The following is a 92,790-nucleotide window of genomic DNA, read 5'->3' on the forward strand; positions in this document are numbered from 1 at the left end:
GCGGATAATATGGTGTCGATAATCTTCGGCATCGGGCTGGTAGGCTTGCTGGTACAACGCTTTTGCACGATCGCGGTTCAGCGTCAGCTCTTTACGGCCATCAATTGCAGATTGGTAATGTTCATAAAGGCGTTCTTCCGCTTCACGCACGTTGGTCAGGTGGCGATACACGCGAGACACTAAACAGCCGCTACCCAATACCGTTACAGCAACCCATATCGCGGTGACCACCAACATCTTCGGTGACAACCACCCCAGATAGGCCGCCGATCCCAACGTCAAGACTACCCCTTGCACCAGCTCCGGCAAGCGCACAAAAGCAATCGTGATATTACGAATATCACTGGACAGGCTTGCCAGTAGCGAAGCGCTGCCCAGCTGTTCTATCCGCTCAATATGCGTATCCAGGATGCGCTTGACCAGTTGGCCACGCAGTCGGAACACGAAATGATGGCCGAGCGTGGTCAGCGCTAGCTGTGAGCCCAGCGTTACCGCCATCAGCAATGCCAATAAACCGAGGAATTCGGGTAATACGGCCAGAGGGTTGCCCGCTACCGTCATCAGCCGCAAATTTATAAAGGCGATGATACCTATGCCCAACGCCGCGCTGGCCATGGTTAACGCCATTACCGCCAAAAACGGCCAGCGATACTGGTGGTACACCACCCGTAGCAACTCCATGAAGAACCCTTACCCTAAATCTTGAGATGGCAGGCATTGTAAGCGGCACAAAAGTGATATCAATAACAATTCTCATATTGTCTCTGGTGATGGCACTCTGGCCGCAAAAATGCCCATCTCCGCGGAGGATGAGTTTCAGGCGCAGAGATAACGCGTCGATCGAGGCGCACAAACTTGCCAACAAAGATGCCGCTTCAAGTATGACGGGTATACACTGAGCGTTGCTCTGGGATGAGGAAAACACCAACTGATGCTGCCCACACATGAATATGCCAACGACCTGATCCTGTTTGCTCTGATAGTTGACTGCGGTTCTTTCAGCAAAGCCGCTGAAACGGCCGGCATCACCAGCTCGGTGGTCAGTAAACGTATCGGCCGACTGGAAAAATCCCTTGGCGCACGCCTGCTATACCGCACCACCCGCAGCCTGACACTGACGGAAAACGGCCAAAGCCTATACCATCAGGCCAAAGAGATTGGCGCTCAAATTCAGCAAGCCCTGAACGTTGTCAGTGAAAAAAGCGACGAGTTGACCGGCGTGATCCGCATGTCGGTCCCGACGATTTCAGGGGAATTGCTGCTGAGTGAGAGCGTGGCAGAATTCTGCGCCCGCCATCCCAATCTGAAGGTTGAGATGCGGCTCGAGAATCGCTTCGTTGATCTGGTTAATGAAGGCGTTGATTTGGCTATCCGTACCGGCACCCTGCCAGATTCAAGCCTGATTGCTCGCCCTATTCTGGATTCACGCTGGGTGATCGTCTGCTCACCAGGCTATTTGCAGCAGCATCCTGAGCCTCACTCGGCCGATGACCTACTCCAGCATAATTGCCTGACCTACACGTATCAGGAAAGCGGGACCGACAACTGGTTGATGAAACAGCCAGGCAGCAGCAAAATTTATGAGTTACAGGTTAATGGCAACCTGTCCGCCAATAATGCCAGAGCAATCCGCAAGGCCGTGATCGGTGGTTATGGTATTGCCATGGTGCCGCGCTGTATGGTGTATGAGGATTTACAGGATGGAAAACTGGTGGAAATTTTGTCTGGTCACTGCGGCAAAGTATTAGGCATTTACGCTGTCTATCCCTATACCCGTAATTTACCGCTAAAAACCCGACTTCTGATTGAACATATCATCGCGTCTTACCAAAGCATCAGCCACTATTTTTGAACCAGATCACATAATTATTCCAAGCGGGCCGATAGCGCCCGCCAGGGATTACGCCACTTTTGAATATAATCTATTGATGATTATTGTGTAATTAATGTGAGCCAGCACATTCATCATATAAAAAACAAACCTATCGCATTGATTTTAAATCAAATAAAAAAACCCTCAATACGCACACCGCCAACAATAACGTGATGACGCCGCCCTTCTTTTCAATACCGGATAATTGCTGAATGGAACATCACCCAAGGTTGTGATTAGAATGAAAATGTTGCGGTAATTAACCTTTCGGCTACATACAGCCACAAATAACAATAATAACCCTGAGGCTTTTATGTCCCTGCTTTTCAGTATTGCGCCCATCGTCCTGCTGATCTGGATGATGACCAAAAAGAACGGTGTTCCCTCCTATTTTGCGCTACCGCTGACAGCGGCTGCCGTGTATGTCGTACAACTGTTTTGGTTCGATAGCCTGCCGCTGCTGTTGCATGCCAATATCATTACCGCATTGGTTTCGGTTTTCACGCCAATTACCATCATTGCCGGCGCTATTTTGCTCAATAAGCTGATGCAGATCAGCGGGGCAGAAAACGTGGTGCGGAACTGGCTGGAAAATATCAGCCCTAACCCGGTCGCACAGTTGATGATCATCGGCTGGGCATTTGCCTTTATGATTGAGGGGGCCAGCGGTTTTGGTACCCCCGCCGCCATTGCAGCCCCGATCCTCGTCGGGTTAGGCTTTAACCCATTGCGCGTAGCCCTGCTAACGCTGGTCATGAACTCTGTCCCCGTGTCGTTCGGTGCCGTCGGCACACCCACCTGGTTCGGTTTCGCCAATTTGGGGCTTCCCGATGCCGACCTGTTGGACATTGGCCGCCAAACCGCATTAATCCACTTTGTCGCTGGGTTTGTTATCCCGTTGCTGGCACTGCGTTTTATCGTGTCCTGGCATGAGATTCGCCGCAACCTGCCCTTTATTTTGCTTAGCGTCTTGAGTTGCACTGTGCCTTACTTGCTGTTGGCACAGGTTAACTATGAATTTCCTGCACTGGTTGGCGGCGCGATTGGCTTGATGCTGTCAGTGCTATTGGCACGCGCCGGGGTTGGCCTGACACGCAGCGAAAGCAAAACATCCTCTCAACCTGTGCCATTCGTGCAGGTCATCAAAGCAATGACCCCAACGCTGCTGCTGATTGCTATTTTGATAGTCACGCGTATTCATCAGTTGGGAATTAAGGCACTGCTCAACAGCAATGCACCTTTATGGAATGGCAAACTCGGCGGCTTGGGCGAGCTGCGCATCAGTGATGCCCTGATCATTGAATTACAACAGGTATTAGGTACGTCTGCTGCCGCAAGCTACAAAACGCTGTATGTGCCTGCATTGATTCCTTTTTTACTGGTGGTTTTGCTGTGCATTCCCCTGTTTAAGCTAAACGGCAAACAGGTAAAACAGATGTTTACAGAAACCGGGGGGCGCATAGCCAAGCCCTTTATCGCCCTGTTTGGCGCTTTGGTAATGGTCAATCTGATGATGCAGGGTGGCGACAAGGCGCCTGTGATCCTCATTGGCAAAGCACTGGCCTCGCTCACGGGGGAAAGCTGGCTGCTGTTCTCTTCGTTCCTCGGTGCCCTGGGTTCGTTCTTTTCAGGTTCCAATACCGTGTCCAATCTAACATTTGGCGGTATTCAGCATTCCATCGCCATGAGCAGTGGGCTAAACGTCAATCTGACGCTGGCTCTGCAATCCGTTGGCGGTGCCATGGGCAACATGGTGTGCCTGAACAATATTATCGCCGTCTGCTCAATCCTTGGGATCAGCAATGCTGAAGGAAAAATTATAAGAAAGACCGTGTTGCCCTTGCTGGTGTACGGGGGGATCGCCGCCGTTATGGCGCAGATCCTGACTTTATGAATGTAAAAGCACGCTATCGAAATAAGGTAAAAATATGATCATCTCCGCATCAACCGATTACCGGGCCGCAGCACAGGCTAAGCTTCCGCCTTTTCTGTTCCATTACATTGACGGCGGAGCCTACGCGGAGCATACGCTACGACGCAATACCGAAGATCTTGCAGGTATTGCCCTGCGCCAGCGCATACTGAGAAATATGTCAGACCTCAGTCTGGAAACCAGCCTGTTTGGTGAAAAACTGGCAATGCCGGTGATCCTCGGCCCCGTCGGGCTGACGGGAATGTACGCCCGCCGCGGTGAAGTGCAGGCAGCCAAAGCCGCGGCGCAGAAAGGCATTCCCTTCACCCTGTCTACGGTTTCAGTCTGCCCCATTGAAGAAGTGGCACCGGCAATCGATCGACCGATGTGGTTCCAGCTGTATGTATTGAAAGATCGGGGTTTTATGCGCAATGCGTTGGAGCGCGCTAAAGCTGCAGGGGTAAAAACCCTGGTATTTACTGTCGATATGCCCGTGCCTGGCGCGCGTTATCGTGATGCACACTCAGGGATGAGTGGTCCCAATGCTGCCGTGCGACGCATACTGCAGGCCGTGACGCATCCACAATGGGCCTGGGATGTCGGGCTGTGCGGCAAGCCGCATGATTTGGGCAACGTCTCGGCATATCGCGGCAAACCGACCAACCTCGAAGATTATATCGGCTGGTTAGGCGCCAATTTCGATCCCTCTATCTCGTGGAAGGATTTGGATTGGATCCGTGAGTTCTGGCAAGGCCCAATGATCATCAAGGGTATTCTGGATCCCGAAGATGCCAAGGATGCAGTGCGATTCGGTGCCGATGGCATTGTGGTCTCCAACCACGGTGGCCGACAGCTCGACGGCGTGTTATCGACGGCCCACGCATTGCCAGCCATTGCCGACGCGGTGAAAGGCGATATTACACTCCTCGCCGACTCTGGTATTCGCAATGGGCTGGACGTGGTACGCATGATTGCACTGGGCGCAGACGGTGTATTGCTGGGGCGTGCCTTTGCCTATGCCCTCGCGGCAGCCGGGCAGGCGGGTGTCGCCAACCTGCTCGAACTGATCGATAAAGAAATGCGCGTCGCCATGACGTTGATCGGTGCGAAAACCATCGCGGACATTAACGCCGACTCTCTGGTGAGTAACCGCTGATTACAGCGGTTGTACCCCGTCGGGGTAGCTGTTGTAACTCATCTTGTGAATGAAAGCGCCGGCGGGGGACACTAACACCTTGCCGGCGGCATCCAGACCCAGAAATATCCCTGTGCAGCGGCCAAGGGTAAAATCGAAAAAGAACACCGAGCAAACCGGGATAATCTTTTCTCGGAAGGTGAACAAATACTGCTCTTCCGCAAATTTATAGTATGTGGCGTAATCCATATCACCGTGACCAAACTGCTCACCGCGCAGATTCTGCCAGGCATAGCGCTCAGTATTCACGTAGAAATGTTCGTAATAATGGTTGGGGCTGTAAATATTCAACGTACGGTAGCCAAGCAGCTCACGGGTCAGGTGCGGCGCCAAGCCGCTCGGCGTAATATCCACCCGATGACCCACACTGAATGTTTGGCCCAACCGGGAACCATTCGTCACCTGTTGTTCAGGCAACAGCGTGCTACGCACCATCAACACCCGCCCGCTATCCGCGTTGAGCACCAATGTCAGGCATTCATTTCCCGGTTTCTGCAAAGGAATATTAAAGAAGTATTGTGATGGGCAAGTACGTACCTCCTCGTAAGCGTCTTCCCCTTGTTCTCCCTGCCAAGTCCAGTGCAGCCGTTGTTGATCGGCACTGAAATGCAACGTCATCTCTTCACCCTGTTCAAACACCATCTGCAACGTTTTGCCACGCCAGTCTTGGGTCGGTGGCAGGCGGTTGGTATCAATCCCCCTGGCGAAATCGTCATAGTTCTTCCACTCTGGCTCGGCGTTCTGGTTCAATACTGACGGATTTAAAGACATGCTCGTTCTCCTTGCGTATAGGGGGCAAAAGACTGTTTCAGACGTCGGCGACACCCTGACTTTTCAACGTTCTTCGGCTAACCACTGCGGGTGCCGTTTCATCGAGAAAACAACTTAAGACCACGGCGCAAGCAGCCCCAATGGCTGCCAGCCACATCACACTGACCAAGCCATAACGATCGGCGATAAAACCTGCGGTAAAAGGTGCCAGGCAGCCACCAATGACTTCACCAATGCCCATCACCAGTCCCAGCGCGGTGGCAATACGGGCTTTTGATACGGTTTCTGAAGGGATCGTCGCCATAAACAAGGTGAAGCAGCCCAAACCGGTATACGACAGAAACACCAACCCACCCAAAAGCCACAGGTTATCGACGTAACTCAGAAACAGTGGGCAGCAAATCGCCAGCAGTGAGAAGAAAATTAATGTCGGTTTACGGCCGATGCGGTCTGAAATTGCCGGCACCGCAACGCCCCAGAAAACCCAGGCCACGCCGATAGCGCTCATGATGCCGCCCATTGCCCCTTCGCTGAAGCCACGCGCGGTCACCAGGAAACTGGGGGTAAAAGTAATAATGACCATAAACCAGGTGACGAATACGCAAGAAATCAGGATGCACAACACCACGTTTTTAATTTTGAACAGCTCGGTGTAAGCAGCCTTTTCCAACCGATCTTTTGCCGCGGGTTCGTCAACAAAAGACGGATTCTTTTTGCCGTCGACATATTTATAAATTAACCAGGCCAGAATAATCCCCGGTAAGGCTGTCAGATGGAAAGCCATGCTCCAGCCCCACTTTTGAGCCAGGTAAATAATGAGCGGCGGCGCGATAATGCCCCCCAATAACCCCGGTGCGGCCCCCTGGATCAATCCCATATTGAATCCACGCCGCTGCGGTTGTGATTTTTCTACCATCAATGACTGTGCAATCGGCAATACGGGCCCTTCAGCAATCCCCATCAACGCACGGAATATCAGCAACATGGCGAAACCGTTAACCCACCCCGACAAGGCAGAAAAGAGAGAAAACACCACAATAGAGGCAATGAGCATGGGCTTGCGGATATTAAAACGATCGGCAATCGCGCCTAATCCTGCTCCCGACAATGCCCAGGTCAGCGCCAATACGGCAGACAACGTGCCAAGGTGCACATTACTCAGCTGCAAATCGGCAGCAATCATGGGGAATAAGAAAGATATGGTTAAACGATCAACAAAAACACAGCCAAAAACGAAAAAGAGAATCACCAGTAATCTGTTTTCTTCATTGACTCCCGAACCATATCCCGTCGATTTCTTCATGATGTGCTCTGCCTGTTAGTAAGCTCATAAATGACGATTTGCTTGTTCGCAACCCCTGAGTGACAAACCAAAATAACGGGCCATTCTTTTTTCGAGGTTGTTGTTAATATGTTAACGATTTAAATTTATCGCAAGCGAGCGGGCTGTCAACTGGGCTATAGCGGCGGCCAGGAAATCTTGAAAGTGGGTACATTACAGGTGGGTTATTATTAACATTGTTTATTTTACTGCACTGTTATTTCTCTATTTACGTCTCTCAACCGGTACTCTTTACGCCATCAAATTGCGTTGGCTTGTCACTTTCATAAATATATTAACGTTTCACATGTTAGATTTGTTTATTATTTAATTTAACGCGTCGATATTTCGAATCATTTTTATCTATTGAATTTATGCCATTTACCCAGCATTAACGTTATTCATTAACTCCATTGGGTAAGCCACTCACCGGACATTACATTAACGTGACTGAATCGTAAAAATACCTGTAGCGTGACGTGAATCACAGCAATACTCCCGACCACAATGCTTTGCAGGAGTGATTGGGACGATTTATCACGGCTGAATTATCAACGGATGAAAAATCCGTCGGCAAACGCGCCGCGCAAATAATGACTGAATTCCGTTACCACTCGCGACACCTGGGGCGCATAGGGCCGTACGACATAAAGGCTGTCTGCAAAGGCATTGACCGGCCGCCAATCAGGCAGTACCTCTATTAGCCTTCCGTCTGCCAGCGCCTGTTGTGCACTAAAGTCCGGCAGCAAAGCAATCCCCAAGCCTTCAGTGGCCGCATCCCGTATCGATTCGCTGTTATTGGTCGCAAACGGGCCACTGACGGGCACGTGAACCTTTTCCACGTTGCCTTGCTGTGGGTGTTTGGTGACAAAACGCCAGCCGGGCTGTTCCCCTTTACGCGGGTAATAAAGACATTGATGCGCTTGCAGATCGTTCGGCGATAGCGGCATCCCCTGACGTTTCACATAGTCTGCCGACGCCACCGCCAGCGTTTCAGTCTGACAAAGGCGCCAGGCGACATGCGTTTCGGGCAAGTTATCACTGTGGCGAATGGCCAAATCAAACCCTTCGGTGGTTAATGACACCAGTCGATCAGAAACCTCAAGCTGGACCCGCACCTCAGGGTTGGCGTGCAGAAAACCGGTAATTCGCGGTACCAATTGCTGGCGAGAAAACGCCACCGGCGCTGTCACCCGAACCGTGCCACGTAGTGGCCCGCCGGCATCACAAATACCAGAAAAACTCTGCTTTATTTGCGCAAAAGGCTGGCGTAACTCTTCCACCAACCTCAATCCCGCCTCGGTCAGTCTGACACTGCGGGTGGTACGCTGTACCAATGGCACCCCGGCCAGCGTTTCGATCTCTTTAATTTTTTGGCTCATTGCCGCTTTGCTGACATCCAGCCGCTCTGCCGCCCGGGTAAAGCTACCCTGTTCAGCCAATACGGTGAGCCAGTGCAAATGGGTCCACAAGGTTTCTATTTTGGGGTTTTTCATCGTGACTGTTCATTTATATAAACAATGAATTCAAGTATAGCGCTTCTTCCCACAGGGGTGCATGGCTAAGATGGGCTCTCAAAGGCGATGATAAAACGCTGCCCTGCACCTCCATGAAATCATTAACTCACTGACAGGATTATGAAAATGCCATTACTTATCTTTGACGTTATCGAGGGCCGCAATGAAGCCGAACTGAAAACGCTGCTCGACGCCGCCCACCGTGCCGTACTCAGCGCCTTCGACGTGCCGCAGCGCGATCGCTACCAGATTGTTCATGAAAAAAAAGCTCACCATTTGGTGATAGAAGACACGGGCCTTAATTTGACCCGCACTCGTAATCTGGTGGTCGTTCGGGTGATCACCAGCCCGCGGCCTGAAGAACAGAAACAGCGATTTTATGCTGAACTCAGCCGTGAACTGCGGGAAAGCTGCGGGATTGAAGGCAATGACTTGATGGTCTCAATTACCACTAACAGCAAGGGCGACTGGAGTTTCGGTAATGGCGTGGCACAGTACCTGACCGGCGATCTTTAACCCTTGTGATTCCCTAGGCTAAGCCGCCTGGGGATGTATATCGTCAGGGCTGCTGTTCGTCGTTATATTGGTTTTGCCACATGGCGGCATAGCGGCCATTGCTGGCCAGCAAGGCCTCATGCCGCCCACGTTCGACGATTTCCCCCGCCTCTAGCACGATGATTTCATCAGCATCAACGACCGTGGACAGGCGGTGCGCAATGACCAGCGTCGTATGATCGCGGCTCACCTCGCGCAAGTGCGCCTGAATCTCGCGTTCAGTCTGGGTATCCAGTGCACTGGTTGCCTCATCAAACACCAGAATCGCGGGGTTTTTCAGGATAGTGCGAGCAATCGCTACCCGCTGTTTTTCCCCACCGGAAAGCTTAAGCCCACGCTCACCCACTCGGGTTTCATACCCGTCGGGCAGACTGACGATAAAGTCATGAATATGCGCCAATTTGGCTGCCCGTTCGATCTCTGCCTGGCTTGAGCCCGTTTTACCGTAGCCGATGTTGTAGCCCAGCGTATCGTTGAATAACACGGTGTCCTGCGGCACGATGCCAATCGCCCCACGCAGACTGGCCTGCTTCAAACTGCGGATATCCTGGCCGTCAATCGAAATGGTGCCATTGTTCACATCATAGAAACGGAACAACAGCCGGGACAGCGTAGACTTGCCGGCACCCGAGGCCCCCACCACAGCCACCGTGTGGCCCGCTGGAATGGTAAAGCTGACATTTTTCAGGATGGGACGGCGCACATCATAGCCAAAACTGACCGAATCAAAGCACACTTCACCGGCTTTCAACCGCAGCGCCGCTGCATCTGGTTTATCGACAATCTCCTGCTCTTCCTGCAGCAAATCGAACATGTTTTCCATATCGATCAACGCCTGCCTGACTTCAGCATAAATAAAGCCGAAGAAGTTGAGCGGCTGATAGAGTTGCAATAGATAGGCATTCACCAACACAAAGTCGCCGACCGTCATCCGCCCCTGCACGATACCCTGTGCCGCCATCGCCATCATCACGATCAACCCGATAGAGATAATGGCGGTTTGCCCGAGGTTGAGGGCGGTAAAACTGAACTGGTTCTTAATCGCGGCGTATTCATACAAGCGGCGCGACATGTTGAAACGGTCTGCCTCAAAGTCTTCGTTACCGAAGTATTTGACCGTCTCATAATTGAGCAGGCTGTCGATAGATTTGGTATTGGCATCGGCATTGGCTTGGTTGAGTTCGCGTCTAAAACGCGTACGCCAACTGACCGCCATCACGGTGAACAGAATATAGCAGCCGACCGTCGCTAAAATTGCCAGAGCAAACCAGCCGTTTAGCAAATGCCACATAATCACCGACACCAGGGTGATTTCAAACAGGATGGGGAAAATGGAAAACAACAACCGCGAAAGCACTGTCGCTACGGCCTGAGTACCCCGTTCAATCGATAACGATAGCCCGCCAGTCTGGCGCTCCAGATGAAAGCGTAGGCTCAGCGCATGCAACTGCCTAAACACTCGCAGCCCTAACAACCGGGTAGCATTCTGACTGACGTGCACAAACATCACGTTGCGCAGCTCTTCAAATAACGCCGCGCCAACGCGCGCAACGCCATAAGCCAGGATCAAACCAATGGGTATGGCCAGCATTTTGGCCGTTTCGCCGCTCAAGGCGTCGATCATGGCTTTGTACGCCAGGGGGACTAACGTCGTACTTACCTTGGATATCACCATGAAAACAAAGGCGATAACCAAGTAATAACGTAACTTCAGGTTATCTTTGGGCCAGAGATAAGGCAGCAAAAATTTCAGTAAGCGGGAGCGGTCTATCATTGGGTATCTATTATCTCAGTCAACATAGCCGCATTGGCTTTTATCTATTCTGGCACGTCTGCCATGAAAAACCTTATGGAATACACCCACACAGCTCTTTTGGATCCCAACAAAATAGATGCCGCATCGAAGCATCATCCCCAAAGTGGCGTGTTCCACTATAATTGTCAGTGAAACTGTACAGGATATTCAAAACAAGGGAGTTCTATCATGCTAAACATGGGCCATCGTCATTCGTTGATTATCGATGAACAGAGTTTAAAGAAACAACGTACCCCGCTGTTAATCATCTCAATATTGTTGCTATTGGGCGGCCTTTTCTGCCTGTTCAGCCCCTTTGCCTCCGGCGCGGCGATCAGTGTGGTCGTGGGTATTTTCTTGTTGCTAAGCGGCTTCGCGCTTATTTTCGGTATGATTGCCAACCGGCTGCAAAATACCTGGCCGATGATCGGCGGCATTCTGCTCGGGGTGGCTTATCTTATTATCGGCTACGTATTTATCACCCACCCTGCGGTCGGTATTTTCGCCATGGCGGTTTACCTCGCCGTCTTGTTTGCATTGGGTGGGATTGTACGGTTGATCGCCGGATATAAACTGCGCGAGCTTCCGGGAAGCTGGCTGCAATTTGTGATTGGCATTTTGGATCTGGCCATTGCCTGGCTGTTGTTCAGCGCTGACCCAATGACATCAGTGGTACTGGTCACCACCATTGTGGGTATCGAAATGCTGTTCAGCTCGTTCAGCTTATTCCAGGTTGCCCGGCAGCTGAAACGCGCATGATCTCTCAGCGGAGCTACCCCGCTCCGCTTTCTCTGACATTTGGCTGCCCAGCCACACAATTAGGTTGGTACTTCGGCAGCCAACTGCCCTACTATAAGTAGAGTTTCACCCAATGCAGGCTCAACGATTTCCCCTGACGAAAAATTGAAGTGAGATGATAACGCTATGGAATTCAAGGACTACTATGCCATTTTAGGGGTTAAGCCGTCAGACGATCTTAAGGCAATCAAAACCGCCTATCGCCGGCTGGCGCGAAAATATCACCCCGACGTCAGTACCGAATCAAATGCCGAGGAACAATTCAAACTGGTCGCCGAAGCCTATGAAGTACTGAAAGACGACGAACGACGTGCTGAATACGATCAACTTCTGCAACACCGTAACGACCCCAACTTTGGCCGCCAGACACAGCATGGCCATGGCAATGCCCACAGCGCTGAAGACTTTTCCGATATCTTTTCCTCTATGTTCGGTGAACATGCACGTGCTCAGCAACATCGCCAAAGGCGCCAAGGCATGCGCGGCCAAGATATTGAAATGGAAGTCGCTATCTTCCTGGAAGAAACACAGGCAGAGCAAACCCGCACTATTCGCTATAGCCTGCCGGTGTATAACGCGTTCGGCATTGTAGAGCAGGAAATTCCTAAAACCCTTAATGTGAAGATCCCTGCCGGCGTTGGTGATGGTGAGCGTATTCGCTTGAAAGGCCAGGGTGCACCAGGCACTGACGGCGGCGCTAACGGCGATCTCTACCTGATTATCCGCATTGCTCCTCATCCGCTGTTCGACATTGTCGGGCACAACCTTGAGATCGTCCTGCCGGTAACGCCTTGGGAAGCGGCCTTAGGTGCCAAGGTCCCCGTACCGACCCTAAAAGACAGTATTCTGTTGACCATCCCTGCCGGCAGCCAAACCGGGCAGCGTTTGCGCATCAAGGGAAAAGGCCTGGTCGGAAAAAAAGAAACCGGGGATTTATATGCAGTGATCAAAGTCATGATGCCACCAAAACCGGACGAGAAAAGCGCTGCACTGTGGCAACAGCTGGCAGAAGCTCAGAAGACCTTTGATCCACGTAAAGAGTGGAGTAAGCAAAATGGCTAACGTAAAAGTAACTTTCACCATAACCGAGTTTTGCCTGCACACCGGCGTAACACAAGATGAACTCACGGAAATCGTTGGGTTAGGCATGATTCAACCGCGTGATCTCACAACTGAAGAGTGGATCTTCGACGATCGCGCACTGATCACTTTTCATCGCGCCGAGCAATTGCATCGCGAGCTGGCACTCGACTGGCCCGGCATTGCGGTGACGCTGACGTTGCTGGATGAGATCGAGCATCTACGCAAAGAAAACTCTCAGTTACACCAAAGGCTGGCACGCTTTATCAGCAAGCCCTGATGTTGTGAAAACAGCCCGTTGCACCTGCAGTGGGCTGTGTCAGACGCCGACAGCGTTCATCGTCGAAATATCCCCCCCTCTGCCGCCCTCATTCTTCCTCACTGGCGGAACGGGAAAATCCCTCTGCTGCTGCCTCCTTCCACACGGAAAACCAACATAACCGATACCCTCTGAAGAGATCATGTTGATAAAAAATATGCACTCGGCGATGTTTAACTGATGATTAATATGAATACTGTTAATAAAGACATGTCATTAAAAACATGTTATTAAAAACAGTATTGACACCCCTATCAAAACAAGTAGATTAGTAATCATCAGCAGCGAAACAATAGCTTGCTGTTAATAGTGAAAGTATTAAAGTTAAGTTGATAAAGTTATTTTTGCGATAAAGGCCACGAAGTGATTTTTGTATGGGCCATTAATGTAGAGAAAACAACACTCTCATTATATGACGCTTTAAGGCCACGTAGTCAGTATCTACAATCGCAGGGTGTGAACCAAAACGCGATGATGTAAGGCCATGTTTTAATTGTTATTTGTTTGCGATCATTTTTCAAGACAGTGCAACAAGATCGCAACGGAAGTGAGGCCACGCATCAAAGAGTCTATATCGCGAGGGGAGATGTACCTGTTTAATATGCCAAATCTTCGAGTATTGAGATTGGCCTAAAGTCTAAACTGGTAAATAGAGGGAGGATTGAGTTAACCCAATATTATCTGTGTTAAACCTGTACATTTAACGATAGAACCTTAGCAGTAAGAAATTAGTAAGTTCATTAATGTTAAATTTGAAGTCAATAGTACCTTAAAAGCCCTGGCAGACATTGTCAGGGCTTTTATCTTTTATATCCATACGCCAGTAATGTGGGATGAAGGTAGCACTCTGGGCAGAGAAGAGCCCCCGCTCCCACCCCACGATCTCATCGACCCTGAGGTTGCTCTCCGCATAACCAACCACTGCGACGGATCCGTTACAGGAACCCGTATGCGGCAGCCAAGACCCACCCCATCACGCACGACACAGAAACCCCGATCAGACCTACCATGATGAAACTGTGGTTAATCACAAACCGCCCGATATTTGTCGTTCCTGAACGGTCAAACTGAATGGCGGCCAGATCGCTTGGGTAGGTCGGTAAAATATAGTAACCATAACACGCCGGTGCAGAAGCAACGATGTAAGCAGGATCAACCCCGATGGCCAGTGCCACAGGAACAATCGCTGCAAGTGCAGCAGCCTGCGAATTAACAAACTTGGAAACGATAAGCAAAACGATGGCATAGGCCCAAGGATATTCTTTCACAATGGTGCCCAGCACTGACTCAATTTCTTTCAAATGAGCACCAAACATTGTCTCAGCCATCCAGGCAATACCGTAAACAGCCACTATGGCAATCATCCCTGAACGGAAAACCTCGTTTTTAGAGATAGACGCTGGGTTTGTTTTGGTAGCAATAATGATTACCGCACCAGAACACAACATGAACATCTGGATAACCAACACCATAGAGAGTGATTTGCCATTAATGAGTGGACGCAGTTCAGAGAAAGCCCCTAATAGCGCGACAATAACGATGGTCGCCAAGAAAATCCACATCGCTACCCAATTGCTGGTTGGGAGCTTTTTATCCAATAAGGTTGCTGTATCACCGTATACGTATTTGTAGTTTTCCGGGTCCGAAATGAAACTCTGGAATTTCTCATCTTTATCCAGATCTTTACCCCGGAACCAACTGAAGATACCAATAGCAAGAATACCGCACAGGGTAGAGGGTATCGTAATCGCCAGCAGATCGAGAAATTCCAGATGTTTACCATTAAAGGTAAAATCGCCCAACATGGCGACCAGCGATACAACGGCCACGGATACCGGGCTGGCAATAATCCCCATCTGTGCACCAATAGAGCTGGCAGCCATCGGCCTTTCCGGGCGAATATTGTTCTTGATTGCCACGTCATAAATAATGGGCAATATCGTGTATACCACATGCCCAGTACCACAGAGAATGGTCAAAATACAGGTAACAAACGGCGCAACAATGGAGACATACTTAGGGTTACGTCGCAGTAAACGCTCTGCAATTTGCAACATCACATCAAGTCCCCCTGATGCTTGTAGCGTCGCTGATGCTGCCACTACCGCGATGATAACCAGCATCACATCAACAGGGGGTTTCCCTGGCGGCAAGTGAAAAACGAAAACCAGTATAATTAACCCGATACCGCCAAGTAACCCCAGCGCAATCCCACCCTTTCTGGCCCCGTAAAAAAGGCAGATCAGTATGACAATAAGTTGAATCGTAAATAACATGTGAACCTCATTTTTATTGTTAAGATGATTAATAATTCACTTCTTTTCATTTTCATTGAGGGATTAAGATCACAGATAGTTAGTTTTCATCATTAAAAAAGCCCAATAAAATCAGGAGGAAACCAGTTTGTTTTATTAAAGTTATCATTATGTTTTTCGTGTAAATGAATGGCTACCAAACCCATACATTCATGTAAAAGCACATCATTAAAAGACCTAATAAACGTCTTATACGGCGTAATGTGTGGAATGAAGGAAATAGCCACAATGACAGCAATAATATATTTCAGAAACAATATTTTAAATAATAGTCAGCATTGATTTAACATTAGAAAAGGCTGACCATGAGCCAATATCGCGAAATAGGCTTTCTATCTCTTGAAACAGAAAACAGTACATTGGTAATCCAGCGGTAATTTTCGCAGCCTTATGCCACCCTCATTCAGTGGCTGTTCTCGACACCTATCATTAGGATTTTTACCTAAAAAAGCAGATTCAATTCAATTGCGTTAAGAATCATCTTAAAATAAATGCGGCATATTTATGGATGCAGGATCCCAAGGAATAGTATGAACAATAAGGATCGTAAACCCGGCTATCAGGTTGAGTATGGTGAAGAGTGGAAACCGGAAAAAACCTCTAAATGGTTTTGGGTTGCAATAATAAGCATTATCGGTATTTTAATCGCAATATCGTGAGCGTTATACGCTCGCGCGGCAAAGAGGCGCTCCGCCATAATCTCATCGATAAGATATTAGCGAAGATAAACACGACGTATCCGCACAAGCTAATCAGTGAGAAGAAATAAAATCAGAAGGCGTAACCGGTGCAGGCAATGAGAAGTTCTGTTTCATTCGAGCCACTTCACCGATCGGCGTTAACCCGAACAAACGCTTAAATTCACGGCTGAATTGCGAAACGCTTTCATACCCGACCCGTGCACTTGCCGCTGAAGCGGTGAGATTATTCCGCAACATCAGCAATCTGGCCTGATGCAATCGCGTGGACTTAAGGTATTGCATGGGGGATGTCTCAGTAATGGTTTTAAAATGGCTATGAAAAGTGGCAAGGCTCATACCCGCCTCTTTTGCCAGTGCATTCACATCAAGATACGAGTCATATTCCGCATGCAGCTTGCGCAACGCCTTAGCCACTTTCCCAAACTGCCCCTGCATGGTCAGTGCACTGCGGAGTGTTTGCCCCTGAGCGCCCGTCAGAACACGGTAATAGATCTCCCGCACCATCGCCTGCCCCAATATTTCGGCATCCAGTGGTGACGCCATCACCTGCAGGAAACGTAAAACTGAATGGCTCATGGCATCATCCATCGGACTCGACACCATACTCCGAGGCGGTGCGCTGACGCTCTGCCCACGATCGGCAAGGTGCAACAGCAGATCGGCCGCGACGGTGAAGTCCAATCGCATATAAATAGCCAGCATAGGCTCTGAAGCACTGGCATCCGTTTCCATCGTAAACGGCACAGGAATGGATACCATCAGGTAATGTTGTGCATCATATAAATAGACATCCTTTCCCAAGAAGCCGCGTTTTCTTCCCTGCACAACAATGACGATCCCCGGCTCATATAATACCGGCGTGCGCAGCAACGGACGGTTGGAACGCAAAAAACGTACGTCAGCCAAAGCCGTGAGGTTGTAGCCTTCGCGCGGTGTCAGCCTATCCAACAGCGCGATCATCTGGCCGGTAACCCCAGAAGAAGAAATTGCCATACACACCTGCAAAGCGACGTAGAAGGGAATGTAAGTCTGACACTCAGTAACGGGGTCGTCCAGCGAGCTCAGAGGAATAGGCAAACATCAGAGAGGATCATGGCTACGGATTTTGCCCTACCCGCCCTATGCTGCTTGTCCCCCTTACCGAGGATAACGTCATGCATTCATCAAAATTATTTTTTATCACCGGCGTCAGCAGCGGCTTTGGCCGTGCACTGGCAGAAGCAGCACTGGAAGCAGGTCACCGCGTAGTAGGAACACTGCGCAACCAGCAAGCCAAAGATGAATTCGACGCTCTGGCACCTGGCCGCTGTTTCGGTCGGATCCTTGATGTCACGAATTTTACCGACGTCGGTCCGCTGGTTGCCGATGTAGAACAAGAGATTGGCGCCGTTGACGTGCTGGTAAATAATGCCGGCTATGGCCATGAAGGAATAATGGAGGAGTCCCCCATCAGTGACGCCATTCACCAATTTGAGGTCAACGTGTTTGGTGCAATAGCCGTTATTAAGGCTTTTCTGCCCTATTTCCGCACACGCCGCGCTGGCCATATTATCAATATTACCTCAATGGGTGGATTCATTACCTTACCGGGGATCAGCTACTATTGTGGCAGCAAATTCGCCTTGCAAGGTATCTCCGAAACCCTGACCAAAGAGCTTAAACCCTTTAATATTGCGGTCACCGCGATTCAACCAGGATCTTTCCGGACAGACTGGGCTGGGCGTTCAATGGTGCGCTCACCACGTAGCATCAGTGATTACGATCAGAGTTTTGGGCCGATTCGTGAGACACGTGAAAAACGCAGTGGCCATCAACCTGGCGATCCGTTTAAGGCCGCCAAAGCCATTCTGCAACTCCTCGATAGCCCTGCGCCACCGGCATCATTGCTGCTTGGCAGCGACGCCGTCATGTATGTCAGAGAAAAACTGCATCAGATGAACACTGATATCAATGCCTGGGAAGCCGTCAGTCGCTCAACCGATGGCTAATACCCCTCTCCCTACCTTATAAAGGACCAGCATTAGTCTTACTGCCGGTATTGCCGGCAGTAGGTGCTGACTGGGTGGGGCGATGCCGTTGCTGCCATCCGCGTGTCGAGCGAGCGTTGTGAGGGCACCAGATGACAGCGCACTAGATGTTCAGGCTGTAGTAATGTTCATCCTTGTCGACTTTGCCGGTAAAGGTGAACCCAAAAGAGAGATACATTTTTTGCGCAACCAGGTTGTGTTCATCAATCATCAGCGTTACCTGCTTAACGCCGTTCTTTTTGAAGTAGCTCAGCATTGCCTCAAAGGAAGCGCGGCCCAGCCCCTGGCCGATAAATTTGTGGTCGAGCATATAGCGACAGATCTCAGCATCGGTCAGTTGATTCGCCCAGCGTTTGTACAGGAAAAAACCGATTAACTCCCCGTCGCGGTACAGCGCTCTGGGGTGGCATTCAGGAAAATAAGCCGCCTCAGAAATGGAGATCGCATTGCAGCAAATAAATGCTTCAAATAATGTCCCGACACCATCTTTGTTCGACGTCAGTTCACAAACATCAAAAACATTTTCGCGATCTATCTCACGTATCTCAATCATATAACCGTCTCAAATTTATCATTTTGTGAAGCTGAGCTCGTCATTCGGCGCCCCTTGTTCTTGGATTATACCCATCTTGTGTTCACCGCGGTTTACAGCTGCAACAGCAGGGCCGCGATCGACACCGACTAAAAATTGCGCTGGCTATAGTGTCGACTACAATTCAATCGAAATACCTCCCTACAAAAACAATATTGATTCATATTAGAGGTGATTATGTTGCAGAAACACGAAAACGTAATAAGTATGACTGTACTTAGCCATCAAGCCACCCGACAATTAATGCCCTCGTTTTCTTCATTGCCCCACACACAACACGCTGACGGCAAGTACCGCTTACGACGCTATTCGGTCGTCAAGCACGCCAATGGCCATGTGAGCGAGATTGGACCGCGCAATTTCGTTCAGTCTGATGAGATCAACCATTTTCAGGGCAACGTGGTACGCCGCTTCGAGCCGATTGACAGTGCCGTGCTGCAAAGCGCCGGGCTGGAGGAAATGTGTAATCTGTTTGCAGAAAGCAACGATCTGCCAGAAGGAGCCGAAATTGAAATTCACCAGATGCGCGTTGTCGCCATTCATAACGAAACGCAGGTAGCGCCGGAAGGTATTCATCAAGATGGTTTTGACCATATCGCGATGATCGCTATCCACAGGCAAAACATTGTCGGCGGCGAAATCATGCTATACGCCGATAGTCACCAGCCGCCGTTCTTTAAAAAAGCCCTGGCGGATGGCGAAGCCGTTTTACTGGCGGACAGTAAACTATGGCATAACGCTACGCCGATCAGCACCATCGTCCCGGAAGAAGAAGGATATCTTGATCTCTTTGTCCTGACAGCTCGGGGAGAAAAAGCATGACTTTTTCGCCCGAACTCGCCCGAGCCCAATTTAGTGCGCTATCCCAGCGTTATGATGATAAACCCGCGATCTTTTTCGATGGGCCAGGGGGATCTCAGGTTTCGCAAGCCGTGCTGGAAAAAATGACGGATTATCTGGGGAAATATAACGCCAATTTGGGCGGACACTATTTCTCCAGCCATAAGACGACCGAAGTCATGAACCAGGCACGGGAATCGGTACGTGCCTTTTTAAATGCGCCGTCGCCCGACAATGTCGTTTTTGGCATGAACATGACCTCGCTGACGTTCCACCTCAGCCGTATCATTAGCCGTAACTGGCAAGCCGGCGATGAGATTATCGTCACTGCGTTAGATCACTACGCCAACGTCTCCAGCTGGCAGCAGGCTGCAGCCGACAAACAGGTCACCGTGCATCAAATACCGCTGGAGCGTGCGGATTGCTCGTTGAACGCGGCCCGGCTGTGTGAAAGCATCACCGCCAAGACCAGACTCGTGGCCGTCAGCTATGCGTCCAACGTTACCGGCAGCATCGCCGACATTAAAACCATTACCGACGCCGCCCACCGTGTCGGCGCACAGGTGTATGTCGACGCCGTGCACTACGCTCCGCATAACCTGATCGATGTGCAAGCGCTTGGCTGTGACTTTTTAGTCTGTTCCGCCTATAAATTCTTCGGGCCGCATATCGGCATGGCCTATATCGCACCCCAGTGGTTGCAGCGTCTGCAGCCGTATAAAGTCGAGCCGGCCACCGACATCGGGCCAGGGCGTTTTGAAACGGGGACACAGAGCTTCGAAGGGCTCGCCGGCGTGACGGCAGCCATCGACTACCTGGCACAATGGGGCACGCCAGGGGCCCCACTCAGGCAGCGCTTGCAAGAAAGCTTTGCCGGTTATCACCAACATGAAGAGAGCCTGTGCCGGTACTTTTTGCAGCGTTTGCAGCACATAGACAGTATCCAACTCTATGGATCACCTTCCGCGGATACCCAGCGCCGCACGCCGACCTTTGCGTTAACCTTCAAGGAACATACCCCGGAACAGGTTGCTCGCCGCTTAGGCCAACACAATATCTGCGTCGGCAGCGGGCACTTCTATGCGCTGGGTTTAATTCAACAGTTGGGGCTGCAGGACTGCGGCGGCGTGCTGCGCGTCGGGATGATGCATTATAATACCCAGCAAGAAATTGACATGCTGTTTGAAGTGCTCGCCAGCGAAAGGTAGCGGAGCATCATACGCAAAGAGACTTCTGGGTAATGGGCAGCAGAATCACCAAAATCCACATCACCCACGTAGTGTCAGTAAAAAGCCCCTGCGAGAACAGGGGCTTTTTACGACGAGATAGGCGCGAGCACAAACTCAAGGCCTTTACGGCACGGCACCTGCTGTATTCGTTGACCAACTATAAACCGAGTGGCTCATCATCAAGGCGTTAATAACTGAACCAGCGATTTGGCTAAATGCTCGCTTTTGGCGGTTAATAAGTTACCGCTTTTTAATATCCCGTGCTGATTGCCATTGAGATCCATGACGGTTAAGCCTGCCTCTCTGGCGCAAATGATGATAGCCGCGCTATCCCAGGGTTTCATTATGGTATCAATAGCCGCATCTGACGCCCCATTTAACACTGAGACGTGTTGGATACAATCCGCGGAAAATTTAAACAATTTTGCTCTCTCAAGAACAGAAATCAGATGCCATGGCGTATCGCCATTCTCAATCCATGTGGAAGTGCCATGCATCCCTGAGGAGGTTATGGTCGCTTGCTCTACACCTATTGGCGCGGTTTGAGCTGGCTCACTCAACAACTGCCTGGCATTGTTTTTTCCGGCGCTCATAAAGCACCCCAGATCTTTTCCTGCATATACCAACGTATTTATTGCGGGTAGCCCAATAGAGCCGAGTATAGGTTCACCGTTTTGGATTAGCGCAATCAGGGAACCGTATACTGGCATGCCTAATTTGTACCATGTGGTGCCATCAATAGGGTCGATAAGCCAATATAATTGGCAGTCATCGGCAATGTCACAACCCAGTTCTTCACCATAAACAGGAATGTGCGGGGTCAGAGCCTGCAAGCTATCCCGGATATATTTTTCAGTTTCAATATCTGCTTCACTAACAATGCTCAAGTCTTTCTTTTCGAAAAATGTTACTTCATTTTTTCTGCTTTCAATAATGGAGAAGGAAGATAAAGCAATCTCTTTAACGTTTTGCAATAAGCCACTGAGTTCCATTTTGTTCATTGTTAATATCCACATCAATCATACTTAAAATTCAAGATAACGAACCCCACAATGGATTTTATAGCAGCGCCTCCATTGAGACATTTGGGGCCGTCACGTCAAGCCGTTAATATTAACACATGCCCCGACGGCATCCCCACAAGAGGTACATTGAACATGCCGCGAAAAACACCCCGCAAAGGTGTTAAAAAGCCCTCGGCTGCTTACATAACAGCTGTGCTTCCGCGACATGTCAAAGCCCCCTTCTTTCACTAACGATAACAATTAAAACAATTGCAGCGTTTTTTCTGCCATGCGGATAACAGCAAGATCGTCGGTGATATCTTTAACCTTATTAACCGGGATCCATTCCAATTTTTTTGATTCTTTGGACATACTGATTTCAGCATTCTGGCCTGCAACAAAACACAGGGTTATATCATAATGGAGATGCGCAGAGGCTTTAGGGTTTTCCGGTATTTTATGTATGTCAACATCAATGACGAAAGCGTCGTCTGCACTAATACTTTGGATACCACTTTCTTCTTGCGCTTCTCTCAAGCAAGCATCTAAAAACGACAAATCAGTCGGTTCGATGTGCCCACCTAACTGAAACCATCGATTTAGCTTGGCGTGAAGCGTCAAGAGCACTTTCGTTTTATCATGATTGAGCAGCCATGCGGAGGCAGTGAAGTGCCCCTGCTTTGACTCTTCATAGAAGACATTATCTTGCTCACGAAGAATATTCAGCATATTGCATTTATGTTCTTCTTCTTTCGCATAGCTTGTTTTATAGCCTTCTAACAAACTGGATATTTCATTTTTCATGACGTTATACTCACTTTGCATTATAAAATAATGAAACCAATAAAATACTCACGCACATCACGTGGCAATATTTTAAATCCGTGAAAGGGTGAGGTGTGCAGCATCAAAAAACACCCGATACCATCCCGATGTGCTGTTTGCGCCATAGGCTACATCGCTGCTACCCAACTTTTCGCTGCTGCATAAGTTAAACTAAACAACTCGTCATGGTTTAGATCACAGTGTGCAAGGCTAACGAAGGAGTTATGCCCTTCCATAATCAATAAGCCATTCTTTAAAAGCTCAGCCTTGAAACGGCTTCTTAACGCATAATTGTTGACGATCTCTTGACTAAAGACCAAGTCAAACAAGGCATTGTCGAAAAGCGCCTTAGCGTTCACATAATTATCTGCACCCGCTTCTTTAAGTGCCAGGTTGAGCGTCGTGACGATAGCCTTGCCCGCTTGGGAAACCAGGTTATAACCGTCACACTCCCCCATAATCTCTGCGACAGCAATTGCGGCATGAGGGGAAAGTATTTCTTTGGTGTGAGTACCGCCAATACGGGCTTCACGGTATACAGCAATGCTATCAGGCTTACCCATAAGGATTGCAAGGGGCAAACCGTTACCGATCGCCTTACCTAAAACCACGTAATCAGGATCGAAAGAGGCGTTATTCGCCAGATAGCCACCCGGGTTCGTTCTCCCCGCAGTCTTGGTCTCGTCTAATAACAACTTCACGCCATAGTTCTTGCACATGGCGATTGCCGCTTTAATCTTCTCTTCTGAGAAGAAAGCCAGCTGGTATACGTCCAATGCGAATATGGCAATATCATTTCCATGTTCTTGCAAGATGTGTTCTAGCTCAGTCAGGTCGCCATTAACCCAGTTGAAAACAGCCTCTTCACCGCTGACGCCGCGCATGCCATTCAAATAGCGTAAATCGTTTCTTTTCTCACTGCCCAATGCTTCATGCCAGCTCGGCGACATATAGAGTTGGGCATCATGCCATCCCAAAAAACCACATCGTACGATTTTTTTTCGCTCTGTTTGCATCATCGCGCATCTAAATGCAGCCGTTACTGCCTCGGAGCTGGTTTTAAATAAAGAGACAACGTTATAGCCGGCATAAACGTTTTCAAATACCTCTGATACCTGGCTATGTACCTCTCCAAATCCTGGGAACGACAACCCCAAGCTTAAGGCGTCAGTCAGCCTTCTGTTAAATTCTGGATGACTGTGACCAAGAATAACCGGCCCGATACCCAAAACAAAATCCAGGTACTGATTTCCGTTACTGTCTTCTATGCGATACGCTTTCCCCTTTCTAAACTGAATAGGTTGCCCATGTGAGTCTAAAAGTCTGTCGCTGCCAACTAATGGTGAAATCATGCCTATCATCCTTGTTTTCAAGCCGAAGCAATATGTTGTTTTTCTGGAAGGTGTTTTAGCTTTTTCCACGAGTTATGTGAAAAACCATACATTCTAATTAACCAGCGATCGTTGCCATCATAATTTGCAGAACTTGAAAGGTTATCTCTGCCATGCAAGGCAATCCTGTTATTTATGATAAGAACATCACCGGGCTGTAGGACAACTCTGTTGATGTATTTCGGATCGGACAGGTGTGTTTTTAGTTTTTCCAATGCTTCATTTGCTTCGTCATTGATCCCGACAAGCTTAGAATGGCTGTATCTTATGACCAGTCGACCATTGATATCCCCAATCACACTGATATTTTCTATTTTTGAATCAACATCAAAGCTGGACTGGCTACTAGCGATATATTCAGGCTTCATCAGCTGCTCTATCGTTGAATAACTTAAGTTATTCAAAATATCATCCAGTGACCAAACCGTTGTCGCTGCCTGAATCGGGTTTCTTAGGCAGGCCAAGGCAAAAACCTCGGGGGCAATGACTTGATTTCTTGTGTCATCAGGAAGCATTTCCGACCAATGGCCATTGACGACTTCTGTATGCGGGGAAAGGGACTTTGTAGAGCGAGACCAGGATTTTTCATTATTCTTGGCAGGCATAACCATATGCGCCAATCGGCCTTGCATTTCATTAAGATAAGATGAAACGGTATGACCTGTGACACCTAACATAGCCATTAGCGTTGATGCTGGTTCAATCCATAAACTCGCATCGGGTGCTTCATCATTGCAAGGCGTCGGCGGTAATTTATCGGTTGAAAAACAATTCCTCATTAATAGATAGCCATATTTCTGCCGTTCTGAGAACCACGATAGCTCAGAGTAAACATCAACATCATTGGCTAACTGTTTGCGAATATTTTCCTCAGCGATACTTTTAACGATATATGGACTAATCTCTTGATTGTAAAGGGTGAATTTATTTTTAGTGATAATGTCTTTAAGATTAAAATCAGATAAATCAATTGATAGTCCCAGTGATGACAACTTAACATTCCGTGATAAATGCCTCACACATTATCTCCTTTGAGGTTAGTTAATAACAAAATAATTTCGTATATTACTATTACGCTCAATATCAAAGTAATTTGATATACGCTGTAAAAACCCAGGACACGTCATATTTAATTTCAATTTTTCATGCGATGACAGATCATTACTGATAGGTGTATAAAAGCTGTATCTTGAAGTGCGCATGTCAAAAATTTAAAAACATGCATATGGTATGGAAAATGGATACATGGGGGAATAACACTCCCTATCAATTTATTACAGTCACTATCCGTGTTGTCATTACAAGTGCTTATTCAATAACGGACAATAAAAACCAAACAACCCATTACTTTATGTTACAAATTCCGAACAAAGTATACAAACGCGCAACTTAATGTAAAGTTATTTTTTTTATTTTAAATGGCAACTATAACAATAAGCATTATTTGCTTGTTATATATATTCATGATCACTTAAAAAAACCTTGATCTATCTATGAATTGGAACCATGCTCAGCGTCATTAAGCGTTAATCTTCAAAGAAAAAGGCTATTATTAAGATAAAATAAGTAACTTATCTTATGTGATGCCTGACAAGCGCAGCGGCCATCGTAACGACTGATACATAAGGTATGTGCGACATTCTGTGCAAATACTTTTTGAGCATGTGTTTGTGTTGATTAGGCGTTTTTATCACTTTATGATCTGAAATCTGCAGGAAGTCAGTATGTTCAAATACCTCGCATGTTGCTTTATGTTAGTGCTAATTTACCCCCTGGGCGTGGACTTATACCTTGTTGGCTTACCCGACATTGCCAAAGACTTAAATGCCTCTGCCGTTGACCTTCATACTGCTTTTTCTATTTATTTGGCCGGCATGGCATCGACCATGATTATCGCAGGACTGGTATCCGACCGATTCGGCCGGAAACCCATCGCATTATTGGGTGCGTTGATTTTTGTCTGCGCGTCATACGGAGCCGCGTTGACGGTTTCTGCCGAACAATTTCTTTTTGCACGCTTTTGGCAAGGCGTGGGTGCCGGCTTCTGCTATGTTGTCACCTTTGCCATTCTTAGAGATACCCTGGACGATGATAAACGCTCAAAAGTGTTGTCAGTAATTAATGGTATTACTTGCATCGTTCCTGTTATTGCACCGGTTCTGGGGTATTTACTGTTAATGAGCTTTGAATGGCCAAGCCTCTTCACCGGTATGGCCATCTTCGCTGGGATTTCATGTTTAGTCTGTATATTCTGGTTAGATGAAACCTACCATAATAATAAAGAGACGCAGCCGAACAGTAAAATAATCAGCGGCGAAAGTTTATTATCAACATTATTCATCAGCCGACTATTTATTACCTGTTTGTCTATCACTGCAATTTTGACCTATGTAAACACCTCGCCAATCATATTAATGGGGCAGATGGGGTTGTCTACAGGGCAGTATTCAATATCAATGACAGGGCTGGCTGGCTTTAGCATGGCCACTTCATTTTTAACGCCCTATCTCCTGTCAAAATTTGGGCAAAAAACGCTCCTGCTATTATCACAAGCGCTATTTTTAACCTGTGCTGTTATCTTTGCACTCACACAAGCCCTGGGCCTGAATGCTTATTTAAACCTCGTCGGGTTCGCCATGATCGGTGTCGGTTTTGCTATGGGCTTCGGGATATTGATGAGCCAAGCCTTGAATCCGTTTAAGCAAAATGCCGGTTTGGCAAGTTCCGTGCTGGCCATTTGCCAGATCGCGTTCTCGGCAGGTTATATCTGGATAATGGGGATGCTGGGCGTGAGCGCAGTGAATATGCTGATTTTCCTGTTACTGTTTTCCAGCATCGCTAACACCATCGTGCTGGTCTCTGTACCCAACCAGCGGGAATGTCTCCAGGAGTAAACGCTCCCGCCCTGCCAGGCATTATCCCACTGTCGAGTCCCCTAAAACGCCTTCATAGCAATATGAAGGCGTAATAATACCAAACAGCGCTACCACAGAAGCTCTTCCCCGCAATACGGTTGTGGGCATACACACGTTCAAATACGTCATGACTTTTGGGTTGTTAGCGAAAGAGACTTAAGGAACAGATTGGATTGGATTGGATTGGATTGGATTGGATTGGATTGGAGCGGGTGAAGGGAATCGAACCCTCGTATGCAGCTTGGGAAGCTGCCGTTCTACCATTGAACTACACCCGCATCGGTGTGCGGCTGCCATTATAACCGGTTATCCCCGCTGGGCAAGCGGAGATAGCATGTAACTGCTGATGTTTTAGGCAGTTAGCGCAGCTTTCCTCTCTCCTCCCCCATCAGGCGAAAAAAAACCGGCACAGTGACCTGTACCGGCTGATATTAATACCCTTTGTCTTTCAATCCGCAGGGGTGTTGGCTATACCTTCCTGCGGTTTGAAATCTCTTCGGTATATGGCCTTATTTCTGTGGGCGCATTGCCGGGAACAGGATTACATCACGAATGGTGTGGCTGTTGGTGAACAGCATGACCATACGGTCGATACCGATACCCAGACCCGCGGTCGGCGGCAGGCCGTGCTCCAGCGCAGTCACGTAGTCTTCGTCGTAGAACATCGCTTCGTCATCGCCAGCGTCTTTCGCATTAGCCTGGTCAGCAAAACGCTGAGCCTGGTCTTCCGCATCATTCAGCTCGGAGAAGCCGTTACCGATTTCGCGGCCACCGATGAAGAACTCGAAGCGGTCAGTGATTTCTGGGTTAACGTCATTACGGCGCGCCAGCGGTGAAACCTCTGCCGGATATTCCGTGATGAAGGTCGGCTGAATCAGATGGCTTTCCGCCACTTCTTCGAAGATCTCGGTCACTACACGGCCCAGGCCCCAGCTCTTCTCAACCTTGATACCGATGGATTCAGCGATCGCAACCGCTTTACCCATATCGGCCAGATCGGCCAGATCGGTTTCAGGACGATACTTTTTGATCGCCTCGGTCATGGTCAGCTTCGCAAACGGCTTGCCGAAGTCGAACACTTCATCACCGTACTGCACCTGAGTATTGCCCAGTACGTTCTGGGTCAGGGTACGGAACAGCGACTCGGTCAGTTCAATCAGGTCTTTGTAATCCGCGTATGCCATATAGAGTTCCATCATGGTGAACTCTGGGTTATGACGCGGAGATACGCCTTCGTTACGGAAGTTACGGTTGATTTCGAATACGCGCTCGAAGCCACCAACAACCAGACGCTTCAGGTACAGCTCTGGTGCAATACGCAGGTACATATCAATGTCCAGCGCATTGTGGTGAGTAACGAATGGACGCGCAGAAGCCCCACCCGGGATCACCTGCATCATAGGCGTTTCGACTTCCATGAAGCCGCGTTCTACCATGAAGTTACGCATTGCCGCCATGATCTGAGAACGCACCTTGAACGTCTTGCGCGACTCTTCATTAGCGATCAAATCCAGGTAACGCTGGCGATAGCGGGTTTCCTGATCCGCCAGACCGTGGAACTTGTCCGGCAACGGGCGCAGGGCTTTGGTCAGCAGACGCAGTTCTGTACAGTGGATAGACAATTCGCCGGTCTTGGTTTTGAACAGCTTGCCGCGCGCACCCAGGATGTCACCCAGATCCCACTTCTTGAATTCTTCGTTATAAACGCCTTCCGCCAGATCGTCGCGCGCGACGTACAGCTGGATACGACCACCAACGTCCTGCAGCGTAACGAATGACGCTTTACCCATGATACGGCGGGTCATCATACGGCCGGCAACGGTGACTTCTACACCCAGCGCTTCCAGCTCTTCATTGTCTTTATCGCCGTATGCAGCGTGCAGCTTGTCGGACGTGGTGTCACGACGGAAATCATTCGGGAACGCAATGCCGTTCTCGCGCAGCGCGGCCAATTTCTCACGGCGTGACTGCAACTCGTTATTGAGATCCAGCGCCTGATCGGCGCCTTGTGGTTGTTGCTCAGACATTTCTGTTCCTTATAACCCGGCTTTCAAACTTGCCTCAATGAATTTATCCAGGTCGCCATCTAATACGGCCTGCGTGTTGCGCGTTTCAACGTTAGTGCGCAAATCCTTGATACGGGAGTCATCCAACACGTAAGAACGGATTTGGCTACCCCAACCGATATCGGACTTGTTGTCTTCCATCATCTGTTTATCAGCATTTTTCTTTTGCATCTCAAACTCGTACAGCTTGGCTCGCAGCTGTTTAAACGCTTGATCCTTGTTCTTATGCTGAGAACGGTCGTTCTGACACTGCACTACGATGTTGGTCGGTAAGTGGGTAATACGCACCGCCGACTCAGTTTTGTTCACGTGCTGACCACCCGCCCCCGAGGCGCGGTAAACGTCGATACGCAGGTCCGCCGGGTTGATGTCGATATCAATATCATCGTCCACTTCCGGGTAGATAAACACCGAACTGAACGAAGTATGACGACGGCCGCCGGAATCGAACGGGCTCTTGCGCACCAGGCGATGTACGCCGGTTTCAGTACGCAACCAGCCGAACGCGTAGTCGCCGATGATCTTGATGGTGGCGGATTTCAGCCCTGCCACGTCGCCGTCGGACTCTTCAATCACTTCGGTCTTGAAGCCTTTGGCTTCAGCCCAGCGCAGGTACATGCGCAGCAACATGCTGGCCCAGTCCTGAGCCTCTGTACCGCCGGAGCCAGCCTGAATATCCAGGTAGCAATCAGCACTGTCGTATTCACCAGAGAACATACGACGAAATTCTAATTGCTCGAGCTTGGCAGACAGTTGATCAAGCTCAACGACCGCTTCGTTAAAGGTTTCTTCATCGTCGGCTTCGATCGCCAATTCCAACAGACCAGTGACGTCTTCGCCGCCCTGTACCAGTTGATCGATGGTTTCAACAATGGCTTCGAGCGCAGCGCGCTCTTTACCCAGCGCCTGTGCGCGCTCAGGTTCGTTCCAAACGTCAGGCTGTTCCAGCTCGGCGTTGACTTCTTCTAGGCGTTCTTTCTTGGCATCATAGTCAAAGATACCCCCTAAGAACGGCAGTCCGCGCGGACAGGTCCTGAATTCGGTTTTTTACCGGGTTAATTTCAAACATGTTTTTAGCGTTCTTTTTCGTTGATGGCGTCGATGGCGAAATGCCATTAGAACCGGTAATTCTAGCGGATCCAGACGTCAGTTTATAGCGAGTTGGCTAGTTTTTGTGGGGGGAAGAAAACATGCCGGGGTTTGGCAGAGCAAACCCCGGATTAAGGCCGCCGTAAATTAACGTGGCCAGAGGTGTTGGATCAGTAACTGCACGTTGCGGTTACCGCGGAACTCGTTAACGTCCAGTTTGTATGCCAGTTCCACTTCGCGCACGCTGCTGTCCGGCCACAGGGTGGTATCTACATTGAAAGCGATACCGTCGAGCAACGGGCCGCCGCCGATCGGTTCAACCATCAGCTTCAAGTGTTTCTCACCCACTAACCGCTGCTGCAAAATGCGGAATGTCCCGTCAAACGTCGGCTCAGGGAATGCTTGCCCCCAAGGCCCGCCTTCACGTAGCAGTTCAGCCGTTTCCAGTGAGAGTTCCTGCATCGCCAATTCGCCGTCAGACCAGATCACACCTTCCAGCATTGCCGGATCTAGCCATTCGCCGACCAGCTCACCAAAGCGCTGGCGAAACTCGTCGAACTTGGCCTCTTCAAGCGACAGGCCAGCGGCCATCGCATGGCCACCGAACTTCATCATCAGCCCAGGATTCAGCGTATCCAACCGTTCCAGTGCATCCCGCATGTGCAAACCGGCTATCGAACGCCCAGAACCTTTCAGTATGCCATCACCCGCTGGCGCAAACGCGATCACCGGGCGGTGAAAACGTTCTTTAATACGCGATGCCAGAATGCCCACCACGCCCTGATGCCACTCAGGGTGATACATCGCCAGCCCATACGGCAACGTGGTGCTGCTGCGTTCAAGCTCGTCACACAGTTGCAGAGCTTCAACCTGCATGCCCTGTTCAATCTCACGTCGTGTCAGGTTGAGTGCATCGAGGTCATTGGCCAACATACGAGCCTGCGCGATGTCGTCACTCAGCAACAACGCCACACCGATCGACATATCGTCCAGACGCCCGGCAGCATTGAGGCGCGGCCCCAACGCAAAACCGAGATCGCTCGCCGCCAATTGACGCGCGTCGCGGTTAGCCACTTCCAACAGTGCCCGGATACCTGGCCGGCACTTGCCGGCACGAATACGGTTCAGGCCCTGATACACCAAAATGCGGTTGTTGGCGTCGAGCGGCACCACATCGGCAACCGTGCCGAGCGCCACCAGGTCCAGCAGCTCTGCCAGATTCGGCATCGCCAGTGCACGTTGTTCAAACCAACCGCTGTCACGCAGCCGTGCACGCAGTGCCAGCATCAAATAAAAAGCCACCCCCACCCCCGCCAAAGACTTGGACGGGAACGCGCAGCCGCGCAGGTTTGGGTTGACGATCGCTTCCGCCGCCGGCAGGGTTTCCCCCGGCAGGTGGTGATCGGTCACCAGCACCTGCATGCCCTTGGCGTGTGCCACTTCGACGCCCGCATGGGAAGAAATGCCGTTATCCACGGTCAAGATCAATTCCGCACCACGTGCATCTGCCTGTTCCACGACTTCGGGACTCAGGCCGTAGCCGTCTTCGAAGCGGTTCGGTACCAGGTAATCGACCGCACTGCCCCCCATGCTGCGTAGCGCCAGCACTGTCAGCGCGGTACTGGTGGCACCATCGGCATCGAAATCGCCCACCACCATAATGCGACGATGATCGGCCAGCGCCTGTTGCAGAATGCCAACAGCGGCGTCAATGCCGTCCAACTGCTGCCAGGGCAGCATACCTTTGACGCTGCGTTCCAACTCCTGCTCAGCCTGAACGCCGCGCAACGCGTATAAACGGCGCAGCAGCGGATGCAGGCTGGCAGGCAAATGGCTCTCGTCCGTCACCGCACGGCGGCGTAGTTGTGTTTTGATGCTCACCGGCGATTAACCACCGGTTTTGGTTGCGGTCTGGTGCGCGTCCAGCATAGCGGCCATCTCTTTCGGCCCCTGATAGCCAGGGATCATCATGCCGTTTTCCAGGATGATGGCCGGGGTACCCTGAATACCGAACTGCACGCCAAGCGCATAGTGTTTGCTGATATCGGTTTTACAGGTGGCTGGTGAAACTGCGTCGCCTTTCATTGCCAGGTCAAAAGCCTTGGCTTTGTCGGCGGTACACCAGATTGATTGCATGTCTTTCTCGGCCTGGGAATTCAGCCCCTGACGCGGGAAGGCCAAATAACGCACGGTAATGCCCAGATCGTTATACTCTTTCATCTGTTGATGCAGCTTGTGGCAATAGCCGCAAGTGATGTCGGTAAACACCGTGATCACGTGTTTTTGCTTCGGCGCTTTGTAAACGATCATTTGATCTTTCAACGCTTCCAGCTTGGTGGTCAGCAGCTGGTTAGTGACGTTCACGGGCTCTTTGCCACTCACGTCGTACAATGGGCCTTGCAGAATGTGTTTGCCGTCTTCAGTCACGTACAGAACGCCGCTATCGGTCAGCACGGTTTTCAACCCATTAACCGGTGAAGGCAGTACGTCTGCCTGCTGAATACCCAGGCTGCCGAGTGCTTTTTGGATTGCCGCATCGTCGGCATGGGCCGCGCCAGTCACAGACGCCACCAGCAGGGAGAGCAGCATTAAACCTTTCTTCATTCTTCCAATCCTTTTGAACCCGGCGTGTCAGGCACGCGGGTGGTGCTGTTGATGTAGCTGTTTGAGTCTTTCTGTCGCTACATGCGTATAAATTTGTGTTGTTGAGAGGTCGCTATGCCCCAATAACATCTGTACGACACGGAGATCGGCACCATGGTTCAGCAAATGGGTGGCAAATGCATGACGTAACACGTGTGGCGACAGCCGCTCACTGTCAATGCCCGCTAGGATCGCATAGTGTTTGATGCGATGCCAGAACGTCTGTCGAGTCATTTGCTGACAACGGTTGCTCGGGAACAATACATCCAGTGCCTGGCCGTTCACCATCCACGGACGCCCATGCTCCAGGTAATTTTCTATCCAGTACACCGCCTCTTCGCCCAGCGGTACCAGTCGTTCCTTGTTACCTTTACCGATCACGCGCACCACGCCTTGGCGCAGGCTGACGTCGCTGATGGTCAACCCAACTAATTCAGAAACACGAAGACCGGTGGCATACAGCACTTCCAGCATCGCTTTGTCACGCAGTTCCAGCGGTTGGTCCACGCAGGGCGCCTGCAGTAACGCATCGACCTGCGCTTCGCTCAGATCTTTCGGTAACCGTTGCGGCAACTTCGGCGAGGCAAGCAGCGCTGTGGGATCGTCGGTGCGCATGTTTTCGCGGTACAGGTATTGGAACAGGCGACGCATGGCGCTCAACAAACGCGCAGAACTGGTGGCCTTGTAGCCCCCTTCGACCCGTTCGGCGAGAAAGGCCTGCAGATCCAACGCTTGCGCCTGTAACAGGGGAGTATTTTGTTGGTTCAGCCAGGCGACCAGCGCTTGCAGATCCAGCCGATAAGAGGCCAGCGTATTTTCTGCCAGATTGCGTTCGAGCCACAGCGCATCCAGGAATTGCTCAATCAATGCATGATCTTGCTGTTGCACGCGGTCCTCCCTTTGTTGCGTTTATGCCACAGGCATTATGCCTTAAACCGGTACAAATCGGGTATACTCGACGCAATTCTACCTACGGCAATATAACGGTTTACACATGAAGATTGGTCTGTTTTACGGCTCCAGCACCTGCTACACCGAGATGGCGGCAGAAAAAATCCGTGAGATTCTGGGTGAAGACCTGGTCGACCTGCATAACCTGAAAGACGTCTCCCCCACACTGATGGAAGCGTATTCCATCCTGATCCTCGGGATACCAACCTGGGACTTCGGTGAACTGCAGGAAGATTGGGAAGCGATCTGGCCACAGCTGACCACGCTGGATTTGCAGGGGAAAATTGTCGCCATGTATGGCATGGGCGATCAACTCGGTTATGGCGAATGGTTCCTCGATGCGCTCGGTATGCTACACGATCACATTGCCCCACTCGGCGTACAGTTTATCGGCTTCTGGCCGATTGACGGCTTCGAATTTACCAGCCCGAAACCGCTAAGCGCTGACGGCAAACACTTCGTCGGCCTGGCGCTGGATGATGTGAACCAATACGACATGAGTGACGAGCGTCTGCAACAATGGTGTGAACAAATCCTGTTGGAAATGGAACCGCTGCTGTAATGCCAATGGGCGCGGTAACCGCGCCCACGCCATCTTTACTTCCACAAGCGGAAACGGCTCTCCCCTTCATCAACCGGTGTTTCACCGCTCAACCGTGCCGGATCGGCCACCTGATACCAGTCTAATTTACGCGTCAGCAGCATAATTCCCGCCAAAACTGCGAACAACAACCCGGCCCCGAGTACCAATGCGTTATCTTCTGATTGCAGCAGTAAATACAACACGCCGTATAACATCAACAAACTGACGGCGAATAGCCCCCCGCGTAGCCTGCCGCGCAGCACCGCACTGAGGTAAAAGGCAATGAGCCCGCTGCAGGCAATGCTGGCCAACAGATAGGCTTTGCCGAAACCGAAATGCTCGGAAAAGGCCAACAAGATCAGATAGAAAAGCACTAATGCTGCCCCCACCAACAGATACTGGATTGGGTGTACTCGCAGACCGGTCAAGGTTTCGAATAAGAAGAACGCCATAAACGTCAGGCCGATAAACAACACCGCATATTTCACTGCGCGCTCGGTCAGTTGGTAGTGATCCACCGGTTCAATCAGGCTGGTGCTGAAGGTCGGCAATTTTTCTTCGCCGAGAATTTCGTCGTCGTAATGGAAAGCGCTGTTGATGTTGTTGGCAAACCAGGTGCTGCGCCAGCGAGCACTGAAGCCTTTTTCCGTCACTTTACGTTCATCCGGCAAAAAGTTGCCAAGGAAATTCGGATGCGGCCAATTACTCTGCAGTGTCAATTCACTGCTGCGTCCAAGCGGTACCAATGACAAACTGCTGGTACCCGCCAGCGTGAGGGTAAACTCAGCGTCCAGCCCCGTTTTCTGCAATTCGCTCAGCGTCAGCGGTGCGTGAACCCCTTGATGCAGCACACTGACCTGAGTACCCGGCTCAAAGGTTGTCTGCGTCTGTGCGCCGATAAGCGGTGAGATACTTTTGATACCGCGTGAATCGCTCAGTGATACCAGCAAGAACGGCTGGCCAAGAATCACATTACTGCGCTGCAAATCGGCCAGATCGGGCTGGCCAAACTTCACCTTAAAATTCAACGGCCCTTGATACACTTGCGTCTGGTAGATGCCCAACTTACGCACGTCGACATTCGGTTTGCCGCTGACCTGCAGCGTCTCCGGCAGGAGATAACGGTGGTGGCGGACCATTTGCACCACTTTCTGCCCCTTGTCATCCGTCTTCTCTTCGCGTTCGCTATAAGGAATGACAATCAGCGGCCCCAAGATGCGCTGTGCCCGGCTGGTGCTTTCGCTGACCTGCCCCACTACGCTCTGGCGGTAACCGCTGCGTTCCTCAATCACGTTCATTAACTGTGTCACCGGAATGATCATTAAGATCATCAATCCCAGCAGAGTGGTTATCTTCCAAAACAATACCGATTTCATCATCGCCGCGCGCTCCTTGTAGGTTATTACGCCACGATAGAGGCCTCTGGTGAATACAGGATGTGGTTATGTGAAGGGACGGTGAAGTCAGAGAGATAAGGTGAAAATAGCGGCCACGCCCTGCGGCTGGCGATTATGCAAGCGAATACCACCACGGTGTAACCGCGCAACTTCCTGTACGAAACTCAGCCCCAGGCCACTGCTTTTCGGCTTGTCGGCCCGGGCCAGTGAATAGAAACGTTCGAACACCTTGTCCAGCGCATAATCGGGAATGCCCGTGCCGTCGTCACTGATGGTGATGCAATAGTGGTTGTCCTGCCGTTTGCCGCACACGCTGATGGCACCGCCCGGTGGGGTGAAGTCCAAGGCATTGTCGAGCAAGTTGGTCAGCGCCTGGCTGATCAGCAGCCCATCACCGGTCAAGGTCATTTCCTCAACCTCCTCAATCTGGAGCAAAACGCTACGCTGCGCTGCCTGCGCCTCTTTACCTGCCACGGCCTGGCGTACCAGCACAGCCATCGCCAAAGGTGCCAATTCCAGACCGGGCCGGCTTTCCAGCCGCGCCTGCACCAGCAGTTTATCCACCAATTGTTGAATGCGTGCACTCTGCTGTTCGATATTGGTCAGAAAACGCTGAGCCGTGGCCGGCGGCGGCAGTTCCTGAAGCAGCTCGGCTGCACCGCGGATCGCCGCCAGTGGGCTTTTCAGCTCATGGGTCAGGGTATGCACATACTGTTCGATGTAAGCCTTACCTTCCAGCTTCACGCGCATGCTTTCCAACGATTGTGCCAATTGCTTCAGCTCATGGCCGCCCATTTTCGGCAGCGGTATGCTTTCGCCCTGCGCCACGCCGTCAGCGTAGCGCACCAACCGACCAATCGAGCGGTTTATCCACCAAACAAAACCCAAACCGATCAGCAGTGCAATCCCCAATAACAGCGCACCAGCCCATAGAATGCGTCGCTCGCTGCGTTTGATTACCGGTGCCATGGTGCTGTTGGGTTTACCGACGCTGAGCACGCCGATGATTTTTCCTTGCTCCAACACCGGTGCGGCGACGTACATGACTGAACTGTTTTCATCCTGTGGATTGCTGCGGGTGCTGCGCGCACCGTATTGGCCACGTAACGTCAAATAGACGTCATTCCAGCGTGAGTAATCCTGCCCGAGCGCCTGTCCGCTGGAATCAAAAATGACGTTGCCTTGAAGATCGGTGAGGTAGACGTGATATTCGCTGCGATCCTTGCGGATACCGGCAATATTGGCGCCGATGGGCCGTTGATTGAGTTGGGCAAACGCCTGCGCCAGTTGCCCGTGTGCCACGTCGTCACGCTGCATATCGAGACGGGCGATCTGCGCCAGCAGATTGGCTGTATCCACCAATGTGCCTTCGGTCGCCCGCCGCACACCGGGTTTCACTTCCTGCACAAAAATGCTCAACACGAAATAACCTGCGACAGCCACAATCAGGAAATATCCCAGCAGCAGGCGCAAACCTATTCTCATGGCTGACGGCTCACGCTATAGCCCAGGCCTCGATGGGTGTGGATCGGCGGTTCACCGGGATCGATCGCGCGCAACTTGGCACGCAACGTTTTGATATGCGTATCGACGGTACGATCCAGGCTTTCCTCGGCCTGAGACCAGACACTGTCCATTAACTGCTGACGTGAAAATACCCGTCCGGGCGCCAGCAACAGGGTTTTCAGCAACAAAAATTCGTAGCGGGTCAATGGCAGTGGCTGCTGATGGTAATAGATGGCCGCGGCCTGCTCATCCATCCCAAAAGGACCAAAGCTGTACAACGCAGGCTGTTGCAAACGTTGCTGTTTTTGCAGGCGACGTAAAATGGTGCGCACACGGGCACTGACTTCTCGTGGGGAAAAAGGCTTGGCAACGTAATCGTCGGCACCAATCTCTAACCCAATCAGGCGGTCAACTTCATCGCTGCGGGCTGTGAGAAACAAAATGGGTAAATCCGCCGACTGCGATAACAGCCGGCGGCACAGTTCAAAACCGTTGATATCTGGCAGGCCGACATCGAGGATAGCCAGCGCTGGCGCACCCTGCGCCAACGCCTGCAATGCCGGCTCGCCACGCTCGAACCAGCGCACCTGAAAGCCTTCGCTTTCCAGGGTATAAATCAGCGTGTCAGCAATGCTAGGCTCATCTTCCACCAGCCAGAGCGTCGGCTTCATCAGGGTTCCTCGCCATCACCGGTGGGCGGATACAGCAGCGCCTGACGCAAATGCCGCCAATCGGCTTTAGCCATAGAATCGGAAGCCAGCCACAACCGACGACGTTTTTTCCCTTGGGCCGGCTGCAACGTCAACAAAATGCCGTAACGCGGCATCCAGGGCTGTTTTACCAGTTGCCATTCCTGCCCGTGCCAGCCCACGCGTTGATTCGCCAGCAGGTGTAGTTCACCCTGCCGCGACGCAATGCGCTTCTGGCTACGAATACATTCAAACACCACCAGCGTCAGCAGGACCAGCCAGATTGGGCCGTAACCCTCCGGCCAGGGTGAAATCAGAATCAGTAGGATCAGTGCGCCGTGTGTCAGCAGCGAAAGTAACTGGGTGCGCCAGGAAATACGGACATCACATCGCCACTGGGCCACGGTCTTTATTTCGCGTCTGGATCAGTGTCACCATTCTCTGCAGTTCACTGTCCTGCGGAGCGCCATGATTCATCAGCCAATTGAAGAGATCGGGATCATCAGATTCAAGCAGACGGACAAACAGCGCTTTGTCTGTGTCATTGAGCCGATCATATTCGTACTCGAAGAACGGCATGATTGAGATGTCCAGCTCGCGCATACCACGGCGACACGCCCAGTGGATACGTGCTTTGTTATTAATATCCATGTTGTTATGACTAACCTCTTTTCAGCGTGGCAACGCCATCGCAGGGTTCAACTGACACACTGTATGGCAACACCGGCGCGATATAATTCCATCAGCCAAAGATCTGTCTGCAAGGGGTACCCTTGGCCGCAAGCCTATAGAGTAACAATTTGACATACTCGCCGGGAAGAAGGTTCTCTGCGTAAAACGCAATAAAGCGCTAAATGTCAAAAAAAGCGCTGCCGGGGAGGCAAGCGTGAATAACAGTTTGCAAAGGCCGCCGCCTCTTTTACCATGGGGCCAACACACCTTCAGGTAAGTTAACGTTAAGCAGGGTCTTACTATGGCGTATAAAATTCCATTTCCACCCCGTCAACCTTCCGCTTCTTCCCATCTGCCCCTGACCTTAATCTCGCTGGAAGATTGGGCATTGGTGACGTTGAACGGGCCGGACACAGTGAAATACCTTCAAGGCCAGGTGACTGCAGATATCGACACGCTGCCAGCCGATCGGCACGTGTTATGCGGCCACTGTGATGCCAAAGGAAAAATGTGGAGCAACCTGCGTCTGTTCCACCGCGGTGAAGGCTTTGCCTATCTGGAACGCCGCAGCGTGCTGGACAGCCAATTGGCTGAAATCAAAAAATACGCGGTATTTTCCAAACTCACCATCGCCGCTGATAACGACGCGGTGTTGCTCGGCGTCGCCGGTTTTCAGGCCCGCGCAGCGCTGGCTGACGTGTTCAGCACCCTGCCGGATGCTGAGCATCAGGTCGTGCAAGACGGCGAAACCACCCTGCTGCATTTCGCGCTGCCGGCTGAACGCTTTTTATTGGTCACCACAACCGCCGTTGCCGAGAAATTGGTCGACAAGCTGCACGAGCAGGCAGAACTGAACGACAGCCAACAGTGGCTAACGCTGGATATTGAAGCCGGTTACCCGGTCATTGACAGCGCCAACAGCGCGCAGCTCATCCCACAGGCCACCAACCTACAGGCGCTGGAAGGCATTAGCTTCAGCAAAGGCTGCTATACCGGCCAGGAAATGGTCGCACGGGCCAAGTTCCGCGGGGCCAACAAGCGCGCACTGTACTGGCTGGAAGGCAAAGCCGGGCGAGTGCCGGAGGCCGCTGAGGACGTTGAATTGCAACTGGGTGAAAACTGGCGCCGTACCGGCACAGTACTGAGCGCAGCCAAGCTGGCCGACGGTACGCTGTGGGTACAGGTTGTCCTGAACAACGATCTGGACGCCGACAGCACTTTACGGGTGCGCGATGACGCAACCAGCCGGTTGGCCATCAAACCCTTGCCGTACTCACTGGTGGAAGATAAATAATACTCAGGCAGCAGGCTCACGCCTGCTGCCTGAGGCTTTACTCGTCCAGTTCGCCGTCCCGCTGCACCAGATAGATCAGCACCAGAATGATGGTGACAAAGAAACGAAATGCGCTGGGCACCCCATTCCATTGCTGCGACATCCACATACCGAACCATTCCCCGCCTACCGACATAAATCCGACCTGCCAGGTCAGAAAACCGATCGTCAGGCCAGCAACCGCCATTTTTTTCTTTCTGTTAAAGGCCACGGCTGGCAGCTTCAGTCCGCACAGCAAGCGCAAACCACCCACCCAGCACAATAATGCCGTCAGGCTTTCTAGCGTAATGATGCCAATGTAGCCAGCGTGATGCAGCCAAGGGGATTGAATGGCGCGGTAGGTGATGGTGGCGTCTGGGAAAATAGTGTCCATCATAAATACATGACGCACAAAGGCGAAGTTGGAACCGTAATCCGTGATATTGCCAAAAGCCACCAACGTGGCGAACAGGGCAATCGCACACACCAACAGCGCTTTGGATAAGCGAACGATCATCGTGATGAGTCCTGAAAAAGTTAACGAATACACCAAAGGTGTAATGGCGGGCTCAGGAATGAAAAAACATGGGCTTGTTGGATACCCGAAAGAAACAAGCGTTTCTTTTCTAACCTAAAAGAAACGCGGGATCAACATGGCATTAACGCAGGCCGGACAGCGATCAAACGTACAGATAAATCGCCATAAAATGGCACAGGCTGCCACCGAGTACGAAACCATGCCAGATAGCATGGCCAAAGCGGAAACGCTTAGAGGCATAGAAAATCACCCCCAGGGTATAAACTACACCGCCAACCGCCAATAACGTCACGCCGCCAATAGCCAGCCGGGTCGCCAACTGATAAATCACGATCAGCGACAGCCAGCCCATCGTCAGATAAGTCACCAACGACAAGGCTTCAAAGCGGTGGGCAAACGCCAGTTTGAACAGCACGCCCAACAGTGCCAATCCCCAAATTACGGCCATCAGCCCCTTGGCAAGCGGTGAGTCTAGCCCCACGAGCAGGAATGGCGTGTAGGTACCGGCAATCAAAAGGTAAATGGCGCAGTGGTCAAACTTCTTCAGCCAGTGCTTGGCCTTTTGATGGGGAATAGCATGGTAGAGCGTGGAAGCAAGAAACAGCAGAATCATGCTGCCGCCATAAAGACTGTAACTGGCGATGGCCGTCGCACCAGCGCCGCTATCAACCGCCTGAACCAACAGCAATACCAAGCCGACGATGCCGAAAACCAAACCGATGCCGTGGCTGATACTGTTAGCGATCTCTTCCGCCCACGGATAGGCCGCAACGGTAACGTCTTCGGTACCGGCTTTCACTACGCCCGTTTTTCCCATAAAGCACAACCCCTCAAAACACCCAACATTGTTCGAAATTACCGCAAGGCAGCTTAACTGAGAATAATTTCAGTGTACACGTGTACGCCAAAATAAAACTGTGTACGCGTGTAACCATCGAAATCCCTCTCCCACTGGTCTACAATCGTTCGGCTTCAACCCATCTACCTTGAGGTTTACACCATGTCATCCGCTGTACCCGCGTTAGATTTCGGCTCCATGACCCAGGTCATCCAGTTCCTGATGGAAATCGATAAGTTGAAAAGCGTGCAACGCCGCACCAAAGTGCTGGGCACCCAACGCCAGGAAAACTCCGCCGAACATAGCTGGCATTTTGCTATTGCTGCCCTGAGCCTGGCCCCTTATGCCGGCGAAGGCGTAGATATCCAGCGGGTGATTCAGATGGCGCTGCTGCATGACATCGTTGAGATCGACGCCGGTGACGTACTGGTCTACGATCTGGCGGCACGTGCAGCAATCCATGATGTAGAAGTGGCCGCGGCGCGCAGGCTTTTCGGCATGCTGCCGGACACTCAGCGCGAGTATTTCACCGCTTTATGGCAGGAATATGAAGATGGCGAAACTGCCGACGCGCGCTTTGCGCTGGTGCTGGATCGCACCATGCCGATGCTGATGAACCTGCACAATGGCGGCCAAAGCTGGGTCGAGAACGGCATCAGTCTGGAGCAAGTATTGGCGCGTAACACGACCATCGCTGATGTCCAACCGGAGTTGTGGAAATACCTGCTGCAACATCTGCAGGACGCACAGCGCAAAGGCTGGCTGAAGTAACCCTGTTGCTGCCGTAGTTAGCCGGGTGGTTCCCTCACCCGGCACGCCAACTCGTCGCGGTTTATTAACGTCACTGTATCATACGACGGACCTTCAGCGGCCGCCGGACGCCTCGATAAAGCTGCCGGTGACGTAAGAAGCGGCATCGGATAGCAGCCAGATAACGGCTTCCGCGACCTCTTCCGGGGTACCGCCACGTTGCATCGGCAAGTTGCCCTTAACCCTATCAACACGCCCCGGTTCACCGCCGCTGGCGTGCATTTCAGTGTAAATACACCCCGGCCGCACAGCGTTGACACGAATGCCCTGGCCCGCCACCTCCAGCGCCAGTCCGGTGGTCAGTGTGTCTACCGCCCCCTTGGATGCGGCATAATCGATATACTCCCAGGGAGCCCCCAAACGGGCTGCGGCAGAAGAGACGTTGACGATGGCACCGCCCTGCCCACCATGACGGTGCGCCATGCGTTTCACCGCCTCACGACAGCAAAGGAAATAACCGGTGACGTTGGTGCTCAGCACCTTATTGATGCGCTCTGCCGTGAGTTGTTCAATGCTTGTCTGTTGAAACAAAATACCGGCATTGTTGACCAGCGCAGCGATTGGGCCAAGGGTCGCATCCAGTTCGGTAAACATCGCCACCACCTGGCTTTCCTCGGCAATATCCGCCCGCAGCGCCAACGCCTGGCCGCCCTGTGATTCAATCTCTGTCACAACGTGTTGTGCGGCGACCTCATCTTTCAAATAGTTAACGCCCACCGCATAGCCCTTCTGGGCCAAAAGCAGCGCGGTAGCGCGGCCAATACCCCGGCTAGCGCCGGTGACCAGTGCAACTTTCGTCATGCTATTCCTTCTCTGGTTGGGGAATCAGAAACTGTAGCTGGCGCTCAGGAAACCCACCCCTGCGGCCTTTTTCTCGACGATCGGGCTGTTCGCCGCATCACCCAACAGAGTATAGATACCGACACCGCCCTGGAAGGCAATTTCCCGCGTCAATTGATAATTCAGCGCGGTATTGAGTATCACCTGCTTCATGCCGCTGCCTGGGCGATAGGCATCAAAAGCGCTATGCTCCGCTTGTTGCTGGGTGACACCGAAATAACCACGCTGATAGCCACTGTTGGCCCACGTGGCGGTCAAATCGGCAGAGAGACTGAGCGCATCGCTTAACGGGTAAAGCGCTGCCACACCCACATCAACATAGGCAGTATGCCCCAGGTCTTCACCGCCGTAGCGACGCGCCTTGGTGGCCTGCATCCCTCTGACATACGTACGAAAGGGTTCGAATTTATAGCTCAGCTCAATACCTGCTTCAAACGCGCCCCCAAAATCCCCCATGCCTCTGAGCCGATTTTTTCGCCCTCCCAACGTTTTAATGTCTTCGTCTCGCCCACCGTCATAACCCGCCAATAAGGCAATGCCGAATGGCCCCGACAACGGCAACTGCCAGCTGGCACCGCCCAGCCCCAGGCTAAAATCTCCCCATGTTGGATTGCCATAACCGGCCTGAACATCGTACAGCGGCACCGCGCTATAAATAGACGCCCCTTGATACAACGGCGCCACCGCGATACCCCCGCTCAGCGTCAACGACGCCTTTGCTTCATCCTGTGCGGATCCTTGTAAGGGAAATGCCATCAACAACGCCACCGCAGAATAACCCAGGGTATTTTTCACCGTATTTGCCTTATATTTAATGAGGTTTATAGCGCCACCAGGCGGCGCAATTGTTTTTTTATTCGTGGTTTAAAACGACTACAGGCATCTGAAACCACCGTCTGCAATTGGGGCCGCAAGGTTGATGAATGTGGCATTGGGCTATTTACGCCCTGAGCGTCAGCGTGAAAATGCACCGTGAACAGCACGACAAATAAGATCGCGCACAAGCGAATAAATCCGCCGGTGATAGCTAAATGTGACGCATTGCCGGTATGCATGGTGCTTACTCTGCGGTAATGATTGTGCTGAGAAGCCTACCCGAATCACAACGACGTTCCCTTAACGTGAAATTAACGCCAGATTAAGGTTTGCTTAAGAAGGTATGGGCGAAAAGCCGTGCGGCGTTGTCTTCCCCCGACAGTTGTAGTTATATAGCCGCCAGCGTAGTGATATAAACCGGATACCACGTGAACATATTGTTAGTGGAAGACGATCTGCAATTGGGCAAAGCCCTGTGCCGTGCATTGGAGCTGGCTGGATTTGAGCTGTGCTGGGTGCGATTGGTCCATGATGCACAACATAAATTAACCCAAGGCAGCTTCGATTTAATGCTGTTGGATCTCACCCTGCCCGACGGTGACGGATTAAAAAAGCTGATCGAATGGCGCGCCGCCGGACAGAACATTCCGATCATTATTCTGACGGCCCGAGATCGCATCGAAAGCCTGGTCAATAGCCTGGACTCTGGCGCAGACGACTTCCTGGCCAAGCCTTTTGCACTACCGGAATTAATTTCACGCGTGAAGGCGGTGAACCGTCGCATGGCGGGGTTCGCCTCCCAAACCTGGAGCCTGGGCAACCTGTATCTGGATCCGATTAACCACCAGGTCACGCTGGATGGCGAACTGCTGTTGCTATCAAAAAAAGAATACCGATTACTGCATGAGCTTATGCGTTGTGCCGGCACCGTGGTACGTAAGGCCGCATTAGAACAGAGCTTATTTGGGAATGGCGACAACGTGGAAAGCAACTCCCTCGAGGTGCATATGCATAATTTGAGACGCAAAATCGGTAAGGAAAGAATTATTACCGTGCGTGGTATTGGCTATTTATTAAAAAAAGAGGGCCAGGGATGATCAGTTTTAAATCCTTTTTTATGCGCACCATCATTTTTCAGGTATTGGCGATATTATTACTTTGGGGTGTTTTGATTGGCTGGGCAAAATATCTCTATTTCCCTGACGCAGAAAAATATTTTGATAATCAGCAGCGCCTTGTTGCACGTGGCATTGCCAATATTCTTGATAAAACAGACGTTACCGACCTCAATTATATTAATATTATTAAAGATATCGAAGTCATGTATATCGACTCCATTAAAAACGGTATGCAGGATGAAATAGACTATCGCCCATTACTTGTGGTTTACGATCGCAATAATAAGATTATTTACACCTCCCCACCTCAAAAGGAACCGTTGATTCTGCCACCTTCGGTGCTGTCCGGCACCATCAGCTATGGCAACGTGAAGTGGCATATAGCCGGCAGTTGGAGCGATAAGCAGCAATTTAGGGTGATCGTCGGTGAATCCTTTGACAACCGCACCACCATTTTCGGCAATCCGGCAGAAAGCACGGCCATCCCACTGCTGGTCACGCTGGCTGCAATTATTGTCGCCCTCTTGGTTACGGCCTATTTCAGCCTGCGACCACTGCGGCAAATCGCCAGAATGATCTCTGACCGTAAGCCGGGTAACTTGTCGCCGATAAATGTGCGCGCGCAATATCAGGAGATTCGCCCCATCGTTTTAGAAATTAATAAGTTGATGGGGCGTATCGACGCCGCCAACCAGCGTGAAAAACGCTTTATGGCCGATGCGGCGCACGAGCTACGTACCCCCATCGCCGCCGTGCTGGCCCAGTTGCACCTGCTGACCCAGGTAGCTGATAAAACCGAACGCCAGGAGATCATTGAAGACATGCAACACGGGCTGGATCGCGCCGCATCGCTGTCACGCCAACTGATTGACTTGGCCAAACTGGAGTCGGAAGACTTCCCACTGAAGATTGAAATGGTGAACATCCACGCAGAAATCAGCAAATGCATTGCCCAGCATGTCCCTTATGCGCTGGAGAAGAACGTCGAACTCTCTCTGGATGGGAGTGAAAATGTGATGATTGAGACCGATCGCCATTCGCTGATTACGATATTCACCAATCTGCTGGAGAACGCCATTAAATATGCGCCAAACGGTGCACGAATCGAAGCTAGCATCCGATCGCTGTCGCCGCTGGGCTGCTATATTACATTGCGTGATAATGGCCCAGGTATCCGTCAGGAGTACCACAAACGGCTGTTCGAGCGCTTTTATCGTGTACCCGGCACGCAGCAGAACGGCAGCGGTCTCGGGCTCGCCATTGCGAAAAACTTGGCTGATAAAATTGGCGCGCAATTGCGGATAACCGAAGGGCTTGATGAGCGCGGCATCGGTTTTATCATTGATCTGCCGGAAAACTACCTTGCACCACGAGAGAATTAACGGACGATGACCCACCCCATTTTGCTGCAACAACATCAACTTGATTTGCTCTGGCAGATCGATCGTAGTGAAGTGATCAATACGCTCTACCGCCTGCAGGATGGCAAGTTACAGCCTTATGCCGCCCATTATGATCTGCAAGGTTGGGATCCGCACGATCGGGAAACCTATGACCCGATCCACGAACACTGCTTTGCGCACGGTGGGCACTTTTTCGCCCTGTTCGAAGAAGAGAAGATCCTTGCAGCGGCCGTGCTGGATACCCTGCCGCGCGGTCCGCGGCAGGACTTACGCCAGCTGCTGTTTTTCTACGTCAGCGCCAGCCTGCGGGGTAAAGGACTGGGCAAACGTCTGTTCAGCCATTGCCTGCACCAGGCCAAACAAGACGGCGCTCACGGGCTGTATGTCTCTTCTATTCCAAGTAAAAACACCGTGGATTTTTACCTGTCGCAGGGTTGCCAGTTAATGACTCAACCCGATGCAGAACTGTTCGCCCGCGAACCGGAAGATATTCACCTGGCCTGCTATAGCAGCCCGTAGCAGGCTGTTTATCTGGCAATGCGGATCACCGAACGCACGTCGCTTTTCTTATTAAGATCCCAGGCGTCGGCGATCTCGGATAAATCGTGTTCCTGAGTCTCAACCGAGATCTCCCCCGCAGCTGCCAACGCCAGGATCTCACTGGCATATCTCTGCATTTCAGCCACCGGTGGGAAATTACCGGTACCGCTGCCCATGATCTGTAATTGATTACTGCGCAGTACCGCCGCAGGCAACCGAATGTCCGGCCCCGCCATCGAACCAACGTTGACCAAACGGATGCCGCGTCCGCCCGCGTAAGAAGACAAATCGTGGTTATTGAGCGTCGCAAGCAATGCTTCTGTGGCGGGGCCCCAGATGTAATCGACAATAACCTGATAGCCATTGGGTCCCGCGGCGGCAGCAAAAGCCTGCACCAACTCCGCCCCTTCCAGTGAAAGATCGACCGTGGCATCCACACCCAATGCATCCAGCACGCTCTGGCGACGGCCGGCGGCGACAATACGGCCCGCGCCAGCCTGACGTGCAGCCGCCACCGCCAGTTTGCCTGAAGTGCCAGTCGCGCCAATAATCAGCACCGTTTCGCCCGCCTGAACCTCAGCGCGCCAGTGCAGCGGCAGCCAGGCAGCGAACGCCGGATTAATCAATGCGGCTGCGGTAGCATCATCCACGCCCTTTGGCACAGGTACGGTCCAGGAAGCCACGGTACGTTCGGCTAACGCGCCATGCGGCTGGCGGAAAGAGGCAAAGTACACCCGCTGGCCGTCGGGTGTATAACCCACACCATCGGTACCCGGCACGATCGGCAGGTGCTTCGGGCTGGAATAATGAGTACCTGCCACCATGGCACGATCGAGCTGTTTAATGCCGGCGACACTCACCGTGATCAGCGTTTCGCCTTCGCGTGCGGTCGGTTCATCCACATTACCGGCCACCGGTGCCTGGCCCAGGACGTTTACAATAGCTGCTTTCATCATTGCTCCTTATTCCGTTCGAGTTACCCTGCGACGACAATAAAAAAAGGACACTGCATCATGCAGTGTCCCTTGAATGTCCGCTTTGCCGAACGTGTTATTCGTATTCGCTCATCGGTACGCAAGAACAGAACAGGTTACGGTCACCGTACACGTCATCCAGACGCTTCACGCTCGGCCAGTATTTGTTCTCACGCACACCCGAGATAGGGAACACGGCCAGTTCGCGGCTGTAGGCATGCTGCCAATCGCTGACTAGCTCAGCCTGAATGTGTGGCGCGTTCACCAGCGGGTTGTCTTCCAGTGGCCATTCACCTTTGGCTACCCGATCAATCTCGCTACGGATAGCCAGCATCGCGTCGATAAAGCGATCCAGCTCCACTTTGCTTTCTGACTCGGTTGGCTCAACCATCAACGTACCCGCCACCGGGAACGACATGGTCGGTGCATGGAAACCGTAGTCAATCAGACGTTTGGCAATATCCATTTCGCTGATGCCGGTCTCTTCCTTCAGTGGGCGAATGTCGAGAATACATTCATGTGCCACGCGGTGATCACGGCCGGTATACAGCACTGGATAAGCCTCTTTCAGGCGAGTCGCTATATAGTTGGCATTCAGAATCGCGACCTGGCTCGCTTGCTTCAACCCTTCCGCGCCCATCATACGGATATACATCCAGCTGATTGGCAGAATCGAGGCGCTGCCGAACGGTGCTGCAGAAACTGCGCCCTGTTGGGTTGTCACACCGTCAATTTGCACCACGCTGTGGCCCGGTACAAAAGGTGCCAGGTGTGCTTTCACGCCAATTGGCCCCATGCCTGGGCCGCCGCCGCCGTGCGGAATACAGAAGGTTTTATGCAGGTTAAGGTGTGAAACATCCGCACCGATATACCCTGGGGTGGTGATACCCACCTGGGCATTCATGTTGGCACCGTCAAGGTAAACCTGGCCGCCGAACTGATGGACGATCTGGCACACTTCACGAATGGTTTCTTCATACACGCCGTGGGTCGACGGGTACGTCACCATGATACAAGACAGCTCTTCACCTGCTTGTTCTGCCTTGATGCGCAGATCGTGCAGATCAATGTTGCCATTCTTGTCGCAAGCCACCACGACCACACTCATGCCTGCCATTTGAGCAGAAGCCGGGTTGGTACCGTGGGCAGAGCTTGGGATCAGGCAGATATGACGGCCCGCTTCGTTACGGCTTTCATGGTAACGGCGGATTGCCAGCAGACCGGCGTATTCACCCTGTGCACCTGAGTTCGGTTGCATGCATACCGCATCGTAACCGGTTAATTGCACCAACCATTGTGACAGCTGGCCGATCATCTGCTGATAACCTGCCGCCTGCTCTGGTGGGCAGAACGGATGGAGTTCGGAGAATTCAGGCCAGGTAATCGGAATCATTTCCGCAGCGGCGTTCAGTTTCATGGTGCATGAACCCAGTGGGATCATCGCCTGATTGAGCGCCAAGTCTTTACGTTCCAGACGATGCATATAACGCATCATCTCGGTTTCGCTGTGGTAGCGGTTGAAGACAGGGTGAGTCAGGATTGGCTCCTGACGCAGCATACCGGCCGGGATCGACTGGCTGCTTTTGCTCACTGCCGCATCCAGCGCGTCAATGTCCAGACCGTGGTTGTCGCCGGCCAGCAAGGCGAACAGGGTCTGCACGTCTTCACGTGAGGTGGCTTCATCCAGTGTGATACCTACTGCGCCGTGAATATCGGTGCGTAAGTTGATACCGAAGCTCAACGCGCGTTCCAGGACCGCAGCCTTGTCTTTCACTTCCACGGTCAGGGTGTCGAACCAGGTTTTGTGGCGCAGTTGCAGGCCGGCCTTTTGCAGCCCAGCAGCCAAAATGTCGGTCAGGCGATGAATGCGCCCGGCGATACGCTGCAGGCCCTGTGGGCCGTGGTACACCGCATACAGGCTGGCGATGTTGGCCAGCAGAACCTGCGATGTACAGATATTCGAGTTGGCTTTCTCGCGACGAATGTGTTGCTCACGGGTTTGCATCGCCATACGCAGCGCTGTGTTACCGGCAGCATCGCGTGAAACCCCAATGATACGGCCCGGCATCGAGCGTTTGAACTCATCCCGACAAGAGAAGAAAGCAGCATGTGGCCCACCGTAGCCCATAGGGACACCAAAGCGCTGCGCGGAACCGAATACCACGTCTGCGCCCTGCTTGCCCGGTGCAGTCAGCAACACCAACGCCATAATGTCAGCGGCCACGCTGGTGACAATCTTGCGGTTTTTCAGTTCGGCCAGCAGTGCGCTGTAATCGTGCAGTTCACCGGTGGTGCCAACCTGTTGCAGCAGTACGCCAAACACACCCTGCAACTCCAGTACTTTTTCAGCTTTATCGACGATAACTTCAAAGCCAAAGGTTTCAGCACGGGTGCGTACAACGTCCAGCGTCTGAGGATGTACGTCATCAGCGACGAAGAAACGGTTAGCGTCTTTTAGCTTGCTGGCGCGCTTGGCCAACGCCATCGCTTCGGCAGCGGCGGTGGCTTCGTCCAGCAATGAAGCGGATGCCAGATCCAGACCGGTCAGATCAAGGGTCACGGTTTGGAAGTTCAACAGCGCCTCAAGACGGCCCTGTGACACTTCCGGCTGATAAGGGGTATAAGCGGTGTACCAGCCTGGGTTTTCCAGCATGTTACGCAGGATCACCGGTGGCGTCAGCACCGCGCTGTAACCCATACCGATATAGGATTTGTAGCGCTGATTCTGAGAGGCAATCGCCTTCAGTTCTGCCAACGCCTGATGTTCAGTCGCCGCATCGCCCACCGGCGGCGGCGCAGGCAGTTGAATGTCTGCCGGCACAATCTGTTGGATCAGCGCGTTGAGCGAGCGTGCGCCCACCGCTTCCAGCAACTGCTGCTGTTGTTCTGCAGAAGAGCCGATATGGCGTTCGATGAACGCTTCGCTGTGTTCAAGTTGGCTGAGTGTCTGAGTCATTGCTACAAATTCCTGAATTCTGGCGTGGTACGGGATATAGCCTGTTCTATAACTAAAACGCCTTCCTATTAAGACCCTAGGTCAAGGCGTTACATACTCAATGGATTTCAAGTTGCCGCGAGGCGACCAGTTTGCTTATCCCCAGTGGCTTACTTTAGTCAGCTACTGGGGTAAGCATGTGCAGATAACAACGCTGCAGCTTGAAAGACGAAGAGTATGCCGATTACTCGTCGATAGAGGCCTGGTAAGCACCGGCATCAAGCAGGTTAGCCAGTTCACTTTCGTCTGACGCTTTAATCTGGAACAGGAAACCTTCACCGTAAGGCTCGCTGTTCACCAGCTCCGGGGAACCTTCCAGTTCAACGTTTACCGCAACGATTTCACCGCTGATTGGCGAATAAATGTCCGAGGCCGCTTTGACAGATTCAGCCACGGCGCAATCTTCGCCGGCGGCCACAACACGGCCCACTTCTGGCAAATCAACAAACACCATGTCGCCCAGCAGTTCCTGCGCGTGTTCGGTGATACCTACGGTGTAAACGCCGTTACCTTCTGAACGAACCCACTCGTGTGAGGACGCATATTTCAATTCTGTTGGCACATTGCTCATAGCCAGCTACTCCTTCGAAGAAATAATTTCCCTGCGTCTTTCACACCGCAGCGTTATTGGCCGCAGCGCAAAATCCATGGGGAATAACCAATAAAAAATTAATGAGTCAGGGGCTTACCGGCACGCACAAACCCAGGTTTGGTGACCTTAACCGGCATTTCGCGGTTGCGGATCTGTACGATGGCCTGTTCGCCGATGCCAGCAGGGACGCGGGCCAGGGCAATACTGAAGCCCAGGGTCGGCGAGAATGAGCCGCTGGTGATCACCCCTTCGTGCGTCTGGCCTGCCGCATCGGTGAAACGCACCGGCAGCTCATTACGTAATACGCCTTTTTCCGTCATGATCAAGCCGACCAGTTGCTCGGTGCCCAATTCACGCTGTTTTTCCAGCGCGTCGCGGCCGATGAACTGACGATCTTCCGGCTGCCAGGCAATGGTCCAGCCCATGTTGGCGGCCAATGGCGAAATGCCTTCGTCCATCTCTTGCCCGTACAGATTCATGCCGGCTTCCAGACGCAGCGTGTCGCGTGCGCCCAGGCCCGCCGGCTTAACGCCAGCCGCCAGCAGTTTCTGCCAGAAGTCCACAACCTGCTCTTTTGGCAGCGCAATTTCATAACCCGCTTCGCCGGTATAACCGGTGGTCGCGATAAACAGATCCCCGGCCTGTACGCCGAAGAACGGCTTCATGCCTTCAACGGCGTTTTTTTGTTCTGGGGTAAATAAGGTGCCGGCACGCTCTTTGGCCTGTGGGCCTTGCACCGCAACCAGCGCCAAATCGTCACGCACCGTCAGGGCTACGCCGTACGGAGCGGCATGCTCTTCGATCCAGGCCAGGTCTTTGTCGCGCGTGGCGGAGTTCACCACCAGGCGGAAATAATCTTCAGTAAGGAAGTAAACGATCAGGTCGTCGATCACGCCGCCGGACGCATTCAACATGCCGGTGTACAGCGCTTTACCCGGTTGGGTGAGCTTGGCAACATCGTTTGCCAACAGGTAACGCAGGAACTCGCGGGTACGGGCACCGCGCAGATCTACAATGGTCATATGGGAGACGTCAAACATACCGGCATCCTGACGCACGGCGTGGTGCTCATCGATCTGGGAACCGTAATGCAGTGGCATCATCCAGCCATGAAAATCTACCATACGCGCACCGCACGCCACGTGCTGGTCGTACAATGGGGTTTGCTTTGCCATCTTTTCCCTCACTCCACAAATCCCCGCAATAATTCAAACCGCCGCGCTGTTGGCTGCTCTTCTCACCCGAATCACCTACTCATGCAAGCTCATCGTGCTCGATCGGTTGCCGCCGCGATACAACTCGAATTATTTAGGGTATTTAACATTACGATGATAGCGCCCAAAGACGGCTAACCGCCGTGACGCAAACGATACCTTTGCCCTGACGTTAGCACCGAACGCCCCCATTAACCATAAGATAAAATAGGTTTGGCGTCGTTCAGGGGCAGTAAAATACCGGGCTAGTGTGCAGAGTTTTTGACTGGAAAAATGCGCTTTAAGGCACAAAACCAACAATTAAAGCACCAAAAATCCAAAGTTATATAACAAACCCACGGTCGGATGCGGAATTTCGACTTTTGATAACCGAACATTGAATTAGAAAAACTAATGCTAAAATCGGCATGAAATTAGATTATTTCAAATGAAGAGTGATATAAGAAAAAGCGATGGGTAAAAGGCACAGGGTTATGCCTTCGAGATCGACGTTAATGCGGGGAAATGAGGCAGAGAGGCCTGATGACCTCTCTCAGAATACGGTCAGGCCAACCACTCCGGCAGATCGTTCAGGCCCATCGCCTGACGTACCAGCTTAGGCTTCACGCCTGGCAGGCTGTCGGCGAGGCGTAGCCCAACATCACGCAGCAGTTTCTTCGCGGGGTGGTTGCCATCGAACAGCTCGCGGAACCCCTGCATGCTGGCCAGCATGACCGCCGCGCCGTGCTTACGGCGGCGCTCATAGCGACGCAGATACAGATGCTGACCAATGTCTTTGCCCTGACGTTGCAAACGGCGCAGTTCGGCAATCAGCTCCGCTGCATCCATAAAGCCCAGGTTGACCCCTTGACCCGCCAACGGATGCACAGTGTGTGCCGCATCCCCCACCAACGCCAAACGGTGTGCAGCAAAGCTGCGCGCGTAACGCCCGGTCAACGGGAAGGTCTGACGTTCGCTTTCCAGGGTACAGGTACCGAGACGCAAATCAAACGCCATCGCCAGCTCACGGTCGAACTGCTCTGGTTCCAATTTTTTCAGGCGTTCAGCCTCTTCCGGCGACACCGACCAAACGATCGAGCTTAAATGCGGATCGTTGAACGGCAGAAACGCCAGGATGCCATCGCCATGAAACACCTGCCGCGCCGTCGCCAAATGTGGCTCCTCGGTACGGATGGTGGCGACCAGCGCATGATGACGGTAGTCCCAGAAGGTCAAAGGAATATCGGCATGCTGGCGCAGCCAGGAATGGGCTCCGTCGGCGCCAATCACCAGCCGGGCGGTCAGCATGCGGCCATCCTCCAGCGTGATAAAAGCGTCGTTTTCGCCCCAGGCGACTTGCTTGAGCTTGGCTGGGGTAATCAGCGTAACATCACTCAAGCTTTCCGCCCGCTTCCACAAGGCTTGTTGAATCACTGTGTTTTCAATGATATGACCGAGATGGCTAAAGCCACACTCATCGCCACGGAAGGCAATCTTGCCGAAACTGTCGCGATCCCACACTTCCATCGCGTTATAGGCGCTGGCACGCAGGTTGAGGATCTCGTCCCACACGCCAATGTGTTGCAGCAGACGCTCGCTCGCAGCGTTGATAGCGGATACACGCAGCGCTGGCTGTGGCTGCAGCGGCGTCATATCTGGCTGCTGGTGCTCCAGCACGGCAACGCGCAGGCCACTGCCCTGCAAACCGCAGGCCATTGCCAACCCCACCATACCGCCACCGGCGATAACCACGTCAAATGATTGCATGCTGCTTAATTTCCTTAAATGACTCGCTATGCAGCCATTGCACAGCGATGTGGGCGTAGCACGCTACGCCCTTACTTAGACACCGCTTAACGATCTACCCAGCCCAACGTTCGCTTGGCAAAGGCATCTCGCACAGCCGGTAACTGGGCCATTGCCATCAGGCCCAGATTGCGCCCCACGACCAAGGGAGCGTAACGATTGGCAAACAACCGGATCAAACCGTCGGTCACGCCAATGGTCGCCTGCTGATCTTGCTGTCGCCGTTGTTGATAACGGCTCAACAACGCATAACCGCCGGGATCTTCCCCTGCATGCTGCGCTTCTGCCAGCGTTTCCGCCAGAGACATCACGTCACGCAGGCCAAGATTGAACCCCTGACCGGCGATCGGATGCAACGTCTGTGCGGCATTACCCACCAGCGCCAGCCGATGGCTGACATGCTGATTGGCCGTCAGCAGGCTGAGCGGATAGCTGTGACGTTTGCCGGCGCGAAGAATACGCCCCAACCGCCAGCCAAACGCCTGCTGTAATTCACTGATAAAACGCGCATCGTCCCAGGCATCGACCTGTTGGCGATCCTCACGCGCGTGACACCACACCAGTGAGCTGCGCCCCTGGGACATGGGCAACAGCGCCAATGGCCCATGGCGGGTGAAACGTTCAAAGGCACGCCCCTGTGGATCTTCTGCGGTCGTGACGTTGGCAATGGTGGCAAACTGCGGGTATTCACGCTGCTGCCATTGCAGATTACAGGCCTGCGCCAGTGCCGAACGCGAACCGTCCGCCGCTACCAGCAGTTTCCCGCTGATACGCTGACCGTTATCCAGCAGCACTTCTGCCTGCTCTGCCGTGCGCACCACATCAACCACTTTGGCTGGGCAGTGCAGCGTGACGCCCGGCGCCTTGGCCAGCAGTGCAAATAGCCGTTGGCCTGCGTCGTGCAGCTCGATCACCTGCCCCAGTGCATCAACCTGGTAATCTTGCGCATATAAATTAACGAACCCGGCGTGGCCGCGATCGCTAACGTGCACCTGGGTGATGGCTGTCGCACAGTCACGCAGCGCCGGCCAAACACCAATGCGCGTCAACTGCTGGCAGGTGCCCTGCGCCAAAGCAATAGCGCGGGCGTCGAACCCCGGGTGGCTGCGATCGTCCGGCCGGGTCGCTTCGACCAAATCAACCGCCAATCGTCCCTGAGTAAGCGACGAGATAGCCAGCGCCAGGGTCGCGCCCGCCATGCCGCCACCAACGATAATTACGCTCATGCGATTACCTTGCCGCCGCCATCAGGGCTTCAATGGCGTCGGCGTCTTTCACTACGCTGGCGGTCAAGTTCTCATTGCCGTTAGCGGTGATCAAAATGTCGTCTTCAATGCGAATGCCCAGACCACGGTATTCTTCCGGCACGTCAGCATCAGGTGCGATATACAGCCCAGGCTCGACGGTAAACACCATGCCCGGTTCAAGCGTACGGTCGCGGTTTGGCGTACCGTAATGCCCGACGTCGTGCACATCCAGCCCCAACCAGTGGCCAAGCCCATGCATGTAGAACTGACGATGCGCCTGTTCGGCGATCAGCTGCTCGACGTCGCCTTTCAAGATCCCCAGCTCAACCAGCCCGGTGATCATGATGCGCACGACCTCATCATTGACCTCACGGATGCTGGTGCCCGGTTTGAACAAGGCCAGGGCTCGCGTCAGCGACGCCAGCACGATGTCATACACCGCACGTTGTGGCCGGCTGAATTTGCCGTTGACCGGGAAGGTACGGGTAATGTCGCCCGCATAGCCTTTATATTCACAGCCCGCATCGACCAGTACCAGGTCCCCATCACGCAATTCACTTTCGTTCTCGGTGTAGTGCAGGATGCAGGCGTTTTCACCCCCGCCGACGATGGTGTTATAAGACGGGTAACGGGCACCGAAGCGGGTAAATTCGTGATGAATTTCCGCCTCAAGCTGATACTCGAACATCCCGGGGCGGCATTTCTGCATCGCGCGGGTATGGGCCAATGCACTGATTTCGCCAGCCCGGCGCATTATCGCCATCTCTTCAGACGATTTGAACAGGCGCATTTCATGCACCCATGGACGCCAGTCAGTCAGGGTCGCCGGAGCCTGCAGGTTTTGGCGGAATCCCTTACGCAGCGTGTCCAGCGCAGTGAACAGGATCTGATCGGCATAGGCATATTGGCCCTGCGCGTGGTAAACCACGTCCAGTCCATTGAGCAGCAGGGGTAATTGTTCGTTGATTTCATCGAACGACAGCGCACGATCTACGCCCAGCTTCGCCGGGGCAGCATCTTGTCCCAGGCGGCGGCCAAACCAGATTTCCGCCGTCAGATCACGCACGCGGTTAAACAGTACGCTGTGGTTATGCGTCTCATCGCTCTTCACCAGAATCAACACCGCTTCCGGCTCGTTGAAACCAGTCAGATACCAGAAATCGCTGTTCTGACGGTAAGGGTATTCTGTGTCTGCACTGCGCGTTGCTTCCGGCGCAGAGAAAATAATTGCCGCGCTGGCCGGAGCCATTTTCGCCAACAGCGCCTGACGGCGGCTGTTGAATTCCTGCTGAGTCATCACCTTCTCCTGAAATCAATCTGCCTGTGCTCACGGCCATTTAAGGACATGAATTTGGATGTTTAGTGCAAGGTCGGCTTGGCATTTTCCGGTGCCGTTGGTTTGCGGCGGGTAAATTCGGTATGGCATAAAATGGCGGCAACACGAACGTACTCCACCACTTCTTCCAGAGAGTGCTCAAGCTCTTCCTGATCTTCGTCTTCGTCATAACCGAGCTGGGCGATATTGCGCAGATCGTCGATCGCCTCACCCACTTCGTCTTTCACCTGGGCCAATTTCGGCTGCATCATGCCGAGCCCAAGCAGGAAATGATTCACCCAACCGGCCAATGCATCCGCGCGGTCGAACACGCTGACCGTTTCGCCTTCCGGCATCATCAGTTGGAACATGAAATCGTCGTCTTCTAAGGTTTCACGCGTAATTTCATAAAGTTGCTGCAACGGCAAGCTCAGTGCCTGCGGGAAGGCCACGCCTTCATTCGTCAGATCATAGACCAGAGATTGCCAGCCAGCGTCTTGGCTGCCACCGCACAACAGGCCGCTGAGCAGGCCGTGCATTTCTGCTGCGGTTAATGCCACCGCTTGCTGGTTAAGAGCAACGGTCAAAGATTGGTAACTTGGAAATGTATTCTGTATAGACATGCGCATTCGTCATCGTTGGCAGGATAAGTTCGTGTTATGCTACCACCAAGGTCCGTCGCTGTACCAGATAAGCGCGACACCTCAGTGGCTAGTTATAATCGTGATGTGTCAGATCTCACACACTGCCGGCAAGGATCAAAATGACGCTAAATACGCATTTTGAAACCCTTTTTTGACTGGTAATGTCTGTCGCAGTAGATTACAACCAGGTACTGAAAAAGGGGTTGTATCTTGGTACCGAGGTATATATAGTGGCGCCCGCTTTGGTTGGCCCGGTAAGGGTAGGCTGGGGCTGGCGCGAAATTTAGGCAGGAAGGTGGCATGTCTGCACAACCAGTAGATATTCAAATTTTTGGTCGCTCTTTAAGAGTCAATTGCCCGCCAGAACAACAAGATGCGTTGAACATGGCCGCGGTCGATCTTAACGAACGGTTGCAAGATCTTAAAGTTCGCACTAGAGTCACAAATACTGAGCAGCTCGTTTTCATCGCAGCATTGAACGTTTGTCACGAACTTGCTCAAGAACGGTTGAAAACCCGTGATTATGCGTCCAATATGGAACAACGCATTCGTATGCTGCAACAGACCATTGAACAAGCGTTGCTTGAACAAGGTCGCATCTCTGAACGTCAGGATGCACAATTCGAATAACTTAAGTTGCTGAGATCCAAGGTTTCGGCAACGAGTAAAAAATTTCTCTGAGATGTTCGCCAGCGGGCCAGTCCCCTGAGCCGATATTTAGTACCAACAGAATGTGATGATCCGCGATCGGTGTGCATGCTCGGCCCGCCGAGAAGCCTTAAGATTGCGACAGCACGTTCACCTTGAACCATGGGTTCAAGGGTTACAGCCTGCGACGGCATCTCGGAGATTCCCCTTCCTCAGCGGTAAGTGTGCTGACTATGTCCTTTCAAGCCCAATATGCCCAACAGCGGCAAAATATCCGACAGCAAATCCGCCAACGTCGACGTGCTTTAACACCAGAACAACAACACAACTTTGCCCAGCAAACAGCCGAACGCATTGCGGCACATCCGCGTATTCTGGCAGCGCAAAGCGTCGCGGTATTTTTATCCTTTGATGGTGAGCTGGACACGCGTCCGCTGATTGAACGGTTATGGCAGTCAGGCAAGCGGGTTTATCTGCCCGTGCTGCATCCGTTCAGCCCCGGCAATCTGCTGTTCCTGCGCTATACCCCGGAAACGCCGCTGGCTAGCAACCGCTTCAATATCCGTGAGCCACAACTCGACGTGCGCCACGTGCTGCCTTTAAATTCGTTAGACGTGGTGCTAACGCCATTGGTGGCATTTGACAGCACAGGCCAGCGGTTAGGGATGGGCGGCGGCTTCTACGATCGCACCTTGCAAAACTGGCAGCAAACTGGCCCTTACCCCATCGGGTTAGCCCATGACTGCCAACAAGTGGAACAGATACCGGTGGAACATTGGGATATCCCGCTGCCGGAAATCGTGACCCCGTCGCAGAATTGGGCTTGGCAGATAGCGCAATAGCAAAAGGCCGGATAAATCCGGCCTTTGGGTTACAACGTTTTCAATCAGAGCAGCAAGCGAGAACGGATGGTGCCGGCAATTGCCTTCATACGTTGCAGTGCAGCGTCGGCACGTTCGGTTTCCGCGTCAATGTCGATGACCACGTAGCCGATTTCCGGGCCAGTTTGCAGGTACTGCGCAGCAATGTTCACCCCTTCTTCCGCGAAAATCTGGTTAATTTGCGTCAGTATGCCAGGGCGGTTTTCATGAATATGCAGCAGGCGGCTTACGTTAGCACTGTGTGCAGGCAACGACACTTCAGGGAAGTTGACCGCAGACAGCGTCGAGCCGTTGTCGGAGTATTTCGCCAGTTTGCCTGCGACTTCGTCACCGATATTTTCCTGCGCTTCCTGAGTCGAACCGCCAATGTGCGGGGTCAGGATCACATTATCGAACTCGCACAGCGGTGAGTTAAACGGCTCGCTGTTGGTAGCTGGCTCTTCCGGGAACACGTCAATCGCCGCGCCGGCTAAGTGTTTGCTGGCCAGTACGTTACACAGCGCAGGGATATCAACCACAGTGCCGCGTGAGGCGTTGATCAGAATAGAACCTGGCTTCATCAGCGCCAGCTCTTCTGCACCCATCATGTTCTTGGTCGACGGAGTTTCCGGCACGTGCAGCGTCACTACGTCGCTCATGTTGAGCAAATCGGACAGGTGGCGAACCTGCTGTGCATTACCTAATGGCAGCTTGTTCTCAATATCGTAAAAGAACACTTTCATGCCCAGGCCTTCGGCCAGGATGCCCAACTGGGTACCGATATGACCGTAGCCAATAATTCCCAGCTTCTTGCCACGCGCTTCAAACGAGCCAACGGCCAGTTTTTGCCATTCACCCCGGTGCGCTTTGGCGTTAGCGGACGGAATACCGCGCAGCATCAGCAGCAGTTCGCCCAGCACCATTTCGGCCACGGATCGGGTATTAGAGAAAGGTGCGTTAAACACCGGAACGCCGCGTTTGGTCGCCGCTTTCAGATCAACCTGGTTAGTACCGATACAGAAACACCCCACCGCCACCAGCTTTTCTGCGGCAGCGAAAACCTCTTCGGTCAGATGCGTACGCGATCGGATGCCGACGAAGTGAGCATCGCGAATGGATGCCTTAAGCGATTCGGTGTCTAACGCACCTTTGTGATATTCAATGTTGGTATATCCGGCTGCCAGCAGATTATCTACCGTGCTCTGATGAACCCCTTCCACCAACAGGAATTTAATCCTGTCTTTCTCCAATGATACTTTTGCCATTTACCCGACCCTATGTTCAGACTTCAGAAGCGGCTGTTGTCAAACAGCACCCATCCAACATAACAAAAATAACGCAGGCGGCAATACAAACGATTGCCCGCCCGCCAGTACAAGGCTCAGGGTTGTCGGCGGTTTCTGGTAGAAAATGCCATAGGGAAAGAATTAGACAGGAGCTTCGTGGAGCTAACGCTCATAATGTGACATATGTCACCAAATTTGGCGCTTTTAATAAAAGATATTTTAGCCAGTGAATTATTCGGTCTGGTGGGATCCAAGATCCTATACCACAGGGGCACTGCCTGCTGCGCCCCTGCGGAGAGATTCTTTATTTGATGACTTTCACACCCTCAGGTGTCCCAACCAGCGCCACATCGGCACCACGGTTGGCGAACAGACCGACAGTGACAACGCCGGCAATACCGTTAATTTTATTTTCCAACGCAATGGCATCGACGATGTTCAGGTTATGTACATCGAGGATCACGTTGCCGTTATCGGTCAGTACATTCTGGCGATACTCTGGCAGACCGCCCAGTTTCACCAGCTCACGTGCGACGTAGGAACGCGCCATCGGGATCACTTCCACGGGCAACGGGAATTTACCCAGTACGTCGACCTGCTTGGTCGAATCGACGATACAGATAAACTTACGCGCAATGGCGGCAATGATTTTTTCACGCGTCAGCGCAGCGCCGCCGCCTTTGATCATCTGCATCTGGCGGTTGATTTCATCGGCCCCATCGACATAGATATCCAGCGAATCCACTTCATTGCTGTCGAACACGTGGATGCCGAGGCTTTTCAGCTTGGCCGTGGAAGCGTCAGAGCTGGACACCGCCCCTTCGATTTGGTGCTTGATCGAGCCGAGTGCATCAATAAAATGGGCGGCGGTCGAGCCCGTGCCAACACCGACGATGGTGCCTGGGGTAACGTAATCCAGCGCTGCCCAGCCCACCGCTTTTTTCAGTTCATCCTGCGTCATAATATGTCCCTTGCCTCTGTACGAAAACGTGTGCGTATTATAGGGTAAATCGCTATTTTTCACTCAGGCAGGATCACACTTCTTTGCCCTAAGCCGCATTTTTAGGCGCATCGCGGCAATATGTCCCGGTGATTTTCCACCTGTAAAACGCCAGAGATGTGGCATAGTGCCTGTATCAATTTACTTTAAGGGATATCTTTCCGATGAAACGCCCAGACTATCGAACGCTACAAGCGCTGGACGCGGTGATCCGTGAGCGTGGCTTTGAGCGCGCCGCGCAAAAACTTTGTATCACCCAATCGGCAGTATCCCAGCGCATCAAGCAGTTGGAAAACCTGTTCGGCCAGCCGCTGTTGGTACGCACCGTGCCGCCTCGGCCGACCGAACAGGGCCAGAAGCTGCTGGCGTTGCTGCATCAGGTTGAATTGCTGGAAGAAGAGTGGCTGGGTAACGACACCGGCATTGATACGCCGCTGCTGCTGTCGCTGGCGGTTAATGCCGACAGCCTGGCGACCTGGCTGCTGCCGGCATTAAAGCCGGTACTGACCGATTCCCCTATCCGCCTGAATTTGCAGGTGGAAGACGAAACACGTACTCAGGAACGCCTGCGGCGCGGTGAAGTGGTCGGTGCGGTGAGTATCCAGCCACAACCGCTGCCAAGCTGCCTGGTGGATCAACTGGGCGCACTGGACTATCTGTTTGTCGCCTCAAAAGGCTTTGCCGAGCGTTACTTCCCGAATGGCGTTACGCGTTCCGCGCTGCTGAAAGCGCCCGCGGTCGCGTTCGATCATCTCGACGATATGCATCAGGCTTTCCTGCAGCAGAACTTTGATCTGTCGCCGGGCAGCGTCCCCTGCCATATCGTGAACTCATCGGAGGCCTTCGTGCAGTTGGCACGCCAAGGCACCACCTGCTGCATGATCCCGCATCTGCAGATTGAGAAAGAGTTGGATTCAGGTGAGCTTATCGATCTGACGCCGGGCTTGTTCCAACGCCGCATGTTGTTCTGGCACCGCTTCGCGCCAGAAAGCCGCATGATGCGTAAGGTGACCGATGCCCTGCTGGAACATGGCCGCCAGGTTCTGCGCCAGGATTAAATGCAAAAGGTTCGCCGTGGCGAACCTTTTGAGGGCGTTGACAAAGTGCTCTGTTGTTTCATCGTAGGGGCGCCGCATGCTGCGCCCGTTAGCATCATCAATGGGTACATCGGGTCGAACATGTTCGACCCCTACCGGTTTAGCCCCTGCGTAGTTTTGCCAACACTTCGTACTATTGCGCCGCGTTGCGCTGCAACTCAAACACCACATCCACCTGATCGTCAAAGTGAATGCTCTGCTGTTCGTAGGTTTGTGCCACGTCGCTCTCCGCCGCTGCGCCCACCGCTTTGTACATACGCGCTACTGGCATCGGCTGGTAGTTAGCGACATGATAACGAATGCTGTAAACCGGCCCCAGCTTGGCGTTAAAGCCTTTGGCTAATGAAGCCGCCTGCTGCGTCGCATTCTCGATGGCTTTCTGGCGCGCCTGTTCACGATAGACGTCCGGTTTCGCGACGCCCAATTCCACGGCGCGGATCTCATTGAGGCCGGATTTCAATGCGCCGTCCAGCAGCTCATTCAGCTTATCCAACTGGCGTAACGTCACCTGCACCTGGCGTACGGCACGGTAGCCTTTCAGCACTGACTCACCGGTTTTCAGGTAATCGTATTCCGGCTGAGTGCGCAGGTTGGCAGCGCTGATGTCTTTCTTCTCAATATTGTTTTTTTGCAGGAAATCAAAGTATTGCGCGACACGTTCGTCGACCTGCTTTTTCGCCTGTGCCGCGTCTTTGGACGATACGCTCACTTCGATCGCCAGAGTGGCGATATCCGGTGTCGCATCAACGCTGGATGTGCCCGAGGTTACCACGTGTGGCCCTTCTGGCACTTCAGCCGCTTGCAGCGCCAGAGGTAATGTCCCTAATCCAATCATTGCGGCCATAGCCAATGCTTTAAGCTTCACAGTGTCTCCTTGATGACAGGCTGTAACTGATTACCGACCTTTCTCTACCGAGAACAGCCGGTTCCTTGGCATCAAACGTAGCATATCGCACGGGCTTTTGAATTCGGATTAGTGACAAATTCTTATAAACTTGCCCCCTGCCAGGCCAATTGCAAGGCAATACCCCACATCACTACGCCGACCAGCGTATTGATGACGCGTTGCGCCATTTGAGTTTTCAACCACGGCGCCAGCCAAGAGGCCAGCAACGCCAACGCGAAGAACCAAACGATGGAAGCACTCACCGCCCCCAGCGCAAACCAGGAGCGCACGTCCGGTGCCAGTTGGCCTCCCAGGCTGCCCAGCACAACGAAAGTATCAAGGTAAACATGTGGGTTCAGCCAGGTTACCGCCAACATGGTGACCACCAGCCGCCAACGGCTCTGCTTCATTTCCTCCGCCGTGGCCAGCGTCAAATGGCGACTGAATGCGGTGCGAAATGCGCCCCAGCCATACCATAACAAGAAGGCCACGCCGCCCCAGGTAACCAATGCCAGCAGTAACGGCGAACGGCTCAGTAAGGCGCTACCACCAAAAATGCCGGCGCAGATCAACACAATGTCGCTCAATGCACACAGCGACGCGATCATCAGATGATACTGACGGCGTATCCCCTGATTCATCACAAAAACATTTTGCGGACCCAACGGCAGGATCATCGCCGCGCTCAGGGCAAAGCCCTGCAAAAAGACAGCTAACATGGAATTCCTCACAGAAAAAAGCACCGTTCAGCGGCGCGTGTCGGTCAACACGCGCATCATATGAGGAAAAAATTATTAGGTGAAATTGATACTTCTAATCAACTATCAGAAATACTAATAATCAGGCAGGAATGACAAACCCCAGTTCTTGAGAAATGCGCTGCGCGGTCGCCAACACCGGTTTAATCAAGGCCTTAACACCAATCTGCTGCAGTTTGGCGGTGGGCAACGAGACCGACACCGCATAGGGAACCCGCTGCTGAATATCAAACACCGGGGCCGCCACGCAGGACACTCCCAGCTCATTCTCTTCACGGTCCATTGCCATGCCGCGCAGGCGAATATCGGCCAGTTCCTCATACATCTTCGGCAATTCGGTGATGGTATTACGCGTCAGCGTCTGGATCTCATGCTGATGAGTTTGCCAGTAGTGATCCGGGTAATCGCTGTTGCCGTAGGCCATAAAAATCTTGCCCATCGCCGAGCAATACAGCGGCATATGCTGGCCAATATAGGCACGGGTGCGCATCATGCCGGTCGTCGGCTCAAGCTTGTAGATCAAAATGACGTGGTCGTCTTCGCGGCTGGAGAAGTTTACCGTCTCCCCCACTTCCAGATTGAGCTGTTCCAGATGCGGCGCAGCAACATGGATGATATTCAGTGAAGACAGCGCCTTCTGCCCCACAGAAATAAACTTGGTCGTCAGCCGATAGCTGCCGGGCGAGGGTGCCTGGGTAACATAGCCGCTGGTATGCAGCCCTTGCAGCAAGCGATGAACGGTACTTTTGTTCATACCGGCCAGCTCAGACAGGTGCGCCAACGGGCAGCCATTCGGGAAGTTGCTCAGGATCTCAATCAATTGCAAACCACGGAACAGGCTTTGGCTGCCCATAGGCTTGTCTTTCTTGTCATCTTTCTCGTCAACAGCTTTCAGGCTCATAGCGCAATTTCTCCAGTGTCGAGCCGCCAGCCAACGCCACGGCGTGGTAAGCGGGCTCTTTGCCGGGAATGTTACCCCAAGGCCCGCATCAGGTGAAGACGGAACGCCGTTTCATTGTCCGTAGTGGGTTAAAAATGCGCAACATTTCGCTAACCGCCGAAGTGAGTTATACGTCACAATTCCGCAAAGAGACAAATAACCAATTGTTTTAAAACAATAATTAAAAACCGTCTGGCTTTGCTTTAGATCGGCGTTCGGCATATTATTTTTGAAATTGAATTTCGTATGTTGAAATTTAATGACGATATAAACACCAATTCGCACACGCCGAACGCGTATGCAGGTACCAGGGGCGCATCACATGACACCAGATAATGCGGAACAACCCATTCTTACCCTCAGCCATATTGTTAAGCGCTTTGGCGGCAACGTCGCGGTGAATGACGTGAGTCTGCAGGTGATGCCAGGCGAAGTCCTGGCCCTGCTGGGCGAAAATGGCGCCGGCAAATCGACACTGATCAAAGTGCTGGCCGGGGTTTACCCACGTGATAGCGGCGACATCCGGTTTCAAGGGAACAGCATAGCCTCCGCCGCCGCGATAAAAAGTGACAGCCGCCAGCCTATTGCCTTTATTCATCAGGATCTCGGGCTGATCGAATGGATGACGGTAGCGGAAAATATGGCACTGGTCATGGGTTTTCCACGCCGCTTCGGCCTGATCGACTGGCGAGCCATTCGCCGCCGCGCCGTTCAGGCACTTCAGGATGTCGGCATCGCCTTGGATCCCGACGCCAGAGTCTTCGAACTGTCGCGTACCGAAAAATCCTTGCTGGCAATCGCCCGGGCCGTGGCGGTTAACGCAGAGCTGCTGGTGTTGGATGAACCCACAGCCTCGCTGCCTGCCAACGACGTACGTCACCTGTTTGCTGTGATCAACCGGCTGCGCGACAAAAAAGTCGGCATGATTTATGTCACCCATAGGTTGGATGAAGTGATCGAGATCGCCGATCGCGTTTGCGTCATGCGTGACGGACGTTACGTCGCGGGTGGCAATACCGCTGATTACTCACTGCGTGATCTGGTGCAGATGATAGTGGGCGAAGCCATGGCGGACGATCAACGCGAACCCTTACCGGAAAATCGCCCGCCGGTCCTGCAGATCAATAACGTCACCGTGGGTGATATCGGCCCGGTCAGCTTCAGCCTGCAACCCGGCGAAATGTTGGCGCTGGCTGGCCTACGCGGTGCCGGACAGGAAGAAATTGGCCGCTTACTGTTCGGCCTACGTCACGCCGACGAGGGTGAAATCCGCTTTCGCGACCAGGCCTATACCGCCGCGAGCCCGCAGCAAGCTATGGCCTGCGGGGTTTCGCTGGTGGCGGGCGACCGCACCGGCGAGAGCCTGGTGATGTCGATGAGCGTGCGTGAAAACCTGTTTATCAACCCCTGCGCCAGCGGCCACAAACTGTTGTCGCGCTACAGCCGCCGGGCCGAGATCGGCGCCAGCTGGTGGAAAGTGCAGCTGTTCGACGTACGGCCCAAGGACGTCAATATCGATATCAGTGCCCTGTCCGGCGGTAACCAACAAAAGGTGGTAATGGCGCGCTGGATGCATCTGGGCGCTCCGCTGCTGATCCTGGAAGACCCTACCGCAGGCGTAGACGTCGGTGCTCGGGCAGAAATCTATCATCTTTTAAATAAATCCCTGGCGGAAGGCGTAGCGGTGTTGGTGATCTCCAACGACTTTGAGGAGATCGCCCATATCTGCAATCGCGCGCTGGTGTTCAACCGGGGGAAAGTGGTCGGCGAATTGAAAAATCAGCAGGTGTCATTCGCCAATTTATTGGAACTGGCTTCTGCCAGCGCCGGGGAAACGCCCGTGACAACGTTAGAATCTGAGGTGGGTCATGTCTAAAACATCTGTTAAATCAACGGCACTGGAGCAAAGAGTCAGCCTGTCGCAAGACGGTGCCGGCCCGTGGCTGATGCAGGTGCTCACACGCTACGGCCTACTGCTGCTGTGCATTGGGTTGGTGATCCTGTTTTCACTGATCACCCCTTCGTTCGCGTCGATGCTAACGCTGCAAGCGATCCTCTCCAGCAAAGCCAAGATCGCGCTGTTGGCGCTGGCAGCCACCATCCCGATGATCGTCGGGAAAATCGACCTTAACGTCGGTTTTGGCATCGTGCTGTGGCATATCCTGGCCATCACGTTACAGGTTGAATACGGTTTTTCTTGGCAGATGGCGGTGCTCACCGTTCTCGCGATCTCCGCCCTGTACGGCTTATTGAACGGCATTCTGGTGGCGCTGGCAGACATTGACAGCTTCGTTGCGACTCTCGGCTCCGGCACCGTGCTGTATGCCATTGCCCTGTGGCACTCCGGCGGCCGGCAGATCGTCGGCGATCTGCCAGACGCCTTCATCGCCCTGCACCACACCGAGATCGGCGGGATCCCGATCGTCGCGTTCTACGTGTTGATCGTCGCAGTGGTGCTGTGGCTGATCACCGAACACACCCCGCTGGGCCGCTGTATGTACGCCGTCGGCGGCAACCCGGCAGCCGCACGCCTGAACGGTATTTCGGTCAATCGCTTTACTATCGGCGCCTTTATTGCCTCCAGCGTCCTAACCGGTTTTAGCGGTGTACTGATCGCCGCCGAGCAGGGCGTTGGCCAGGCCAGCGTCGGCATGGACTACCTGCTACCTGCATTAGTCGGCGCTTTCCTCGGCAGTACCACCATTCGCCCCGGTCGGGTCAACGTCTGGGGTACCGTGGTCGGTATCGCCATTCTTGCCATCGGCATTGCCGGTATCCAGCAGTTCGGCGGGGAATTCTGGGTCGAACCGCTGTTCAACGGCGCAACGCTGTTGCTGTCCATCACTCTGGCGGGCTATGCCCAGCGCCGCCGGTTGCTCAACCAAAAAGCGGTACAACGCACTGCAGCCACCCCGGCTGATAAAAATAACCAAAAAGCGATCAATCCTTAACCAGGAGCTCACAGAATGAAACGTCTTTGGATATTACCCACTGCCCTGCTGTTGACCAGCGCCGCCTCCCCGGTCTGGGCCGATGCCTATCTCGATCAGGCTACGGCGGCTGTCGCCAAAGCCACCGCCAGCGTGACCCAGTGGGACGGCCCCACCAGCGGGCCCAAATTGCAGGCCAACAAGAAAATCATCTTTATCGCGTCGGACATGAAAAACGGCGGCGTGCAAGGCGTACAGGAAGGGCTGAGCGAGGCGGCGAAAGCCGCCGGATGGAAGCTGGAAACGCTCGATGGCGGCGGCTCGGTGAAAGATCAGCTCGCCTCACTGAATCAGGCAATTGCCCAGAAACCGGATGGCATCGTGATCGGCGGTTGGAACCCCAACGTGGCCAAAATCCCGCTGAAAAAGGCCATCCAGCAAGGCATTGTGCTCACCGCCTGGCACGCGGTGCCAGAGCCGGGGCCGATCGCCAAATACGACGTGTTTTATAACGTCACCTCTGACTCCAACGACGTGGCACGCATTGCCGCGCAATATGCGGTAGTGCAGTCCGGCGGCAAGGCCAATGTGCTGATCTTTACCGATTCGCTGTACCAGATTGCGCTGGATAAGGCCAACGTGATGAAAGAGGAAATCGGCAAATGCAGTGGCTGCAAAGTGGTGGAGTTTATCGATACGCCGCTGGCGGATACCGCCAACCGCATGCCGGCCATGACCTTCAGCCTGCTGCAAAAATACGGTGACCAGTTCCAGTACGCACTGGCCATTAACGATCTGTATTTTGATTTTATGGCTCCGGCCCTGAAAACTGCCGGTAAAGGTGGCACTCACGCCCCCTACAGCATTTCTGCCGGTGACGGCTCTATTTCTGCCTACCAGCGTATTCGCTCCGGCGGCAGCCAGTCGGCCACGGTGCCGGAACCACTCAAACTGCACGGCTGGCAACTGCTGGATGAGTTCAACCGCGCCTTCGCCAAGCAGCCACCTTCCGGCTACGTGACCCCGGCGCACCTCGTGACTCGCGACAATATCGCTGCCGACGGCGGTGCCAACAACCTGTATGACCCACAGAATGATTATCAGGGCCACTACAAAGCCATCTGGGGCGTGAAGTAAACGGAGGTCAGCATGAACGAACTGATGGCAGACCCTCAGCTTGAACGCCTGTGCGCACCGGCGATATGGGCCGAAGGCCCCGTGTGGCTGCCGCAGCAGGATGCGGTGGTGTTCAGCGACGTGAAGGGCAACCGCATGTTCCGCTGGTCGCGACAGGGGGAGCTGAGCCTATGGCGTTCCCCTTCGCACTATGCCAACGGCAATGCACGAGATGCCGAAGGACGCGTGATCAGTTGCGAACACGGGCGACGCGGCATCAGCCGAACCGAAAACGACGGTGAGGTGCAAATGCTAGTCGATCGGGTTGACGGCAAGCGTTTCAACTCGCCTAACGACCTGGCGGTACGTTCCGACGGCACAATCTGGTTTACCGATCCGCCCTATGGCATTACCGGTGACGAAGAAGGCTACAAATCTGAAAGCCAGGTGATCGGCTGCTACCTCTACTGCTTTGATCCGCGCGACGGCTCGCTGAACATTGCCGCCAGTGACCTGCAACGGCCAAACGGCCTGGCGTTCTCACCGGATGAGTCGCTGCTGTACGTGGCTGATATGTCGATAGTCGATTTCCCGACCCTGGGCCGCAGAGAGCTACGTGTGTATGAGGTCGACGGACGTGAACTGAACGCCGGACGACGCTTCGTCACCGTAGCCCCCGGCTTCCCGGACGGTTTCTGTGTCGATAAAGCCGGCAATCTGTTTTGCAGCTGTGCCGACGGCGTACTGATCTTCGACAGCCAGGGAAAGCAGCTCGGTAAGATAGAGGTGCCGGAACGGGTCTCCAATTGCACGTTCGGTGGACCTGACGGCAATGAGTTGTACATTACCGCCACCACATCGCTATACCGCAAGGTGCTGAATACCCGAGGTTAGCGAGTCAAAAAGGCGAAGGCAGAGCGGCCCCAAACCGCTCTGCTTTGCCACGCCTGAAGCACGGCAAAGGCCGAAAACGTGCCGCCGATCACAAAATCATCAGATTAATTTAAACAATTGTTTTATATAAATAATTTTCTCATGCACCGCTTTGACTTCGTTTAATCGCAGGTATAGCATTTATTTGAAATGTGATTTCACATAATGAAATTTAAAGAGCATAAAACAAACAAATGCGCCGTAGCGGAGAACCAGCATGAGAGTGAGTTACACCGATCTGAAACAGCAATTCAAACGCGTGTTACTGGCGCGAGGCGTGGCGGAAGCCACTGCCGACGACTGTGCCGGTATGTTCGCCGACACCTCCGCCAGCGGCGTTTATTCCCACGGCGTTAACCGTTTCCCTCGCTTTATTCAGCAGTTGGACGCTGGCGATATCGTACCGAACGCAGAGCCCAGTAAGCTGCTGTCGCTGGGGGCTATTGAGCAGTGGGACGCACATCAGGGTATTGGTAACCTCACCGCACGCAAGATGATGGATCGCGCCATGCAATTAGCCGACAACCACGGTATCGGCCTGGTGGCACTGCGTAATGCCAACCACTGGATGCGCGGCGGCGGTTATGGTTGGCAAGCGGCGGAGAAAGGCTATATCGGCATCTGCTGGACCAACTCTATTGCCGTCATGCCGCCCTGGGGTGCCAAAGAATGCCGTATCGGTACCAACCCGTTGATCGTCGCGGTGCCGGGCAATCCGATCACCATGGTAGATATGTCGATGTCGATGTTCTCCTATGGCGCGCTGGAGCTGAACCGGCTGGCGGGTAAGACCCTGCCGGTGGACGGCGGTTTCGATAACGACGGTCAGCTAACACGCGATCCGGCCATCATTGAAGAAAACCGACGCATTTTGCCGATGGGCTACTGGAAGGGATCGGCACTGTCGATCGTGCTGGATATGATCGCCACCCTGCTCTCCGGCGGATCGTCAGTGGCGGAAGTGACCGAAGACAACCGCGAAGAGTATGGCGTGTCGCAAGTCTTCATCGCCATTGAGATCGAACGCTTGATCGACGGCGCCACCCGCGATGCCAAGCTGCAGCGCATCATGGACTACATCACCAGCGCCGAACGCGATAACCCGGAGATAGCCATTCGCCTGCCGGGCCATAAATTCCCACGTATTCACGCGGAAAACATGCGTGACGGCATCCCTGTGGATGATCGTATCTGGGCGCGTATTCAGGCGCTGTAACAGGAGAATAACCATGATCTTCGGCCATATCGCCCATACCTCACCAGAGCAGTACCCGGTACCGGTGGCCAACGCCATCGCCTATCTGCAAAACACCGATTTCCGCGCCCTGCTCGCCGGACGCTATCAGGATCCTGCCAACGGCTACGTAGTACAGGTGCTGGATCTGCACACCCATCAACCGAGCGATCTCCGGCCTGAAGTACACCGCCAAAATGTCGACGTGCAGTTTCTGGTCAGCGGTACCGAATTGATCGGCGTGGCGGCAGACCGGGGCGATAACGCGATCCACCAGGATTTATTGGCAGAACGCGACATTATTTTTTATCAGGACGTCGCGGATGAATCCTGGTTAACCATGCAGCCCGGTAATTTTGCGGTATTTTTCCCGCAGGATGTTCATCGCCCGGCCTGTATTAATCAGCAACCCGGCGCTATTCGCAAAGTGGTGGTGAAAATACCGCTGGCGTTGTTTAGCGTCTAATTAGCGGCAAAACATAACCTGTAAAAAACACCGGTCCCTGGGCCGGTGCGGGGCCCCTTGTGCCCAAAAAAAAACCAAAACAATAAAGTCCGACCCTACAGAATATTGAAAGGTGTATATATGAATACAGCCTCTGTTTCCGTTAGCCAAAGCCAGGCAATACCCAAATTACGCTGGTTGAGAATAGTGCCGCCTATTCTCATTACCTGCATTATTTCCTATATGGACCGGGTAAATATCGCCTTCGCCATGCCCGGTGGCATGGATGACGAGCTCGGTATCACCGCCTCTATGGCCGGTCTGGCCGGCGGCATCTTCTTTATTGGCTATCTGTTCCTGCAAGTGCCCGGCGGCAAGCTGGCGGTGTACGGCAACGGTAAAAAATTCATCGGCTGGTCGCTGTTGGCCTGGGCGGTGATATCGGTACTGACCGGGTTGGTCAGCAACCAGTATCAACTGCTGTTCCTGCGCTTCGCGCTGGGTGTTTCGGAAGGCGGCATGTTGCCGGTGGTGCTGACCATGATCAGCAACTGGTTCCCGGACAAAGAACGTGGCCGCGCCAACGCCATCGTCATCATGTTCGTGCCGATCGCCGGGATCCTCACCGCGCCGCTGTCCGGTTGGATCATCACCGCCTGGGACTGGCGCATGCTGTTCCTGGTGGAAGGTGCGCTGTCGCTGGTCGTGATGGTGCTGTGGTATTTCACCATCAGCAACCGCCCGCAGGAAGCCAAATGGATTTCGCAGGCGGAAAAAGACTATCTGATAAAAACCCTGCACGACGAACAACTGCTGATCAAAGGCAAAACGGTGCGTAACGCCTCACTGCGCCGGGTGCTGGGCGACAGGATCATGTGGCAGTTGATCATGGTGAACTTCTTCTACCAGACCGGGATCTACGGCTACACCCTGTGGCTGCCGACCATTCTCAAAGGGCTGACCAACGGCAATATGGAGCAGGTCGGCATGCTGGCTATCCTGCCCTATATCGGTGCCATCTTCGGCATGCTGTTTATCTCCACCCTTTCCGACCGCACCGGCAAACGCAAAGTGTTCGTCGCGCTGCCGTTGGCCTGTTTCGCCATCTGTATGGCGCTGTCGGTGCTGCTAAAGGAGCACATCTGGTGGTCGTATGCGGCGCTGGTCGGCTGCGGTGTATTTATCCAGGCCGCCGCCGGGGTGTTCTGGACCATTCCTCCCAAACTGTTTAACGCCGAAGTGGCCGGCGGCGCACGCGGCGTCATCAACGCGCTCGGCAACCTCGGCGGCTTCTGTGGCCCTTATATGGTCGGCGTACTCATCAGTCTGTTCAGCAAGGACGTCGGCGTTTACAGCCTGGCGGTGTCACTGGCTATCGCTTCGGTACTGGCGCTGATGCTGCCGAATAAATGCGACCAAAAAGCGGGAGCCGAATAATGGAATATTGGCTGGGGTTGGACTGCGGTGGCACCTTTATCAAAGCCGGGCTGTATGACCGTCGGGGCACAGAGTTGGGCATTGCACGCCGCAATCTGGAGATTATCGCACCGCAGCCCGGCTGGGCGGAACGGGATATGCCCGCACTGTGGCACACCGCTGCCGAGGTGATCCGCGACGTGCTGACCCGTAACAACATCGCCGCCGGTGATATTCAGGCCGTCGGCATCTCGGCGCAGGGCAAAGGTGCCTTTCTACTGAACAAGCAAGGGCAGCCGCTGGGCAATGCCATGTTGTCTTCTGACCAGCGCGCACTGACGCTGGTGCAAGAATGGCAGAAGCAGGGCATGCCGCAGACGCTCTATCCGCAGACCCGACAAACCCTGTGGACCGGTCACCCGGTATCGCTGTTGCGCTGGGTACGGCAACACCAGCCTGAACGCTACCGCCAAATTGGCAGCGTATTGATGGCGCACGATTATCTGCGCTACTGCCTGACCGGCGAGTTGGCCTGTGAAGAAACCAATATCTCCGAATCCAATCTTTACCACATGGCGGACGGGCGCTATGACACGGCGCTGGCGCAGTTGCTGGGCATCGGCGACATCATGCCCGCACTGCCGCCCATCGTCGGCTCAGCCGAGATCGCCGGGCAGGTCAACGCTACCGCCGCGGCAGCCACCGGGCTGTTGGTGGGTACGCCAGTGGTCGGCGGGCTGTTCGACGTGGTGTCCACCGCGCTGTGCGCCGGGTTGCACGACGAGACGCGGCTCAATGCCGTGATGGGGACCTGGTCAGTCACCAGCGGCATCACCGACAGCATTACCGAAGGGTTCGAACACCCCTTTGTTTATGGGCGCCACGCCGAGGCTGGCAAATATATTGTGCACGAAGCGAGCCCCACCTCCGCCGCCAACCTGGAGTGGTTCTGCCGCCAATGGGGGCTAGACGATTACGCCCAGCTCAACGACTGGGTGGCAACGCTGCCGAAGGCCGACAGCAGCCTGCTGTTTGTTCCCTTCCTATACGGATCCAACGCCGGGCTTGGATTGAGCGCCAGCTTCCATGGCATGCAGGCCTTCCACCAGCGTGAACATCTGGTGCAGGCAATCTACGAAGGCGTGGTGTTCTGTCATATGACCCACCTCAACCGCATGCGGCAACGCTTCCCTGCGGCCACCGCCCTGCGCGTTACCGGTGGCCCGGCCAAGTCTGCCCCCTGGATGCAGATGTTCGCCGACGTTAGCGGCCTGCCGGTGGAACTGCCGCAGGTGGAAGAAACCGGCTGTCTGGGCGCCGCCATGGCAGCGATGGTCGGCAGCGGCGCATTCAGCGATTTCACCGCCGCCCAGCGGGCACTGGCACCGCGCATCGAACAGGTGCTGCCTGACGCCACCGCCGCCGAGGCTTACGGTAAAAAATATCGCCGTTATCAGGCACTGGTGGCGACGTTACACACGCTGCAATCCCCCCAAAAGGAGGCCCTATGAGCAATAAACCCCGCTTGCAACTGGCGCTCGATCACACCCAGTTGGGCGCCGCCCTGCAGACGGCGGAGCGTCTGCAGCCGCACGTCGACATCATCGAGGCCGGCACCATTTTATGCATCAGCGCCGGTATTCAGGCAGTAAGCGCACTGCGCGAACGCTGCCCGCAACATACGTTGGTGGCCGATCTGAAAGTCGCCGATGCCGGTGGCACGCTGGCGCAGCAGGCCTTCGGTCACGGGGCCAATTGGATGACCGTCATCTGTGCCGCCCCGCTGGCCACCATGGCCAGCGCACTGGACGTGGCGCAACAGCACCAGGGGGATATCCAGATTGAGCTGTTTGGCCGCTGGACGTTGGAGGATGCCAAACAGTGGCGTGCGCTCGGCATCCGTCAGGCGATTTATCACCGTGGCCGCGACGCGCAGGCCAGTGGACAAACCTGGGGCAAACAAGATTTGGATCTGATGAAAGCCTTGTCGGATCTGGGCATTGAACTGTCGGTTACCGGGGGTATCACGCCGCGCGATTTACCGCTGTTTAAAGACATCGCCGTTACCGCTTTTATCGTCGGCAGAGCGTTGGCGGAGGCTGCCGATCCGCTGGCCGCCGCCGGTCAGTTCCGCGCCGCTATTGATGACATCTGGAGAAGTTGATATGCGTCAGCACCCATTGGGAATTTATGAAAAAGCCTTGCCGAAGCACCTGACCTGGCCCGAGCGGCTGGCATTGGCTAAAGCCTGCGGCTTTGATTTTGTCGAAATGTCGGTGGATGAAAGCGATGAACGGCTGGCACGCCTGAGCTGGAGCAAAGAACAGCGGCTGTCGCTGGTCAGCGCCATGCTGGAAACCGGCATCAGTATCCCGTCGATGTGTCTGTCCGGCCACCGCCGCTTTCCGTTCGGCAGCCATGACGATGCACTGCGCCAACGCGCCTTCGAGGTAATGGAACAGGCGATCCAACTGGCGAAGGACGTCGGTATCCGCACCATTCAGTTGGCCGGTTATGACGTCTATTACGAACAGCAGGACAAAAGCACCCTAGCCCGCTTCACCGAAGGCATGCAGTGGGCAGTCGAACGCGCGGCCGCCGCCCAGGTGATGTTGGCGGTGGAGATTATGGACACCGCCTTTATGAACTCGATCAGCAAGTGGAAGGCCTGGGACGCCTGCCTGGCATCGCCGTGGTTCACGGTCTATCCGGACGTTGGCAACCTCAGCGCCTGGGGCAATGACGTAGGGCAGGAGCTGGCGCTGGGCATTGACCGCATCGCGGCCATCCATTTGAAAGACACCTATCCGGTCACTGAAAACTCACCGGGGCAGTTCCGCGACGTCCCCTTTGGTGAAGGCTGCGTCGACTTTGTCGCCGTCTTCAGCACCTTGAAACAGCTTAACTATCGCGGCGCTTTCCTGATCGAAATGTGGACCGAAAAAGCCGAAGAACCGGTGGCCGAGATTGTCCAGGCACGCCGGTGGATCGAACAAAAAATGCAACAAGGGGGTATGACATGCTAACGCTGCCACAGCTTAAACAACAGGTGCTGGAAGCCAACCTCGACCTGCCGCGCCACAACCTGGTGACCTTCACCTGGGGCAACGTCAGCGCCGTCGATCGCGAGCGCGGGCTCGTGGTGATCAAACCCTCCGGCGTGGAGTATGAACACATGACCGCCGAGGACATGGTCGTGGTCGATCTCGCCAGTGGCCAAACCCGGGAAGGCACCAAAAAGCCCTCTTCCGACACCGCCACCCATCTGGCGCTTTACCGTGAGTTTGCCGACATTGGCGGCATCGTTCACACTCACTCACGCCACGCCACCATCTGGGCCCAGGCCGGGTTGGACATCCCCGCTTGGGGTACCACTCATGCCGACTACTTCTACGGCGCGATTCCCTGCACCCGCCTAATGACCGAAGACGAAATAGAGCATGAATACGAACTGGAAACCGGCAAGGTGATTATCGACACCTTCCGCCGCCGCGGTATCGATCCAAATGCCATTCCGGCGGTATTGGTCAATTCACACGGGCCCTTTGCCTGGGGCAAGGACGCGCACAGCGCGGTGCATAACGCCGTGGTGCTGGAAGAGATTGCCTATATGGGGATTTTTTCACGTCAGCTGACGCCCGGTATTCACAGCATGCAACCGGCGCTGCTGGATAAACATTACCTGCGTAAGCACGGTAAAAATGCTTATTACGGACAGTAAGTCGGATTAGCCCGCACTCACAGACAACCCTTTTCATAAATATCCTTCGTGGCAGACGCCGCCAGGCGTCTGCCAGACATATCAAAGCGCGAGAATTGCGGCCGGTTCTTCAAAACCGGGGGGACGCCCTCCTCTTTCTCGCCCTCTCAGCATCTTTCAACCTCAACCCCTCATATGATCCTTATCACAAAACACGCACGCAGTTTTTAGCGTGCTACCAGCAAAGTAAAACAAGGTACGTGTGTTAATGGCACGTTACAGCTTGTCGCGCGCAATTGTTAATATCAATTCATGCGTTACACGCATCAGTTTATGAGTTTAATGCGCTTATTTACTTCATTTTCCTGATCCAGTCTGCAGTAACAGGCGCAGTAAAAGCGTCAATGACAAACTGGAGATAAAGATGCATCCCCCTAACGCACCAATGACGACTCGGGCAAGAACCAGCGCGATACTGCGCGTTACCTCTGGCAACTTTCTGGAGCAATTTGATTTTTTTCTGTTCGGATTTTATGCCACCTACATCGCTCATACATTCTTTCCAGCCAGCAGTGAGTTTGCCTCGCTGATGATGACCTTCGCGGTCTTTGGCGCGGGTTTTCTGATGCGTCCTATCGGTGCCATCGTACTGGGGGCGTACATTGATAAAGTCGGCAGACGTAAAGGGCTGATTGTAACCCTGTCGATCATGGCTGCTGGGACTTTTCTGATTGTCCTCATCCCGTCCTATCAGACCATCGGCCTGTGGGCGCCACTTCTGGTACTGGGCGGCCGTTTATTGCAAGGCTTCTCAGCGGGGGCTGAGCTGGGCGGCGTATCCGTTTACCTGGCTGAGATTGCCACACCAGGCCGTAAAGGATTTTACACCAGCTGGCAGTCAGGTAGTCAGCAAGTGGCCATTATGGTGGCCGCGGCTATGGGGTTCGCACTGAATGCAGCCATGGAAGAAAGCGTCATTCGCGAATGGGGCTGGCGTTTGCCTTTCCTGTTCGGCTGCTTGATTGTGCCTTTCATTTTTTTCCTGCGCCGTAATCTGGAAGAGACCCAAGAGTTTAACGCCCGTCGCAAGCATCTGGCGATGCACGATGTGTTTAAGACCCTCTTGGCAAACTGGCAGGTGGTTATTGCCGGCATGCTGATGGTCGCCATGACCACCACCGCGTTTTATCTGATTACCGTGTATGCACCCACCTTCGGTAAAAAAGTGTTGATGCTCAGCGCCTCTGACAGCCTGCTGGTGACCCTGCTGGTCGCGGTATCTAACTTCTTCTGGCTGCCGGTAGGGGGGGCGCTATCAGACCGTTTTGGCCGTAAGTCGGTGTTGATTACCATGGCGTTGCTGGCGCTGTTCACTGCGTATCCGGCCCTTAGCCTGCTTGCTGAAGCCCCCAGTTTTTCCATGATGCTCAGCGTGTTGCTGTGGCTGTCCTTCATCTATGGGCTCTACAACGGTGCCATGATCCCGGCGTTAACAGAGATCATGCCTACAGAGGTCCGGGTTGCCGGTTTCTCGTTGGCCTACAGTCTGGCAACCGCTGTCTTTGGCGGATTTACGCCTGTTATCTCTACCGCACTGATCGAGTACACCGGCGATAAAGCCTCCCCCGGCTACTGGATGAGTTTTGCTGCTCTGTGTGCCTTACTGGCGACGTTGTATTTGTACCGTCGTCGCACGTTATCACTACAAACCGCACGTTAAATCAGGGGTCTCGTCATGCAAAAAATTTATCGCCCACTCTTCGCTACCCTGGTGCTCCTCTCTGTCAGCACGGGTGCGATGGCCAAAGAGGTGACCGTCATGATTTCAGGCGGCTTTAAAGCCGCACTGGAAAAACTGGCTCCGCAATTTGAAGCAAAGAGTGGCGACAAAATCATCTTGGTGTCCGGTCCCTCTATGGGCAAGGCGCCCCAGGCGATCCCCGCGCGCCTGGCTCGCGGAGAAAAAGCCGATGTAGTGATTATGGTGGGTGATGCACTAACGAATTTGGAAAAGGATAACTGGATCCAACCGGGTTCGCGCGTGGAACTGGCCGATTCACCGATTGGTATGGTGGTTAAACAAGGCGACCCTAAACCCAATATCAAACAAGATGCGGATCTGCGCAAAACCCTGCTACAGGCTAAGTCCATTGCCTATTCTGACAGTGCCAGCGGCCTGTATATCAGCAACCAGCTATTCAAAAAGCTGGGTATTGAAGACAAGGTGAAAGAAAAAGCACATAAGGTTGAACGTATTCCGGTGGCCAGCGAGGTAGCAAAAGGGAAATATGCGATAGGCTTCCAGCAAGTCAGTGAGTTGCTCCCTGTTCCGGGCGTCACCTTTATTGGTGAATTGCCTGAAAATGTCCAGTACATCACCCGCTTTGCCGGCGCGGTCATCCTCAAGGCAGAACATCGCCAGGAAGGCGAAGCGCTATTGGACTTCCTGTCTTCCGCCCAGGCGCAAGACATTATTCGCGCCACCGGGATGAGAACGGTGAAGACTGCGCCACCCGTTAAGCAGAGTGATACTGTTCAGTGATTAGCTTTTCCAACTCGGCGGCAACATAGGATTGCATACGCCCGCTGCGCCTGATCAGGCCAACCGTGCGCTTCACTACCGGATCTGTCAGTGGCAGGTGTGTCAGTACCGAATGCTCTGAGGCCGGCATCGACATGGCGGGTACCGCAGCAATGCCAATCCCCGCTTCAACCATACCCAGCATGGTCGTGACATGCCGGGTTTCGCAGATGCTGGGGCGCTCAGGAATGATGTGTTCCAGCATCTGATCGAGCAAATTGCGATTACCTGACGTCTTATCCAGCCCTACATAGTCTTGCTGATAAAACTCGCGCCAGGTCAGACTTTTTTTACCGGCGATGGGGTGATCGCGCCTGCAGGCAGCCACATAAACATCCGCGACCAACGGCAGAAACTCGATATTGGATTGCAGGGTTCTGGCAAAACAGATACCGAAATCAGCCTGCCCACTGGCAACGGCTTCAATGACGTTACCTGCACTGCTATCGATAAGCTTAACCCGTACCCGAGGATAGCGGGCCTGGAAACTGCGAATCACGTCAGGCATAAAATAGTAGGCCGCCGAGGGCACGGTCGCGACCGTTACCAGCCCAACGCGATCCTGACTGACCTTATTGATATCAGCCAGAACCAGCTCAACATTCATCAGTAGCTGATCTGAGCGCTCGGCGAAGGTTTGCCCATAAAGTGTCAGCGTAACGCGCCTGGTTGTTCTGTCGAACAACTTAATACCCAGCGCAGATTCCAGCTTCTCTATCCTGCGGCTCAATGCTGACTGTGAAAGGCAGATGGACTCTGCGGCAAGCCGAAAATTACCGTATTCAACCAACGCACGGAAAGCATAGAGATCGTTCAGATCAAAATTCACGGGCATAGCGGCAGGCAATCCTTTCAGGGCAGTTTAAAGAAAAGATGATAGCCACATCTTGGACAACAGCAACTTTTTAAAGATTGACCTGCCGCCCTCATCGCCGACACCTTACATACTGGCGGCCATGACTGGAAATGACCGCCTGCCTCACGATGAAAGCCTGATGACATCCAAAAAGCATGATACCGGCGGTCAGCTATAGCGAGAAGTGGACGTTGAGTGCTCTGTTCAACATCGCCAAACTCAGCCTCAAACATTCAGTTTTTCGCGAGTTGGACCTTCAAAGTAGATGCTACTGATATGGCAACTACGCGGTTGAGCCAGCACAAAACGAATTGTTTCCCAGATCGAGCGCCCATTCATTAGACGTTCCCCCATTCTGGGCTGGCTATCGACAAATGTATCTAATCCGGTTAGTTCAAAATCCGGGGGATACAGCCCGGTCACACGTATATTCTCTTCAGACAACTGGTTAGAAAGTTTAGTTGTAAAGCCGCTAAGCCCGTGTTTGCTAGCAAAAAAAGCGGGGTGCGCAATTGAATCTGTAAAATTCGGGATCCCACATGAAGATATAATTGAGACGATATCCGCGCTTTCAGAACGTCTTAATCCAGATAGCAAAGCCTGAGTCAGTAGAATTGAACCTGTCAGGCCTGAACTGACGGTATTGATGATTTCTGTATCGGGTTGATCGTCTAACGTGCCTGACAGCCACTGAGCGGCATTGAGAATTAAAATGTCTATGGGCTTGTCGGAAAATAACAGCTGTGAAGAAAACTGAGAAATGGATTCAGGCTGGGTTAAATCACAGATATACCCTTTTGCAATCCCACCTTCAGCCGTGATGATGCTGCAAGTTTTTTGAATATCATCAGCACGCCTCGCGGAAAAATGCACCTCGACGCCTTCTCGCGCCAACCACACGCACAGCGCTTGCCCAAATCCCGCGCCGCCACCGGTAATCACAGCTCTTTTACCTCTCAGCATCTCCATCCATCCTTTCATAATGACTATGTGTGGATGTAGATATACATGAGGCGATGGACTGGCATCTTTCAGTTAGTGCCATTTTTCATGAGAGGCAAGAATAAGCCGCACCGCAATCTGTTTAATCGTGTTCTAGGGGACATGCAACATCTGTTTCTGGCACTGAGCTGACGCTAGGATTTGAGGCTGCCGGGTTGGTTACGTGTCAGAGTAATTGCCAGTCACTGCAAGCTCACCCGCATCATCTCCCCCACGCCCCCCTCTCAATGTCTCCTCTCTGAGGTATACTCGTATTTCTATACCACGCCAGCCAAAGCGGCTTTGGATCAGGCCCGTTTCAGAAGGAGCCTGACGCCTACTCTGCCCTCCAGCCAGCTCCACACCAGACGAATAAAGTGGAACTATCATGAGCCAAAACACCGCTCGTATCAGCGAGATCATCGACAGCGCCAAGATCTCGCCCTATCAGATTCTGATCCTCACGCTGTGTTTTCTGATCGTCTTGCTGGACGGTTTTGACACGGCCATCATCGGCTATATCGCCCCGGCCTTGCGTGAAGAGTGGGGCCTGCTGCCTGCGCAGTTATCTCCCGCATTCGGTGCCGGGTTGTTCGGCCTGTTGATTGGCAGTTTAGTCTTCGGCCCAGTCGCCGATGCCATCGGCCGCAAACGCGTACTGCTCGTTTCGATACTGATCTTTGGCGGCGGCACTCTGGCCTCTGCCTATACCCATTCAATCGAGTCGCTGACTCTGCTGCGGTTAATCACCGGCATCGGTTTAGGCGGTGCGATGCCCACCTGCATCACCCTCAGTTCGGAGTACTCGCCGGCGCGTCGCCGTATGATCATGGTCACACTGAGTTGGAGCGGCTTTACCGCCGGTTTGGCGCTGGGTGGCCTGCTCGCCGGGCAAATTATCCCTGCGTTCGGTTGGCGTGGCCTGTTGATGTTCGGCGGCATTGCCCCGCTGCTGTTGCTGCCGCTGCTGGCCTGGCAAATGCCCGAATCAGTACGCTTTATGACTGCCAGCCAAAAACATGCCGATCGCCTGCGCCACGTGGTCGAACGCATCACCGGCAAAAACTGGGCAGGCGTAACGATTGTCGATGACGAACGTCCAGTACAGGCCAGATCGCCGATATCGCACCTGTTTATCGAAGGCCGTGCGGTGCGCACCCTGTTGCTGTGGGTGGCGTTCTTCTGTTCGCTGTTCGTGTTTTACCAGCTCACCAGTTGGCTGCCGAGCATTCTCAAAGATGCCGGTTACGATATCGTTCACGCGTCGCGCATTGGGGCAATGGTGCCACTGGGCGGGACGCTCGGAGCTATCCTTATGGCGCTGCTGATGGACCGCGTCGGGCCATACCGGGTACTTGCTCTGTCCTACCTGGGTGCAGCGCTGGTTGTCGGCGCCACCGGTTACCTGATGGGGGATGTCTACACGCTGGCGACCACGGTGTTCCTGATCGGTTTCGGCGTGGCTGGTGCACAGAACGGCCTGAACCTGGTGTCCGCCACGATCTATCCCACCGCGGCCCGCGTCACGGGGGTCAGCTGGGCGATGGCGAGCGGGCGCTTCGGTTCAATCGTGGGATCCATGCTCGATGCCTGGATGATTGTCACTGCGGGTTCGTCTGAGATGTTCTTTATCTGGCTGGCGATGCCGGTACTGGTGGGTTCTGCCGCCATATTCCTGCTCTACCGGCTCAGCTCGCACCGCCGCGTACCCACGCCAGCGTCCGCTTTGCCACACTGATCCAACAAAAAAGGGGCCGTGGCCCCTTCTCACTTATTCTGCTTTCGCTGTGGTCGCATCGTTGCGATACAGATGAACATCCATCTGCGGGAACGGAATGCCGATGTTGTTGGCATCCAGCGCACGCTTGAAGTTTTCCATCAGATCAAAGTACACGTTCCAGTATTCTGCATTGGTGGTCCAGGAACGGGTCACAAAGTTCAGTGAGGACGGTGCCATCTCGGTCAGCCGCACAGTCACGCCTTTGGCGTGCATGATGCGCTTGTCGGCCGCGATCACATCGCCAAGTACCTTTTTCACTACATCGATGTCAGCGTTATACGCCACGCCAACCACGATGTCTACGCGACGATTTGGCTCGCGGGAATAGTTGATGATGTTACCGGCGATAATTTTACCGTTCGGCACCACGATGGTCTTGTTGTCTGCCGTACGCAGCGTGGTAGAGAAAATCTGCACCTGGTCGACAGTACCGGCCACACCGCCCAAATCGACATACTCACCGGCACGCAACGGACGGAAGGCCACCAGCAACACGCCTGCGGCGAAGTTGGACAGCGACCCTTGCAAAGCCAGACCCACAGCCAAACCCGCAGCACCCAGCACCGCGATCACTGAGGTGGTCTGTACGCCAACGCGCCCCAGCACAGCGATAAAGGTGAAGGCCAGAATACCGTATCGCGCCATTGCCGACAGGAAATCAGCGACTGTGGCGTCGATACCGCGCAGCTTCATTACCCGATTTACCGCATTGCTGACCACACGAGCAATGATCGAACCGATGATGAAGATAACGATCGCCGCAACGATGTTCACTGCATACTGAATCAATAAATCCTGGTTCTGCACCAGCCAGTTACCGGCACCATTAATGCCGTCTACTACGTTCAGATCTTTCATTCGTGTCGTCCTAACTCTGCCCCTAAAGGGGTAAACTCTCAAAAATACACCGACATCAGATGTCAGTAGGAAACCACCGCCATAGGTTAACCAACATTCACGCAGCATGCCAAGCGTAAGCGCTAAAAATAGCCAAAACGGTGGCTCGACTTCTTCTATGCTGAACACAGCGCCCTCACTTTTTTAAGACAAGGAACCTGTCCCGCAATGCGTATACTTTCCCCGCTCAGGCACTACTGGCAGGTCCGTCCGCGGCTGTTACTTTCTGTTGGCGCAGGTATTCTGTGCTATCTGTTACTCCCCGCCCAGCTGTCTCAACTGCAACGGCTGATGCTCGGCTGGAACGTGCTGGCCTGGCTCTATCTGTTGTTTCTCTGGCGGCTGATGCTGGTTAGCACTCCCAAGCACATTCGCCAACGTGCCCGCGCGCAGGACGAAAGCGCCAGCATGGTTTTGGCGTTGGTCAGCATCGGCTGTCTGGTGAGCATTTTGGCCATTCTGTTTGAACTGAGTACGGCCAAGCAGGTCAGCGACTCACTGAAAACACTGCACCTGGTGTTAACCGGCACCACGCTTGTGGTGTCATGGCTACTGCTACCGACGGCATTTACCATGCACTATGCGCACCAGTTTTACCGCCAGGGCGCACCGCAGGATCCTCTACCGCTGCTGTTCCCCGGTAACCTTCAAGAGCCGACCTATTGGGACTTCGCCTATTTCTCTTTTACCATTGCAGTCGCTTCGCAAACCGCCGACGTCGCGGTTGGCGCAGCAGAAGTACGCAAAGTCGCCCTGCTACAGTCGGTCATTTCCTTTGTCTTCAACCTGGTGATCCTGGGGCTGTCGATCAACGTCGGCGCCAGCCTGCTGAGCTAGAAACAAAAAAGGCTCCCCGAAGGGAGCCTTTATGGCTAACAGCTAGGCAAGATTACAGAACGTCAACTGCGTTCAAATCTTTGAAAGCCTGTTCCAGACGAGTAATCATGGAAGTCTGAGCTGAACGCAGCCATACGCGTGGGTCATAGTATTTCTTGTTCGGCTGGTCGGCGCCTTTCGGGTTGCCCAACTGGCCCTGCAGGTAAGCTTCGTTCGCTTTGTAGTACTGCAGGATACCGTCCCAGGTTGCCCATTGGGTATCGGTATCGATGTTCATTTTGATCACGCCGTAACCTACGGATTCTTTGATCTCTGCGTCGGTAGAACCGGAACCGCCGTGGAACACGAAGTTCAGGCTGTTGTGTGGCAGATTGAATTTCTTGGACACGTAGTCCTGAGAATCACGCAGAATGGTCGGTGTCAGTTTAACGTTGCCTGGCTTATAAACGCCGTGCACGTTACCGAAGGACGCTGCGATGGTGAAGCGTGGGCTGATCGCGTTCAGTTTTTCGTACGCGTAAGCAACGTCTTCTGGTTGGGTATACAGTGCAGATGCGTCCATGTGGCTGTTGTCCACGCCATCTTCTTCACCGCCGGTGCAGCCCAGTTCGATTTCCAGGGTCATACCGATCTTCGCCATGCGAGTCAGGTATTTGCTGCAAATTTCGATGTTTTCTTCCAGGGACTCTTCAGACAGGTCGATCATGTGAGAAGAGAACAGTGGCTTGCCCGTCGCTGCGAAGTGTTTTTCGCCAGCGTCCAACAGGCCGTCCAGCCATGGCAGCAGTTTCTTGGCACAGTGGTCGGTGTGCAGAATAACCGGCACGCCGTAATGCTCAGCCAACTGGTGAACATGATGTGCACCAGAGATTGCGCCCAGAATTGCTGCACCCTGAGGAACGTCAGTCTTCACGCCTTTACCGGCGATGAACGCAGCACCGCCGTTAGAGAACTGTACGATAACCGGAGCACGTACCTTCGCTGCTGTTTCCAGCACGGCGTTGATAGAGTCGGTACCTACACAGTTAACTGCTGGCAGCGCAAAGTTGTTCTCTTTAGCTACTGCGAATACTTTCTGAACGTCATCACCAGTGATGACACCCGGTTTTACGAAATCAAAAATTTTAGACATGTTACTTTGTCCTGTTTCGTCGGCCGTAGATGGATGTAAATCGATTTTTTCATGCCGCGCCGCAGTATGCCGCGCGGTATAAAACAAACGGGCGGCTTTCGCCTCCCGTTGTCTGAATTACTGCTTAGCGCGCTCTTCCAGCATCACTACCGCTGGCAACGCTTTACCTTCCACGAATTCCAGGAAGGCGCCGCCGCCGGTTGAGATGTAGGAAATCTTATCCTCGATCCCGAACAGATCGATGGCTGCCAGAGTGTCGCCGCCGCCGGCAATTGAGAAGGCTTCGCTGTCTGCGATAGCTTTTGCGACAATTTCGGTGCCCTTACGGAAGTTAGGGAACTCGAATACGCCAACCGGACCATTCCACAGAATGGTTTTGGCTTCTTTCAACAACTTAGCCATAGCCAGCGCAGTTTCGTCACCGAAGTCCATGATCTCTTCATCATCGTTGACTTCACTGACTTTTTTCAAGGTAGCAGGTGCAGTTTCAGAAAACTCCGTCCCTACTCGAGAATCGGTAGGAACCGGGATTTTGAACTCGTCACGCAGTTTTCTCGCTGCCTCGACGAAGTCAGGTTCGTACAGGGATTTGCCGACGTTATTATCGATAGCCACGAAGGTGTTAGCGATACCGCCGCCCACAATCACCGTATCGGCGATTTTCACCAGCGAGTTCAGCACATCAAATTTAGTCGAAACTTTAGAACCACCAACCACGGCAACCATCGGACGAGCTGGGGTTTTCAACGCTTTACCCAGTGCTTCCAGTTCTGCGGACAGCAGCGGACCCGCACAAGCTACAGGTGCAAACTTACCTACACCGTGGGTAGACGCCTGCGCACGGTGTGCAGTACCGAAAGCATCCATCACATACACGTCGCACAGCGCCGCATATTTTTTGGACAGGGTTTCGTCGTCTTTTTTCTCGCCCTTGTTGAAACGGACGTTTTCCAGCACAACCAGTTCACCTTCTGCAACGTCAACGCCATCCAGGTAGTCTTTCGCCAGACGAACCGGGGTTTTCAGGTGTTCTTTCAGATAGTTAACAACTGGCAGCAGGGAGAATTCTTCGTTGTACTCGCCTTCGGTAGGACGGCCCAGGTGGGACGTTACCATCACGCGGGCGCCTTGTTTCAGCGCAGCTTCAATAGTCGGCAGGGAGGCACGGATACGTGCATCGGAAGTCACTTTACCGTCTTTCACTGGAACGTTCAGATCGGAGCGGATCAGAACGCGTTTACCTGCCAGATCCAGATCGGACATGTTAATTACAGACATGGTGAACCCTCTTGGTTGATTCTCTAGAAACTATAAAGTTGCCTGAGCGGCGCATCGACCAATGCCGATACCGCCGTACTAGAAACCGCTTGCGGCCATTGCCCGTGTTGTATCCAACATCCTATTGGCAAAGCCCCATTCATTATCACACCAGACCAATGTCTTGATGAGGTGCTGACCGCTGACCCGGGTCTGCGTACCGTCGACGATAGCGCTATGCGGGTCATGGTTAAAATCGATCGAGACTAATGGTAGTTCTGTATAGTCAACTATACCACGAAAAGATCCCCGTGCGGCCATTTGCAACAACTGGTTGACCTCTGCCACTTTCACCGCCGAACTGACGCTGACGCTGAGATCTATCGCCGTCACGTTGATGGTCGGCACGCGTACGGAAATCGCTTCGAAACGATCGCAAAACTGCGGGAAAATACGGGTAATTCCGGCAGCCAATTTGGTGTCGACCGGAATAATCGACTGGCTCGCCGCACGAGTACGCCGTAAATCCTGATGATAGGCATCTATCACCGGCTGATCGTTCATCGAAGAGTGAATGGTCGTTACCGTGCCGGATTCGATGCTGAAGGCATCGTCCAGCAGCTTAATGACCGGAATAATGCAGTTGGTGGTGCATGACGCATTGGAAACGATGCGGTGTTCCTGCAGCAGCGTCTGATGATTGACGCCAAACACGATGGTGGCATCCAGATCGTTACCGCCAGGGTGGGCGAACAACACTTTCTTCGCCCCCGCAGCCAGATGGGCCTCGCCATCGGCTCGGCTGCCGTAGACACCGCTACAGTCCAGCACCACATCTACACCAAGCTCACCCCAGGGAAGCTGTTCCAGCGCGGGCTGATGCAGCAAGCGAATGCGGTCGTCCCCGACGGTCAGCATGTCGCATTCCTGACGCACATCCCAGGCAAAGCGGCCATGGCTGGAGTCGTATTTCAGTAGATGGGCCATCCCCTCGGCGTTTGCCAATTCGTTAATTGCCACCACGGAAATTTCCGCTCGTCGTCCCGATTCGTACAGTGCGCGTAAAACGCTGCGGCCTATGCGGCCAAAACCGTTTATCGCTATGCGGATTGTCATGCTGCTCCTGAAAAAGGGCCTTCTCTCCCCGGGCGCGTTCACCGTTATTGAGAGGGCGCTGACTGGGTCATCTAGATAACCCGCATAGAGTACTTTAGCGCACCACCTGCTGTGAATCGTCGCGTCGCATTATTCCTTCGGTCCAGCCTTCACTCATTACCTTCACTCTGACGTTTCTGTTGAATACAGCTACAACTGAAACGCTTCAGCCGAGCATAAACCAAAGTTTTGCCAAAAGGAACAGATGCGACAGCCTGCCTGACAACCGAACGGCACTTTGCGAGAATAAGATGATCTAGCGCACACTTTTTCAATCTCAATCCGCTGTGATACGCCAGATATCTTGGTAACGATGAGGTGTGGACCGCTAGGCTTTCGGGAATATCCACAGATGCTCGGCCGGCAGGGAAAGCCGGCACAGCGTCTGGCCGCGCACTTCAGTGCCATAGGCCCGCACGACAAAATCCTCAGCGACGGTGCGGAACAGGTACTCCCAACGATCGCCCAGATACATGCTGGTCAGCAGCGGCAACTCAAGCTGGTTACCCTGCGGGTCATCCCCCAGGCGTACGCGCTCCACGCGGATCACCGCCGTGGCCTCTTCGCCGGCTTTTACCCCTGCCCCCGCCATGCCCCACAACGCCCAGTCTTTGCCTTCAATGCGCGCTTTGCCGTCAACCACCTCGGTGATCTTGCCGTTCAGGCGATTATTGCTGCCCATAAACTCGGCGGTAAACAGGGTCGACGGCGAACCGTACATTTCCTGCGGCGTGCCCTGCTGCTCAATTTTTCCGTTGTTAAGCAGCAAAATGCGATCGGAAATCGCCATCGCCTCGTTCTGATCGTGCGTCACCATCAGCGCCGAAAGCCCCAGCTTGATGATCAGCTCACGCAGGAAAACCCGCGCCTCTTCGCGCAGCTTGGCGTCAAGGTTCGACAAAGGCTCATCCAGCAGAATGACCGGCGGGTTGTACACCAGCGCCCGGCCAATTGCCACGCGTTGCTGCTGGCCACCGGACAACTGATGCGGATGGCGCTTACCCAAATGCCCCAGCCCCAGTTGATCAAGCACACCTTGTACCCGCTGGTTGATTTCCGCCGAAGCCACTTTGCGTAATTTCAGCGGGTAGGCAACATTCTCAAACACCGTTTTATGTGGCCACAGGGCGTAGGACTGGAATACCAGCCCCAGGTTGCGCTCCTCCGCAGGAATTTCGCTGCGCGCGCTGCCGTTGTACACGGTATTGCTGCCAATGATAATGCGGCCCTGAGTCGGTTTTTCCAGCCCGGCGACCGCACGCAGCAACGTGGTTTTACCGCTGCCCGACGGCCCCAGCAACGAAACCACTTCGCCACGCTTTAGCTGCATAGAGACGCCCTTCAGTACCGGGTTGTCGCCGTAAGTTAAATGCAGATCTTCTACCGAAAGTTCAATCATGTAATTTCACTCCAAAGCGCAGGGCAATACCCAGACCTAACACCACCAACAGGATGTTAATGAAGGAAAGTGCGGCGACAATATCAATGGCACCCGCCGCCCACAGAGACACCAGCATCGAACCTATGGTTTCAGTGCCCGGAGACAACAGATAGACCCCGGTGGAATACTCACGCTCGAAAATCAGGAACATCAGCAACCACGAGCCAATCAAGCCATAACGCGACAGCGGAATGGTGACGTGGCGGGTGATCTGGCCACGGGACGCCCCAGCGCTGCGCGCCGCTTCTTCCAGCTCAGGGCCGACTTGCAGCAACGTCGACGAGATCAGCCGTAGGCCGTACGCCATCCAAACGACGGTGTACGCCAGCCAGACACTGAAGATGGTGCTGCGTAAGGAACGTAGCCAGACGATCAGGTTTTCCCGCAGCCATTCAGCCATCGGTAGCACCGAAAGCCAGCCCTCTTTCAGCGACTTATCCAGCCACATTGGCAAGAACAGGAAGACCCACAAGAAGGCTAACCCCGCCAACAGGCCAGGTACCGCACGCGGCACCAGCACGCTGTAATCAAGAAAACGGGTAGCCCCGTCAGGTTTGCGATGCATGGCAATGCCGATGAACAAGTAACAGACCACCGCCAGCGCGCCACCGAGTACCCCAATCGCCATCGAGTTGACGATGGCTCGCAGCAAGTTCGGCTGCTGCCAGATAGTGCGGAAAGTGTTGAGCGACAGCTCATCCCAGATTGAAACGCCCACCCCCCAATTAGAAATAAAGGCACGCAGCACCACACCCACCAGTGGCACACCGATAGTCACCGTCAGCCAAAACACCACCACCGCACCGGCCACCCAGCGCCATTTTCCCAGCGGCAGCGCCCGCGCCTGCGAGGCCTTACCCTTAACCGTGACAAAACGGTTGGCGGTACGCATCAGGCGGCGCTGCAACATGACCAATGGAATGGTGATACAGATCAGCACCACCGCTACCGCCGCCATCAAATGGTAAGACGGTGTCCCCAGCTTGTTGGTTAATTGATACAGGTAGGTTGCCAGCACCAGATTGCCCTCTGGATCCCCCAGTACCAGCATCAGGCCGAACACTTCCAGCCCGAGGAAGAACAGCAAAACCCCGGCGTACAGAATCGAAGGCCGCACCATCGGCAAGCTAACGGCAGTCATTACCTGCAAAGGTGAAGCACCCGCCGTTCGGGCGGCTTCTTCTACGTCAGAACCCACGCTGCGCAACGCCGAGGAAATATAGAGATAGGCGTGCGGTACGTGCGTCAACCCGGCGATCACCACGATGCTGGCCATCGAATAGATATTCCAGGGCACAAACCCCAGCAGCGATTCCGCCCACAGTGAAAAGAAGCCGACCGGCCCGGCGGCAACCACGTAGCCAAAGCCCAAGACCATCGGCGAGACAAAGATTGGCACCAGGATCAGCGGTTCAATAAATCGGCGGCCGGGCAAATCGGTTCTGACCATTAAAAAGGCCAGGATTCCCCCCAGCGGAATCGCGATCACCACCAGGCCGAAAGCCAGGATAAACCCGCTTTTCAGCGCCTTGTAAAAGTCCGGATCGGTGAAAATAAATTGGAACGCCTCAAGGCTAAAAACCTTGGAGGGAGAGAAAAAGGGAGCGGAGAGGAAACTTTGAATCACGATAAATGACAGTGGCACATAAATAACCAGTGCGGTTATCACCACCACCAAGCTGCGCGGCAGGCTCTGCCACTTTCTGCGCCATGCATTCATAATTTATCCCTGGTCATAAACCACCAAAGGACGCGCGCCACGGTGGCAGACACGCGTCCGGATATTGAACTTATTTGGCCGCGGCGGCACGCCACTGTTTAATGTAATCCAGACGTTTGGCCGGTTGCAGATACTCCAGCAGGCTTTCATCCACCGGAATCGGCTTCAGCGCATTACCGAGCATTTTGGTCATGCCATCGATATCGTTTTTGCCTTCAATGTCATTACGGATGGAGGGAATATCCGCCTGATTGGCGAGAATGCTCTGGCCCTTTTCCGACAGCACAAAGTTAAGCCACAGTTTTGCTGCATTCGCGTTGGTCGCCTCTTTACTGATAAAGGACACGCGCGACAGCACCAGGGTATAGTCCTTCGGATAAGAGATACTGAGTGAAGGGTCGGTTTTGGCGCGAGCTTCAGCGTATGAACCCAGGATATTGAAACCAATCAGATTCTCACCGGATGACACCCTTTCCATCATGGTCCCGGTAGACGACTGAACCGCCAGCCCCCCTTTAGCAATGTCTGCCAACGTGGCGAAATAATGGGGATCTGCCTTAAAGTCCTGTACCGACAGCATGAACCCCAGCCCCGACTTTTCAATGTCATAGGTCGTGACTTTCTTTTTGAACTTGTCGGTTTGGCTGGCGATCAGTTTTGCCAGTGCAGCATGTGAGTCCGGCACATCACCCTGCGGGATGAGTCGTTTGTTATAGATGAAGACCACCGGCTCATAGGTTGTGCCGTAGGCTTTCTCTTTCCATACCGCCCACTTGGGCAGTTGGCCCTGCTCTGGCGAGGCATATTCTTGCGCGTAGTCAGTGGCCAGTTTCAGCGCCGTATCCATCGACGAGCTCCATACCACGTCGCCGCTGGTGCCACCTGCAGCCTGCTCGCTGATATAGCGGTTGTACAATTCGGTGCTGTTCATATCGTTGTATTCGACTTTAACGCCCGGGTACAACGCTTCGAATCCCTGGATCAGCGGCCCGGCAGCTTTGGTATCTGTGGTGGAATACACCACGACCTTGCCCTCTTTCTTCGCACCGTCCACGATTTTTTGATAGTCAGCGGGATAGCCTGCCGGGAACTCAGCGTAAGCAGGCACTACGCCCAGCACAGCCATCGCTACGACCGACATGCTGATTCTTGTTAACATGATCAACTCCTGGCTACATTTAATAAACCAAAAATTAACATATAGTTAATAAGTGTTCTTAAGCAACGCCGTTGATTTTTTATCTTCGTGTTTTGTGAGGTTGGACGATTTTTGGGCAAGAAAAAGCCCGGCAATGTGCCGGGCTTAGGGTCACGCGACAGGGCAGGGCTTATTTCAGCAGTGCCTGCGCCTT

Annotated in this window: 86 protein-coding genes, 1 tRNA gene and 1 other RNA gene (1 of these 88 running past the window's edge); 37 read left to right on the forward strand and 51 right to left on the reverse strand. The window is 53.3% G+C overall.

The features are described from left to right. Window positions 1-681, reverse strand: the start of a protein-coding gene (locus tag AC2FCQ_RS17565; RefSeq protein WP_209639709.1) for a multidrug ABC transporter permease/ATP-binding protein. The gene continues 972 nt to the left of window position 1, outside the view; the window shows 681 of its 1,653 coding nt (coding positions 1-681); it begins with the start codon at window positions 679-681; its stop codon lies off the left edge, out of view. 250 nt (window positions 682-931) lie between these two features. Between AC2FCQ_RS17565 and AC2FCQ_RS17570 the strand changes: the two genes are divergently transcribed. From AC2FCQ_RS17570 to lldD, 3 genes are all read left to right on the forward strand, one after another. After that, a complete protein-coding gene (locus tag AC2FCQ_RS17570; RefSeq protein WP_265556513.1) occupies window positions 932-1,852 on the forward strand; it encodes a LysR family transcriptional regulator in 921 nt (306 codons plus the stop codon). 334 nt (window positions 1,853-2,186) lie between these two features. Beyond that, entirely contained in the window at window positions 2,187-3,767 is a 1,581-nt protein-coding gene (locus AC2FCQ_RS17575; protein WP_490308775.1) for an L-lactate permease, read from the forward strand. 34 nt (window positions 3,768-3,801) lie between these two features. Then, window positions 3,802-4,941 carry an FMN-dependent L-lactate dehydrogenase LldD gene (gene lldD, locus AC2FCQ_RS17580; protein ID WP_209639701.1) on the forward strand — a complete coding sequence of 380 codons (1,140 nt, stop codon included), beginning with the start codon at window positions 3,802-3,804 and terminating at the stop codon, window positions 4,939-4,941. On the opposite strand, the gene AC2FCQ_RS17585 is transcribed toward lldD, so the two are convergent. The 3 genes from AC2FCQ_RS17585 to AC2FCQ_RS17595 all read right to left on the reverse strand — a co-directional run bounded on the left by AC2FCQ_RS17585 (window position 4,942) and on the right by AC2FCQ_RS17595 (window position 8,568). Continuing rightward, a complete protein-coding gene (locus AC2FCQ_RS17585; RefSeq protein WP_209639698.1) occupies window positions 4,942-5,751 on the reverse strand; it encodes a MoaF C-terminal domain-containing protein in 810 nt (269 codons plus the stop codon). Between the two features lie 37 nt (window positions 5,752-5,788). Further along, a complete protein-coding gene (locus AC2FCQ_RS17590; RefSeq protein ID WP_404760881.1) occupies window positions 5,789-7,054 on the reverse strand; it encodes an MFS transporter in 1,266 nt (421 codons plus the stop codon). A gap of 569 nt (window positions 7,055-7,623) precedes the next feature. After that, entirely contained in the window at window positions 7,624-8,568 is a 945-nt protein-coding gene (locus AC2FCQ_RS17595; RefSeq protein WP_490308776.1) for a LysR family transcriptional regulator, read from the reverse strand. Window positions 8,569-8,715: 147 nt separating this feature from the next. Here AC2FCQ_RS17595 and AC2FCQ_RS17600 point away from each other — a divergent pair, with 147 nt between their 5' ends. After that, entirely contained in the window at window positions 8,716-9,105 is a 390-nt protein-coding gene (locus AC2FCQ_RS17600; RefSeq protein WP_490308777.1) for a tautomerase family protein, read from the forward strand. Between the two features lie 43 nt (window positions 9,106-9,148). On the opposite strand, the gene AC2FCQ_RS17605 is transcribed toward AC2FCQ_RS17600, so the two are convergent. After that, a complete protein-coding gene (locus AC2FCQ_RS17605) occupies window positions 9,149-10,915 on the reverse strand; it encodes an ABCB family ABC transporter ATP-binding protein/permease (RefSeq protein WP_314592620.1) in 1,767 nt (588 codons plus the stop codon). Window positions 10,916-11,128: 213 nt separating this feature from the next. On the opposite strand from AC2FCQ_RS17605, the gene AC2FCQ_RS17610 reads away from it, so the two are divergent. The 3 genes from AC2FCQ_RS17610 to cbpM all read left to right on the forward strand — a co-directional run bounded on the left by AC2FCQ_RS17610 (window position 11,129) and on the right by cbpM (window position 13,097). Next, window positions 11,129-11,698: an HdeD family acid-resistance protein gene (locus AC2FCQ_RS17610; RefSeq protein ID WP_209639683.1), complete on the forward strand. Its 570-nt coding sequence runs from the start codon at window positions 11,129-11,131 to the stop codon at window positions 11,696-11,698. A 165-nt stretch (window positions 11,699-11,863) separates the two neighbouring features. Beyond that, entirely contained in the window at window positions 11,864-12,799 is a 936-nt protein-coding gene (gene cbpA, locus AC2FCQ_RS17615) for a curved DNA-binding protein (protein WP_490308778.1), read from the forward strand. Then, entirely contained in the window at window positions 12,792-13,097 is a 306-nt protein-coding gene (gene cbpM / locus AC2FCQ_RS17620; protein ID WP_404760884.1) for a chaperone modulator CbpM, read from the forward strand. The genes cbpA and cbpM overlap by 8 nt, the downstream gene beginning before the upstream one ends. Before the next feature lie 974 nt (window positions 13,098-14,071). Here cbpM and AC2FCQ_RS17625 read toward each other — a convergent pair. Continuing rightward, the gene (locus AC2FCQ_RS17625) at window positions 14,072-15,412 is read right to left on the reverse strand and encodes an anaerobic C4-dicarboxylate transporter (RefSeq protein WP_490308779.1); all 1,341 of its coding nucleotides are present in this window, start codon (window positions 15,410-15,412) and stop codon (window positions 14,072-14,074) included. A gap of 569 nt (window positions 15,413-15,981) precedes the next feature. Here AC2FCQ_RS17625 and AC2FCQ_RS17630 point away from each other — a divergent pair. Further along, on the forward strand, window positions 15,982-16,110 hold the full coding sequence (locus AC2FCQ_RS17630; RefSeq protein ID WP_265566785.1) for a hypothetical protein: 129 nt from the start codon (window positions 15,982-15,984) through the stop codon (window positions 16,108-16,110). Between the two features lie 93 nt (window positions 16,111-16,203). Here AC2FCQ_RS17630 and AC2FCQ_RS17635 read toward each other — a convergent pair whose 3' ends face one another. Then, on the reverse strand, window positions 16,204-17,145 hold the full coding sequence (locus AC2FCQ_RS17635) for an AraC family transcriptional regulator (protein ID WP_245210081.1): 942 nt from the start codon (window positions 17,143-17,145) through the stop codon (window positions 16,204-16,206). Between the two features lie 161 nt (window positions 17,146-17,306). On the opposite strand from AC2FCQ_RS17635, the gene AC2FCQ_RS17640 reads away from it, so the two are divergent. After that, window positions 17,307-18,140, forward strand: coding sequence for an oxidoreductase (locus AC2FCQ_RS17640; RefSeq protein ID WP_265556520.1), 834 nt, complete (start codon window positions 17,307-17,309; stop codon window positions 18,138-18,140). 142 nt (window positions 18,141-18,282) lie between these two features. Here the strand turns inward: AC2FCQ_RS17640 and AC2FCQ_RS17645 are convergent, their stop codons facing one another. Beyond that, window positions 18,283-18,732, reverse strand: coding sequence for a GNAT family N-acetyltransferase (locus tag AC2FCQ_RS17645; protein ID WP_265556521.1), 450 nt, complete (start codon window positions 18,730-18,732; stop codon window positions 18,283-18,285). Window positions 18,733-18,978: 246 nt separating this feature from the next. Between AC2FCQ_RS17645 and AC2FCQ_RS17650 the strand changes: the two genes are divergently transcribed. Together AC2FCQ_RS17650 and AC2FCQ_RS17655 are read left to right on the forward strand one after the other, a co-directional pair. After that, complete coding sequence (locus AC2FCQ_RS17650) at window positions 18,979-19,593, forward strand: 2OG-Fe dioxygenase family protein (RefSeq protein ID WP_490308780.1); 615 nt, start codon at window positions 18,979-18,981, stop codon at window positions 19,591-19,593. Then, window positions 19,590-20,819, forward strand: coding sequence for a cysteine desulfurase-like protein (locus AC2FCQ_RS17655; RefSeq protein WP_490308781.1), 1,230 nt, complete (start codon window positions 19,590-19,592; stop codon window positions 20,817-20,819). The genes AC2FCQ_RS17650 and AC2FCQ_RS17655 overlap by 4 nt, the downstream gene beginning before the upstream one ends. Before the next feature lie 200 nt (window positions 20,820-21,019). On the opposite strand, the gene AC2FCQ_RS17660 is transcribed toward AC2FCQ_RS17655, so the two are convergent. From AC2FCQ_RS17660 to AC2FCQ_RS17675, 4 genes are all read right to left on the reverse strand, one after another. Further along, entirely contained in the window at window positions 21,020-21,841 is an 822-nt protein-coding gene (locus AC2FCQ_RS17660) for an inositol monophosphatase family protein (protein WP_265556524.1), read from the reverse strand. Window positions 21,842-22,105: 264 nt separating this feature from the next. Continuing rightward, the gene (locus tag AC2FCQ_RS17665; RefSeq protein WP_490308782.1) at window positions 22,106-22,648 is read right to left on the reverse strand and encodes an NUDIX hydrolase; all 543 of its coding nucleotides are present in this window, start codon (window positions 22,646-22,648) and stop codon (window positions 22,106-22,108) included. Window positions 22,649-22,797: 149 nt separating this feature from the next. Beyond that, window positions 22,798-24,021, reverse strand: a complete 1,224-nt coding sequence (locus AC2FCQ_RS17670) for an aminotransferase class III-fold pyridoxal phosphate-dependent enzyme (protein ID WP_490308783.1) — start codon at window positions 24,019-24,021, stop codon at window positions 22,798-22,800. Window positions 24,022-24,038: 17 nt separating this feature from the next. Next, window positions 24,039-25,052 carry a TauD/TfdA family dioxygenase gene (locus AC2FCQ_RS17675; protein WP_265556527.1) on the reverse strand — a complete coding sequence of 338 codons (1,014 nt, stop codon included), beginning with the start codon at window positions 25,050-25,052 and terminating at the stop codon, window positions 24,039-24,041. A gap of 732 nt (window positions 25,053-25,784) precedes the next feature. On the opposite strand from AC2FCQ_RS17675, the gene AC2FCQ_RS17680 reads away from it, so the two are divergent. After that, window positions 25,785-26,954 carry an MFS transporter gene (locus AC2FCQ_RS17680; protein WP_209639649.1) on the forward strand — a complete coding sequence of 390 codons (1,170 nt, stop codon included), beginning with the start codon at window positions 25,785-25,787 and terminating at the stop codon, window positions 26,952-26,954. 225 nt (window positions 26,955-27,179) lie between these two features. On the opposite strand, the gene AC2FCQ_RS17685 is transcribed toward AC2FCQ_RS17680, so the two are convergent. The 6 genes from AC2FCQ_RS17685 to xerD form a co-directional block, all read right to left on the reverse strand. Then, window positions 27,180-27,253 (reverse strand) — tRNA-Gly (locus AC2FCQ_RS17685). Window positions 27,254-27,484: 231 nt separating this feature from the next. Continuing rightward, window positions 27,485-29,002, reverse strand: a complete 1,518-nt coding sequence (gene lysS / locus AC2FCQ_RS17690; RefSeq protein WP_209639646.1) for a lysine--tRNA ligase — start codon at window positions 29,000-29,002, stop codon at window positions 27,485-27,487. Between the two features lie 9 nt (window positions 29,003-29,011). Beyond that, window positions 29,012-30,110 (reverse strand): peptide chain release factor 2 gene (gene prfB, locus AC2FCQ_RS17695; RefSeq protein ID WP_115185178.1). Its coding sequence is split into 2 segments (ribosomal slippage): window positions 29,012-30,034 and window positions 30,036-30,110, totalling 1,098 coding nucleotides; the frame shifts between segments, so codons are not numbered across the junction. Between the two features lie 167 nt (window positions 30,111-30,277). Beyond that, on the reverse strand, window positions 30,278-32,011 hold the full coding sequence (recJ, locus tag AC2FCQ_RS17700; protein ID WP_209639644.1) for a single-stranded-DNA-specific exonuclease RecJ: 1,734 nt from the start codon (window positions 32,009-32,011) through the stop codon (window positions 30,278-30,280). A 6-nt stretch (window positions 32,012-32,017) separates the two neighbouring features. Further along, complete coding sequence (gene dsbC / locus AC2FCQ_RS17705; RefSeq protein WP_490308784.1) at window positions 32,018-32,734, reverse strand: bifunctional protein-disulfide isomerase/oxidoreductase DsbC; 717 nt, start codon at window positions 32,732-32,734, stop codon at window positions 32,018-32,020. Window positions 32,735-32,761: 27 nt separating this feature from the next. After that, complete coding sequence (gene xerD / locus AC2FCQ_RS17710) at window positions 32,762-33,661, reverse strand: site-specific tyrosine recombinase XerD (RefSeq protein ID WP_209639639.1); 900 nt, start codon at window positions 33,659-33,661, stop codon at window positions 32,762-32,764. A 106-nt stretch (window positions 33,662-33,767) separates the two neighbouring features. On the opposite strand from xerD, the gene fldB reads away from it, so the two are divergent. Further along, window positions 33,768-34,286, forward strand: coding sequence for a flavodoxin FldB (gene fldB / locus AC2FCQ_RS17715; RefSeq protein ID WP_265557021.1), 519 nt, complete (start codon window positions 33,768-33,770; stop codon window positions 34,284-34,286). 35 nt (window positions 34,287-34,321) lie between these two features. On the opposite strand, the gene creD is transcribed toward fldB, so the two are convergent. From creD to sdhE, 5 genes are all read right to left on the reverse strand, one after another. Beyond that, entirely contained in the window at window positions 34,322-35,686 is a 1,365-nt protein-coding gene (gene creD, locus AC2FCQ_RS17720) for a cell envelope integrity protein CreD (RefSeq protein WP_490308785.1), read from the reverse strand. 84 nt (window positions 35,687-35,770) lie between these two features. Continuing rightward, entirely contained in the window at window positions 35,771-37,189 is a 1,419-nt protein-coding gene (creC, locus tag AC2FCQ_RS17725; RefSeq protein ID WP_490308786.1) for a two-component system sensor histidine kinase CreC, read from the reverse strand. Then, window positions 37,186-37,881, reverse strand: coding sequence for a two-component system response regulator CreB (creB, locus tag AC2FCQ_RS17730; protein WP_265557023.1), 696 nt, complete (start codon window positions 37,879-37,881; stop codon window positions 37,186-37,188). Before creB ends, creC begins: the two co-directional genes overlap by 4 nt. Next, window positions 37,881-38,303 carry a protein YgfX gene (locus AC2FCQ_RS17735; protein WP_265557024.1) on the reverse strand — a complete coding sequence of 141 codons (423 nt, stop codon included), beginning with the start codon at window positions 38,301-38,303 and terminating at the stop codon, window positions 37,881-37,883. Before AC2FCQ_RS17735 ends, creB begins: the two co-directional genes overlap by 1 nt. After that, the gene (gene sdhE, locus AC2FCQ_RS17740; protein WP_209639622.1) at window positions 38,284-38,550 is read right to left on the reverse strand and encodes an FAD assembly factor SdhE; all 267 of its coding nucleotides are present in this window, start codon (window positions 38,548-38,550) and stop codon (window positions 38,284-38,286) included. The genes AC2FCQ_RS17735 and sdhE overlap by 20 nt, the downstream gene beginning before the upstream one ends. Window positions 38,551-38,872: 322 nt before the next feature. Here sdhE and ygfZ point away from each other — a divergent pair, with 322 nt between their 5' ends. Continuing rightward, window positions 38,873-39,865 (forward strand): tRNA-modifying protein YgfZ, encoded by a 993-nt coding sequence (ygfZ, locus tag AC2FCQ_RS17745; protein ID WP_490308787.1) that lies wholly within the window; start codon window positions 38,873-38,875, stop codon window positions 39,863-39,865. A gap of 37 nt (window positions 39,866-39,902) precedes the next feature. On the opposite strand, the gene AC2FCQ_RS17750 is transcribed toward ygfZ, so the two are convergent. Both AC2FCQ_RS17750 and trhA read right to left on the reverse strand, forming a co-directional pair. Beyond that, a complete protein-coding gene (locus AC2FCQ_RS17750; RefSeq protein ID WP_209639616.1) occupies window positions 39,903-40,400 on the reverse strand; it encodes a DUF2165 family protein in 498 nt (165 codons plus the stop codon). A 163-nt stretch (window positions 40,401-40,563) separates the two neighbouring features. Next, a complete protein-coding gene (trhA, locus tag AC2FCQ_RS17755; RefSeq protein ID WP_265557026.1) occupies window positions 40,564-41,238 on the reverse strand; it encodes a PAQR family membrane homeostasis protein TrhA in 675 nt (224 codons plus the stop codon). Between the two features lie 183 nt (window positions 41,239-41,421). On the opposite strand from trhA, the gene AC2FCQ_RS17760 reads away from it, so the two are divergent. Continuing rightward, a complete protein-coding gene (locus AC2FCQ_RS17760) occupies window positions 41,422-42,030 on the forward strand; it encodes an HD domain-containing protein (protein ID WP_209639610.1) in 609 nt (202 codons plus the stop codon). A gap of 93 nt (window positions 42,031-42,123) precedes the next feature. On the opposite strand, the gene AC2FCQ_RS17765 is transcribed toward AC2FCQ_RS17760, so the two are convergent. Genes AC2FCQ_RS17765 through AC2FCQ_RS17775 form a run of 3 tightly spaced genes read right to left on the reverse strand, consistent with a single transcriptional unit; the run spans window position 42,124 to window position 43,964 of the window. Further along, window positions 42,124-42,870 carry an SDR family oxidoreductase gene (locus tag AC2FCQ_RS17765; protein ID WP_209639607.1) on the reverse strand — a complete coding sequence of 249 codons (747 nt, stop codon included), beginning with the start codon at window positions 42,868-42,870 and terminating at the stop codon, window positions 42,124-42,126. A gap of 24 nt (window positions 42,871-42,894) precedes the next feature. Further along, entirely contained in the window at window positions 42,895-43,704 is an 810-nt protein-coding gene (locus AC2FCQ_RS17770; RefSeq protein WP_490308788.1) for a MipA/OmpV family protein, read from the reverse strand. A 26-nt stretch (window positions 43,705-43,730) separates the two neighbouring features. Beyond that, a complete protein-coding gene (locus AC2FCQ_RS17775; protein ID WP_265557029.1) occupies window positions 43,731-43,964 on the reverse strand; it encodes a hypothetical protein in 234 nt (77 codons plus the stop codon). Between the two features lie 189 nt (window positions 43,965-44,153). Here AC2FCQ_RS17775 and AC2FCQ_RS17780 point away from each other — a divergent pair, with 189 nt between their 5' ends. The 3 genes from AC2FCQ_RS17780 to AC2FCQ_RS17790 are packed head-to-tail and all read left to right on the forward strand — an operon-like array spanning window position 44,154 to window position 46,765. After that, on the forward strand, window positions 44,154-44,822 hold the full coding sequence (locus tag AC2FCQ_RS17780; RefSeq protein WP_490308789.1) for a response regulator: 669 nt from the start codon (window positions 44,154-44,156) through the stop codon (window positions 44,820-44,822). Continuing rightward, window positions 44,819-46,225 carry an ATP-binding protein gene (locus AC2FCQ_RS17785; RefSeq protein WP_490308790.1) on the forward strand — a complete coding sequence of 469 codons (1,407 nt, stop codon included), beginning with the start codon at window positions 44,819-44,821 and terminating at the stop codon, window positions 46,223-46,225. The genes AC2FCQ_RS17780 and AC2FCQ_RS17785 overlap by 4 nt, the downstream gene beginning before the upstream one ends. A gap of 6 nt (window positions 46,226-46,231) precedes the next feature. Continuing rightward, complete coding sequence (locus tag AC2FCQ_RS17790) at window positions 46,232-46,765, forward strand: GNAT family N-acetyltransferase (RefSeq protein WP_209639595.1); 534 nt, start codon at window positions 46,232-46,234, stop codon at window positions 46,763-46,765. 8 nt (window positions 46,766-46,773) lie between these two features. On the opposite strand, the gene AC2FCQ_RS17795 is transcribed toward AC2FCQ_RS17790, so the two are convergent. The 8 genes from AC2FCQ_RS17795 to AC2FCQ_RS17830 all read right to left on the reverse strand — a co-directional run bounded on the left by AC2FCQ_RS17795 (window position 46,774) and on the right by AC2FCQ_RS17830 (window position 57,531). Beyond that, on the reverse strand, window positions 46,774-47,739 hold the full coding sequence (locus AC2FCQ_RS17795) for a quinone oxidoreductase family protein (RefSeq protein WP_490308791.1): 966 nt from the start codon (window positions 47,737-47,739) through the stop codon (window positions 46,774-46,776). 97 nt (window positions 47,740-47,836) lie between these two features. Then, on the reverse strand, window positions 47,837-50,716 hold the full coding sequence (gene gcvP / locus AC2FCQ_RS17800; protein WP_404760899.1) for an aminomethyl-transferring glycine dehydrogenase: 2,880 nt from the start codon (window positions 50,714-50,716) through the stop codon (window positions 47,837-47,839). Window positions 50,717-50,939: 223 nt separating this feature from the next. Then, window positions 50,940-51,326 (reverse strand): glycine cleavage system protein GcvH, encoded by a 387-nt coding sequence (gene gcvH / locus AC2FCQ_RS17805; protein ID WP_209639586.1) that lies wholly within the window; start codon window positions 51,324-51,326, stop codon window positions 50,940-50,942. A gap of 98 nt (window positions 51,327-51,424) precedes the next feature. Then, the gene (gcvT, locus tag AC2FCQ_RS17810; RefSeq protein ID WP_209639582.1) at window positions 51,425-52,522 is read right to left on the reverse strand and encodes a glycine cleavage system aminomethyltransferase GcvT; all 1,098 of its coding nucleotides are present in this window, start codon (window positions 52,520-52,522) and stop codon (window positions 51,425-51,427) included. A 582-nt stretch (window positions 52,523-53,104) separates the two neighbouring features. Then, window positions 53,105-54,307: an FAD-dependent 2-octaprenylphenol hydroxylase gene (gene ubiI, locus AC2FCQ_RS17815; protein ID WP_265557032.1), complete on the reverse strand. Its 1,203-nt coding sequence runs from the start codon at window positions 54,305-54,307 to the stop codon at window positions 53,105-53,107. An 86-nt stretch (window positions 54,308-54,393) separates the two neighbouring features. Then, window positions 54,394-55,572 carry a 2-octaprenyl-6-methoxyphenyl hydroxylase gene (gene ubiH / locus AC2FCQ_RS17820; protein WP_404760901.1) on the reverse strand — a complete coding sequence of 393 codons (1,179 nt, stop codon included), beginning with the start codon at window positions 55,570-55,572 and terminating at the stop codon, window positions 54,394-54,396. Between the two features lie 4 nt (window positions 55,573-55,576). Further along, entirely contained in the window at window positions 55,577-56,890 is a 1,314-nt protein-coding gene (gene pepP / locus AC2FCQ_RS17825; protein WP_209639574.1) for a Xaa-Pro aminopeptidase, read from the reverse strand. Window positions 56,891-56,952: 62 nt separating this feature from the next. Next, window positions 56,953-57,531, reverse strand: coding sequence for a YecA/YgfB family protein (locus AC2FCQ_RS17830; RefSeq protein ID WP_209639571.1), 579 nt, complete (start codon window positions 57,529-57,531; stop codon window positions 56,953-56,955). A 321-nt stretch (window positions 57,532-57,852) separates the two neighbouring features. Here AC2FCQ_RS17830 and zapA point away from each other — a divergent pair, with 321 nt between their 5' ends. The 3 genes from zapA to AC2FCQ_RS17845 all read left to right on the forward strand — a co-directional run bounded on the left by zapA (window position 57,853) and on the right by AC2FCQ_RS17845 (window position 59,042). After that, the gene (zapA, locus tag AC2FCQ_RS17835; protein WP_012146623.1) at window positions 57,853-58,182 is read left to right on the forward strand and encodes a cell division protein ZapA; all 330 of its coding nucleotides are present in this window, start codon (window positions 57,853-57,855) and stop codon (window positions 58,180-58,182) included. A gap of 41 nt (window positions 58,183-58,223) precedes the next feature. Next, window positions 58,224-58,406, forward strand: a non-coding RNA gene (gene ssrS / locus AC2FCQ_RS17840) — 6S RNA. Between the two features lie 27 nt (window positions 58,407-58,433). Next, window positions 58,434-59,042 carry a 5-formyltetrahydrofolate cyclo-ligase gene (locus AC2FCQ_RS17845; protein WP_209639568.1) on the forward strand — a complete coding sequence of 203 codons (609 nt, stop codon included), beginning with the start codon at window positions 58,434-58,436 and terminating at the stop codon, window positions 59,040-59,042. Between the two features lie 44 nt (window positions 59,043-59,086). Here the strand turns inward: AC2FCQ_RS17845 and serA are convergent, their stop codons facing one another. Continuing rightward, window positions 59,087-60,325, reverse strand: a complete 1,239-nt coding sequence (gene serA, locus AC2FCQ_RS17850) for a phosphoglycerate dehydrogenase (RefSeq protein WP_209639563.1) — start codon at window positions 60,323-60,325, stop codon at window positions 59,087-59,089. Window positions 60,326-60,650: 325 nt separating this feature from the next. Next, window positions 60,651-61,307: a ribose-5-phosphate isomerase RpiA gene (rpiA, locus tag AC2FCQ_RS17855; RefSeq protein ID WP_209639560.1), complete on the reverse strand. Its 657-nt coding sequence runs from the start codon at window positions 61,305-61,307 to the stop codon at window positions 60,651-60,653. Window positions 61,308-61,510: 203 nt separating this feature from the next. Here rpiA and AC2FCQ_RS17860 point away from each other — a divergent pair, with 203 nt between their 5' ends. Then, window positions 61,511-62,404 carry a LysR family transcriptional regulator ArgP gene (locus AC2FCQ_RS17860; RefSeq protein ID WP_037418226.1) on the forward strand — a complete coding sequence of 298 codons (894 nt, stop codon included), beginning with the start codon at window positions 61,511-61,513 and terminating at the stop codon, window positions 62,402-62,404. A gap of 172 nt (window positions 62,405-62,576) precedes the next feature. Here AC2FCQ_RS17860 and AC2FCQ_RS17865 read toward each other — a convergent pair whose 3' ends face one another. From AC2FCQ_RS17865 to AC2FCQ_RS17875, 3 genes are all read right to left on the reverse strand, one after another. Next, the gene (locus AC2FCQ_RS17865; protein ID WP_490308792.1) at window positions 62,577-63,308 is read right to left on the reverse strand and encodes an oxidative stress defense protein; all 732 of its coding nucleotides are present in this window, start codon (window positions 63,306-63,308) and stop codon (window positions 62,577-62,579) included. A gap of 122 nt (window positions 63,309-63,430) precedes the next feature. Continuing rightward, window positions 63,431-64,048 (reverse strand): arginine exporter ArgO, encoded by a 618-nt coding sequence (gene argO / locus AC2FCQ_RS17870; protein ID WP_209639553.1) that lies wholly within the window; start codon window positions 64,046-64,048, stop codon window positions 63,431-63,433. Between the two features lie 121 nt (window positions 64,049-64,169). Continuing rightward, a complete protein-coding gene (locus AC2FCQ_RS17875) occupies window positions 64,170-64,988 on the reverse strand; it encodes an IclR family transcriptional regulator (RefSeq protein ID WP_209639550.1) in 819 nt (272 codons plus the stop codon). Between the two features lie 361 nt (window positions 64,989-65,349). Here AC2FCQ_RS17875 and AC2FCQ_RS17880 point away from each other — a divergent pair, with 361 nt between their 5' ends. The 13 genes from AC2FCQ_RS17880 (at window position 65,350) to AC2FCQ_RS17940 (ending at window position 79,343) form a co-directional block, all read left to right on the forward strand. Next, the gene (locus AC2FCQ_RS17880) at window positions 65,350-66,903 is read left to right on the forward strand and encodes a sugar ABC transporter ATP-binding protein (protein WP_490308793.1); all 1,554 of its coding nucleotides are present in this window, start codon (window positions 65,350-65,352) and stop codon (window positions 66,901-66,903) included. Continuing rightward, complete coding sequence (locus tag AC2FCQ_RS17885; protein WP_209639544.1) at window positions 66,896-67,978, forward strand: ABC transporter permease; 1,083 nt, start codon at window positions 66,896-66,898, stop codon at window positions 67,976-67,978. Before AC2FCQ_RS17880 ends, AC2FCQ_RS17885 begins: the two co-directional genes overlap by 8 nt. A 15-nt stretch (window positions 67,979-67,993) precedes the next feature. Beyond that, window positions 67,994-69,094, forward strand: coding sequence for an ABC transporter substrate-binding protein (locus AC2FCQ_RS17890; protein WP_265557035.1), 1,101 nt, complete (start codon window positions 67,994-67,996; stop codon window positions 69,092-69,094). A 12-nt stretch (window positions 69,095-69,106) separates the two neighbouring features. Then, complete coding sequence (locus tag AC2FCQ_RS17895; RefSeq protein WP_265557036.1) at window positions 69,107-69,967, forward strand: SMP-30/gluconolactonase/LRE family protein; 861 nt, start codon at window positions 69,107-69,109, stop codon at window positions 69,965-69,967. A 256-nt stretch (window positions 69,968-70,223) separates the two neighbouring features. Continuing rightward, entirely contained in the window at window positions 70,224-71,222 is a 999-nt protein-coding gene (yiaK, locus tag AC2FCQ_RS17900; RefSeq protein ID WP_490308794.1) for a 3-dehydro-L-gulonate 2-dehydrogenase, read from the forward strand. A gap of 13 nt (window positions 71,223-71,235) precedes the next feature. Beyond that, window positions 71,236-71,706: a NanQ anomerase/TabA/YiaL family protein gene (locus tag AC2FCQ_RS17905; protein ID WP_490308795.1), complete on the forward strand. Its 471-nt coding sequence runs from the start codon at window positions 71,236-71,238 to the stop codon at window positions 71,704-71,706. A gap of 120 nt (window positions 71,707-71,826) precedes the next feature. Then, window positions 71,827-73,122 (forward strand): MFS transporter, encoded by a 1,296-nt coding sequence (locus tag AC2FCQ_RS17910; RefSeq protein WP_490308796.1) that lies wholly within the window; start codon window positions 71,827-71,829, stop codon window positions 73,120-73,122. Continuing rightward, entirely contained in the window at window positions 73,122-74,612 is a 1,491-nt protein-coding gene (locus AC2FCQ_RS17915; RefSeq protein WP_404760907.1) for an FGGY-family carbohydrate kinase, read from the forward strand. The genes AC2FCQ_RS17910 and AC2FCQ_RS17915 overlap by 1 nt, the downstream gene beginning before the upstream one ends. Next, window positions 74,609-75,265, forward strand: coding sequence for a 3-keto-L-gulonate-6-phosphate decarboxylase UlaD (ulaD, locus tag AC2FCQ_RS17920; protein ID WP_209639524.1), 657 nt, complete (start codon window positions 74,609-74,611; stop codon window positions 75,263-75,265). Before AC2FCQ_RS17915 ends, ulaD begins: the two co-directional genes overlap by 4 nt. Before the next feature lies 1 nt (window position 75,266). Continuing rightward, window positions 75,267-76,127, forward strand: a complete 861-nt coding sequence (locus AC2FCQ_RS17925; protein WP_490308797.1) for an L-ribulose-5-phosphate 3-epimerase — start codon at window positions 75,267-75,269, stop codon at window positions 76,125-76,127. Beyond that, window positions 76,121-76,822, forward strand: coding sequence for an L-ribulose-5-phosphate 4-epimerase (araD, locus tag AC2FCQ_RS17930; protein WP_209639519.1), 702 nt, complete (start codon window positions 76,121-76,123; stop codon window positions 76,820-76,822). Before AC2FCQ_RS17925 ends, araD begins: the two co-directional genes overlap by 7 nt. A gap of 403 nt (window positions 76,823-77,225) precedes the next feature. Beyond that, on the forward strand, window positions 77,226-78,521 hold the full coding sequence (locus AC2FCQ_RS17935; protein ID WP_265557040.1) for an MFS transporter: 1,296 nt from the start codon (window positions 77,226-77,228) through the stop codon (window positions 78,519-78,521). A gap of 15 nt (window positions 78,522-78,536) precedes the next feature. Continuing rightward, window positions 78,537-79,343 (forward strand): substrate-binding domain-containing protein, encoded by an 807-nt coding sequence (locus AC2FCQ_RS17940; RefSeq protein ID WP_490308798.1) that lies wholly within the window; start codon window positions 78,537-78,539, stop codon window positions 79,341-79,343. Here the strand turns inward: AC2FCQ_RS17940 and psrA are convergent. Beyond that, window positions 79,318-80,217, reverse strand: coding sequence for an L-proline-binding transcription factor PsrA (psrA, locus tag AC2FCQ_RS17945; protein WP_265557042.1), 900 nt, complete (start codon window positions 80,215-80,217; stop codon window positions 79,318-79,320). The two genes, AC2FCQ_RS17940 and psrA, sit on opposite strands and share 26 nt — an antisense overlap. 246 nt (window positions 80,218-80,463) lie before the next feature. Next, window positions 80,464-81,201 (reverse strand): SDR family oxidoreductase, encoded by a 738-nt coding sequence (locus AC2FCQ_RS17950; RefSeq protein ID WP_404760910.1) that lies wholly within the window; start codon window positions 81,199-81,201, stop codon window positions 80,464-80,466. A 406-nt stretch (window positions 81,202-81,607) separates the two neighbouring features. Between AC2FCQ_RS17950 and AC2FCQ_RS17955 the strand changes: the two genes are divergently transcribed. Continuing rightward, window positions 81,608-82,957: an MFS transporter gene (locus AC2FCQ_RS17955; protein WP_490308799.1), complete on the forward strand. Its 1,350-nt coding sequence runs from the start codon at window positions 81,608-81,610 to the stop codon at window positions 82,955-82,957. A 33-nt stretch (window positions 82,958-82,990) separates the two neighbouring features. Here AC2FCQ_RS17955 and mscS read toward each other — a convergent pair whose 3' ends face one another. After that, a complete protein-coding gene (gene mscS, locus AC2FCQ_RS17960; RefSeq protein WP_209639504.1) occupies window positions 82,991-83,857 on the reverse strand; it encodes a small-conductance mechanosensitive channel MscS in 867 nt (288 codons plus the stop codon). 207 nt (window positions 83,858-84,064) lie between these two features. Here mscS and AC2FCQ_RS17965 point away from each other — a divergent pair, with 207 nt between their 5' ends. Continuing rightward, entirely contained in the window at window positions 84,065-84,733 is a 669-nt protein-coding gene (locus AC2FCQ_RS17965) for a DUF1345 domain-containing protein (protein ID WP_209639502.1), read from the forward strand. A gap of 52 nt (window positions 84,734-84,785) precedes the next feature. On the opposite strand, the gene fbaA is transcribed toward AC2FCQ_RS17965, so the two are convergent. The 7 genes from fbaA to AC2FCQ_RS18000 all read right to left on the reverse strand — a co-directional run. Continuing rightward, window positions 84,786-85,865: a class II fructose-bisphosphate aldolase gene (fbaA, locus tag AC2FCQ_RS17970; protein ID WP_037426794.1), complete on the reverse strand. Its 1,080-nt coding sequence runs from the start codon at window positions 85,863-85,865 to the stop codon at window positions 84,786-84,788. A gap of 117 nt (window positions 85,866-85,982) precedes the next feature. Beyond that, on the reverse strand, window positions 85,983-87,143 hold the full coding sequence (pgk, locus tag AC2FCQ_RS17975; protein ID WP_490308800.1) for a phosphoglycerate kinase: 1,161 nt from the start codon (window positions 87,141-87,143) through the stop codon (window positions 85,983-85,985). A 78-nt stretch (window positions 87,144-87,221) separates the two neighbouring features. Beyond that, complete coding sequence (epd, locus tag AC2FCQ_RS17980; protein WP_209639496.1) at window positions 87,222-88,238, reverse strand: erythrose-4-phosphate dehydrogenase; 1,017 nt, start codon at window positions 88,236-88,238, stop codon at window positions 87,222-87,224. Between the two features lie 367 nt (window positions 88,239-88,605). Next, window positions 88,606-89,676 carry an ABC transporter ATP-binding protein gene (locus AC2FCQ_RS17985; protein WP_209639494.1) on the reverse strand — a complete coding sequence of 357 codons (1,071 nt, stop codon included), beginning with the start codon at window positions 89,674-89,676 and terminating at the stop codon, window positions 88,606-88,608. Then, a complete protein-coding gene (locus AC2FCQ_RS17990; protein WP_209639491.1) occupies window positions 89,669-91,438 on the reverse strand; it encodes an ABC transporter permease in 1,770 nt (589 codons plus the stop codon). Before AC2FCQ_RS17990 ends, AC2FCQ_RS17985 begins: the two co-directional genes overlap by 8 nt. 70 nt (window positions 91,439-91,508) lie before the next feature. Further along, window positions 91,509-92,579: an ABC transporter substrate-binding protein gene (locus tag AC2FCQ_RS17995; protein ID WP_490308803.1), complete on the reverse strand. Its 1,071-nt coding sequence runs from the start codon at window positions 92,577-92,579 to the stop codon at window positions 91,509-91,511. Window positions 92,580-92,599: 20 nt separating this feature from the next. After that, the coding region (locus tag AC2FCQ_RS18000) for a hypothetical protein (protein ID WP_490316617.1) at window positions 92,600-92,790 on the reverse strand (191 nt) is incomplete at its 5' end.

The sequence above is a fragment of the Serratia sp. CoH_134_PS_4 genome (assembly GCF_058190535.1).

What these genes read in the sequence shown, in the direction of transcription:
- AC2FCQ_RS17570 (WP_265556513.1), top strand. Translation starts at nt 932, where the DNA reads ATGCTGCCCACACATGAATATGCCAACGACCTGATCCTGTTTGCTCTG.
- AC2FCQ_RS17575 (WP_490308775.1), top strand. Translation starts at nt 2,187, where the DNA reads ATGTCCCTGCTTTTCAGTATTGCGCCCATCGTCCTGCTGATCTGGATG.
- lldD (WP_209639701.1), top strand. Translation starts at nt 3,802, where the DNA reads ATGATCATCTCCGCATCAACCGATTACCGGGCCGCAGCACAGGCTAAG.
- AC2FCQ_RS17585 (WP_209639698.1), bottom strand. Translation starts at nt 5,751, where the DNA reads ATGTCTTTAAATCCGTCAGTATTGAACCAGAACGCCGAGCCAGAGTGG.
- AC2FCQ_RS17590 (WP_404760881.1), bottom strand. Translation starts at nt 7,054, where the DNA reads ATGAAGAAATCGACGGGATATGGTTCGGGAGTCAATGAAGAAAACAGA.
- AC2FCQ_RS17595 (WP_490308776.1), bottom strand. Translation starts at nt 8,568, where the DNA reads ATGAAAAACCCCAAAATAGAAACCTTGTGGACCCATTTGCACTGGCTC.
- AC2FCQ_RS17600 (WP_490308777.1), top strand. Translation starts at nt 8,716, where the DNA reads ATGCCATTACTTATCTTTGACGTTATCGAGGGCCGCAATGAAGCCGAA.
- AC2FCQ_RS17610 (WP_209639683.1), top strand. Translation starts at nt 11,129, where the DNA reads ATGCTAAACATGGGCCATCGTCATTCGTTGATTATCGATGAACAGAGT.
- cbpA (WP_490308778.1), top strand. Translation starts at nt 11,864, where the DNA reads ATGGAATTCAAGGACTACTATGCCATTTTAGGGGTTAAGCCGTCAGAC.
- cbpM (WP_404760884.1), top strand. Translation starts at nt 12,792, where the DNA reads ATGGCTAACGTAAAAGTAACTTTCACCATAACCGAGTTTTGCCTGCAC.
- AC2FCQ_RS17625 (WP_490308779.1), bottom strand. Translation starts at nt 15,412, where the DNA reads ATGTTATTTACGATTCAACTTATTGTCATACTGATCTGCCTTTTTTAC.
- AC2FCQ_RS17630 (WP_265566785.1), top strand. Translation starts at nt 15,982, where the DNA reads ATGAACAATAAGGATCGTAAACCCGGCTATCAGGTTGAGTATGGTGAA.
- AC2FCQ_RS17635 (WP_245210081.1), bottom strand. Translation starts at nt 17,145, where the DNA reads ATGGCAATTTCTTCTTCTGGGGTTACCGGCCAGATGATCGCGCTGTTG.
- AC2FCQ_RS17640 (WP_265556520.1), top strand. Translation starts at nt 17,307, where the DNA reads ATGCATTCATCAAAATTATTTTTTATCACCGGCGTCAGCAGCGGCTTT.
- AC2FCQ_RS17645 (WP_265556521.1), bottom strand. Translation starts at nt 18,732, where the DNA reads ATGATTGAGATACGTGAGATAGATCGCGAAAATGTTTTTGATGTTTGT.
- AC2FCQ_RS17650 (WP_490308780.1), top strand. Translation starts at nt 18,979, where the DNA reads ATGACTGTACTTAGCCATCAAGCCACCCGACAATTAATGCCCTCGTTT.
- AC2FCQ_RS17655 (WP_490308781.1), top strand. Translation starts at nt 19,590, where the DNA reads ATGACTTTTTCGCCCGAACTCGCCCGAGCCCAATTTAGTGCGCTATCC.
- AC2FCQ_RS17660 (WP_265556524.1), bottom strand. Translation starts at nt 21,841, where the DNA reads ATGAACAAAATGGAACTCAGTGGCTTATTGCAAAACGTTAAAGAGATT.
- AC2FCQ_RS17665 (WP_490308782.1), bottom strand. Translation starts at nt 22,648, where the DNA reads ATGAAAAATGAAATATCCAGTTTGTTAGAAGGCTATAAAACAAGCTAT.
- AC2FCQ_RS17670 (WP_490308783.1), bottom strand. Translation starts at nt 24,021, where the DNA reads ATGATTTCACCATTAGTTGGCAGCGACAGACTTTTAGACTCACATGGG.
- AC2FCQ_RS17680 (WP_209639649.1), top strand. Translation starts at nt 25,785, where the DNA reads ATGTTCAAATACCTCGCATGTTGCTTTATGTTAGTGCTAATTTACCCC.
- lysS (WP_209639646.1), bottom strand. Translation starts at nt 29,002, where the DNA reads ATGTCTGAGCAACAACCACAAGGCGCCGATCAGGCGCTGGATCTCAAT.
- dsbC (WP_490308784.1), bottom strand. Translation starts at nt 32,734, where the DNA reads ATGAAGAAAGGTTTAATGCTGCTCTCCCTGCTGGTGGCGTCTGTGACT.
- fldB (WP_265557021.1), top strand. Translation starts at nt 33,768, where the DNA reads ATGAAGATTGGTCTGTTTTACGGCTCCAGCACCTGCTACACCGAGATG.
- creD (WP_490308785.1), bottom strand. Translation starts at nt 35,686, where the DNA reads ATGATGAAATCGGTATTGTTTTGGAAGATAACCACTCTGCTGGGATTG.
- creC (WP_490308786.1), bottom strand. Translation starts at nt 37,189, where the DNA reads ATGAGAATAGGTTTGCGCCTGCTGCTGGGATATTTCCTGATTGTGGCT.
- creB (WP_265557023.1), bottom strand. Translation starts at nt 37,881, where the DNA reads ATGAAGCCGACGCTCTGGCTGGTGGAAGATGAGCCTAGCATTGCTGAC.
- sdhE (WP_209639622.1), bottom strand. Translation starts at nt 38,550, where the DNA reads ATGGATATTAATAACAAAGCACGTATCCACTGGGCGTGTCGCCGTGGT.
- ygfZ (WP_490308787.1), top strand. Translation starts at nt 38,873, where the DNA reads ATGGCGTATAAAATTCCATTTCCACCCCGTCAACCTTCCGCTTCTTCC.
- AC2FCQ_RS17750 (WP_209639616.1), bottom strand. Translation starts at nt 40,400, where the DNA reads ATGATCGTTCGCTTATCCAAAGCGCTGTTGGTGTGTGCGATTGCCCTG.
- trhA (WP_265557026.1), bottom strand. Translation starts at nt 41,238, where the DNA reads ATGGGAAAAACGGGCGTAGTGAAAGCCGGTACCGAAGACGTTACCGTT.
- AC2FCQ_RS17760 (WP_209639610.1), top strand. Translation starts at nt 41,422, where the DNA reads ATGTCATCCGCTGTACCCGCGTTAGATTTCGGCTCCATGACCCAGGTC.
- AC2FCQ_RS17765 (WP_209639607.1), bottom strand. Translation starts at nt 42,870, where the DNA reads ATGACGAAAGTTGCACTGGTCACCGGCGCTAGCCGGGGTATTGGCCGC.
- AC2FCQ_RS17775 (WP_265557029.1), bottom strand. Translation starts at nt 43,964, where the DNA reads ATGCATACCGGCAATGCGTCACATTTAGCTATCACCGGCGGATTTATT.
- AC2FCQ_RS17785 (WP_490308790.1), top strand. Translation starts at nt 44,819, where the DNA reads ATGATCAGTTTTAAATCCTTTTTTATGCGCACCATCATTTTTCAGGTA.
- AC2FCQ_RS17790 (WP_209639595.1), top strand. Translation starts at nt 46,232, where the DNA reads ATGACCCACCCCATTTTGCTGCAACAACATCAACTTGATTTGCTCTGG.
- AC2FCQ_RS17795 (WP_490308791.1), bottom strand. Translation starts at nt 47,739, where the DNA reads ATGAAAGCAGCTATTGTAAACGTCCTGGGCCAGGCACCGGTGGCCGGT.
- gcvP (WP_404760899.1), bottom strand. Translation starts at nt 50,716, where the DNA reads ATGACTCAGACACTCAGCCAACTTGAACACAGCGAAGCGTTCATCGAA.
- gcvH (WP_209639586.1), bottom strand. Translation starts at nt 51,326, where the DNA reads ATGAGCAATGTGCCAACAGAATTGAAATATGCGTCCTCACACGAGTGG.
- gcvT (WP_209639582.1), bottom strand. Translation starts at nt 52,522, where the DNA reads ATGGCAAAGCAAACCCCATTGTACGACCAGCACGTGGCGTGCGGTGCG.
- ubiI (WP_265557032.1), bottom strand. Translation starts at nt 54,307, where the DNA reads ATGCAATCATTTGACGTGGTTATCGCCGGTGGCGGTATGGTGGGGTTG.
- ubiH (WP_404760901.1), bottom strand. Translation starts at nt 55,572, where the DNA reads ATGAGCGTAATTATCGTTGGTGGCGGCATGGCGGGCGCGACCCTGGCG.
- pepP (WP_209639574.1), bottom strand. Translation starts at nt 56,890, where the DNA reads ATGACTCAGCAGGAATTCAACAGCCGCCGTCAGGCGCTGTTGGCGAAA.
- AC2FCQ_RS17830 (WP_209639571.1), bottom strand. Translation starts at nt 57,531, where the DNA reads ATGTCTATACAGAATACATTTCCAAGTTACCAATCTTTGACCGTTGCT.
- zapA (WP_012146623.1), top strand. Translation starts at nt 57,853, where the DNA reads ATGTCTGCACAACCAGTAGATATTCAAATTTTTGGTCGCTCTTTAAGA.
- AC2FCQ_RS17845 (WP_209639568.1), top strand. Translation starts at nt 58,434, where the DNA reads ATGTCCTTTCAAGCCCAATATGCCCAACAGCGGCAAAATATCCGACAG.
- serA (WP_209639563.1), bottom strand. Translation starts at nt 60,325, where the DNA reads ATGGCAAAAGTATCATTGGAGAAAGACAGGATTAAATTCCTGTTGGTG.
- rpiA (WP_209639560.1), bottom strand. Translation starts at nt 61,307, where the DNA reads ATGACGCAGGATGAACTGAAAAAAGCGGTGGGCTGGGCAGCGCTGGAT.
- AC2FCQ_RS17860 (WP_037418226.1), top strand. Translation starts at nt 61,511, where the DNA reads ATGAAACGCCCAGACTATCGAACGCTACAAGCGCTGGACGCGGTGATC.
- argO (WP_209639553.1), bottom strand. Translation starts at nt 64,048, where the DNA reads ATGTTAGCTGTCTTTTTGCAGGGCTTTGCCCTGAGCGCGGCGATGATC.
- AC2FCQ_RS17875 (WP_209639550.1), bottom strand. Translation starts at nt 64,988, where the DNA reads ATGAGCCTGAAAGCTGTTGACGAGAAAGATGACAAGAAAGACAAGCCT.
- AC2FCQ_RS17880 (WP_490308793.1), top strand. Translation starts at nt 65,350, where the DNA reads ATGACACCAGATAATGCGGAACAACCCATTCTTACCCTCAGCCATATT.
- AC2FCQ_RS17885 (WP_209639544.1), top strand. Translation starts at nt 66,896, where the DNA reads ATGTCTAAAACATCTGTTAAATCAACGGCACTGGAGCAAAGAGTCAGC.
- AC2FCQ_RS17890 (WP_265557035.1), top strand. Translation starts at nt 67,994, where the DNA reads ATGAAACGTCTTTGGATATTACCCACTGCCCTGCTGTTGACCAGCGCC.
- AC2FCQ_RS17895 (WP_265557036.1), top strand. Translation starts at nt 69,107, where the DNA reads ATGAACGAACTGATGGCAGACCCTCAGCTTGAACGCCTGTGCGCACCG.
- yiaK (WP_490308794.1), top strand. Translation starts at nt 70,224, where the DNA reads ATGAGAGTGAGTTACACCGATCTGAAACAGCAATTCAAACGCGTGTTA.
- AC2FCQ_RS17905 (WP_490308795.1), top strand. Translation starts at nt 71,236, where the DNA reads ATGATCTTCGGCCATATCGCCCATACCTCACCAGAGCAGTACCCGGTA.
- AC2FCQ_RS17910 (WP_490308796.1), top strand. Translation starts at nt 71,827, where the DNA reads ATGAATACAGCCTCTGTTTCCGTTAGCCAAAGCCAGGCAATACCCAAA.
- AC2FCQ_RS17915 (WP_404760907.1), top strand. Translation starts at nt 73,122, where the DNA reads ATGGAATATTGGCTGGGGTTGGACTGCGGTGGCACCTTTATCAAAGCC.
- ulaD (WP_209639524.1), top strand. Translation starts at nt 74,609, where the DNA reads ATGAGCAATAAACCCCGCTTGCAACTGGCGCTCGATCACACCCAGTTG.
- AC2FCQ_RS17925 (WP_490308797.1), top strand. Translation starts at nt 75,267, where the DNA reads ATGCGTCAGCACCCATTGGGAATTTATGAAAAAGCCTTGCCGAAGCAC.
- araD (WP_209639519.1), top strand. Translation starts at nt 76,121, where the DNA reads ATGCTAACGCTGCCACAGCTTAAACAACAGGTGCTGGAAGCCAACCTC.
- AC2FCQ_RS17935 (WP_265557040.1), top strand. Translation starts at nt 77,226, where the DNA reads ATGCATCCCCCTAACGCACCAATGACGACTCGGGCAAGAACCAGCGCG.
- AC2FCQ_RS17940 (WP_490308798.1), top strand. Translation starts at nt 78,537, where the DNA reads ATGCAAAAAATTTATCGCCCACTCTTCGCTACCCTGGTGCTCCTCTCT.
- psrA (WP_265557042.1), bottom strand. Translation starts at nt 80,217, where the DNA reads ATGCCCGTGAATTTTGATCTGAACGATCTCTATGCTTTCCGTGCGTTG.
- AC2FCQ_RS17950 (WP_404760910.1), bottom strand. Translation starts at nt 81,201, where the DNA reads ATGCTGAGAGGTAAAAGAGCTGTGATTACCGGTGGCGGCGCGGGATTT.
- AC2FCQ_RS17955 (WP_490308799.1), top strand. Translation starts at nt 81,608, where the DNA reads ATGAGCCAAAACACCGCTCGTATCAGCGAGATCATCGACAGCGCCAAG.
- mscS (WP_209639504.1), bottom strand. Translation starts at nt 83,857, where the DNA reads ATGAAAGATCTGAACGTAGTAGACGGCATTAATGGTGCCGGTAACTGG.
- AC2FCQ_RS17965 (WP_209639502.1), top strand. Translation starts at nt 84,065, where the DNA reads ATGCGTATACTTTCCCCGCTCAGGCACTACTGGCAGGTCCGTCCGCGG.
- fbaA (WP_037426794.1), bottom strand. Translation starts at nt 85,865, where the DNA reads ATGTCTAAAATTTTTGATTTCGTAAAACCGGGTGTCATCACTGGTGAT.
- pgk (WP_490308800.1), bottom strand. Translation starts at nt 87,143, where the DNA reads ATGTCTGTAATTAACATGTCCGATCTGGATCTGGCAGGTAAACGCGTT.
- epd (WP_209639496.1), bottom strand. Translation starts at nt 88,238, where the DNA reads ATGACAATCCGCATAGCGATAAACGGTTTTGGCCGCATAGGCCGCAGC.
- AC2FCQ_RS17985 (WP_209639494.1), bottom strand. Translation starts at nt 89,676, where the DNA reads ATGATTGAACTTTCGGTAGAAGATCTGCATTTAACTTACGGCGACAAC.
- AC2FCQ_RS17990 (WP_209639491.1), bottom strand. Translation starts at nt 91,438, where the DNA reads ATGAATGCATGGCGCAGAAAGTGGCAGAGCCTGCCGCGCAGCTTGGTG.
- AC2FCQ_RS17995 (WP_490308803.1), bottom strand. Translation starts at nt 92,579, where the DNA reads ATGTCGGTCGTAGCGATGGCTGTGCTGGGCGTAGTGCCTGCTTACGCT.